Here is a 115,343-nt window from a genome sequence, read left to right on the forward strand (position 1 = left end):
GTCTTTGCTCCCACACACGGCGATACCACGGCAACAGCGGTCGAATCCAATCAATTTGCGGAAGCAATGTGTAGGCCATGTGGCGGGCCGGCACCATGCGGCCCGATTGGCTCAAACCAGCCCGGCCCTGATCAGTCCGTCGCGGTAGTGATCGATATCCTCCCGGCGTTTCCATCGGATGTTCTTGATGTGGCGGTCGAGCGTCAGCCAGGGATATTGCGCGCGCAGCACGTCGACGGCGTCGCCCGCCTGATCGGTCGCGCCAAGCTGCGCCAGGGTCGCCGCGCGGATCGTCAGCGCCTGCAGATGGTTCGGGTAGAGAAACAGCTCCTCGCGGGCCCAGGACAACGCGGCCTCATAGCGGCCGAGCAGGTAGTGGCTGTAGGCGTTCAGCGCCGGCCATTGGTAGCGCGGATCGCTGTTGCCGCGCTGGGCCGCGATCGAGAACAGATCGATCGCCTGCTGGTGCTCGCCGTTGACCATATGGCAGAGCCCGAGCACTCCGCGCGCGCCCATGTCGTAGGCATTGAGCTCGGTCGCCTTGCGCGCCGCCTTCATGCCGTCCTCATGGTCGCCCTGCATGGCCTGCACGAAGGCAAGGATCGCATAGGCGAACGACGAGCGCCCGTCGAGCCGCACGCTGTCCAGCGCCAGATTTTTCGCCTCGTCCCAGAGCTCGCGCGAGCCCTTGATCCAGCCGAAATTGATACCCTGCATCAGAATGGTCGCAAGATAAGCGTGGGCGAGCCCGAGAGTGGGATCGAGCGCAATCGCCTGCCGAAACAGCGAGATGGAGATCTCGTAGTCGGCCTTGGTCGGTCGGTAGTAGTGCGACAGACCGCGCAGGAAGCGGTCCCAGGCGGTCGGGTCGGTCGCCGGCGCACGGACCGGAATCGAGGCTTCAACACGATAGATCTCCGGCATCAGCGCCGCGCATAGGCTGGTGGTGATCTCGTCCTGCATCGCGAAGAGATCACCGACGTCGCCGTCGTAGCGACCGGTCCACAATTGAGCGCCGGTCTCGGGCGCGATCAGCTCCGCCGTCACGCGGAGCTTGTGACGAGAGCGCCGCACCGTTCCCTGAATCAGGTAGGTCGCATCGATCTCGCGTGCGATCAGGCGGGGATTGAGGCCGCGGTCCCTGAAGCGAAACGTCGAGGTGCGGCTCAGGACGCGAAAGAACGATTGCAGCGACAGCGCATGGATCAGGTCGTCCGCGAGCCCGTCGGCGAGATACGCGTCGGCGCCGTCGGAGAGGTTGACGAATGGCAGCACGCCGACGATCGCGGAGCGATATTGCGGCGGCAGGCCGTTGACGCTCGTCCCGGCCCGGATCGCCGTCTCGCTATCCGGCTCCCATGTCCACGCCTGCACCGGCTCCTGAAGGTTCTTGAACTGAAAGCTTCCGGCGCTGGTCAGCTTGATGGGCAGTTGCGGGCCGGCCTCCTCATACGCCTTGGCCGAGACGGCAACACCGCCCGGGACGGCGATCGATTCCAGATTGACGGCGACATTGATGCCGTCGCCGAAGGCCTCGCCGTCATCGACCGTGAACTCACCCTGATGGATTCCCAGCCGGAAGCGCATGTTGCGGTCGGACGGCAGATCGGCGTTGCGCTCCGCCATCAGGGACTGCATCTCGATCCCGAACTGGATGGCGCTGGCGGCGGTGGCGAATTCCAGCAGAAAGCCGTCGCCGGTGTGTTTGACGATGCGGCCGGCGTGGTTGAGGATGATCGGATGGATGGCGCCGCGATGAGCCTTGAAGGCGGCGTGCGTGCCGTCCTCGTCGATACCCATCATGCGTGAATAACCGGCGACGTCGGCGCAAAGGATGGCGGCGAGGCGTCTTTCCATCACATCGTGCTCCCGCCTCGCGCATACCACGGCCGAGGCGGCCGAATCCAACGCTTTTCCGGAACCCATCGCGGCACCTCGCCATGCGTCCCCGCGCCGGCCTCTGCGGGGCGAGACGGCAATGCCGAGGCCAAGTATGGTTAGACCAGTATTGTTAGGAAATGCTCAATCATGCTCGGCATTCACGATCTGCCTTTGTTTCTCGTCTCCGGGCTGCTGCTCAACATCACGCCGGGTCCCGACACCGCCTACATCGTCGGCCGCAGCGCGCAGATGGGCTGGCGCGGCGGGGCCGCTGCCGCCTTCGGCATCAGCACGGGCTGCCTGGTCCACGTGTTCGGAAGCGCGATCGGGTTGTCGGCGCTGCTCACAGCCTCTGCCACGGCCTTCGCTGCGGTGAAATGGGCCGGTGCGGCTTATCTGGTCTATCTCGGCATCACGCAGCTTCTGGCGCGGCGGCCGGACGCCGCCAGGACGAGTGATGCGACGTCGATGCCGGTGGTGACGCTGCACCAGGCGTTCTGGCAGGGCGCGCTCACCAACATCCTCAATCCGAAGGTCGCGATGTTCTTCCTCGCCTTCCTGCCGCAATTCGTCGCAGCCGAGGCGCCGCACAAGGCGATCGCCTTCCTGCTGCTCGGCACGATCTTCATCGTCAACAGCACGATCTGGTGCCTCGGCGTCGCCGTCGTCGCGGCCCGTGCTGCGCGCCGCGTGCGCGGCTCGTCCGCCACACTGCTCTGGCTCAACCGCGCGATCGGCGGGCTGCTGATCTATCTCGGGGTCCGGATCGCGATGCTCGAGGCGCGCTGACTTTACCAGAGCAGCTCGATGACCGCCGTGCCGGCGAGATACAGGCCGAGCAGGATCATGGCGATCAGGAACACACGGCGGAACGCCTCGGCCGGCAGCCGGGATCGCGCCGCCTGGCCGGCATACATGCCGAGAAAGGCGCCGGCCATCGCGACCGCGCCGGGCAGGGCGGTGGCCGTGCTGAGCAGGCCGGAGCTCGTCAGGTTGAAGGCCAGCGTGACCGTGGCGACCGTGAAGAACACGCCGAGGGCCTGGACCAACTCGTCCTTCTCGAGCCCGATCGCCTGCATGTACGGTACCGAGGGTACGACCTGCACGCCGGTGGCGGCCGAGATCAGCCCGGTGACGAGCCCGACGATGCCGCCGACCCATTTCTCGTGCGGCGGAGCGACCTTGAAGGCGAGCTTGGTGAGGCCGAGCAGGGCATAGAGCATCAGCAAGACGCCGAGCGCGACGTTGCCCCAGCGGGTCGAGGCATGGCTGAGCGCGCCGGCGTTGAGGCAGATGCCGATCGCGGTCCCCAGCATCAGCGGCCACAGGCGCCTGGCGATATCGCGCAGGTAAGGTCCGGCGAAGGTCTGCCAGATGTTGGTGATCACGGCCGGCACGATGACGATGGCGAGCGCGCGGCCCGGCGGCATGGCGACCGCGAGCAGTCCGACGGAGATGGTCGGCAGGCCGAGGCCGAGCGCGCCCTTGACGAAGCCGGCCAAGGTGAGCGCGAAGGCGATGAAGATGAGGATGGGGTCGATCATGGTTGTCACATTGACCAGACTGCGCCGGCGGCACAATGTGGAGGTTACGGAGCAAGCCTTCGTCCAGGACTGAGGCAGGATGACCATGCGTTTCGATCTGGTCGATCTCAGGCTGTTCATTGCCGTGGCCGAGGCCCGCAGCATCACCGGGGGCGCCGACCGGGCGCATCTGGCGCTGGCCTCGGCGAGCGCGCGGATCAAGGGTCTGGAGGACGCGTTCGGCGTCGAGCTGTTCAAGCGCGGCCGGCGTGGCGTGGATCTCACCGCGGCGGGCGAGAGCCTGCTCGATCACGCCCGCATCATCATGGCCAATGTCGAGGCCATGCAGGGTGAGCTCTCGGGCTTCGCATCCGGCCGTCGCGCCAACGTGCAGCTGCTCGCCAATACGGTCGGCCTCGCCGAGCATCTGCCGAAGGCGCTGGCGGCCTTTCTGCGCGAGCATCCCGACATCAACGTCGATGTCGAGGAGCGCGAGAGCACCGAGATCGCCGAGGCGATCGCGTCCGGCCGGGCGGATCTCGGCTTTGCGGCGGAGCACGCGCTGCCCGAGACGATCGAGCGCTTCGCCTTCGGCGAGGACCGGCTGATCCTGGTGGCCGGACGGCGCAGCCCGTTCGCGGCCCGCCGACAGATCGACTTCAGCGAGACCGCGGGGGAGGATTTCATCGGCCTCACGCAGGGGACGGCGCTCAACGTCCATATCGGCCGGCACGCCGCGCGGCTCGGCATCCGCCAGCACGTGCGGGCCAGGCTGCGCGATTTCGACGCGATCTGCCAGATGGTGGCGGCCGGGATCGGCATTGCCGTGGTGCCCGAAGCGGCGGCGCGACGTTGCGCGCGGTCGATGCCGATCAGCCTCGTCGCGCTGCGCGACGCCTGGGCCGATCGGCGGCTGGTGATCTGCGCCCGCAGCTTCAAGGCGCTGCCGCGTCCCGCGAAACTGCTCGTCGAGCATTTGCGCCGGGCCGCCGCGTGAAGCGCCCGACGACAGGCCGGATGTCCGTTCTGCACGAGGCGGAGCCAGGCCGGTGGAGGCGGGATCAGTCCGCGGCCAGCCGTTTCAGCGCCGCTTCGTGGACGCGCTTGTCGCCGGCGGCGACGATCCGGCCGCCGTTCTGCGCCGGGCCGCCTTCCCAGTTGGTGACGATGCCGCCGGCGCCGTTGATGATCGGGATCAGCGCCGCGATGTCGTAGGGCTTGAGCTCGGTCTCGATGACGAGATCGAGATGGCCCGCGGCCAGCATGCAATAGGAGTAGCAGTCGCCGCCATAGCGCGACAGCCGCGTCTCGGCCTCGACCCGGCTGAAGGTTGCGCGATCGGCCTCGTTCATCAGCAGCGGGCTCGTCGTATAGCACACCGCATCCCCGAGACGCTCGCAGCGCCGCACCGAGAGCCGGCGCTCGCCGCCGCCGTTCTTGTAGTTGGCGGAGCCGTTGTCGCCGGCGAAGCGCTCGCCGATGAAGGGCTGGTGCATCATGCCGAACACCGGCGCGCCCTTGTGCAGCAGCGCGATCAGCGTGCCCCAGGTCGGAAAACCGGCAATGAAGGACTTGGTGCCGTCGATCGGATCGAGCACCCAGACGTAGTCGGCGTCCTCGCGCTCGTTGCCGAATTCCTCGCCGACGATGCCGTGCTGAGGAAAGTTCGCCTTGATCAGGCGGCGCATCACCGCCTCGGCGGCGCGGTCGGCCTCGGTCACCGGGTCGAAATCCTGCCGGCTGCTCTTGTTGTCGACCAGCAGCGAGGTCCGGAAGAACGGCAGGATGGTTTCGCCAGACGCGGTCGCCAGACGACCGATGAAGGCGGAGAAATCGATGACCGTCACAGCGCGTCCTTGGGTGAGGGAATCGGGTGGCAATGAGCCGCTATGCCTAGCTCAAAGCGGTCCGGGGTGCATCCGGATATGGAACACCAGCGTGGCATCATGGATACCGTTTGGTGTCCTGCCGCGCTGACCGGGCGCGATTGAGCCGTCGCGGGCCTCTGATGTGAAAGTGAAAGCGAAACCGGCGTCCCTCTCCGATCGTTTGGAATCTCCAATCAAGCCATTGACTTTTATGATGAAAAGCAAAGCTGTTTCGCGCTGAACGCAACCCGGCCTATGTTTTTTTGCATGGAGAAAGGCGGAAAAACCCTTGCGCTTTGTGCAGCGCGATTGCATATTGTTGCGGTGCGGTAGCGCTTCGCGTTATCGCTGCCCTCCTTGGGCGTTTCCTCCCTAGACTTGGGCCGCTTGTCATTCAAGCGGCCCTTTTTTTTGCGCCGGCGCCACCGGCCGGAATCCCTCGGACCGAGGGCGCTGCCCTCTATTCGGCCGCCGCCTGGAAAGGCCCGAGGTCGCCGAGCGGCACCGTCGCCAGCACCTCCGCGAGCACGGCGAGATCGGAAGCGACCTGGGCGAAGCGAGGTCCGCGCTCCCTGCGGCGCTCATCCATGTAGATCGCGCGGTTGAGCTCGATCTGGATCGCATGCAAGCCCGTGGCCGGATTGCCGTAATGCTCGGTGATGAAGCCGCCGGCATAGGGCTTGTTGCGGCCGACCGAATAACCGAGCCGGCCGAGCACGTCCTCGACCAGATCCGGCAGCAGCGACGCGCAGCTCGTGCCGTAGCGGTCGCCGATCACCATGTCGGGCCGGCGCGGCTCGTCGCGCGAGACGCCGACCGACGGCATCGAATGACAGTCGACCAGCACCACGGTGCCGAACTGCTGGTGCACGCGGTTGATCAGCCGGCGCAGCGCGCGGTGATACGGCTTGTACAGCGTCTCGATCCGGTGCAGCGCCTCGTCGACGCTCAGCCGGTCGCGATAGATCTCCTGGCCGTCGCCGACCACGCGCGGGATCGTGCCGAGGCCGCCGGCCACCCGCATCGAGCGCGTGTTGGCAAAGCTCGGCAGCCGCCCGGTGAACATTCGCGGATCGAGCTCATAGGGCTCGCGATTGACGTCGACATAGCAGCGCGGGAAATGCACGCGAACGACCGGAAAGCCGCGCGACAGGAGATCGGCGATCAATTCGTCCATGAACGAATCTTCGGAGCGCCGCAGCGCCGGCAGATCGATTCGCGAGGCCCTCAGGAAATCGTCGGGGTAGGCCGATCCGGAGTGAGGGGAATTGAAGATGATGGGCGCGCGCCATTCGGTCGGCTCCATGATCTCGAACGGCGGCAATTCGCCATCAAAGTCCGTCATCTCTGGGCGCCGTCCCCTTGGTCACGTGCGTCGATGTCACGTCCGTTGATGCGCCGGTATCCTCCGGCCGATTCGCTCTGGACAACGCAGGTACTGCTCTCGCCAACGCGCATCTTCGATAATCCCAGCCGGTCTGCCAAGCGAAAAGCAATGAAAAAGTTCATCCCGCGTTTGGAACAACTCTGAGCTGGCATGCTGCTTCGATCGAAGACCGCGGCTTCAGCCCTCAAAATGCCTTGCCGATGTCGGATCAAAAGGCGCAATCTTTCACCCGAAATTTACCGCCCGTCAGGCTTAGTGGCGGCAACGCTCCGCCTCTCACCCGGACCAGACAACCCCTCGCCATGCACAAAATCCTGCTCGCCGAAGACGACAACGACATGCGCCGCTTCCTGGTCAAGGCATTGGAAAATGCCGGGTTCCAGGTCTCGCCCCACGACAACGGCATGTCGGCCTACCAGCGGTTGCGCGAGGAGCCGTTCGAGATGCTCTTGACCGACATTGTGATGCCGGAGATGGACGGAATCGAGCTGGCGCGCCGCGCCTCCGAGCTCGACCCGGACATCAAGATCATGTTCATCACCGGCTTCGCCGCGGTCGCCTTGAACTCCGATTCGGAGGCGCCCAAGAATGCCAAGGTGCTGTCCAAGCCGGTGCACCTGCGCGAGCTCGTCAGCGAGGTCAACAAGATGCTGGCGGCCTGAGCCGCCGGGGCCGGCGTCGCGAAGTTCAGGATTATTCCCATTTTCGCCTGTTTGCGTCCTTGCCTGCCTGCGTGGGAGCCGATATAGGGACCCCCACCCGACGAGACCTTTTGGGTTTAGGGCACGTAGCTCAGCGGGAGAGCACTACCTTGACATGGTAGGGGTCACAGGTTCGATCCCTGTCGTGCCCACCACCCATCCGGACGTCTGCTGATTTCATTGAGCTTTTTGTTCGATTTCCCGCACCTAGCTTGTCGGTGAGGGAATAGACGTTCGCTCTATGATCCACGGAGCCGATCATTCGCTCGAGCTTGGCGACGCCGCCATACGCCAATTTCTTGCGATTGGCGTTCCGCGTGTAATGGCTTGCCATCCGACGATCGGTCCAACCGAAGATCGCATCCAGCTCGGCTTCCGTTGCTCCGTTTTCAGCGGCGACAGTTGCAGCCGCCTTGCGCAGGCCGTGCGCTGATCGGTTCGCCAACCCAGCTGCGATGCATTTCTCCTTGAACAGGTTGCCTAAGCTCTCCTTGGTCATCGGCTTGCCCTGCCGGGTCGCGATGTAGGTCTCGGTTCCGACCGGACATGCCTCCAACGTCCGGCGCAGGACATCGAGCATCGGGAAGGTGACCTCAATGGTCTCGCTCCCCTTTTCCAGGCGCTTCGTGATGATCGGAACGGAAATCTGCTCGAGTTTTCCGTCAGGCCCGATCCGCTCTTGCACCTGTTCGGTCACGTCGGCAGGGCCGAATGATGCTGCGTCACCCCGCCGAAAGCCGGTGAAGAGGTAGACGTCGATCATGACGCGCTCTCGCGTGCCGAGCGGCCAGCGCTTGTAGTAACGCCGAACGTCGGCATCAGACCAGGTGACGAAGCCTTCTGTCTTTGCCGGCTTGGGTGTCTTGATTCCTTCGGTGGGATCTGCCGGCACAATCTTTTGCGCGACAGCCCACGCGAACATCCGTCTCATGGTGGTGAGGAAATGCCGGGCCGCGGAGGGGTTTTGAGCGCGACGCCCAAGCCCGTCCAGGATGTGCTGCTTCTGGATTGCGGCTGCTCTTTTGTTGCCGTTGGCCTCCAGAACATGAATCATCAGGCTGTTGCGCTGCTTGTGCGTGCTCGCCTTCATCTCGCGCCAATCAGGCGCCTTTGCCTTGTATTCTTCCCATAGCCATTTGAGGCTACCATCAAAGACCATCGCCCTGGCCTCGCTGGGATCGATTGCGAGGCGTGGCCGATTGAACATGTCGGCTAGAGCGATGTCGTAGTTGCGGTTGAATTCTATGGACCCGTACTCGCCGCGAATGCGAGTGCGTTTGCCGCCGACGTCCTTGTTGCGAACGTACCAGACCGTCCTGCCATGACGGTTGATTTCCTTGTGAAGGTAGGGCTTGCGAGGACGGGGCATGAAGCGAATCAAAGCACGAAATGCTCTTCGGGCTCAACCGTCTCATCGATGCCCCGCTCTTCTTTGTATTTGACCAGGTCGACGATGATCGTGCCGTCCGGCTTAATTCGTATGGATGAAGCACCGGCCGCTTTTGCAGCGCGGATCGCTCGTGCCACTTCGCCTTGGGTAAATCGAGCGGGGCGCCGGCTCATGGAACGCCTTCGGTTGACCTCGCGCTCTGCCGTAAGCGCATTTCCAATGTAGCTTGGTCCGAACTCGTCGTCTGCATCTCGCGGGACCGTCCCTGAAGCGGGATGCCGTGGCGTAGAAAAGGATGGGGTCGGATAGTTCAGGAGAGCGCCTCCAGAAACGTCGTCCCTGATCGTTGTGCCATAGAGCTTACAAGATTTCATCGAGGTCGCGCCGCGGACGCCATCTTACGGGATCTGCGATCCACCGGTTGATGTCGGATTCATGCCAACCAGTTCCGTTGCTGCTGATCTTGAGTGGGGTAGGGAACGTACCTTCGGCGATCTTGCGGTAGATGGTGGATCGGGACAGCCCGGTCCTGGCAAGGACGGTTTTCAACCTGATGATACGGTCTGGCTCGCGCATGGCCGTGATGCCCCTCGCTGGTTGCTTCTGACGTCCGGCGAGACCAGAGGCCAAACAGGTGCAGGCGGACAATAGAAGTTCGCGCGTTGCCAGCTGTGGCGTAGAGCCGGCGGCAAACGGGATGGGTCAAATTCCGAGGCCTCGGCCTCTGCCGAGATCGATGCCATGGACGAAGGCCAGATCCTGGCCGAGCCGGCGGCCTGATTCGAATGCGATGCCGAGCTCCTGCTTGCGGCTGGCCAGGATGGACTCCAGCTGCGGGTCGCGCTGGAGGCTTTTCGCCATGTCGCCCATTGCCAAGCGCGTGGCCTTGTAGCCGGACAAGTCGCCCGCTTGGTATAGGCGCTGGCTGGTCTGGTCGAGCTCCTGCCATCGCTCGACGAAGTGGTCGGCGCGGCGGCCCGGATCGCTGCGGAGTTCGGTTTCGAGCTGAAGCGCGCGGATGGCGCGATTGACCCGGCCGTCCGCCGCTTCGCGGGCGAGCTCCGGGTTCTTCTTGTAGGCGGCCTCGGCGTCGCGCGAGCCAAAGGGGCGCACCTCTTCGAAGGCTTCACGCGCCTTTTGCAGCTCTTTCGCCTGTTCCCTGCTCGCTCGGCCGCCCGTATCCTGTGCCGCGAAGATCGCATCTACCGCGCGGGCATGGCGAACGAGCGCTCGTGTCCGGACGCGACGAGCGTCCGCTTCGGGATCTTGCGCCACGTTGTTTGCCGGCACTTCGGCTCCGCGCCGGTTGGCTGCGGGACCGCTGCTTTCCCTTTCCGGCGTTGCCTGTTCCGGCCTCCGTCCGCTAGCCAGTCCGGCCACATCAGCCGGAGAGCGCAGGCCGCCGAAGATGTCGCGCAGCTTCTCGGGCACAATCTTGCGCACGATCTCGGCCGCACGATTGCGGAAGGTGATCCCACGCCGCTCAGCGTAGCTCTGGAACGGATCGGCGCGCTCGTAATCCGAGGCCATGTCCTTCGCACGTTCGCGCGACAGGGTGTGGGTGAGCCGCTCCTGACCCGCAAAATCATCGCGACCATAGTGCAGGTCCACCTCGTCGCGGTGACGCGACAGGGCGACATAGCTGCTGTGGGCATCCATGCCCGGCGTTGCCAGCACATGGACAAGGTCAACCGTCATGCCCTGCGCCTTGTGGATCGTCGCAGCATATCCATGGTCGATGCGGTTGTAATCTTTGAACTCGAAGTGCACGGACCGGCCATCGTCGGTCTGTACGGTCATGGCATGCGCGCTGATCTGTTCGATGGTCCCGAGCGTGCCGTTCTTGACGCCAAGACCGCGCTCGTTCTGCAGGAACATGACCCGGTCCCCGTTGGCGAAGGTTCTCGCGCCGCGTTCGACTGCCACATGCACTTCGTCGCCCAGATCGCCGGCAGCGCGCATGCGCACGCGCGCAGCCTCGTTGAGCGCCCGGACCTCGTCATTGGTGTGGGTGAGAATGATCCGGCTCCGGTCCGGCGATGCCTGACGATCGCGATTCCAGCGCTCGATCAGATCGCCGCGAGCCTGCTCGCGGCTCTGGGCCTCATGCACCATGCCGTGGGCGCGGTAGGCTCCAAGCGCATTGCCCGTTTTGCCGGTTGCCAGATCACGCGTGGCGTCCCGCTGCCAGCCCTCCCGCTGACGGCGCACCTCGCCGATTTCCGCCCCGCCGTGACGCTCATGGATCGAGCGAAACGCCGCGCCCGCCTCGATAGCCTGCAATTGCTGCGGATCGCCGACCAGCACCACCTTTGCGCCAGCCTCTAGCGAATGCGACAGCACGCGCTCAAGCTGGCGCGTGCCGACCATCCCCGCCTCGTCGATCACCAGCACATCACTGGATTGGAGCAGGTCACGGCCTTGTTCCCAGCCATGCTCCAGGCTGGCAATCGTGCGCGACGCAATGCCCGATCCGCTTTCGAGGTTTTCTGCGGCAATGCCGGACAGCGCAATGCCCCGGACCTCGAAGCCGGCGGCTTCCCACGCCTCCCGTGCCACCCCCAGCATCGCGCTCTTTCCCGTCCCGGCATGGCCGACCACGACGCTGAGATCGCGTCCATCTGTGACGTGCGCCAGCGCCTCAGCCTGCTCGGACGACAGCACCAGGCCGCGCGCTTCCGCACCTGCCAAAGCGGCCTGGCGATCCGCGTCGCGCACCTGGTGGCGCTCCCGTTTTGCCATCAGTTCAGCGGCCCGGTGCAGGCGCTGCTCTGCCTCGATCATTCCGCGGGTGGTGAACCGATCCTCGCCGCGCGCATCCTTGCCGAGTTCGACCAGGCCGGGCGCTCCTTGCATTGCGCCCACCACCTCATTGAACTGGTCGAGCCCGTCGCTATGCCGGTGCGCGAACCTCGCCATATCGCGGCGCGTGAATGTCGATTGCTGCTGGGTGATGGCGTCCAGCCCTATGGTGGGGGCGGCGACAATCCGCGCGCCGTTGTTGCGCGCGATCTCGCGGTGCATCTCGGCGCGATCGGCCTCGCCGCCTTCGCCAGCGATGCCCCGAGACTCGATCCGTTTGGCGGGCGCGCCGATCTGGCTTTGCGGCTCCAGCGCGATGCCCTGGTCTTCCAGGCTGCGGTGATCAATCCGCGCGTCGATATCGAGCTCGGCTAACCGCTCATTGGCGAGCTCGGCCCAGCGTTCGCGGCAGCGCTCGACCATCTCGGTGCGGTTCCAGTCCCGCACCTTCTGGCCAAAGCCGTTCTCGTCGACCGAGCGCATGGTCAGCATGACATGAGCATGAGGTTTGGGCAGTCCGTCCTCTGCCCTGTCCCAATGCACATTCAGATCGGCGATCATGCCGAGACCGACGAACTCGCCGCGAACGAAGTCCCGGGCGAGCTCGATACCCTGCGCCTCACTCAGCTCGCGCGGAAGGGCGAACTCGACCTCGCGGGCCAGCTGGGCATCCTTCCGGATTTCGCGCGCTTCGACATCGTTCCAAAGCCGCTCGCGATCGCCCCATGAGGCCGGCGCGTTCTCCGGCAGCATCACTTCGGAATGAACGACGCCGCGCTTTTCGGAAAAGTCCTGATCACGGCCGAGCCGCTCGTCACGCAGCCGCGATGCCGAGCGGTAGGCCGCCGACGCCACCGCACTGCTTCCGGCCTTCCGGCCAATGACCTTGACGTGAAGATGATAGATCGCCATCGCGACCAGAGCATCTACACAGCGAAGCGTACGTCGGCACGACGTATAAGCGCGCCCTCCCTCGAAAAAATCTCGGGAGGGACTATCCCGTCTCAGCTCGTCCTGATGACCTTACAGCAATGCGCCAGTGCGCAAGCTATCATTTCTCCATTGCCACTCATGGAGACGACGATGCGCAAACCTAGGAACTTTGATGCTGACCTGAAGGCACTCGACGACAAGGCGCGCAAGCTGAAAACACGCAAGGTACGCCAGCTCGGCGAGCTCGTGATCGCTACTGGAGCTGACGCGCTCAGCGCCGACGAACTCGCGGGCGCGCTGATCGTGCTGGCCGAGACGAAAGAGGCCGGAAAGAGGGAGGCATGGGCCAAGCGCGGCGTCGCGTTCTTTCAAGGACGGTCGCGGCGAGTTGCGCCAGCAACTGGCCGCGACGCTGACGTTGCTCCTACGCAACCGAGCGGCGCGCACCCGGCATCAAGCCGCAAAAGCGCGACATGACATGCGCGCGTGGCAGGTCGAGCGCCGTAAGCGCACCCGGCACCTCATCGAACTCGGCGGCCTCGTGATCAAAGCCGGTATCGTGGACCTGACCGGTGACGACCGTTCCACGATCTTCGGCGCGCTACTTTGGATGGCTGACAAGCTTAAAAGCGGTGAGGGCGAACGGGCACGTAAGCTTTGGGCCGCGAAGGGAAAACAAGCGTTCGAGATGGAGCCTAGGATGCCAACACGCACAATCGTTCATGTCCGACAATCGCACGTTGGCCAATAGCTGCCGCTTCGACAGCAGCCCTATTGATCAATCGGCATACAAATTGCGATTTGGTTGCCGCCTTACTCCAGCTCCGAGCCATTCGCTCTTGATAAAGCGGTCACTGTGACTTTCCAAATTGGCCACTGGCGTTGGGTAAGGCACACTAGATCGAGATCTCCGCCTTCATGATGATTGCCTTCATTGAAGCAGGACCGGACTCGCCTGCCGAGTCTCTTGCCTTCGCAGCAGAAGGGTCCGGACTAGCCGCTGAGCGGGCGCTTCAAACCAGCAATAGGTGAGGCGCGCGGTGACGAGCGTGGACAGCACGAAAGCCGCCGAGAACAGAGGATCGAGGTAGGGGATGGGCCGCTGCATAAACGAAAAAGCAAGCGCGATCGCAAGTTGAATTGGAAAGTGCAGCAGATAGCAGGAATAGGTTGTATTGCCGGCTGTCTCCACCAGGGTCTCCAGGCGCCGCGGCAAGACTATGGGCTTCGAGCAGCAGAACAACAGGATCGGCGTATAGATGAGCAGAAGCGGTGCAGTGAGCGCCTCAAGGCCCATGCCGGACATCCAAAATGCCGCGGGCATCGCGATGCTCGCACACGCAGCCAAGGCTTCCACCTTCGGCCGATGCCGAGCCCCGGCGACAGCCTGTCTTGCCATCGCGGCAAGGCCGCCAGCGTAGAAGAAAGCGAAGCATTTTGCCATCAGCGTACCGGTCGCGATCGAGATCACGATCACCGCTAGATTGAAGAGCGGGGACGGACGCACGACGCGCAGCGACAGGAAAAACGCCGCATAGACCACGATCTCGATTGAGACTGACCAGATGGGTGCGTTGAAGCTGACGCCATGCGGCGGAAGCCAGTCGCTTGCCATGAACAGCTGCTTGACGAATTGAGGGATGTCGTTTTGCTGAAAGACGAAGAAGTAGTTGTGCTGAACGAAATACATCAGCTGGAGCATCGTGACCAACAGCAACGTCGCGAGATGGAGCGGGTAAAGTCGCGCCAGTCGATAGACGAAGAAGGTCCATCCGTTGATCGTGCGGTCGGCGATGACCGCGCTATACTTCCAGAAGAAGATGAAGCCGGAGATGCACCAGAATATCTCGACCCCGATCTTGCCCTTCTCATAAAACGGGAACAGAACGCGGTAGAACGGCAGCTCGCTCCTCACGAGACCGACCGGCTCCTCGCCGACGAAGGCAAAGTGCTGATAGTGCCACAGCAGCACGGCGACAGTAGCGAGGAAGCGCAGCCCTTCCAATCCAAGGAGCTTCTGGGTCTTAGGCCATGTCGACGCTTTGGGAATGATCATCGGGGTCATCGACCTCCTGACGAGGGCGCTGGTCAATTCTAGTCCGAGCAAAGTGAAGGATTCTTTTCGCTTGGAGGCATCCCAGGCGTTCGTCGCAGGCGATCTCGGCGCCACACTAGATTGCCTTCTCCAGGGAAGGAAACGCTGATCGTCGCGGTCTACGTTAAGATCTTGCGGATCATAGGCCACGATCCCGACCCGGTGACCATTGCGCGCGGTTTCCTCTCCAGCGCCTCGACCTCGCTCTAGTGAAAGCCGCGACGACTGGGAGGTGGATACTCAAAATCTGCCGCGAGACCGACGAAAAGGGGAGGCAACGCCGAACGAGATAGTGCGGTGCCAGATCGCCAATGGTGACAAGAACAAGAGTCGCCGCACCGAGAACTGTGGCTGCCGAGCTGCTCAATCTGACGCTCTGATCGCCAGAGGAGTCGCTCGCGAGCTCGAGAATGCAGTCGCTCGCCAAGTGCAGTTCCGCGCCCCGTAACAGCTGGGTTTATTTTACAGTCACTCAAATCCAAATCTGGTGAGGCGCTTCAGTTGCTCGACAATGTGAGCTGCCGAGGATGACGAAGGAGCCATCGGCTCGCGATACGATGGCGAGTAGCGGGAGCTTTGATAGCTCCCAAGCTCCCGAACCGGACACGCTTTCGGCTACAGCTGCTTGGCACGGCGAAGCATCTCGGGCACGCCGACGGGCTCTCCCGCCAGCTGTAATTGTTGTCCGGAACGTCGCCGCCTGTCGCTTTCGGATGCATCGAATCCATCGAGCATGACCGACAGCGGCGATGTGAATACGGCACGTTCCAGGGCGCGAGCGGGACGACGGGATGATCGAAGACGTAGAACTCGACAGCCACAATCCTAACACCAAATGGCCGGGGGACCCCTCCGTCAGAAGCTTAGACCAATATTCCGCGCCGCCGCGGCCTTGAAGCAAGAAACCCGAACGCATTGGTTCGGGCTTCCTGAGAACGCCAACGTCTGGACTGCGCAGAGCTAGTTGATGGAGGAATTGATGTCGACGAACGAGGTGTTGATCTTGCTGCCCAGACCGTTGACTGCTGCGATGATCGCAAGTGAAATTCCGGCGGCAATCAATCCGTACTCGATTGCAGTGGCTCCCGATTCGTCACGCAGGAACCTCATCATTTTGACCCGCATTACACCCTCTTTGCTGTTGGCCAGATCGGCGCACCTTCACGCCAGAAAAGGATATCCGACGTCATCTTATAATAGATGAGTATTAAGAATACAGTTTTAGATAGAGTGAATATCCTTGGCGCTTATGATCTAGTGGGGGGCGCAGGTGGCTGTGCGTTTTAGTGTCGGAACGGACGCGTGTACGCCATCGCGGGAAATCGCAGACCAGGGCATACAGGGCCGGTGTCAGGATTCGCTGACTTGCGCTCTGGTCATGATTTGGCACATTCCGTGCGTGAGTCGGTCGTGTGAAGCGTCGGCTCGCAATCCAGATGATCCCTGCGCCCATCGCGAGGACAATGACATCAAGGCGATAGCAGTTCCGGTTGCGACCAGCCACACGACCGCGCCGCATGGAAGATCGATCGCATAATGTCCACCGATCGGCACGGTCGATGTGATCACGAGGGAATTCCAGATCAATGAAATCGGAAATAGCCACCTGAGGTGCCAGGACGCGGATATGATCATCAGCGCCAGGCAGCAATGGAACGAGGGAAACGTCACAACTCCCTGCAGATTGGCGAATGACAGCAACGGCGAGGCCTCATTGCGGAAGTATTCCAACTTCGACAAGTGATACGTTCCCGCGCCTGTCGGGAGATGCTCGAGCAAGCTGGCTGGGTACCCAAAGAACGCGAAGGCACCTTTCGCCGGCCAAATCACGGAAATGCTCGCGCATGCGACAATCGTGCTGGCGAATACGAACGTCAGTATCCATAAATGATCGAAACGGCGAACGATTGCGAGCAGCACTGAAAGGCCGAAGAGCAGGGGGAATGAGCTGTCGTAGGTGACCGACAGGAGCTGGGACCAGGCGGGGTTGTCGGCTGCCCAAGCAATGACAGCAGGCAAGTCGAAGCCTGCCGCTCGATCCCATCTCGCAAGATCTACATCGATGAATGGGGCGTTGTTCCGAAGCCCGACAAGGCTGATGATTCCAGCCACTGCGCCCGATAGTAACATCGCTAGGAGCGCTCCGCACAAGTTGCTGAGCACCGGCGATGGTCGCCAACTTCGATAGACAACGTGAACCGTGAGGAGGAAGCCCAATATCGTCAATGCAACCAAGAGGCTGCCGAGATCGACAATGACAGCCGACCGCTGGAGCAGGAAGGCCGCGAAAGTGGTCGCGACAAAGCAAATGGCCCATACGCTCGCTTCCACATATCCGGTCGTATGGGTTCCCTGAGAAGACCAGGCGAAAGCCGTGCGACCCGAAGTCTGGGAAGCAGGAGGACTTGAATTTCCATCCTGCGATTGCGTGCCGTTAGGTCTGTGTATCTCCCCGATCTGTGTCCTTGCGGATATCAGGAAGCGGAGGCGACGAAAGAATGCGGGCAATAGGGTGTCTGTGGCGGGCTCCAACATGGATGTCCGCTCCCGTGTCAGTCTGTTTCAGATTATTTCGGTCGGTACCTACATACGCAAAAACCGTGAGCCTGAGCAATCTCAACGTGTATTTTAACATGATACCGTGCTGAGATGCTTAACAGATCTCTAGCGCCCTGCGAGACGTGCGTTGGGAATCGGTCCGGGATTGCGTTGTCCAAGAGCTACCGGCCATGAGCCTATGATCGCCTGACATCGCAGCTTTGGTGTCAACGGGGGTCCTTATGTAGGCTTGCTCGTTGCGCGGCGATGTTTTGAGTGCGGATTTCACCTTGCTGTCAAAATTGTCAGTTGTTCGGGCGGCCGGATGTTTATCGCCTCGGCAATTCGGAATTCACCAGCTCTCGAACATCACGCAGATGCTTATGATTCGCAGGGATTGTATCGTTCTTTGTTTGTGGTGGGGAACATCAGGCGCGCGCGAGTTCAGGCGTTTGCCGTGAGGGAGCTAGCTGAGTAAGTCAAGAACCTTCGTTCCTCAGCTGTCCGGGGCGTTGCGAGGTGCTGTCGGGTTGGTCCAGCAGACGCGCGAAGCCTGCACTCAATGCATGCAATGCGTGTAACGTGCGATCCCTCGCAGGTAAAAATATCCTCGGCGGGAACGTGGCAGATCTTGTCCAATCGTTTCTTGTGGTACATTATTCCTGCACGACTTAGGGTAGTGTAGGGGCAATGGAAGCGGGGCAGAGAGATACGGGGCTTGACTGCCTGACATTGCTGCTGCGTTTCCATCAGGTCGCTGTCGATCCGGCGCAGATTGCACATCAGCTAGCAGGAGAGACGGTCGGCGTGACCGAGATGCTTCGCTGCGCCAAGCAGCTGAAGCTGAAGGCGCGTGCGGTCAGTCAGAGCTGGGACGGGCTTCGCAAGCTGCCGCTGCCGGCCATCGTGGCGCGGTCGGATGGCTCGTTCGTGATCCTTGGACAGGTCACGGCGGAGGCGGCGCTGATCCAGGATCCCTTGGTGAATCGGCCGCAGAGTCTCAAGCGCGCCGCGTTCGAGGCTAGCTGGACCGGCACGGTGGTGCTGATGGCGCGCCGCGTCTCGCTCTCCGATCTGGCGCGGCGCTTCGACATTACCTGGTTTATACAGGCGATGCACAAATATCGCCGGCTGCTCGGCGAGGTGCTGCTGGCGTCATTCTTCCTGCAGCTCTTCGGGCTGGTGACGCCGTTATTCTTCCAGGTCGTCACCGACAAGGTGCTGACCCATCGCGGCTACACCACGCTCGACGTGCTGGTGTTCGGCCTGGTCACAGTGACCATCTTCGAGACGGTGTTGGGCGGTCTTCGAACATATGTGTTCTCGCACACCACCAACCGCATCGACGTCGAGCTTGGCGCACGGCTGTTCCGCCATCTGGTCGCGTTGCCCATCGCCTATTTCGAGGCGCGGCGCGCCGGCGATTCGGTGGCGCGGGTGCGCGAGCTCGAGAACATCAGGAACTTCATCACCAGCTCGGCGCTGACGCTCGTCATCGACCTCGCCTTCACCTTCGTCTTCTTAGGGGTGATGTTCTATTACTCGCCGTTCCTGTCCTGGATCGTGGTCGGCTCGTTTCCGTTCTACATTGCGCTTTCGGCCGGCGTGACGCCGCTCTTCCGCAAGCGTCTCGACGTCAAGTTCAACCGCGGCGCCGAGAACCAAGCCTTCCTGGTCGAGACCGTCACCGCGATTCAGACCCTGAAGGCGATGGCGATCGAGCCGCAGATGCAGCGGCGCTGGGAGGAACAGCTCTCAGGTTACGTCGGCGCCAGCTTCGACGTGCTGTCGCTCGGCAATTGGGCCAGCCAGTCGGTGCAGTTCATCAGCAAGATCGTCACCGCGCTGACCCTGTATTTCGGCGCCCATCTGGTGATCGAGGGCAATTTGAGCGTCGGCGAGCTCATCGCCTTCAACATGCTCGCGGGGCGGGTGGCGCAGCCGGTGCTGCGGCTGGCGCAGCTGTGGCAGGATTTCCACCAGGCGCGGCTGTCGGTGGCGCGGCTCGGCGACATCCTCAACACCACGCCGGAGCCCGCCTTCAATCCCGGCCGCGCCGCGCTGCCGCCGGTGCGCGGCGAGGTGGTGTTCGATCACGTCTCTTTCCGCTACCGTGTCGATGGTCCGCTGGCGCTGCACGATGTCTGCCTGAAGGTGCCGGTAGGCCAGGTGGTCGGCATCGTCGGTCCCTCCGGCTCCGGCAAGTCGACACTTACAAAACTGATCCAGCGGCTCTATGTGCCGGAGAGCGGCCGCATCCTGATCGACGGCGTCGATCTCACCGTCGCCGACGTCACCTGGCTGCGGCGGCAGATCGGCGCGGTGCTGCAGGAGAACGTGCTGTTCAACCGCTCGATCCGCGACAACATCGCGCTCGCCGATCCCGGCATGGCGATGGAGCGGGTGATCCAGGCGGCCGAGCTCGCTGGCGCCCATGAGTTCATCCTCGGCCTGCCCGACGGCTACGACACGGTGGTCGGCGAGCGCGGCGCCAGCCTGTCCGGCGGTCAGCGCCAGCGCATCGCGATCGCCCGCGCGCTGGTCACCAATCCACGCATCCTCATCTTCGACGAGGCGACCTCGGCGCTCGACTATGAGAGCGAGAACATCATCCAGCGCAACATGCGCAAGATCTGCGCCGGGCGCACCGTCTTCATCATCGCGCACCGGCTGTCGGCCGTCCGCAACGCCGACCGCATCATCACCATTGAGAACGGCCGTCTCGTCGAGGACGGCACTCATGACGAGTTGATCAAGCGCGCCGGCCGCTATGCGACCCTGCACCAGATCCAGGCGGGGCTCCATGTCGTCGGCTGAGGCGCACAAGCAGGACAACGCGCCGATCTCGCTCGACGCGCGGCGGGGCCGCCGCAACGATGCGCGCGAGTTCCTGCCTGCTGCGCTGGAGATCGTGGAGACGCCGGCCTCGCCCGCCGGACGCGCCGTTGCCGCCACCATCATGCTGTTCTTCGCAATCGCGATCGGCTGGTCGATCCTGGGCCACGTCGACATCATCGCCTCGGCGCAGGGCAAGATCGTGCCGACCGGCCGCACCAAGACGATCCAGCCGCTGGAGGCCGGAATGGTCGCCGCGATCCACGTCCAGGACGGCGACAATGTCCGTGCCGGCGACGTGCTGGTCGAACTCGACCGCACCGTCACCGAGGCCGAGCGCCGCCGCGTCGCGCAGGGCCTGATGCAGGCGAGGCTCGATGTGGCCCGGCTGAGCGTGCTGCGCGATAGCTTTGCCAATCTCGCCGCGCTGCGGCCGCTCAACGTGCCCGAGGGCGCGGCACCCACCGATGTCGCGCGCACCCGCGCCGCGCTGCAAGCTCAGGCCGCCGAGCAGCTGGCGAAGCTTGCGTCCAACCTGCAGCAGGTCGCGCAGAAGCGCGCCGAGGCGCAGTCGATCGAGGCCGCGATCGCCAAGATCGACGCCACCCTGCCGTTCCTGCAGGAGACCGCCGAGATCCGCCGCAACGCCAAGGAGATCCAGTACGGCAACCAGATCGCCTATATCGATGCGCAGTCGCGCCTGATCGACCAACAGAACGAGCGCATCGTGCAGACGCGGCGCCTGGTCGAGATCGAGGCTGCGCGGCTGGCGCTGGAACAGCAGCTCGCGCAGACCCGCTCCGGATTCGAGCGCCAGGTGCTGTCGGATCTCGCCGATGCTGAGAAGAAGGCCGAGGAGCTGACCCAGGATCTCGTCAAGGCCGAGCGCAAGATCGCCGAGCAGGTGCTGCGCGCGCCGATCGACGGCACCGTGCAGCAGCTCGCGCTGCACACCGTCGGCGGCGTCGTCACACCGGCGCAACAACTGATGCTCATTGTTCCTGCCGACAGCCAGCTCGAGACCGAGGTCATGATCTCCAACCGCGACATCGGCTTCGTCAATGTCGGCCAGCCCGCCGAGATCAAGATTGATACCTTCAACTTCACCCGCTACGGCCTCGTCCACGGTAAGGTGCTGAGCGTGTCGCAGGACTCGATCGTCCGCGAGAAGCCGGCCGACAAGCAGAACGGCGGCAAGACCTCCGGCGCATTGGCCGAGACCAGCGAGCCGGCCGGGCAGGAGTTCATCTACTCGGCGCGGGTGTCGCTCGACGAGAAGCAGATGCAGGTCGAGGACAAGATGGTCGCGCTCGCGCCCGGCATGGCGGTGACCGTGGAGATCAAGACGGGGACGCGGCGGATCATCGAATATGTGATGTCGCCGTTGCTACGGTATAAGCAGGAGAGCTTGAGGGAGCGATAGGGATGAGCTGCGAGTTAACAGCAAGACTGGTTAGCCAGATCGATCAGGGAAAGCGGAAGCTTATGAGCTTGCCTTGCATGAACGTTGCAAATGGTGAGCGGCGCATGTTCGAGAGGCGAGCGCAGAAAATCAGCGGGGTAGGTCGCGCTGTCAGTTGTATGACGTTGAGGATTTGTGCTCTTTCTGCCGCTCTTTATTTTGCTTGGTTCGATCAGGCAGCAGCGTGCGCGGTGGCCGGCGTGCAAACGGGAGTGCTCTTTGACCATATACCTACGCAGGTCAATGCGCCCGTCATATTAGAGGTGACGATCGTCGGCATTGAGGCCGATATCAGCTCTCAAAAATACGGCCGGCTCGCTGTGATGAACGCTCGGGTCGAAAGGGTTGTCAAAGGAACATTCGACCGTGACGCAGTGAAGGTTGTTACATCCATCAGCACCTGTACCCGAATTGGCGTTGGGCACGGTTACGTTGCCGGTGTGATTGATCACGACGCCCTGATTGGTCTTGAGCTGATTGCAATCCAGAGATCATTTTATGATCTCATCGAGCAAAGAAGATAAATATAGCCGTTTAAGGAACGCCAATGAGCTGGGAAGCAGTAAGCAAGGCCGTTGACTTCTGGTCGGATAAAGCCGCCTGGAGCAATCCGAACAATTCAGAAATCGAATTCACCCCGGATGAGCAAAATTCCATTCGCGATTCATTGAAGCAGCTATACGACAGTTCTGCGTATGCACGTTCGCTGTTGGAGAGTGCTGTAAGCGGAGGAAAACTTATCAAGTTTTTCCAAACGCCCCCCACGACCACGGCAATCACCGACCGCTTCAGCGAGACGGTGGGACTCAATCTTTCTGCAATAAAAAATTCATATTTTATGAACAGCTCAGGTGAGCTAGTTAAGTTTCGGCAGGAGTTGGTTATAATCCATGAGTTGATTCATGCAATCGCGGGAGAAGACGATCCAGTAGGTACTGGGCCTTACAAAAACAATGTAACTAATTCGGACTTAAATGGCTCGACATTCGACGATCTTGGAGAAACTGCAGCTGATACAAACATCGTTGCCGCTCAGATGGGGCTTAGCGATGATTACATGGTCTCTTATTCGGCTGGGATGCTCGTACCTGATACGCGGCTCGCGCGGATGGCCCTTGGAATTCAATACTCGGAAGGCCGCGATGTGGCCGTCCTCAGGGTCGGCGATTTGCCCCTCTCGAGCTCTACAGTCTTGGGGGGAGTTGACATCGTCGATCTTATCGACATGTCGCATCGCGCGAACAAAGGTGTGTACCTAGCGTTCGGTTATGATGGATCGGATAGAATTTACGGTGGTCCGGGAGACAATTTCCTGTATGGGGGATTGCAGGACGATATCTTGGTCGGAGGGCAAGGGGCTAATCTACTGCATGGTGGAGACAGAGGGTTGCCCCTTTCAGGGGATGGGATCGATACTGCTGACTACTCCGGAGATCTTGGGCTGCCCGGACGCAAAGGCATCAAGGTCCTGATCGACCAGAACGCTGTTTCGGCGTCGGATATGGTTGACGGTATCGTGCCGATTCTTGTAACCGACAATGGATTTGGCGGGCGTGACCGTCTCGTCTCTATAGAAAAGCTTAAGCTCGGATCGCAATCCGACACGGTTGTGATTGGAGCGGACAGTCTAGATCTTCTGAGTTCGGTGGAAGAGATTGATGCTGGAGGAAATCCCGCCGATGAGCCGGATGTTTTGGATCTTTCCAAACTTCAAGGTGGCGTGAGATTCATAGATGGACATTTAGACGGCTCTAAGCCGTCCTTTCTCAATTTTGATAAGATAATTGGTACATCTAAGAGCGACGTCTTCAAGTTGAACAATCCCGGTGCGATCGTTAAGACGGGCGACGGTCAAGATCAGATCGAGTTGTCCCATAACGGTGAACTTCTGATTGAGGACGCGAGTTCTGATGACAGGATCACGTATTATGATCATGTTCTTACTGGAGCGGTTCGCTGGGGTGGCTCGGAAGACCCGTATGCTTATGACGTCTTCGACAATCAGTACGGTCGAAACAAAACTGGTGATCTGATTATTACCGATTCTGACGGAAATCAGACCTACATTCCTCATTTCAACTTTGGGGTTTCCGGCAGCAACCAGACAGCGGGCCTTTACGTCGTCGAGATCACATTCAAGACCGTCCGGAGCAACATGTGGACGAGCGGGTTCGAGACGGCTGCGGCCGAGCTCACTGCGCTCGATAAGGCTGGTCAGGCGCTCTACGGCAGAAAGCCGAACGGGCGCAAGGATCCGCTGGTGCTCGATCTCGATGGCAATGGTATCGCCTTCACGATTCAAGAGGCTTCGCGGGTTCGTTTCGACATCGACAAGGACGGTTTTGCCGAGCCGGTCGGCTGGATCGGTGGCAATGACGGCTTCCTGGTTCGGGACCTGAATGGCAATGGTGTGGTCGATGATGTTGGCGAGCTGTTCGGCAACGAGACCGTGTCCGGCTTTACACAGCTGGCCCAGCTCGACGGCAATCATGACGGGGCGGTCAGCGCGCTCGACGACGGGCTTGCCGACTTCAACGGTGATGGTGTCATCGATACGTCCGATACGTTCGCGTCGCTCAAAGTCTGGGTGGATGCCAACGAGGACGGCATCACCGATGCCGGCGAGCTGAAGTCGCTGGCTGACCTCAATATCGTCGCAATCGGGACCGGATCGACGCCTTCGACCTACACGGACGGCGCCGATACGATCTCCGCGACGGGAACCTTCATGCGCGCCGATGGCTCGACCGGGCTTGCCGCTGATGTCCAGCTCGAGACCGACAACTACAATACGACGTGGCTGGGGGATTCCAGCATCAGCGCGGCGGCTTCGAGCCGGCCAAATTTGAAAGGGTTCGGCACGCTGACCGACCTGCGCGTCGCAATGACGCTGAAGCCGAGCCTGATCAATGTCGTCGACGCCGCGCTGCCGTCGATGGCCTCCCTCTCGCTGTCCGCTCTGCGTGAGGCCGTTCGTCCGATTCTCTACGCCTGGCAGGCCGCTGTTCCCGTGCCCTCAGGCACGCCGGGCACCGAGCCGACGGCGGAGTTTCAGTTTGTCGGCACGACCAACGAGAAGGGGGCGGTGCTCTACGACTTCATCATCAGCAAGTCGGATGACCAGGGTCTTTTCTACGCCTATGCCAGTGGCCAGGCCGTGCGCGATGCAAATGGGGTGGTCATCGAGCGGCCGACGCTGCAGCAGGTGTTGGGCAGCACGCCGGAGCAGGGCAGTTGGCAGACGCTGACGGCCGCCGATATCGCCTTCCTCGAGCGTTTCACCGGCGAGCAGATCGGCCTCGGTATTCCGACGAATCCGAGCGCAGACGCCATCTCGCGCGCCGCCGACGCGGTCACCGCTGGCTGGAACGTGCTGAACAGGCTCGCCATCCGCGTTGCCATGCAAGGCGAGCTGAAGCCGTTTTTCGCGGGCATCACCTACGATGTCGCGACCGACACCTTCAAGCCCACCACCGACCAACAGTTCGCGCCGATGCTGGAGCAGATCTTCCAGCACACGCCGAGCGACCCGACCGCAGCTGGCAGCTATCTGGAGCAATGGAAGGGCATCATCGGCATGATGCTGCCGGACTTCCAGCGTGACGACCAGGGAAGGCAAATCACCGACGCCTATCTGTTCGCCAACATCGTCAATGCGTTCGAGAACGTTCCGGTCAACCTGTCGCTGCAGGCGGTCGCTGACAAGCTGTTCGACATCCCGGCCTCGGAGCTCGTGATCGGCAACGGCAATCTGACCGGCGGCGACACCACCGACGACATCTTCTATCTCAATGGCTCCGATCAGGTCGTCCAAGGGCAGGGCGGCCACGACGCCTACGTGGTCGGCTACAATTTTGGCCACGATGTCATTCAGGACGTCTGGCAGGGGCTTGGCGACAACCAGGAGGACGCGATCTGGTTCGCCCACCTCAACGTCTCCGATCTCACCTTCGTGCGTGACGGGCTCGACCTCGTCATCACCCAGAACGGCACCGACAACCAGATCCGGGTGATCGACGAGTTCGCCGGCCGCCGGCCGGGCCTTGTGACGGCCTATCAGGATTTCGACAAGTCGATCGAGGTGATCAAGTTCGCTGACGGCACCACCTGGAGCAAGCTCGACCTCGCCAAAGCGGTCGGAATGCCATCCTACGCGACCGACGATAATCTGGTCGGCACGCCGGACGCCGACGTTCTCAACGGCGGTCTCGGCACAGATACCATGTCAGGCGGCGACGGCGGTGACACCTACATGTTCGGCCGCGGCGACGGTCATGACACGATCGAGGACAATCAGGCCTGGATCTGGGGCGAGCGGCCGGACTTCCTGCGCTTCGGTCAGGGCATCACGCTGGATGACCTGTCGTTCCACCGCGACGGCAATTCCAACGATGTCACAATCGCGATCAACGGCACCGATGATGCCGTGACCGTCAAGGGGCAGTTCCGGGTCGATTACGGTCTGCTCAACACCACCATCGACCGCATAGAGTACTTCACCTTTGCTGATGGCTCCTATGTCAGCTGGGAGGAGGTGATCCAGAGCATGGATGCCAGCGCCGGGACCGACGGCAACGACGTGATCTACGGCTTCTCCTATGCCGACACGCTTCAAGGCGGCAAGGGCGATGACGTCATCGATGGCGGCCGCGAGGACGATACCTACGTCTATGCCCGCGGCGACGGCAACGACACCATCATCGACGGTCCGGATGCGCAGACCTCTGCCTTCGACACGCTGGTGCTCAAGGGCATCGATCCGGCCGACGTGACGCTCGTCCGTGACGGCAACGATCTGCGCTTGGTGTTCGCCGAGAGCGCCGACGGGGCCGGCGATGCCGGCTCGGTCCTGCTCAAGGACGAGCTCGACGACTGGTTCGCGCGCGGCATCGAGCAGGTCAAGTTCGACGACGGCACCGTCTGGACCCAGAACGATCTGCGGCTGAAGCTGCTGGCCCAGGCGTCGACCGACGGCAACGACGTCATCGTCGGCTACAACACCAATGATGTGATCGAAGGCGGCAAGGGCGACGATACCCTCGCCGGCGGCGCCGGCGACGACACCTATATCTATAACCGTGGCGACGGCAACGACGTCATCACCGAGGTCACCTCCGGTAACTACAGCACGATCGATACGCTGCGGCTGAAAGGGATCAGCCCGGCCAGCATCTCGTTCAGCCGCAACGGCAACGACCTTACGCTCATCATCAACGAAAGCGTGACCGGCGCCAATGACGGCGGCTCAATTGTGCTCAAGGACGAGCTAGGCGACTGGTTCAGCCAGGGCGTCGAGAACATCGTGTTCGACGACGGCACGACCTGGGACCAGAATTATCTGCGCACGACGGCGCTGTCGCAGGCGTTCACGCCGGGCGACGACGTCATCAACGGCTTCAACACCAACGACATCCTAATCGGCGGGCGTGGCAACGACACGCTGAACGGCGGCGCCGGAGATGATACCTATATCTACGCCCGCGGCGACGGCAATGACACCATCATCGACGGGCCGGCCGGCAACTTCTCGACGTTCGATACGTTGCGCCTTCAAGGTATCGACCCCGCCGCGATCAGCTTCGTCCGCAACGGCAACGATCTGACGCTCGTCATCGCCGAAACCGTGGCGGGCGCCGGGGATGGTGGCTTGATCCTGATCAAGCAGACTCTGGACGACTGGTTCAGCCAGGGCATCGAGCGGGTCGTGTTCGACAACGGGACCGTCTGGACGCAGAACGATTTACGCCTCAAGGTGCTGACGCAATACTCGACCGCCGGCAACGACGTCATCGACGGCTTCAACACCAGCGACGTCATCACCGGTGGACGCGGCGACGATGTGATGTCGGGCGGGAGCGGCGACGACACCTATATCTACAACCGCGGTGATGGCAACGACACCATCATCGAGGGAACGGTGGGCAACGCCTCGAGTTACGATAATCTGAAGTTCAAGGGGATCCGGCCTTCCGACATCAGCTTCGTCCGCAACGGCAACGACCTGACCCTGGTGATTGCCGAGAGCGCGCCGGGCGCCGGTGACGGTGGTTCGGTCCTGATCAAGCAGACACTCGACGATTGGTTCAGCCAGGGCGTCGAGCAGGTCGTGTTCGACGATGGCACGGTCTGGAAGCAGGCGGACCTGCGGGCCCTCGTGCTGCAGCAGGCAGCGAGCTCCAGCGCGACGTCGATCTACGGCTTCAACGCGGCCGACACGATCCTGGCAGGAGCCGGTGACCGCTATCTGAACGGCCAGGGGGGAACCGACACCTACATCTACACTTCGACGGGCGGCAACGACGTCATCGAGGACAGTACGAGCGGCAACATCCTGGTGATGCAAGATATTGCCTCGACCGCGGTAACGCTCAGCCGCAACGGCTCCGACCTCGTCATCGCGAATACGGCGACGGGAAAGACCGTCACGGTGAAGGCGCAGTTCAGCAACGGGACGCTATCCACCGTCAGCTTCAGTGATGGCGCCAGCTGGAGCCAAGCGCAGATCCTGGACATCCTGGCGGGATCGAGCGACGCCAACGCGTATCCCTTCACCGCCGGAAGCGGCCAGGTGACCGTTGCTAATACGGTCACGACGATCCGGATGGGAGCGGGGATCTCGTCGTCCGATCTCTACTTCCAGGCGAATGGCAATGGCGACCTGACGATCAGGTTCAGAAACAGCACCGACGTCATCACCGTGCCGCGGGATCTTACCGTACAGCCCTGGGGCGTCTCCAGCGCGATCATTCGCATCGCATTCAGTGACGGCGCGGTGCTACCGGTCGGACAGCCGGCTGCGGGCCTAGGCACACCGTTGACTTTCACCTGGGTCGGCAACACCAACGGCTTCAACCTCGGCAACAGCAATTTCGGCTCCAACGTATTCGAGGTGTCGGCAGCCGGAAATCTGGGCTTTGCGGATTATAGCAACGGGGTCGCTGGAACGAACCGGATCAAATATGCGCAAGGATCCGGCAGCCTGACGGCCTGGCCTGGCGCGAGCAAGGGATCCCTGGAGTTCGGCGCGGGTATCAGTGCGCAGGACGTGCTGCTGCAAGCCGGTGGTGGCGACCTGATCGTCAAGTTCCGCAACAATGCAGGCGACAACATCCTCGTTCACAACGACCTGACGGTCAGTGGCGGTGTTGCCTCTAGCTCGATCAATCAGCTGGTGTTCAGCGACGGTAGTTCGATCGCGCTGGGAGGTTCGGCCTCGGTGCCGATTACCTTCACCTGGGTCGGTAACACCAACGGCTTCAATCTTGGCAACTCGAATTTCGGCTCGAACGTGTTCGAGGTGTCGGCATCCGGAAATCTCGGGTTCGGCGATTACAGCAACGGTGTCGCCGGAATTAACACGGTCAAGTATGCGGCAGGATCTGGTGCCCTATCGGTATGGCCCGGCGCGAGCAAGGGCACGTTGCAGTTCGGCACCGGCATCTCGGCGCAGGACGTGCTGCTGCAGTCCAGCGGCAGCGACATGATCGTCAAGTTCCGCAATAACGCGCTCGACAACATTCTGGTACACAACGATCTGACGATCAGCGGTGGTGTCGCCACCAGTTCAATCAATAGACTGGTGTTCAGCGACGGCAGCTCAATCGCGCTGGGCGGCTCAGCGTCGGTGCCGATCACCTTCACTTGGCTCGGCAACACGTCGTCGGCTGGACTATCGGGCTCAGGCTACGGCTCGAACGTCTATGAAATCACCGCCAGCAACGTCTCGGTCAATTTTGCAAATGCGGCAGCAGTGGGGGGCACCAACACCCTGCTTTACAGCCGCGGCGTCGGGCGGACGGACGTCAATCTGAACGCCGGCGCGACCGGCGCCATCAAATTGGGCGCCGGCATCTCTGCCCAGGACATCTATGTGCAGGTCGAGAATGGCGCCGATCTGATCCTTCGGATCCGGAACGACGACACCGACAAAATCGACATTCACGGCGACCTGACGAGCACAGGCGGCATCCAGTCGGTGGCGTTCGCCGACGGTACAGTGTTGTCGCGGCAACAGCTGCTCGCGCTGGAGACAACGGGCACCACCGTCAACGACGTCCTCTGGGGCTCGCTCGGAGCCGACACATTCGACGGCAAGGGAGGAAATGATATCGCGCATGGACGCGGCGGCAACGACACGTTCGTGTTCAACACCGGATACGGCCAGCTCGAGATCGACGAGATCGACAGCTCGAGCACCGCGGCCAATGTGCTGTCGCTCGGAGCCGGAATCCGGCCGTCCGACGTGGGGGTGGCCGTCGCCTCAAACGGCAACGACTGGATCCTCACGATCGGCAACAACGGCGATGTGATCAGGATCGACAACATGGTGCAGTCGAGCACCAGCGGCGTCCAGCAGGTCCGGTTTGCCGACGGCACGGTCTGGGACCGGGCCGCAGTCAGGGACGCGTCGCTGACCTTCACCTGGACCGGAAGCGGCAGCAATCCGACCCTGGTCGGCAACGCGACGGGCTCCAACATCTTTGTGCTCGGTGATGGGGCCGAGACGGCGTTCGGCGGCACACGCTCCAACCTGTTCCGGGTGTCGTCCGGCACGGGGCAAGCCACCATCAATCTGTCGGCGACGGCCGGCGCGAAGAACCAGATCGATTTCGGCAGCGGGGCCACAGCGCAGAAGCTGTGGTTCACGCAATCGGGCAACGATCTGGTGGTCGCCGTGGTCGGCACAGCGACGCGGGTGACGGTCGCAAACTGGTTTGCGGGCTCCGCCAGCCAGTTGCAGACTATCACTGCAGGAACGACGGTGCTGGATGGCGGCGCAATCGGGACGCTGGTTCAGGCGATGTCAGCCTATACGGCGGCCCACCCGGGCTTTGATCCGGCGTCGGTCTCGCAGGTCCCCGGCGACCTCGCCTTGCAGAGCGCGATGGCGGGTGCGTGGCACGGTCAAGCGGGCTTTGTCGCGAACTTCTTTGCCCTGACGTCCGGACCGTCGCAGCTGTCGGACGTCAACTGGGGGGCGGCGCCGAGCTTCGTGACGACAGTGTCCCAAATCTCGGGCACCGCAGACGCCGCCTGGCCAGCCTCGTCGCACGTCAATTTCGCGACGGCCTACCAGGCCAACCTCACCATCACGACGGCTGGAACCTATACCTTCAGCCTGGCTTCCGACGACGGCTCCGCGCTCTACATCGATGGCGTGCGGGTCGTGAACAATGACGGGCTGCACGGCAATAACACGGTCTCCGGCCAGGTGACACTGGGGATCGGGTCGCATGCGGTCGAGGTTCGCTACTTCCAGAATGGAGGCGGCGAGGTCGTGACGCTGACGGCGCCGGCAGGAGCAAACAGTTTTGCGGCTGCGACCGGTAGCCTGATCTTTGCCGGAAGCTACGGCAGCTATCGATTTGCCGCCGATGCCTTCGGCGATGTCTTGATCCTAGACACTCGTGCAGGCGCATCGGGCGCCAATTCCGCGGTAGGCCTGACGCAGCTGATCTTCGCTGACGCAGCGATCGGGGTCGTCTCGGGAACGGCGGGCGTCGATGCGCTGAGCGGCTCCGCGGCCAACGAGATATTCGTCGGATCCGGAGGCAACGATGTGATCGTCGGTGGGGGCGGGGTTGATACGGTCGCATTCACCGGCAACTTTGCGAACTACACGGTATCTTTGAATTCGGCTAATCAGGTCGTGGTCAGCGACCTGCGCAGCGGCAGTCCGGACGGAACCGACACGTTGTCCGGCATTGCTTCGCTCGGATTTGCCGACCAGCAGGTGCAGCTCGTGGTCGGGACCGGCTCTACCGGCACAGCAGGTTCGGCTACGCTGGCAGGAACAGCTAGCTCTGAAGTTTTTGTTGGCGGCGCCGGCAATGATACGTTTATCGGTGGCGGAGGAAACGATCGGTACCTGTTCAGCGCGGGCCAGGAGACGATCGTGAACGGAACTGCGAGCAGCTCTACCGCCAGCGGACAGCTAGCTTTCGGAACGGGCGTGACGGACAACGATCTCTGGTTCCTGCAGTCCGGCAACGATCTGCAGATCGATCTGCTCGGCACGACTCAGAACGTCACGATCAAGAACTGGTTTTCGGCGCCATCGAACCAGCTGCAGGAGATCACCGCCGGCGGTCTCAAGATTGACAGCCAGATCTCGCAGCTGGTCCAGGCCATGGCGAGCTATTCGTCTAGCCATGCGGGCTTCGATCCGACCAGCGCAGGGAGCCAGGCAGCGTCCAGCGACCCGAGCTTGCAGGCATCGATTGCGGCCGCTTGGCACGCGTAGAGGGTGAGGTACACGGAGACGAAAGCTGGCTCGCTCGATTCGTCGGGCGCGCCAGTTCAATCTCATTTCGGCCTGATTGCCGACGTGCCTCCGCTTCCTCTGCCGCCGCCACGCCAGCAACTAGTGATTCTGCAGGATTGCGAACACCTCAATCTCGGCGCCAGACGAGGGGGAAGTAAGTCCCTCGTCGACTGGTGCGGCAAGCCAGCTACGATCGTTGACAAGACTCACCTTTCATCGCGATGACGGCGGCACTTCCTCGCCTCTGGGGACGCCCGTCCAAAATGCCGTTCCCATCAGCCGGCCCGGGCACATCTGTCATTCATAGGTTGTTAACTAGCGTCCATTTGTCCGTGCGAGGAGATGGATGCGAACGTGTTTTTTACTCCGCCTTAGACGCCCTCCCGTATTCAGGTACAGGTAGCGCAAAAATATCGGTAACGAAGTGGGTTGCGCGCGCTGCTGGGAAGGCAGAAGTACAACATGTGCGAGCAGACGATACCCGGGCGTGAGGTGCTGGCCACGTCGGCTGCGACCGATCAGCCGCCGTCGCACCACTTGGGAACTTACGCGTTCCTGATCTCTCTTTTGAGCGTTTTCTATCTTTCCAACGCATCACTCGTCCTAAGTCATTACGACCTTGGCTGGCACCTTGCCGCTGGCGACCTGATTCGAACGGAAGAGCGCATCCCCTTCCAGGATCCCTGGTCGTTCACCCTCGGGATCCAACAGTGGTTCAACCTCTCGTGGCTATGGGACGTGGTTGCCAGCACAATCTTCAAGTTCAGCGGATACGCAGGTCTTGTTGTCCTCGTCTTGGTGTGCGGAATCCTGATCGCTGGATATCTCACGTCGGCTTGCTTGCGAAGTGGCGCTTCCGCGTTCGCCGCCTGCATCGGGACATTTGCGGCTTGCTTGCTGTATCCCTCCTACGATACGGCGCCTAACAGCTATCTCGCGGCATCTCCCAACATCGCGACCATGGTATTCAGCGTGGTCTTCTACCGGGAGTGTTTGCGGCCGACCAAACTGTCGTTGCTACCCTTGCTGATGGTGCTCTGGGTGAATTTGCACGGTGGATTCGTGCTTGGCTTCATGATCCTCGCTGTCTTCGGTGGCGGGGCCATTCTCCGAGGTGACTGGCACGACTTAAAAGCCATCGTAGTGGCTGGTTGCGGCTGCCTAGCGGCTACCTTGGTCAATCCGCTCGGCTGGAAAATCTACAAAGGTGTGGCGGCTACCTTGGGACACTTTGTTCAGGGACATATTGGAGAGTGGCTTCCCTATTCTCACAATGTCGAAATTCCGGGCAGCCTTCCCGGAATGGCCTACATTATTGCGTTCATCGCGCTGGAACTGCGGTACGCCGTAACGGCGAAAATCCGCGCTGAGCACCGCATTCTGTGTTGGGCATTTCTCGCGCTGGGACTTTACCAGTTTCGATACATGTCATTCTTTTTTATCTTTTCGACGGTGCCGGTGGCTCATCATCTCGATCGGCTTCTTCCCACTCGGCTGCCCAAGCCACAAATTCAGCGGGCGCTTCTGACTGCAGCGCTCGTTGGCGCATGTGTCCTTCCGGTTACTTTAATCCGAGTAAAGCCGGCGATGGCATTGCCAAACATGTTGTCGGAGCAGGACGCCGAATACCTGCAGACGCATCTTGCGCATGCGCGAGTGCTCAACCACTGGAACGTCGGAGGATATCTGATCTTCCTTACCCATGGATCAGTCCGGCTCTTTGTCGACGGCCGAGCGGCCACGGCTTATCCTGATGAGTTGCTCCGCGACTACTTCAAGCTCGTGCATTGGGAGGTCGATGAAGCCGCCTGGGATGAGGTGCTCGAGAAGTACCATATCGATGCAGTCTTGTGGCTTAAGGGGCATGATGAATTGAGGCAGTTCCTCGTAGGAAAGCGAGGCTGGACTGAGGACCATATCGGGAAGTACGAAAGTGTCTATGTCAGGCCCGCTGTCGCGCGCTGACGTGGCGCCAAGGGATATCGCCAGGTACTGCGTCCCCGGAGCAGCAGAAGCTCATACGCATTTGCGTAGAAAGTTGACGGCGAGGTTTCCACCAACGCCCGCTCTGCTTCACCGATCTACTCCAGGCTCTCGCTCACTGGCCAAACGATTGTAAAGCGTGGTTTCGTTGCTGCCGTAGCCTAGAGATCGCGCTGCGTTATATCCCCGCGCAAATGCCGCGGCACAGGTTCCACAATGGTGCGCAACCGGTGAGAGAATTGTGCCCAGCCAGATCTACGAAAATGCCCTCTCATGAATCCGGCCGCTCTGCAAAATGGCTTCAGAACGTGCCTCGTTTGTGAATCGTGAATCTCAGGATCTCCTTTTTCACACTACCTTAAGTTTTGTCCCGTAATTTTGCGGGGTGAGAGATCGGGTGATCTGCGGGCTACTGGCCGGGCTTAAGAGCCCTGCTTGAGAGATGTGCCGCGACCAGCTCCCTGGGAATGCGATCCAATGTTCCGTGCTTTCGTCAGATGTTGCGCTCGCGATCGTCAAAAGAGCTTCGTTGAAGGAAACGATGGCCTGCAGGCATGAAAACCGACGAAGAAAACCTCGCGTGGCAAACACTCAATCTCAACTGGCTGCCAATCGCTCTGTTAGGCGCGGCGCTATTGAGTGCCTTGACGTACTCCGACTTTTCCTTGGAGCCAGTGGGTTTCGGAGTTCTCGTTGCTATTGCGATTTCGCTTGCGAGTATTGCCTATGTTTATGCCCACATCAGGCAGGCTTCCGCGGATCCTAAACTTGTCTTCTGGTTTGGTGTCACAGCTCAGATCATATTGCTCACGGCGATCGCTGGCCCTCTTAGTTATGTCGCAAACGCGATGAATTGGCCCCTACAGGATCGGAGCCTATTGTGGATCGACCGCGCAATTGGGTTTGATCCCCAGGGGATTGCAGCGTTTTTTAATGCCCACAGCTGGATCGTACACTACTTGAAAGTTGGATACGGCTTCATCAAGTGGCCCCTGCTCGCGATCCCGATCATTTTGGCGATGGGATCGCGGTTCTTGCGACTTCAGCAATTCGTGCTGACATTGAGCGTTGCACTCGCTGTAACGATTGTCGTGTCCGCCTTCATTCCGGCCATAGGGACTTATTATGGTCTGGGATTGTCGCCGGGCGAGCAGTTCCCGAAGGTTGACTCAGCAAATTACGCGGCGCAGCTCCGGGATATTTTCGCGCTACGAGATGGGTCGTTACGACAGCTCGACGTGCTCAGGCTAGCGGGCATTGTATCATTCCCAAGCTTCCACACGGCGTCGGCAGTTCTTTATATCTGGGCTTTGTGGCCGATCCGAGTTTTGCGGCCGGCGTCGATCGCGCTCAATACCTGGATGGTTGCCGCGACGCCCCTGATCGGTGCGCACTACATCATCGACCTCATCGGAGGCGCCGCTGTGGCTGGCGGGTCTATCGTGATGGTCAAGCACTTTTTGAGATCTGTATTTGTCAGTTCACAGCGCCGCGCGCAATCGCACGCTTATTGGCCGTCCGCTATGCCAAACGCCGGATCTTCGTCGGAGTAGACCCCGGTCACATCTTGGTGGCGCTGCCAGACGGGCCGAGTTGGGTCCGGCGAGCAACGAATCGGCTCGATATCTGCAGGCTTGCGGAGCACTTGAACCCGATGGGCTCAGTGCCGTGCAGACGTTGGGCAGTTCGACGCGGTGCGTGCTGCTCCAGTTAATTTCGGTTGTTGATGCTGCGGGAACCAGTGGGCTCATCATGTCAGACGCCGTTTCGAGTTTGAACTCGGTTCCAAGCCAAGGCAGAGTAAGAGCGGTCGGCGTTCTGATCCTGATCCTGGTGCTGGGGCTTACTGCGGCGATGGCGTTCAAGCTGCTCTCGATCAGGGGCGTCGTTTTCGACGCCATGTCGACCGATGATGCGATGCGTCTTGTCGAAATCCGGGATTTTCTCGACGGCCAGGCCTGGTGGGATCTCCGGCAATACCGCCTGGGTCCATCCGGCGTGCTCATGCATTGGTCGCGCATTGTCGATCTGCCACTAGCTATATCGATCCTGACACTGAAACCTTTGATCGGTCCGCTCCATGCGGAAGCGGTAACGCTGTTCGTCTGGCCAATACTTCTGCTTCTCGTGGCTCTCGTGCTCGTCGGGACGATTGCCTACCGTATGAGCGAAGGCGTCGCGGCCTCATCGCTGGGCGCAGCTGTGCTGGCTATGCTGGCAGCGCCAGCATTGATACACTTCAAGCCGGGCGCGATCGATCATCACAACGTGCAAATCGATCTCTTGCTCCTGATGCTTCTCTTTGCGATCCAGGCCGATCGAAGCGCGACCAGGGCGGCGCTCGCAGCGTTGACCGGATCTGTGTCGCTCGCAATCGGAGTTGAGATCCTACCGGTGATCGTCACGATATGCGGTGCCATGGCGGGTCTTTTCGTCTGGCGTGGTGGAGAGGTTGCGCGCGAAGTCTCGGCCTTTGCTCTCGCGCTAGCCGCATCATCGGCGGCTCTCGGATTTGCGTTGGTTCCGGCAGAGGAACTAACGTTCCCCGTGCTTGACGCGTTCGGGGGCCCGCTGCTTTTGTTGACCGTGGGCGGGAGCGTTGGCCTGGTGCTAATGGTTGGAATTGAGCGTTACCGATCCTCGCTATGGCTGCGTGTTGGTACTGCGACCGGAACCGTGATCGCCTTGCTCGGTGCGTTCGTCCTGCTTTTTGCGCGATCGCTGGTGTTGCCGTATTCGCAGCTTGATCCGCTGGTCGTTTCTCTATGGCTCGATCATGTTCAGGAGACCGTATCCCTGGCGGAGATGATCCGGATCGGTCCAGAGGAAGTACTCGGCTTTTACGCGTTTCCTCTTATAACAATGGCAATCGCGGCAGCGGCATTTTTGCGAGCCAACCCGGTTGATCGATTTCGGTGGGGTGTTGGTGTCGCTGCCCTCGCGACGTTGATTGTGATCAGCGTGTGGGAAATGCGCGGAACAGGCGGGGCTGCCATGGCGGCAGCGCCAATATTCGCCGCAGCCGCCGTCTTCATCTGGCCATCGCTTGCCCAGACAAGCAGCCTCGTTCTGGTGGCGTTCGTCGTCTCTCCGGTCATGTTCGCAGTGCTTGGAAAATGCGCGAAACCACTGATCGATTCGATGGTAGAGCCGACTGAAATGGTATTTGAACCTGACGAGTCCCGATGTCAAAGTGTTTCGGATGCCGAGCCTATGGGGCTATTGGCAAGAGGAAGCGTCATGGCGCCGATCGATCTCGGCCCGGCCATATTGGCTGCGACGAAACACGCCGTGTTTGCGGCCCCATACCACCGGAACAACGATGGCAATCTCGCGATGCTCAAGCTCATGCTTGCGCCAGCGCCGGTCGCGCATCAGATGCTACGAGACTACCACGTCGATTATGTGGTCACGTGTCGGACATCTCCAAATCGTAACGTTATTGAGCGCGCTCCGGATGGCTTAGAATCATTGTTGGCTCGAGGCGAAGTTCCTGAATTTCTCGAGCCATTGGGACTCGCATCCTCGTCCAAAATCGCGGTTTGGCGTGTTCGGGGATGATGGCCCAACTCCGGCGGCTTAGGTTTGGCGCAGATGAAGTCAAGTTGCTCACGCAACTGCCCGTATTCTGATCCGTCCCGTCAATACTGCGTCCACTACCCGGTCCGTGGGTGCGCGCTCTCGATCTCGCGGCCGCATCGGCGCGAACTCGGTTGCAATTGGGTATCCTCTTGAAGCGAGAGGACTCAGGAAGGTTGAGCACCAACTCGCACAATGAAGCTTCGGTCCGCGCGCCTGCGCGCGGTACTGGGGCGCGGACCAAGGACCTTGAGCGGCCCTGGGTATATGAAGAGAACGCGATCGCGGAGCATTGCAATGCCAGCTGGCAGCGGGGTGTCGGCACGACACATGGGTGGATCTCGCGCGTGCGCGAGTCTTGCGCCTCCCCGCAACCATCGAAACACAGGAGAGGTTGGGCGAACGAGGGATCCGAACTTCACCTTTGGGCGCCGAGCCCAAAGGGCAGGCAGTCAACTTTTCTGAAGTCTTGGCAACTTTCAGGCGATTCTGGCTTCCAACCTACCCCTTGGATGGTGCGGGCATCGCCAGAAATTCCCTTTTGAAACCAAGAGCCCTGGAACGCTGGTGCGGGTGCCTAAATCATTGATCTTGATCCGTGTTTTCGCCCCTGTCGTGCCCACCATCGGCCGGTCCGGCCGGTGACCCAGCTTGGTCTGGTTTTCCGATCGTTGAATATCCTCCCTTGTGAACGCGAGGCGCGCGTGACGATCGCGGGGCGACGCAACCGCGGGCTCAGCCGCCGCCGCGTCGTCGTGACGGCGGCAAGCCGGCTTGAACCGGCCATCCATGACGAGTCTCTTCGGTCAAGTTCTCCGTCATTGCGAGGAGCGTAGCGACGAAGCAATCCAGAGTCGCGCGCGCGACTCTGGATTGCTTCGCTTCGCTCGCAATGACGGCGGTTAGATTGTGATGAGGGCGCTGCGACATGGCTTCGCTGCCTCGCGGCGCATTCTCGCGTCCGAGCTTTGCTGATCGATGTTCCTCTCTTGGAAGAGGGCACGGGGAATGCCGGGCGCTGGCCGCACCCATGGCCCGCCTGCAGAAAAAAAGCAGGCGGCAGTCACCACAGGTTCAGCCGAGATCACCCGGCATTCCCCGCACGATGGTTTTGACGGCTGCTTCGCGATCTCCCCGGTGCGCCGGGCTTTCTGGCCACCGTTGCCCGCGCCGCGCGTGAGCGCCAACGCAAGCGTGACACCAGCGTCGGGGTGTCAGGACCACGCGACTTGACCGTGCGCATCGCCGCCGTTCGTCGGCGTGGAGAACCACGCTGCGACATCGACACGCCCACCGCATCCCGCCTCGACGTTCGTGACGACCGCGAAGCGCCCCTCTTGTGAGACGGGATGGAGAGAGAAGATCATGATTTCTGGAAAAAAGAAACAAAAATCTTCAGGCCGGGAGGGCTGGATAGAGAGATGTGTTTGAACCCGCAGGCGAATGAATTTTTCTGACGGAGGCGTTTTTTTGGAGCGTGGGCTCCGGGTGATGGGCGGATGTGCTGGGCGTACGCGAGTCTCGCAGCAGTGATTTGCCCGTCGGGTCGCGTGCGCTCCTCGCTTTTGCCGATGCGTCGTTTGAAGTTCGTGCCCGGAGAATAGATAGAACCTGGTCCGCCAGCCGAAGCTCGTCACGTGTGCGAAGGTTTCTCAGATCAACGGCGCCTTCATCACCAAGACAGCGAAGAGTCCAGCGGCACGGTGACGAACATGCCGGCTTGGATCTGCCCTTCTGCTATCTCGCCAGCCAGAACAAACAACCGAAGATGCAGGCAGTCGGGGGCCCAGATCACACCCGGCGGCGCCCTTGTAGAAGCTGGGATCGCCGTCGGCAGTCTCGTCGTCGATGGGGTGGGCCGGCCAGAATGATCGGGATCGAATTGGGCGATCGCGTCGGCCGCGATGTCTAAGATCGCGACCAGGGCAGTCGCTTCGTCCAAGGGAGTCTGGATCAGCGGCCGATGTCGTCCCAGGGTGATCATCGTATGGACTCCCGGGTGCTGTTCGTCGGTCGCGTCAAGCGGCAGGCCGCATCATCGGCAACGAGCCTATCCAAAAGCCTGCCGCCGGTACACCATCGGTCCTATCGGATGACGGTTCGAGACGATGCGCAAGGTCAGCAGGGAATTAACATGGACGAGACCCTTTCGATACGGCGCTACATCGCCGCGCCTCGGTCGGCGGTCTATCGAGCGCTGCTCGATCCACGCGCAATTGCAAAATGGAAAGTGCCGGACGGAATGACCTGCGAGGTGCATGCGTTCGACGCCCGTGAAGGCGGCTCGTTGCGGATTTCGCTCACCTATGACGTGCCGACCGGGGCGGGCAAGACGACCGCGCAAACGGACACATATCGCGGTCGCTTTGTGAAGCTCGTCCCGAATGAGCAGGTTGTCGAAGTGGACGAGTTCGAGACCACGGATCCCGCGCTACGCGGCGAGATGACGATCACCATCACGCTTGCCGACGCGGATGGCGGGACCGAACTTCACGCCACCCACGCTGGACTGCCACGCGCGGTATCGCCGACCGACAACGAGACTGGCTGGCGGATGGCACTCGCGAAACTCGCGGCGCTGGTCGAGGCGCGATAAGCCCGGTTTTCCGCTCATGCCCGAGGCAGACATGCGCATGCCGATCATAAGGACATGCCGTCGACGGCAACCGCTGTTCGCCGAAGCAGAGGAAGAAAAAGCCGCTCAGAAAAAGCCGGGGCTCAGATCTGTTCCGTAGGTCAGCGCCATCGCCGCCACCAGCAATATGGCGGCACCGAGCAGCAAGAGGTGTTTGAGCAACGCGTGTTTGCGACCCTCGGATGTTTCAGAAAATGCCTTATAAAATACCTTGGTCAGAGCCGTCATTTGCGACCTCAATCTCCTCCCGCCCTGAGGTGGGTCAAGACGGGAGGCAGAAGGTTCATCGCAGGACAGGCGCTGACCGACAGCAGGCGCCAGAATCCGGCTCTCCGAACGCCGCGCGATCCTTCAGGGCGCGGCAGCGGCAAGCCCGAGCAGGACGACGAATCCGCCGATCGGCGGCAGGTGCCGGACATCGCGATGGCGCAGAACGGTCACCGCTGCCGCGGCGATGATCGCCGATCCAAGCGCCAGGCCGACGATGCGAGCCTGGGGAAGCGCAATCAGAATGGCGGCGACGATCTCCAGCCCGCCGGTCAGTCTGCCCCACCAGGCGGGGTAGCCCCAACGGGCGAAATCGCGCCGCGTGTCGGCCGTGCCGACCGCGTTGAAGACGCCGGCGCCGAAGAAGGCGGCGACCAGCAGCCAGATCGAAACAGCGTGCGCCATCTCAAGACACTCCGGTGACCAGGGGCAGGGCCGCCAGGACCATGATCGCGGCCGTGACGCCGTGCATGCCGAAGGCGCTCGTCTTCGAGCCGTTCGCGGCAAGGATGACCAGCATGTCGCCAACTGGAATGACGGCTTCGACCAGCAGGACGAGGCCAACCGCGCCGGAACTACCCCACATCATCAATGCAAGGACCGCCAGGCCCGAGACGATGTCCCTCACACCCTTGAGCCGCAGCCACCACGCGACGTTGGCGCCGGTCTCGGGCAGTGGCAGCCCGAAACTGCGCATCGCAGTGAACGGGCGAGCAACGTATTGCACCCCAATCGCGATGATTGCGACCGCCAGCAGCAAGGCAAGCCCAAGCGAAAACCAGTGCATGCGACCCTCCGTTCTAACGGCCGTCGATAACCTAGCAACGCTAGGACAATAATCTAGCGTTGCTAGATCGTCAAGCGGTGGTATGGTGAGTGCTGTCCGGCGGAGGGCGAGAATCTGGGCATCGCAGAGCGAAAGGGCAGGGCGCGCGCCGAGCGCGAGCAGCACATCGTCGCGGCCGCGCGCGCGATCGCGGAGCGCGAGGGATGGGGCGCGGTGACGATCCGGCGCCTGGCCGACGAGATCGAATACAGCCAGCCCGTGCTCTATTCGCATTTCGAGAACAGGGATGCGATCGTGTCCGCGGTTGCCCTCGAGGGCTTCAAGGAGATCACGGCCGCCCTCGAAGACGCGGCGAGGCAAGCGAGCGCTCGCGGCTCTGCGCTCAAGAATGTCGCTGCGGCCTATCTCGGCTTCGCGCTCGGCCGTCCTGCGCTCTACGATGCCATGTTCGTCCTGCCGACCGATCTGCGGTTCGCGGTGGCGGAGACGAGGCCGGAGCTGCGGGCTGCTTTCGATGCGCTGGCCGCGGTCATCGCGCCCTTCTGCAAGGATGCCGCGGTCGTCACCGAGACGTTCTGGGCGGCCCTTCATGGCCTCGCCGCGCTCGAACGGTCAGGACGTATCAGGCCCGCCGCGCGCGACGAACGTATCGCACGTGTCGTGCGGGCGATCGCGGGGGCTGGAAGCCGCGCACCAGCTCGCGGCTGACGCAGTCAATGTGCGTGAGATACGGTCACGCGCTGAGACCAGATGAACATCGCAGGACGCGTGAAGAAAGACGTCGGCTCACGAGGTGTCGACCGGAGCACGCGCAGGCCGACAAATGTGCTTCAACTTCAGCTCAGCTGAGGCGGACTAACGGGCGCGCCGCGCTCGCTTCAGCTCGGCGACCTGAAACTTGCCGCCGGCCAAGAGGCTGCTGCAATGCAGCCAGACCTTATTGCGATCCCAGCCTAGGAACGCCTTGGTCTCCGCACAGTCCGCATAGTGCTTGTATCTGAGCGTGTCGCTGCAGGTCGTATCGAAATGTGAGAATTCCTGGCCCGACAGGCTGCATCCGACCCAAGGCGCGTTGCCGGACTTGAAGCTTGTCTCGCAGCCGCCGTTGCAACCAGTGGCAGCTCTCTCCAGCCTGGCGAACCTGGCTTCCACAGAGCCTGGCGCAGCCGACGGCGATTGCGTCGCCTGGGATGCGGCCTGAGCGACTGGCCGTGCCCGGCGCGACGTCACCGCGCCGGCTGCGTGCTGCGGCCGATAGGGCCGTACAGCCTGCTTGGGTGCATCGACCGTGATATCGGGAAGCGTGGAGCTTTTGGTGGGCTGCGCGACCGCCGGGCTGCAGAACAGCATCGTCGCCAACACAGCAACAAATGACGGCGCGACGACACAAGACGACAATCGCATGACGGCGTCCTTCCAGGGCGGGCCAGCCGCCAGATGCATCTACTTGACTGCCATTAGATACCTATCACGCGTTCGGGAACTTGGCTACTGATAATGAGAAAGATTCTCGCTCGCGGTTGCCGCCAGCATCGTTGCTGATCGCATGCGGACGAGTTGCTCGAGCGTCGGCCCATCAGCGGACCGGCAAGTTTCGGATTGCAATCATCGTTCTGAAATTGTGCTTTATCGATTTTCAATTTTAAATTGATCATTCTTCGACCGCTGTGTTCGTCGGCCAGCGCCGCCCGGCGGCCCGTCAGACCACAGGGAATCGGGTTGGAAGTTCCTATGGAGCGGCTGCGACCGAAGCTGCTAGAACCGGCGCATTCACGAGGACAGAACGATGACAAGCAAACGCGTGGTGTTCACCGGCGGAACAGGCAAGGCGGGCCGGCATGTGCTGCCACATCTGCAGGGCAAGGGCTACGAGCTCCTCAACGTCGATCTCAAGCCGTTCGATCACCCCGGGATCAACACCCTGATCGCGGATCTGACGGACAGCGGCCAGGCCTTCAACGCGCTGACCACGCATTACGGCTTCGGCGGCTTCAACGCCGGCCGGCCGCCACGGGCGCCGGATGCGGTGGTGCATTTCGCCGCGATCCCGCGCGTGCTGATCGAGCCCGACAATGAGACCTTTCGCGTCAACACTGTCAGCACCTACAACGTCATCGAGGCTGCGGCGAAGCTCGGCGTACGCAAGATCATCATCGCCTCCAGCGAGACAACCTATGGAGTCTGCTTCGCCGAGGGCGACAAGGATTTCAGGAGCTTTCCGCTCGAGGAGGACTACGACACCGACCCGATGGACTCCTACGGCCTGTCCAAGGTCGTGAACGAAAAGACCGCGCGAGCCTTCGCCATGCGCTACGGCATCGACATCTACGCACTCCGCATCGGCAATGTCATCGAGCCGCACGAATACGACATGTTCCCGCGTTTCCTCGCCGACCCGCCGTCGCGCAAGCGCAACGCCTGGTCCTATATCGACGCGCGCGACCTCGGCGAGATCGTGCATCTGGCGATCCAGAAGGATGGTCTCGGCTTCCAGGTCTTCAACGCCGTGAATGACACGGTGACGGCCAATATGCCGACGCGCGAATTGCTGCAGCGCTATTGCCCGAAGACTCCGATCACCCGCGACCTCGGCGAGCGCGAGGCGCCGCTGTCGAACAGGAAAGCGCGCGAAGTGCTCGGGTTCAAGGAAGAACATGATTGGCGGAAATATGTGAAGGCGGGATAGCTCATCGAGTAGGGCGGATTAGCGCAGCGTAATCCGCCTTCTTCCGCTTCGGCTGCTGCAATATGGACGGCCATTCGTGCGCGAGGCGGCGGATTACGCTGCGCTAATCCGCCCTACGGAACGTCACGCCATCCGCCGACGGATTACCAGCATCGCGAGTGACAGCACGATGGTGCCGACGATGAACACGGCCGCGGCGGACACGATCGCCGGGCTGATGTTCTCGCGGATGGTGGCGAACATCTGCCGCGCCAGGGTGCGCTGGTTGGGGCCGGCGACGAACAAGGTCAGCACGACCTCGTCGAGCGACGTCGCGAAAGCGAACAGGGCGCCGGAGATGATACCGGGCAGCGCAATCGGAAACGTCACCGTACGCAGCACCACGGCGGGCGAGGCGCCGAGGCTCGCGGCGGCGCGCTCGAGCTGGAGATCGACGCCCTGCAAGGCCGAGGAGACGTTGACGAGCACGAACGGCACGGCGACGACGGTGTGCGCGATGATGACGCCGAGATAGGTGTTGGTGAGCCCGTAGCGCGAAAACATCAGCTGCATGCCGACCCCGAGCACGACCGCCGGCACCACCATCGGCAGCAAGAACACCGTGCGCAGCGTCGAGACCAGCAGCGAGGCGCGTTTGCCGCGCAGGCCGAGCGCGGCCAGCGTGCCGAGCAGCGTTGCGAGGGCCGTGGTCCCCGAGCCGATCAGCAGGCTGTTGACGATCGACAACCGCCAGGATTCGGCGGTGACCAGCTCGCGAAACCAACGCGTCGAATAGCCGGGAATGGGATAGTTCAGGAACACGCTGTCCGTCAGCGACAGCGGCAGCACCGCGATCAGCGGCCCGAGCAGGAACACGACGACGGCGATCGCGAACAGCAGCTTGACGACCGGCAGGAGCTTCATGCGTGCTGCTCCTCGGCCGAGGTCAGCCGGATGTAGACGGCATAGAGCAGGATGGTCATCGCCAGCAGGACGAGGCCGAGCGCGCCGGCCATGCCCCAGTTCGCCGCGCCAGTGGCGTAATAGGCGATCACCGAGGAGATCATCTGGTCGTTGGCGCCGCCGATCAGCGCGGGGGTGATGTAGTAACCCAGCGCGGCCATGAACACGAGCAGCGCGCCGGAGACGACGCCGCGCATCGACAGCGGCAGCAGTACGTGGAGGAAGGCGCGCAGCGGATGCGCGCCGAGCGATGCCGCCGCCGGCATCAGGTTGCGCGGGATCGCGATCAGCACGCTGAAGATCGGCAGCACCATGAACGGCAGCAGCACATGCGTCATGGCGATGACGACGCCGAGCCGGTTGAACATCAGCGGGACCGGACCGGAGGTCAGGCCGAGCCCCCTCAGGGTCGCGTTGATCAGGCCGTTGTCCTGCAGCACGACGTACCAGGCCGCGGTGCGCACCAGGAGCGACGTCCACAGCGGCAGCAGCACGGCGCCGAGCAGCGCCTGCCGGCGCCAGCCTTCCACGGATGCGGCGACCATCGCGTAGGGCAGGCCGATCAGGATGCAGGCCAGCGTCACCAGCGCCGAGGTCACGAAGGTCCGGATCATGATCAGGCGGTTGGCCGAGCTGCCCTCCGGCATCGCGGCGATATCGCCGGCGGCGTCGCGCTCGAGGTCGACCGCGGCGAGCAGGTTCTTGTCGGTCCAGGGCGAGGCGACAGCGTCGGCGATGGTCATCCAATAGGATGTCTCGCTCCAGCGCGAATCGATCGCGGCGAGGTCGGCCGCGCCGTCGCCGCCGAGCGCGCGGCGGGTCTTGCCGAGCAGGCTGCGGAAGCCGGACTGCGCGCTGTTGAGGCGGCGCACGAGATCGCCGAACTGCTCGTCATTGGTCAGCCTGCGGATGTCGTCGACGAACGCGGCCTGCGCCGCTGCAGGAGGCAAGCTGGTGCGGTCCCAGCGCGCCAGCGCCGTGTGGGTGCGGGGCAGGGACTCGGTCGCGACCGGATCGGACACCGCCGACTTCATCATCGTCACCAGCGGCACGACGAAGAACGACAGCATGAACGCCAGCAGCGGCGCGAGCAGCAGAGATGCCGTCAACCGTTGGCGGAGGTCTGGTCGCATGATCCCACCACCCAGACATCCGACGCCGCGAACGATAGCGCGACCTCGCTGCCGACCTCCGCGGCCTGGCCGGCACGGTCGCCCTTGATGATCAGCCGCTGCGCGCCGACCGTGGCGACCAGACGCATGTGATCGCCGAAATACACCGCGTCCATGATGCGCGCGGTCAGGCGGTTCGCGGTCGCGGCCGCATGATCGTTGATCCGGATCGCCTCGGGTCGGATCGAGACCTGCACCTTGCCGCCATCGACGCGATCAGCGCCGGCATGCGCCGAAAGCGTAAGGCCCGAGTCCGTCGTCAGCCGCATCGCCTCGCCGGCCTGCTCAGCCACCTTGCACGACAGCAGGTTGGTCTCGCCGATGAACTCGGCGACGAACGGCGTCCGCGGCAGCTCGTAGATCTCGCGCGGCGTGCCGATCTGCTCGATCCTGCCGTGGTTGAACACGGCGATGCGGTCGGACATCGTCAGCGCCTCGTCCTGGTCGTGGGTGACGAATACGATGGTGAGGCCGAGCCGGCGGTGCAGGTCGCGGATGTCGAGTTGCATCTGCTCGCGCAGCTTCTTGTCGAGCGCGCCGAGCGGCTCGTCCATCAGCACCACCTGCGGCTCGAACACCAGCGCGCGGGCCAGCGCCACGCGTTGCTGCTGGCCGCCGGAGAGCTGCGCCGGCTTGCGCTCCGCCATGGCCGACAGCTTCACCATGTCGAGCACGCGCGCGACCCGCGTGGCGATCTCGGGCTTGGGCGTGCCGCGCATCTTCAGGGGAAACGCGATGTTGTCGCGCACGCTCATGTGCGGGAACAGCGCGTAGTTCTGGAACACCACGCCCATGTTGCGCTTGTGCGGCGGGAGCCCGTCGACCCTGACGCCATTGACCGCGATCGTGCCGCTGGTCGGCTGCTCGAAGCCGGCCAGCATCATCAACAGCGTGGTCTTGCCGGAGCCGGAGGGGCCGAGCAGGGCGACGAACTCGCCGCGGGCGATATCGAGGTCGAGATCGTCGACCACGGTCAGCGCGGCGAAGCGCTTGACCACCTGCCGGAACGAGATGAAGGGGGTATCCATGACGAAGGCTTTCGGCGCGGACCTCGCCGGGACTCATACGAGGCGGGCAGGCGCGCGTCGCGACGATCGCGCGCCCGGTGTGCGGAAGCGGCGGGCCTCAGCGCGCCAGCCAGGCGTTGAAGCGCTTCGACAGCTCTTCCGAATTGTCCGTCCAGAAGCCGACGTCCAGCGCGATCGCCTGCTTCAGGTTTTCGGGGGTCGTCGGCAGCTCCGCGGCGTATTTCTCCGGCACCAGCTTGGCAGCGGCGATGTTCGGCAGGCCGTAGGCGATGTATTCCGGCAGCTTGGCCTGGTTCTCGGCCTGGCTCGCAAAGGCGATGAAGTTCATCGCGGCATCCTTGTTGGGCGAGCCCTTGAGCACGACCCAGCTGTCGACCGCATAGATGCTGCCCGGAAACACGAAGCCGAAATGCTTGCCCTCGGTGCGGTTGATGGCGGTGATGCGGCCGTTATAGACCGAGGTCATCGCGACCTGGCCGGACGACAACAGCTGCAGCGGCTGCGCGCCGGCCTCCCACCACACGATGTCGGCCTTGAGCGCGTCGAGCTTCTTGAAGGCGCGCTCGACGCCCTCTTTGGTCTTCAACACCTTGTAGACGTCGGTCGCCGGCACGCCGTCGGCCATCAGCGCGAACTCGAGCGTGTATTTGGCGCCCTTGCGCAGGCCGCGCTTGCCCGGAAACTTTGCCGTGTCCCAGAAGTCCGCCCAGGTCTTCGGCCCGTCCTTGATCTTATCGCCGTCGAACGCCATTCCGGTGGACCACACGATGGCGCCGACGCCGCAATCGCTGACGCCGGCCGGGATGAAGCCGTTTTTGTCGCCGATCTTGCTCCAGTCGATCTTCTCGTAGATGCCGTCGCTGCAGCCGAGCTCGAGCTCCTCGGCCTCGACCTGCACCGCATCCCAGTTCGGCACCCCGGCCTTCACCTTGGCCTGCAGCACGCCATAGCCGCCGTCCCAGCTCTCGTCGAGCACGGTGGCGCCGAGCTTGGCGGCGAAGGGCTGGAAGTAGATCTTGCGCTGCGCGTCCTGGTAGTTGCCGCCCCAGGACACGACGGTGAGATCACGCGCCTGCGCGGAAACGAGGAGACCTAGCATCGCGGCTGCGGTCACCAGCACCGTCTTCGAGACGGTTGCGGCTGCGCGTCTGACAGGCCGATCCGTCGCGTTCGACACTGTTGCCGTCGTGGAGTTGGTCCGCAGAAAAAGCATGCTCGATGATCCGTCGCGCTTGAAAGGTTCAAAAAAGCTATCGGCTGGACCAAGCCCTGGCAAGCGCGAGTTTTGATCGTCACGTGATGCTATTTTGGCGTTCATGCGCTGCATCAGTGGCGTTGCGGCGAAGCGCTAATGGTGCCGGATCCGCGCGGGAGGGTGCCGTGCGGCGGCCCGTCCGCTTCACCGCAGCGCAGGATTTTGATCGCGGTTGTGGTTTCATCCGATGTCCGTCTCCGTCGACGGTGCTTCCTCATATCTCAGCAGGTCTCCGGGCTGGCAGCCGAGAAACCGGCAGATCCGCTCGAGGGTCTCGAAGCGCACACCCTTCACCTTGCCTTGTTTGAGCAGGGACAGGTTGGCCTCGGTGATCCCGACATATTCGGCCAGGTCTTTGGACTTCACATTGCGTTCCGCGAGCATCACGCCCAGCCGCACTCGGATCGGCATGTCCTGTCCTTCAGACGAATTGCTTGTTTTCGTCGGCGATCTCCAGCGCCTCCGTCATCACCCAGGCGATGACCGCAACCGTCCCTGCGAAAATCAGCGCTATGAGCGTATCCGATCCGACGCTCAGCGCGAGGGTCTTCGCTCCCGCCGGTTGACGGAAACTCAGGACGACGGACAGCGCCGCGCCGGCGAGTGGTTTCAACAGGGCTGATGCCGCGACAGCGATCGCAAACGTCTTGAGCTGTTGGATCGAGTCCCGCGAGAAGATGCGGCCGGCGGCGAAGGCGTCGAAGCAACGACGTCCGCTCAGCAGGCCCCAGATCAGCGTGCCCAGCGGGACCATGGCGATGCCGAACGCGACGGCCCGTGTGGACGAGTCGATCTCGGTCACCGGCGCATTCGGGAGCCCGGCGTGGCTGAACAGCGTGGGCGTGGGCGTCAAAGCCCAGTAGAGCACCATTGCCGCGGCGAGCAATCCGGAAGTGACGAGACAGCCCGCCGCCATCAGTTGGCTCATCCGGCGAATGCGATTGCTGCGTCTGTGACGCGCGGCCGTTGTGCCGAACGTCTCTGCTGTCTGCGTCATGGTCGAAGGTCCCCCCTGTTGACGGTCTCTCGGCGATCCGTCGACAGCTTGGTCCGAAAATTATCGTTTGACAATAATTTATTTTCGAACGACAGATTGCCCTTCACTCAGGAGCCAACCCATGTCTCGTTGTCAGGCCAAACTCGCCATAGCGTTCGTCGCCGCCGCGTCTGCTGTTGTGACGACGTCCCCATCCAGCGCCGCGCCATCCACCTCTCGCGGCCTTATATCGGTCGCGCAGGTGGTTCAGATGCTGGAGAAGGCGCCGACCGACCGGACGGCCCAGCAGGTTCTCACCGCCTACCTTGCCGGCGTCGGCGAGGCCGCTGGCGCAGTCGCCAGCATGGGGCGCGCGACCTGCCGCACCTCGTTGAACTTGAGCGCGGCGACTGTCGGGCAGGCGCTGAGCTCCGCTGCCGCAGCGCAGGACGCGGCGGAAACGCCGGCAACGCCTTTGATCGTCAGGGACATGCTCGATCGCGCAGGATGCAAGCGCCCATGAGCTGTTCCGGCGCAGCAGCCATCACGCGCCAAAGCCGGTCTTCGCCATAGATGTCGTTACTTCGTGTTTTGCCGCGGCTTCGTTCAAAGGCGCGCGTGCTGGCCATTGATGCGGCGCCAAGGCGCGCCGCTACAGGCCGGCGCCGCAGCCATCGCGCTCCGGGCAGCTCTGCGATAGCGACGGATCACCTGCTGCCGCATTGTCGACGACCAGGCCCACCGCGGGGCGTGAGCTGGCTGTAGCGCTGACCGGGCCGGCGAGACGGCGAAATCCTCCATGTGCTCCGATGCGCTGAAAACCCTCGGCCGTCTTCATCAGCCGGGCTGCCACCATTTGATTCAAAAAATCCATGTTGCAACTCCTTGTGGTCAAATGACCCGGCGGCCTGGTGCGGGACAGGCCGCCGGGTCGGCGCAACGTGCTGGAGTTGGCGTCCTCCATCCCGCTGCGCTGGTCTGTGATCCGTTTCACAGTCCTGTAGAATTGATCGCGAAACGGATCATCTTGGGAGCGTGATGGGGGACGCCGACTGCCATTTGTCTCTACGAATCAAGAGACGACCGCGTTTCTGGGCCCTCGACATCACGCGCGTTCACATTCTTGTTTACTCCGCGGGTTGAGCCGCCACCGTGCCGTGGCCGCCATGCTGGGTGAGCGGCTTCATGCCGGTCAGCGTCCGCAGCAGCACATAGAAAACCGGCGTCAGGAACAGGCCGAACACGGTAACGCCGATCATGCCGGAGAACACCGCGACGCCCATCGCGCGCCGCATCTCGGAGCCTGCTCCGGTCGACAGCACCAGCGGCAGCACGCCCATGATGAAGGCCATCGACGTCATCAGGATCGGCCGCAGCCGCAGACGGCTCGCCTCGATCGCGGCGCGCAGCGGCGTGCGCCCGGCGAATTCGAGCTCGCGCGCGAATTCGACGATCAGGATCGCGTTCTTGGCGGAGAGGCCGACGAGCACGATCAGGCCGATCTGGGTGAAGATGTTGTTGTCGCCCTTCGAGAGGTAGACGCCGGCCATCGCCGCCAGCAGCGCCATCGGAACGATCATCAGGATCGCGAGCGGCAAGGTCAGGCTCTCATACAGCGCGGCCAGCACCAGGAACACCAGGAGGATCGCCAGCGGAAACACCCACAGACCGGAGTTGCCGGCGATGAACTCCTGATAGGTCAGGTCGGTCCATTCGAAGGCAAAGCCGGGCGGCAGCACCTCGGCCGCGACCCGCTCGGCCGCCGCCTGCGCCTGGCCCGAGGAGAAGCCGGGCGCCGCTGCCGCGTTGATGTCCGATGACAAGAAGCCGTTGTAGCGGATGGCGCGCTCGGGCCCGGCGCTCTGCCGCACGTTCAGCAGCGCCGACAGCGGCACCATGTCGCCGGAGGCGGAGCGCACCTTGAGCTGGCGGATATCGTCGGCTCGGGCGCGGAACGGTGCGTCGGCCTGCACGCGCACCGAATAGGTGCGCCCGAACTTGTTGAAGTCGTTCACGTAGTAGGAGCCGAGGTAGATCTGCAGGGTGTTGAACACCTCCGTCACGGGCACGCCGAGCTGCAACGCCTTGGTGCGGTCGATGTCGGCGAAGAGTTGCGGCACGTTGACCTGGAAGCTGGAGAATACGCCGGCGATCTCGGGCGACTTCTGCAGGCCCGCCATGAACGCCTTGGTGACGTCGTTGAGCGCCTCGTAGCCGAGGCCGGCGCGGTCCTCGATCTGCAGCTTGAAGCCGCCGATGGTGCCGAGGCCGTTGACCGGCGGTGGCGGGAACATCGCGATGAAGGCGTCCTGGATGCCGGCGTACTTCTTGTTGAGCTCCATCGCCAGCGCGCCGCCCGACAAGGACGGATCCTTGCGCTCGTCGAACGGCTTCAGGGTCGAGAACACGATGCCGGCATTGGAGGAGTTGGTGAAGCCGGAGATCGACAGTCCGGGGAAGGCGACCGAGCTCTCGACGCCGGGCTGCGTCAGCGCGATGTCGCTCATCTTGCGGATCACCTCCTCGGAGCGGTCCAGCGTGGCGCCGTCCGGCAGCCGCGCGAAGCCGACCAGGTACTGCTTGTCCTGGCCCGGCACGAAGCCGCCTGGCACCTGCTTGAACAGCACGGCGGTGGCGCCGACCAGCAGGACGTAGAGGATCATCACCGCGGCCTTGCCGGTGATCACCTTCGACACGCTGCCGCTGTAATTGTTGGAGGCGCGGACGAAGGCGCGGTTGAAGCCGCGGAAGAACCAGCCGAGCGTACGATCGAGAATCCGGGTGAGGCGATCCTTGGGCTCGTGGTGGCCCTTGAGCAGCAGCGCCGACAGCGCCGGCGACAGGGTCAGCGAGTTGACCGCGGAGATCACGGTGGAGATCGCGATCGTCAGCGCGAACTGCTTGTAGAACTGCCCGGTGAGGCCGGAGATGAAGGCGAGCGGCACGAACACCGCGACCAGCACCAGAGCGATCGCGATGATCGGTCCCGACACCTCGCGCATCGCCTGATAGGTGGCGTCACGCGGCGACAGGCCGCTCTCGATGTTGCGCTCGACGTTCTCCACGACGACGATGGCGTCGTCGACGACGATGCCGATCGCGAGCACCAGGCCGAACAGGCTGAGCGCGTTGATCGAGAAGCCGAACAGATGCATCACGGCAAAGGTGCCGACAATTGAAACGGGGACAGCCAGCAGTGGGATGATCGAGGCGCGCCAGGTCTGCAGGAACAGGATCACGACGATCACGACCAGCACGATGGCCTCGAACAGCGTGTGCACGACGGCCTCGATCGAGGAGCGCACGAACTGGGTCGGGTCGTAGACGATGTGGTACTCGACGCCCTCCGGCATCGTCTTCTTGATCTCGGCCATGGTGGCGCGGACGTTGTCCGAGATCTGCAGCGCGTTGGAGCCGGGCGCCTGGAAGATCGGGATCGCCACCGCCTGCTTGTTGTCGAGCAGCGAGCGCAGGCCATATTCGGAGGCGCCGAGCTCGATGCGGGCGACGTCGCGCAGCCGCGTGATCTCGCCATGCGAGCCGGTCTTCACCACGATGTCGGCGAACTGGTCCTCGTTCGACAGCCGGCCCTCGGCATTGACCGAGAGCTGCAAATCGAGGCCCTTGACGCTCGGCGAGGCGCCGACCACGCCGGCGGCGGCCTCGACGTTCTGCGCCTGGATCGCCTTGACGATGTCGGACGCGGAGAGGCCGTGCTCGGCCGCCTTCTGCGGATCGACCCACACCCGCATCGAATAGTCGCCGGCGCCGAACAGCTGCACGTCGCCGACGCCGTCGATGCGCGCCAGCCGGTCCTTGACGTTGAGCACCGCGTAGTTGCGCAGGTACGTCGTGTCGTAGCGGCCGTTCGGCGAGATCAAATGCACGACCATGGTGAGGTCGGGCGAGCTCTTCTTGGTGATGACGCCGAGCTGGCGCACGACATTGGGCAGCCGCGGCTCGGCCTGCTGCACGCGGTTCTGCACCAGCTGCGTGGCCTTGTCCGGATCGGTGCCGAGCTTGAAGGTGACGGTGAGCGTCATCGCGCCGTCGGTGGTCGCCTGGCTGCTCATATAGAGCATGTTCTCGACGCCGTTGATCTGCTCCTCGATCGGCGTCGCCACCGTCTCGGCGATCACCTTCGGATTGGCGCCGGGATAGGTCGCGCGCACCACCACCGAGGGCGGCACGACGTCGGGGTATTCGGAGATCGGCATGGAGAACAGCGCGATCAAGCCGCCGAGGAAGATCAGCGTCGACAGCACGCCTGCGAAGATCGGCCGGTCGATGAAGAATTTGGAGAGGTTCATGGGAGGCCCCGTGGTCGGGAGATGTCAGCGTGTAAATCGAAATTCGCTCGAGCTATTGCGCTCGCTGCCGCCTCAGATCAGGTGTCGTCCCGGCGAACGCCGGGACCCATACCGCGGACGGCCAGTTGGTGAAAAAGACTGGGGGTCATCTTTCTTGCCTACAAACAAAGCCGGTGGTTATGGGTCCCCGCTTTCGCGGGGACGACAGCTGTGGTGGCGTTGGTGGCCGGGCTCCAATGATGCTCAGCGCTGCGCCAGTCGCTTGTTGTCAGAGGCCGCCCCGTCGCGTGCGCCCATCGCGGCCACCTGCGTCTTCAGCAACGCACCCGGGCGCACCCGCTGAAGGCCGTTGACGACCACGCGCTCGCCGGGCTTGAGGCCGGCGGAGATGATGCGCAGGCCATCGACGCTGCCGCCGAGGCTGACCGGGCGATAGACAGCGCGCTCGTCGTCGCCGACCACCATCACGAATTTCTTGTCCTGATCGGTGCCGATGGCGCGCTCGTCGAGCAGAACCAGCGATTGCTGCTGCGGCTGGCCCATGCGCACGCGCGCGAACTGGCCGGGGATCAGCCGGCCGTCCTCGTTCTTGAACACGGCGCGGACGCGGATCGTGCCGCTCTGCCCGTTGACCTGATTGTCGATCAACTGGATATGGCCGGATGCCGTGATGCCGCCCGAGGTCGTCATCTCGACCGGGATGCGGTCGAGATTGCCGCGTTTGCCCGAGCCGTCGGCAATCGCCGACAATGCGCGCAACACCAGCTCTTCGGTGGCGTCGAAGCTCGCATAGATCGGGTTGACGGACACCAGCGAGGTCAGCACCGGCGAGGCCGACCCGGCGGCGACGAGGTTGCCGACGGTGACCTCGATCCGGCCGACCCGGCCGTCGACCGGCGCCCGCACCTGCGTGTAGTCGAGATTGAGCTTGGCTGTCTGCAAGGTCGCTTCGGCGGCCTTGACGTTGGCGATGGCTTCGCGATTGCCGTTGTCGCGCTGGTCGTAATCGCGCTTGGTCACGATGGAATTGCCAACCAGCTGCGCGCCGCGCTCCAGTTCGTTGGCGGCGAAGGCGGCGCGGGCGCGCGCCGCTTCCAGTTGCGCCTGCGCCCGGTCGACCTCGGCGGCGTACGGCGCCGGGTCGATCTTGAACAGGACGTCGCCAGCCTTGACCAGCGAGCCCTCGGTGAAATTGGTGCCGAGAATGGCACCGGCCACCCGCGGCCGGATCTCGACCCGCTCGACGGCTTCAAGCCGGCCGGAGAACTCGTCCCACAGGCTCGCCTTTCGCGGCTCGACGACGGCAACCGTCACGGGGACGGCCTGTTCCGGGGCCGCGGCGCGGGCCGCGTTCGGCGCGGAACTGAAGTGGAGATATTGCGAGCCGGCGTAGGATCCGGCGGCAATCACCAGGCCGGCGGCGGCGACGGTGCTCAGCCACCGCTTCAGGCGGCCGGAAGAACGAATTTCGGGCGAAGGCATTGGCGCGCTCCAGATTTGTAGTGCTCGCTACAAATGTGGCGCTGGCAACCCGTTCGCAAGAGACTTATGTAACGGATGCTACGAAAATAGTAGCCCGACTTTCGGCGACTGCGCCAGATCAAAGAAATCGCGTTCAATAACAACTAGATAAGAATCAGGGGCGGAGACGGGAACAGGAGTTTTGCACATGGGCATCGGACGGCCCCGGACTTTCGATCGCGACACCGCGCTGGACCAGGCGATGGAGGTGTTTTGGCGCCATGGCTATGAGGGCGCGACCATCGCCCAGCTCACCGACGCCATGGGCATCAACCCGCCCAGCCTCTATGCCGCGTTCGGCAGCAAGGAAGCCCTGCTCAAGGCCGCGCTCGACCGCTACACGGCGCGACGGGAGGCCTGGATGGACGAGGTGCTGAGCGCGCCGACCGCCCGCGAGGTCACCGCGCGGATGCTGATGGGCGTCGCCGAGAAACAGACCGATCCCTCCAATCCGCCCGGCTGCCTGCTGGTGCAGGGCGGTCTCGCCTGCGGCTCCGGCTCCGCCAACGTGCCGTTCGAGCTCGCGGCCCGCCGTGCGCAGACCGAGGAGCAGCTCCGGCACCGTTTCGAGCGCGCCAAGCGCGAAGGCGATCTGGCCCCGGCCGCGGATCCGGCCGCGCTCGCGCGTTACGTCTCGGCCGTGATCACGGGCATGAGCGTGATGGCCTCCTCCGGCGGCGACCGTGAGGCTCTGGCCCAGGTTGCGGCCGTGGCGATCAGGTCGGTCGAGGAGCAGTCTGTGCGGGCGTAATGCCCGGTCGCGCGGAGCCAAGCCGCCATGCGACATTCTCAAGCTGTCTCCATCTGTGTGTTCGCGAAGCCCCGAGCAGGCGTAGGAGTGACGGCCTGTGAGATCGTAGCAGGATATCGGCGTTTTCCGGACCGTCAGCCCGCAGCCGTTAAAGCGCACCTTCGCGATGCCCGGCTTCGATCTGATTCCGGGCCGAATAGAGCGCTCGCAACCACCAGCCGCTTAGTCCCGGCGCGTCCGACGTCGCTCAATCTTGTCCGAAGGAGGCCTGCTCTGGAGCACCGTCCGCATGATGCCGGCGAACAGCAATGCTGCGGCCGGCCAATGAAACCAGACTCTGTGCAGACCGGTGAAAACATTGATCAGAAGCAGAAAGCCGGAGACCGTGAGGGCCATTGCGAGGGGACGAGGCAGGCTCGCGAAGTGATCCGCGATCGAGGTGATCGACGTGGATCGCGCATCGCCGTCGCGAAAAGCAGGTGGAGCGCTCGAGGCCGCAAACGCGCGCGCATGGAGGGCGCCGTCGTCAACCGGGAGGTCGGGTCGCTGGCCGGAACGGCCGCCGATCGTGACACGATAGCTGGTCACGGGGGCAACATTCTTCAGCGGTGGCTGGCCAAGACAGTCGAAGCCGACAGTCAGTTTGTTGTGCACCTGGTCGTAGACGGGGGCCGAGACCACGATGCCGCCGGGCTCGGCCAGTTCTTGCAGGCGCGCCGCGATATTGACCCCATCGCCGAAGATATCGGAACCATCCACCATCACATCTCCCAGATTGATCCCGATGCGAAACTGCATCTGGTGTCCGTTGGATGGCGTGGGCTTCTGACTGATTTCCTGCTGAATTTCGACGGCACACCGCACGGCCTCGACGACACTGGCGAACTCGGCGATCACGGCATCGCCCCAAGTATTGACGATGCGCCCGTCATGGCGCTCCACCAATCCTGCAATGGCCGTGCGGTAGCGGCGCAGCGTCTCCAGCGTACCGGCTTCGTCGGCTCCCATGAGGCGGGAATAGCCGTGCACATCCGCGCACAGCACTGTCGTCAACCGCCGTTTCAATTTATCGTCCGCCATGTAGCCGATCGTAGCCTCATCGATTGCCAAATGCATCAGGCATCATCCGGCGCAGCGGGATCAGGCCGCGCTGTTTTCCGTCCCATGCGCTGTGCGGCGGTCGCCCTTCGCATGGGTCTCTTGCGCTTCCTGATGAGGTCCGTTTCTTTGTGGGCCTGCATCGCCGGCCGGGCCGGTGCGCGCCTGCCTTTCCTCGCAACCACCGGGTTCAGCCTTCATGCGTGTCTTCTCCGCCGCCCTTGCCACCGAGACCAATACCTTCGCGCCGATGCCCACGGGGCTCGCGACCTTCCATGAGCGCGCCTACTTCCCCGCCGGCCAGCACCCGGACAAGATGCAGATGCATGGCGGGCCACTATGGGCTGCGCGCCAGGTTGGGCCGTCCAAGGGCTGGACGCTGATCGAAGGGCTGGTGGCCGCGGCCGTGCCCAACGGGCTCGTCACCCGCGCCGCGTTCGAAACCCTGCGTGACCAGATCCTTGCCGACCTCAAAGCCGCGCTGCCGGTCGACATGGCGCTGATCGGCCTGCACGGCGCGATGATCGCCGACGGCTATGATGATTGCGAGGGCGAGCTGCTCGCGCGGATACGCGAGATCGTCGGACCCGATGTGGTCGTCGGCGCCACGCTCGACCCCCACGTTCATATGAGCGAGCTGATGGTCAGAAGCGCCGATCTTCTGATCTGCTGGAAGGAATATCCGCACACCGACATTCTCGAGCGCGCGCAGGATCTGGTGAAACACTGCACCGAGATCGCCGAGAAGCGGCTGAAGCTGCAGAAGGCGCTGGTCGACACCGACATGATCGTCACCCTGCACACCACGCGCGAGCCGGTGCGCAGCTTCGTCGACCGCATCACCGCGCTGGAAGGCAAGGACGGTATCGTCTCGATCTCGATCGTTCACGGCTTCGGCTGGGGCGACACGCCGTCCATGGGCACCAAGGTGCTTGTCTATAGCGATGCCGCCGTCGATCCGGACGGTGTCAGGGCGAAGGCGCTGGCACGCCGCCTTGCGGACGAACTGATCGGCATGCGCGAGGCGGTGACCGAGCGCATGCCCGGCGTCGATGCCGCGCTTGACCAGGCATTGGCGACAGACGGCACCATCGTGCTCGGCGATGCCAGCGACAATCCCGGCGGCGGTGCGCCCGGCGATTCCACCTTCATCCTGCGCCGGCTGCTCGACCGCAACATCGGCAATGCCTGCCTCGGTCCACTCTGGGATCCGATCGCGGTGCGCATCGCCTTCGATGCCGGCGTCGGCGCCAAGCTGCCGCTGCGGATCGGCGGCAAGATCGGGCCGCTGTCGGGTGATCCCGTCGATGCGACCTGGGAGATCAAGGCGCTGAAGGAGAACATGGTGATGACGGGCCTCGCCGGCACGCCCGCCAAGCTCGGCGATTGCGCGCTGATCGCGAGCAATGGCGTCGAGGTCGTCATCACGACGTTCCGCTGCCAGGCCTTCGGCCGGGACTTCTTCACCCAGCTCGGCTGCGATCCTTCGACGCGCAAGCTCGTCGTGGTGAAATCCGCCCAGCATTTCCGCGCGGCATTTGCGCCGATCGCGGCCGACATCATCATGGTCGATGCGCCCGGCGTGGTCGCGCGCGACGTGACGACGTTGCCCTACAAGAAGATCAAGCGTCCGAAATGGCCGCTCGACGAGTTGCCGCAACCATCGCGCGCATGATGTCCCAGAATGCGACGATCATCGCAGCGACGTTAACGTTCGGAACGCGGCTGGAACGAACCGCGTCCGAATCGCTTGCGAATAAGGGTTTGAAATCTGTTCACGGCTAGATGTCGTATCTCTCCGAGATGGCGCGCAACATGCAGCGCCGGCGATCCTGATCGCGCGGCTCGGCTTTCGCGAGAAGGTTAAAGGCGCAGAGGCGCGCCGGCGTCGTTGGAGAGAAAGCTACGACCCCGCATGCGGGGGCGGGCCCGCTCACGTCGTCGACGATCCGAACCGTCGCATCCACGCCGCCCTCAGACTGATCGGTGTCGGCGAGAACGGGCCCGGAGGCGCGCGCGTGATCAGGGCGACCAGCAGGAGCGCGGCGATCGCGAGCCAGAAGCACAGCCAGAACGCGTCGAGATAAGCGAGCACGTTGGCCTCGCGCTGGACCTGCGCGGCCAAGGTCCCGACGGCGCGCGCCTTGGCTTGGCCGCCGCCATGCGCGGCGAAATAGCCGGTCAGCCGTTGCAGCGCGCGCGCGACGTCGAGGTCGCCGCTCTGGATGTTGAGGCCGAGATAGGCCGAATGCACCTGCTCGCGCACCCGCAGCCACGTTCCCATAAGGGCGACGCCGATTTCGGCGCCGCCGAGCCGCATCACCTGGATGTAGGCCGCAAAGGAGGTCGCGCGGGCCGGATCGGAATTCGACAGCGCGAGGATGATGATCGACAGCAAGGTCAGGGCCTGTCCGATCGACTGCAGCACGACGATGACGATGAAATCCTCGCGCGCCCAGGCATGGGTGATCTGGGTGCCGAGCAGATTGGCCGCCGCGAAGGCGCCGAGACCGAGCACGACGACGATGCGGGGATCGAGATGGCGAAGCAGCACGATCGACAGCGGCACCAGCACGATCATCGGCAGCGCGCCGTAGAACAACAGCAGCGAGCCGCTCTGCTCCGGCCGCAACTGCGTGATCGTGGCGAGGAAGTTCGGCACCAGCGACGCATTCGAGAGGCTGGTCAGCGTGTAGAGCAGGATCACGACCAGCGACAGCCCGATGTTGCGCGAGAACAGCACGTTGAAATGCGCCCATGGCTGCGGGGCGAGCGCCTCGTTGACGAGGAACAGGACGAACAGCACAGCGCCGCCTGATAGCAGCGCCATCACCGTGCCCGATTGCAGCCAGTCGAGCCGGTTGCCCTGGTCGAGCCCGGCATAGATCATCGCCACGGCGCTGCCGAGCAGCAGCATCCCGCCCCAGTCGGCGTTCTCGAGCAGCGTGCGGTTGACCGGCTCGGCCGGGGTGCCGAGATAGACCATCAGCGCCATCAGCGGAGCCAGCACGACGCCCTGCCAGTACAGCCACTGCCAGCCGAGATGCTCGACATAGAAGCCGACCAGCGAGGTCGAGGTATCCAGCGCGAAGCCGACCCGGATCGCATAGATCGAGATCGCCGGCAGCCACCAGCGGATCGGCAGGTTGCGGAAGATGATCATGAGCGTGGCCGGCACGAAGGTGCCGAGCAGCATGCCGTGCAGGATCGCGAGCGCGATCAAGGTCGGATAGTCGCGCACGAACGGAATGATCAGCGACAGCACCGCGTAGACCAGGCTGGGAATGCCGAGCACACGGCGCAGGCCGAACACGGTCGCGAGCCACGCCACCGCCGGCGCGATCAAGATCTGCGAGCCGATCGCGGCGGTCGACAGCCAAGCGCCCTCGTCGAAGCCGAGCGAGAACGCGCCGCGCAGATCGGGCAGGCCGACCGAGGTCAGCCGGCTGTCGAAATTCGCCAGGAACGAGCCGAGCAGCACCGCCCCGACGGCAAACAGCGGATGCGCCGCCTGGCCGCCGCGCGACAGCGGTCCGCGATCGGTCTCACTTGGTGCCATCGGCCTGGCCGGCGGTGCGGATGTGGGTCTCGACCGACATGCCCGGCAGCAGCCGCGCGAGCAGCGGCTGGTCGCCGTCGAGGGCGATGCGGACCGGAATGCGCTGCACGACCTTGGTGAAGTTGCCGGTGGCATTGTCGGGCGGCAGCAGCGCGAATTGCGAGCCGGAGGCCGGCGCGATCCGCTCGACGCGGCCATGCAGCCTTTGGCCCGGGAACGAGTCCACGGTGACCTCGACCGGCTGGCCGGGCGCGACATGGGTGAGCTGCGTTTCCTTGTAGTTGGCGATGACGAAAACATGCGGCAGCGGCACCACCGCGATCAGGCTGCTGCCGATGTTGACGTAGTCGCCGACCTGCACCTGGCGCTGTCCGACGACGCCGTCGAATGGCGCAGTGATCCTGGTGTAGCCGAGCTTGAGCCGCGCCGCGGCGAGCGCGGCCTTGGCGCCGGCGAGATCGGCGCCGCGCTGCTTCTTGGTGCCGGTGAGCACCTCCAACTGGTGGCGCTGGGCGGCGATCACCGCACGGCTCGCGCGCACGTCCGCCTGTGCCTTGGCATAGGCGGCCGTTGCCTGTTCCAGCCGCTGCTTGGTCCCTGCCTCGCTCTGCGACAGCGACTGCTGGCGCTCTTCCTCCTGCCTGGCCTGCACCTCGGCCGCGCCGGCCGAGACCTGCTGCGCTTCGGCCTGGGCGATGGTCGCGTATTGCAGCTCGACCTGGTTGCTGAGGTTGTCGAGCGCCGCCTGCGCCGCTTCGACATTGGCCTCGGCCTGCGATACCTGTGCCTCGTAGTCGGCCGGATCGATCTGGACCAGCAGGTCGCCGGCCTTGACCTGCTGGAAATCGCTGACCGCAACCTTCGTCACCTCGCCGGCCACGCGGCTCGAGAGCTGCGTCAGGTCGGCGCGCACATAGGCATCGTTGGTCGACTGGGTCGTTGCGTTGCCGGTCCAGGCGTTCCAGCGCGTGGTCGCGAGCGCCACGAAGGCGAGCGCTGCGATCACCGCAAGCAGCGGAATGCCGAGACGCGCCCAGAGCCCGGGCGCCGCGGCGGAGGAGGGGGGCGGCGTCGATGCAGCGCGCGCCGCCGCGTCGACGTTACCAGGTGTTTCACTCAAGGGAGCCTCCTGCATCGGCCGACGCTGATCAGTCCGACGACTCGTACCCCATTCTGCGCCGCGTGCCACCTGGACTCTGGGTTGTGAGCCATGCGCCGCGGGGCATGGACATCTGCGCGCCGAACGGAACCGGCAGGCGATCGGACCGTGATGAACCAGCTAACAGGCCAGCAGGTTGAGCACACGGGCACAGCCCGCGATCGCCGCGCCGCGACCGCGCCAACGACATCGGCGCTGCACTCGCTGCCGCGACCAGCCCGCGCATGATGTCCCAGAATGCGACGTCGCGCGCGCTCACGTTAACGTTCAGAACGCGACTTGAACGAACCGCGTCCGAATCAGCGGCACAGCCGGGTACGAGGTCTGTTCACGGCTAGATGTCGTGCTGCCATCGCGTGACATCAGCTATTCGGCATCACCTGACCGCCACCGGACGACCGGCCGGGGTGCAAGACCGTTAAGAGCGCGCAGAGCGGCGTGCCGCCAAGCGGTTGTCGGTGACGCCGGCCGGCGCGCTGCCCGGTTGCAGCGGTCGCCGCGCTGGGTCACATTTCGCATCCGCGACTGGGTCCAGCCGTTCGCTGATCAGAAGGCCTTCATGCATGGGTCACAACGGAGCGATCCTGGTTGCCGGAGGCGCCGGCTACATCGGGGCTCATTGCTGCAAGGCCGTTGCCGGGGCCGGCTACGTGCCGATCTGCTACGACAATCTGTCCACCGGCCATCGCCGCTTCGTGCGGTGGGGACCGCTGGTGGTCGGCGACATCGCCGACAGCGCCAGAGTGGCTGACACCATCCGCGCCCACGGGGTCGGCGCGGTCATGCACCTGGCCGGGCCGAGCACGATCGGCGAATCCGTCACCGATCCGGAGGCATACTATCTCAACAACGTCGCCGGCAGCCTGCGCCTGCTGCAGGGCATGCGCGAGGCCGGCTGCGCGCGGCTGGTGTTCTCCTCGACCGGCGCGGTCTATGGCGACGCCGGGCGGGATCCGATTCCCGAGAGCGCCGCGGGATCGGCCCTGAATCCCTACGGCCGCTCGAAATACATGATCGAGCAGATCCTGGCGGACTATCAGGCGGCCTACGGCCTGTCGGCCATCGTGCTGCGCTACTTCAACGCCGGCGGCGCCGACGCGTCAGGCCTGATCGGTGAGCTGCGCGATCCCGAGACGCACCTGATCCCGCGGGCGCTGATGGCGATCCTCGGCCATGTGCCGGACTTCGCGATCTTCGGCACCGACTATGACACACCCGACGGGACCGCCGTGCGCGACTATGTTCACGTCGATGATCTCGCGGCAGCCCACATCGCCGCGATGGAGCGTCTGCTGCAGAACGGTTCGGGTGGCACCTACAATCTCGGCACCGGCCGCGGCCATTCGGTGCGCGAGATCGTCGATGCAATCGGCAGGGAGACCGGCGAGCGGATCCCGCTGGTGGTGCGCGCGCGCCGCGCCGGCGATCCACCGGTCCTGGTCGCCGATCCGCGCCTTGCCCGGCAGGAGCTCGGCTTCGCGGCGCATCGGTCCGATCTCGGCACGATCATCCGCTCGGCCTGGGCCTGGCATCAGGCGGCGCACCCCCGGATCGCATGAGGCCGATGCCGCGTGTCGGGAGCTTGTCGGGGAAGTTGTTACGCCGCGGCCGGCGGCGTGTGCGCGAATTCGTCCACGAAGCTCATCTCCGCGCGCTCGTCGTCGACCGACCAGCAGCCGATCTCGGAAGCGCCCCGGAAGAAGTGGACGCTGTGGACCGGTGAGCGGAAATCGTCGCCGCGAATGATCTGGAGCAGCGTCTGCGCCACGCGGCGGTGATCGCCGGGGAGCCTGAGGTCGAAGAATGCGTCGCCATAGCCCGGCAGGATGGTGCCGGCCGAATCGCGAACTTCCATGCGCAACTGAGCCATGCTCGCATTCAACGACAGCAACGGTTTCCGCCCGGTAAATGCCGCCGCGCTTTGGTCTCGATCCGGCGGCACATGCGGCCTCATCATTCGAGAGCTATTGCAGCGTGAACAGACCGAGCGCGTCGCGGACATCGCGCAAGGTCGCAGTAGTGAGGGTGCGCGCCAGTTCGGTGCCGCGCCTGACGATGTCGAGAACATGGCTGGGATCGCGCGCCAACGCCGCCCGCCGGTCGCGGATGGGCGCGACCACGGCCTGCAGCACGTCATCGAGTCGCCGCTTCACGATGCTGTCGCCGAGGCCGCCGCGGACATAACGCGCCTTGAGGTCCGCAACAGCCGCAGGATCGTCGTCGAACGCGTCGAGATAGGTGAAGACGACATTGCCCTCGACGCGGCCGGGATCCGCGGCCCTGATGTGGCCGGGATCGGTGAACATGCGGCGGACGGCATCGCGGATCTCGTCCGCCGTGGCGGAGAGCGGAATCGTGTTGCCCTGTGATTTGCTCATCTTGGCCTTGCCGTCCACGCCGGGCAGGCGCCCGACGCTCGGGATCAGCGCGCGTGCCTCGGGCAGCACCTCGCTGCCCGCCTGGCGGTTGATGCGGCGGACGATCTCGTTGGTCTGCTCGATCAGCGGCGCCTGGTCGTCTCCGACCGGCACGATGGTCGCCTTGAAGGCGGTGATGTCGGCGGCCTGCGCGACGGGATAGCAAAGGAAGCCGGCCGGAATATCGCGGCCGAAGCCGCGCGCCTGGATCTCGTCCTTGATGGTCGGGTTGCGCTCGAGCCGCGCCACCGTGACGAAGTTCATGTAGAGCAGCGTGAGATCAGCCAGCGCCGGCAAATGCGATTGCAGGCAGATGGTCGTCATCTCCGGATCGATGCCGACGGCGAGATAGTCGGTCGCGATCTCCAGGATATTCCGGCTCACCCTGGCCGGATCATGGGCGTGGTCCGTGAGCGCCTGGGCATCGGCCAGCAGCAGGAATTGCCGATGCGTGGATTGCAGCGCGACGCGGTTCCGCAGCGAGCCGACATAGTGGCCGAGGTGCAGGGGGCCGGTGGTTCTGTCGCCGGTCAGGATGACGGGACGGTCTGGCACTGAGGGACGCATTGTGGTTCTCCAGGAGTGAGAACCGCCGCTCGATCGAGCTCTTCGATGCTGTTGATGACAAGAACCGCGTCGCAGGCCGATGAACGGCGGCAACGGGCGATGAAAGACGAGGCCGTGCCGCTCCTAGATGGAGCGCCACCACATGTTCGCGCGCAGGGTCTCGGTCTTGATCATCGGACCGATATGGCCGAAATCGCGGATCGACGCAACCCGCTGACATGCGCCGAGCGCGGCGCGATCCGGCCATTCCGTCTATTCGAGATCGATCGCATGATACTGGCCGGTCTTGTCGAGCTGCGTGCCCCAGACCTTGTGCAGCGCCTGGTGGTCGGAGGGGCCGAAGCTCACCTTCGATCCAACGCCGAGCTCGTAGTTCTGCATCGATTCGAGGACGTCGACCAGCGACTCGGTGTCGACGGCGGGACCAGCGCGCCGCAGCCCTTCGATCAGGACGTTGGCGGTGAGATAGGCTTCCAGGGACGAGTAGTCCGCCGGCTCGCCGGGGAAATATCTGGCGAGCGCCTTCTTGTAGTTCAGGGTGACGGAGGCGTAGCCGTCGACGGCCGGCGTGACCTGGGTGCAGATGACGCCGTCGGCATAGCGCGGGCCGAGCACCATCAGCTCGCTGGCGAGGCCGGTGCTGCCGACGCCCGAGATCGTCGCGTAGGTCATGTCCGGATAGAGGTCGCGGGTCTTCTCGATGAACTTGGCCGCGGCGCGGAAGGTGGCGACCAGCACGACGGCCTTGATCGCATGCTTCTGCCGGCGGAGTTGCGCGATGGCCTCGTCGACATTGACGGTGTTGCGGCTGTAGCTCATGCGGAAGGCGTCGCCCGCGCCGCCGCGCAGCGCGTGCATCGCCTTGCTGACGCCCTCCCACCCCGCGTCGCCATAGGCGTCCTGCTGGGTGAGCACTCCGATCTCCTGCGGTCGCAGCTTGCGGCTCTTGACGAGATAGTTCACCAGCGCATGGGCTTCCTCGGCGTAGCCGGCGCGGTAGTTGAAGACGTAGCGGTCCGGCGGGTCGCGGCGGAGCGAAGGAGCCCCGGTGAAGGCGCCGAAATACAGCGCATGGTGCTCGAGCGCGTAGGGCACCGAGATCAGGGCCGTCGGGCTGCCGTAGTTCTCGACGAAGCCGAACACCTTTTGCTGCTCGTAGAGCTCCTTCATCGCGTTCAGCGTCCGCGTCGGCTCATAGGCATCATCGGCCGTGTAGAGCTTGAGCTGCCGGCCATGCACGCCGCCTTCCTCGTTGGCCTGCGCGAAGGCGAGGTCGATGCCGAGCTTGAGCTGATGGCCCATCTCGCGGGCCGGACCCGAGAACGGCGCCGCCATTCCGAAGCTGATTTCGGTGTCGGTCACGCCCTGGACCGGGGGGCGCGCGCTGGTCGGCGGCGCCGCCGCGGCATTGGCCATCCGCGTGTCGAACTTCGGCGTGCGGTCCTCCTCCCTGAGCGGCATGCTCTGGTCTGGCGTGACCACGGGGAGGGCGCTCGCGAACGCTCCGGTCGGGAAAGCATCCTGGACCGGCGCGACTGTCTGCGCGGCGCGGACCGGCGGCGGGGCGACTGTTGCCGGCGTCGTCACCTCCGCACTGCCGTTGGCGGAGAGCGCAGCGGTCCACCGCGTCGGAAGCCGCATCGCGGCAAAGCCGGCCACGCCAGCGGCGACAGCCACGAGCCCCAGCACGCTCAGCACGCCGAGCAACCGCCGCTCCCGTGGCGGCGGAGGAACCTCCTGCACGCCGTAGCGCGACGCGAATTCAGCGGGCGTGGGCCGGTCGTGCTCGTCGCGCCACGATTGTTCATACATCGGACGCCGGCCGTCGTCGTAGCCGGACGGGAATGGCGGATCGCGGTCGTCATTGGGCGCACGCAAATGTCTCACGATTTCCCCCTTGGCTCGCGCGTCATGGACTCGTTGGAGTTTTCTTCTTGATCGCGCGGCCGTCATACGCTGCAGGTTCTGCCGGCCGGATGAGTGTGGCCATGCGTCGAGATCTGCGCATGTCGCACGACCAGCACTCATCATCGCGTGCTGGTGGCTCGACTGTCCCAGACATGTTGTCTGGAACAAGTCCGAACGTCGACATGATACTGCGAAGCAATGCGGCGGTTGTTTGTTCGCGCCGTCAATTCCGGCTGAACAACGAGAGAGCTGCGCCGCCATGAGGGCAATTAGCTAAGACAACAAGTAGACGTGAAGCAGTCGAGCCTGATGGTTGGCATCAGGTGCCGATGATGCTGTTCGCCCGGCGCAAAGCCTCTCGTCAGTGGCCGGCTTTCTCCTCCGCCACCAGTCCCGTCACCATCGCCTTCACCATGGTCGCGATCTGCGCGCGCAAGGCGGCGAGCGGCACCGCGATCAGCTTCTGCTCCAAGCCGAGCGCGACCATGCCGTGGACGGCCGAGAACAGGCTGCGCGCGGTGACGCTGATGTCGTCGAACGAGCGCTGCGGAAACAACGCCGCCAGCGGCTGGTGGATGTGACGGAACAGGTGCATCTGGTCGGCGATGGCCCAGTCGGGCAGCGGCTTCTCGGGCGCCATGCGATGTTCGAACAGCGCGCGCCAGAGCTCGAGATTGTGGGCGGCGAAGTCGCAATAGGCGATCGCGATGCGCACCAGCGCAGCCTCGGGGCCGGGAGGGCCCGCGCCCTCGGCTGCGGACAGGTTGGCATCGAGCCGCGCCAGGGTGCGTGATCCGACCATCAGCACGAGCTCGTCGACATCGGCGACGAGATTGTAGACCGCGCCATTGGCGACGCCGATCTCCTGGGCGAGATCGCGCGTCTTCAGGCCGGCGAGACCCCGCGTGCGGATCATCCGCTCGGCAGCCTCGATCAGGGCTTCGCGCTGTTTTGCGCGTCTTTCCAGTGTCTTGGACATTGTCGACCAAAATATTGAGCGTCGCTCAAAATAATCCTTGAGCGCCGCTCATGATTGCGCTAGAAGAAATCCTATGAGCGATGCTCATAACAGGGAGTTCACAATGTTCAAGACCGTTCTGACGCTGTTTCGGGGCACCGTGGCCGTCGCGGAGGAGGAGCTGCAGGACCGTACCGCGCTGGTGATCCTGGATCAGCAGCTGCGTGACGCCGCCGCCGCTGTCGAACGCAGCAAGCGCGCGCTGGCTCTGGCCATCGCGCAGGACCAGCAGGAGGGCAAGCGGCTCGAGGCGACCTTGGCGCGGATCACCGATCTCGAGGTGCGCGCCACCGCAGCCCTCGACGGCGGCCGCGAGGATCTGGCCCGCGAGGCGGCGCACGCGATCGCCGGCCTCGAGGCCGAGCGCGACGCCGCCAGGACGGCGCGGGCGCTGTTCGCGACGGAGATCACGAGGCTGAAGAGGCATGTCGCCAACGCCGAGGCGCGCATTGCCGAGCTCGATCGCGGCCGTCGCATCGCGCGCGCCTCCGAGGCCGTACGCAATCTGCGCCGCGGCGGCATCGAGGCGGCGCGTCCTTACGAGTGCACGCTGCCCGAGGCCGAGGCGACGCTGAAACGGCTGCGCGAGCGGCAGATCGAGGCGCAAGCCGCGGACGAGGCGCTCATGGAGCTCGATGCCGCGACGGGGCCGATCACCACGGCCGAGAAGCTCGCCGAGCAGGGCTTTGGCCCGCGCATCAAGACCACTGCCGACGACGTGCTGGCGCGGCTGAAGGCCGGCCGCACCGCCCCGGCCAACTGAATTTCGTCACCCCCGATCGAACGCATCAACAACCACGCCATCATAGGAGCCGACCATGAACCAGAACACCCAGCCGCACAGCAGCGCCTTCATCACCTTCTCCTACGCCTCGTTCGGCGCCTCCGCCTTCCTCGTCGCTCTCGGCGTCTTCTTCATGCCGATCGATCTCTGGATGAAGGGCTATCTGACGATGGGCATCGTCATGCTGGTGCAGACCTGCGTCACCCTGACCAAGACCCTGCGCGACCGCCACGAGAGCGGCAAGCTCGTCAACCGCATCGAGGACGCCCGCGCCGAGCGCCTGCTGATGGAGGTGTCGAAGGCGGCGTAAGCCGGCAGTCGCAGCCCCCTTGCTTCCTCGGTCTATGGCATCGATCGTATCGGACGAGATGCATGCGACGCAGAAGCGTTCAATTGGTTACTCCGTCATGCCCGGGCTTGTCCCACGACTGTCCGGTTCAGCTTCCGCATATTGCGAGGCTCAACTGTTGTGGGTTTTTGGCAAGTTGGGGTGGCCCCGTGAGCAATTGATCGATGGGGCGGCGATGCATGAGGTTGGTGCGGACCAATCTGGCAAAGACCAAGGGGCTTTGGATTGCCTTCTGAAGGTCTTGCGCGAGGCGAAGCAAGAGGAAGGCGATCAGGGCAACGGCGATCTGGATACGAACGGCGTTCTCAGAAGTCCCGAGGAACCTGGTGATCTTGAGGGTCTGCTTGACCCAACGAAAGAACAACTCGATGGCCCAGCGGCGACGATAGAGGTCGGCGATCTCTTGAGCGCTGGCATCGAGGTCGTTCGACAGGATGCGCAGGATCTTTCCCGTTTCCAAGGTGACGCGCACTTCGCGCACCGCAGTCTGCATTGGATTGCGGCGGCTGTAGGCTTGGCGTTGTGGAAGGAAGCCGATGCGGTCGGAGAGGATGTTGCCATCCGCGATGACAGGCAACTCCTCCACGACCCGCAGCGGCGTATTGGATTTGAACCGGGTCACGATTCGACAACCGGCGGCGTCCAGTTGAGCCCACCAAGCATATTCATAATAGCCGAGATCGAAGACGTAGGTTGCTCCCGGCTCGATGGGCATCTGATGCGCTGCAGTATTGTCGTTGACGTTGGCTCCGCTGATTGCCGCATAAATCGGCCGGTCGGCGTCGGCATCATAGATCACATGCACCTTGGCACCGCAGACACCGGTAGAGAACCGTGCCCAGCCAGCGCTGGCTTCTGTCAGCCGTACGCTGGTCGAATCAATCAAATACGTCGTCTCGGCAAGCTTGCGGCGTAACCGGCGATGGGCCTGCTTCATCATGATGGCCAACAGGGCGGCAAACATCTCCGCAGGCCGATTCATATTGGCGTCCGCGAAAGTCGAGCGGCGGACAGGGCCCCCACCCAGGTGATAAAGCCGCGCGGTGTGGCTCGACAGCCCGGTGACAATCTCACGCAGACTGGAAGCCCCCGAAAGCTGGCCGTACAGCAGCGCCACAAATTGGTCTTTGGTGGAAAGCCGTCGAATCCGCGCGTCCGTGCCATGCTCGTCCACAAGCGCCTCGAAGCGATGCCAGGGGACCAACTTCAGAATGTCTCGGAATACTGTATTCTGATGCGGCATGGCGGGACCTTCCTGGTGTGTCTCGAACATTTGGCGATGCTCAAGACCGCAGAAGAATCCACGCCATGCACCATGTCCAGTCTGTCTGAACCGGACAGCCGTGGGACAAGCCCGGCCATGACGGCGTGGAGGCAGGACGTTCATGGAACAAGGCAGGGATGGAGCGGCCCAAGCATGGCTGCCATTCAGACTGCGTTTACCTTTGCCGCCGCTCCGCCTCTCATCATGATCGTGCATTAACGGCGTCAGGTTAGGTCAGTCGGATCTGGCCATGATGCTAGGATGCTGGTGACGGCAGGCATGGTCTGGCGGGTGGGTCTACAAGTGAACATCGTCGCAGCAGTGGGGCGTATCCGACGCGGCATCAGCTTCTGGCTGACCGCGCTCGGCCAGGAGGCGATGGACCTGTCGCTGCGAACCCACGCGGAGTTGCGCACGCGCATCGTCGAGAGCCCGGGGACGACCTTGGATGATGCGGCGCTGGCGGCGCTCGTAGCCGATCTCCGCACCATCGCCGGCAAGACGCTGCCGGCCGGCGAGCTCACCTATGGCATTTTTTCAGGCCAGCGCGAGCCGCTCGCGCGCGCCATCATCACCGTGGTGTCGGAGGAGGCGGGCGGCCGGCCGATCGCGTTCAACGCGCTCGCGGTGATGCAGGTCGAGCGCGACGGCGACGCCCAGCAGGTGCTGCATCTCGGACTGGTGATGGTCGACCCGGACGCGCGCGGCAAAGGCCTTTCCGGCGTGCTCTACGGCCTCACCACGCTGCTGCTGTTCATCCGTGACGGCCTGCGGCCGAAATGGATCTCCAACGTCACGCAGGTGCCGGCGGTGGCCGGCATGGTCTGCGAGACCTTCTCCGACGTCTATCCGTCGCCGCTGCCGCAGGCCCGGCCGAGCTTTGCGCATCTTCAGCTCGCGCGCGGCATCATGCGGGCGCATCGGGCGGTTTTCGGCGTCGGCGACGAGGCCGGGTTCGACGAACAGCGCTTCGTCATCACCGACGCCTATACCGGCGGCTCCGACGCGCTCAAGAAGACGTATGACGACGCGCCCAAGCATCGCGACCCCGTCTACAACGGCTTCTGTGCGCGCGAGCTGGACTACGCCAGGGGCGACGATCTGCTGCAGCTCGGCCGGATCGATCTCGCCGCCGCCCGGCGCTATCTGCTGCGCGAGATCCCCTCGGACTCGCTGCCGGCGCTGCTGGCGACCTCGGCCGTGCTGGCGCTGCAGCGGATGATCCTGCCGCTGGTGCACTGGCTCGACGATACCAGGACGTTCGGCACCTTGCGTCCGCGCCGGCCGACCGGCGAGCCCACGCCATGACGGCCGGCATCGTTGCCGACTCCATCGTCAACCTCTGCGGCGCGATCGGCCTCGCGGTGGCCGCCGCCATGCTGCACCGGCGCGATCCCCGGGGACCGCTGACGGCGCGGCTCGTCGTTCTGCTCGGGACGGTCGCCTCGCTGTTCCTGCTGCGCGGCATCGCCTGGTGGATGGACAATGCTTTTCTCGACCGCCTCTCGCTGATTCCGGCGGCGCTGATCCCGCTCGGCGCGCTGGCGGTGACGGAGGGCCTGCTGCGCCGGCACGCGCATCGCATGCTCAAGGCAATTGCCCTTGCCGGCGGCGCGGCTCTCGCGATCGCCGGCGCGCTCGGTCCGGTCGCGTTCGAAAGTCACCACACAATCGTGCTGTCAGCCTTTCAGCTCGCAGGCTTTGCGACCTGCGCCTGGCTGCTGCTTCGCCGCGACCGCGCGAGCCTGCTGGCGTGGGAGAACCGCGCCATCGATCGCGTCGCCTTCGGCGCCATCATGGTCATCCCCTTCATCATCACAGATTTTCGCGTGCTGGCGCCGGGCATGCCGGTGCGGCTCGGCGCATTGGGCGCGCTGCTGGCGGTGACCGCGATCCTGATCGCCGGCGCCAGCGCGGAGACGCAGCGCCAAAGCGGGCTGCTGACGGTGTTGCGGATCCTCGGCGCGGCCTTGCTCGGCGCTGCCGCGGCAGCGCTCTCACCGGAGGTCGACGCTGCGCAACTGATGCGTTTCTGCGCGGTCGCCGTGGCCGGCGTGCTCACGATCGGACTGATCGGGGACGCCTTGCGCGCGGTGCTGCAAGCCCGCGAGCCGGGCGTGCTCGACTCGATCGGGGCGTCGAATGCGGCGACACGCGACGCTCTGATCGCCGAGCTCACGCGCCAGCCGGTCTTCGAGAGCGCACGCCGTTGCCGCGAGGATGAGCTGATTGCCTATGATCCGCCGCTGCTGCGCGACTTTCTCGCGTCGAGCCGGGTGCTGCGCCGGGCCGATGCGCCGTGGCGGCGGGCGGTCGCCGATCCGGCCGTCGAGCGCATGGTGGCGCTGATGGATGCGCGGCATGCGACGCATGTGATCGTGCTGTCGCACCAGCCAGTCGATCTCATCGTGCTCGCGGTCTCCGTGATCTCGGCCGATCCGGCCACGGAAACCGCGCTCGCGCTGGTCAGGCGCCTGCTGGTGCAGGCGCCTGATCCTCAGGACGTCACGCCCACATGTGATGGTGGGCATGCTGATGCTGTGACATGTCCATCATCGGCCCTTCCATCATCGGACCGTCCATGACGAGGGTCGCCGGAGCGGCGCTGGCGGCGGGCGCCGCCCTCGCCAGCATGATCACGTTCGAGGCGGGCGCCGCCGTGATGGCCGCCAGGACGGCGGCGGCGTCGGCACTGTTGCCGCCGCCGGTGGTCGCCAGCACCTGGCCGATCGTGGTGCCGTCGACATTGTAGGCGCCGCCATTGACCGGGATGTTGTTGCCGCCGACATCGGCTGCGTTCTGGTGCATCTGGTCGGCGGCCGCGGCGACCAGCGCCTTGTTGCCGGCCTGGAAGCCCTCGAGGATCTTGGCGATCTCGGCGCCGAGCGTGCTCTGGTCGCCGAGCAGCTCGTTGTCGAAGCGGGCCTGGAAGATGCCGCCCTGCGCCGCGTCGAAATCGGTGACGTCCTTCTTGAACGTCATCAGGTCGGCGGTGACCTGCGCCATCGCGGCGGCGTCGCCGGCATTGACCGCCGCGATCGCCGCCTTGCCGAGCGCGTTCGACTGGGCGATGAACATGGCCCAGAAATCGGTCTGCGCCTGGTTGTCCTGATAGGCCGGCGTCGGATTGAGGAAGTCGCCGAATCCGGTCCAGCCGTTGAGGCCGTTCTGCTGCGCCATGTTGGCGAGATTGGTGTCGCCGGCGACGATGTCGATGATGTCGAGGAAGTCGTCGTTGAGCGCGCGGCCGATGTCGACATTGCCGGCCGCGCCGTTGATGTGGGTGTTGACGAGCGCGAGCTGGTCGATGATGGCGAGCGCGTGCACGCCGGTCAGGCCGCCGAACTGCAGCGGGTTGGCGGCGACCAGCGCATTGAGGCCGGCGATCAGCGCGTCGACATCGTCCTGGATGATGTCGACATTGCTGTCGTTGACGCCGCCGATCAGCCGGTTGGCGGCGTCGTTGAAGATCAGGCCGAGCTCGGCCAGCGTGCCCTTGGCGGCGGTTGCGGCCGTCACGCCCTCGGGCAGCAGCGCCGGCGCCTGCAGGAAGCCGGTGACGCCATCGGCGTTGGTAGCGTTGCCCGCGAGGTTCGGATCGTTGTTGACGACATCGAGGATGTCGAGATGCGCGTTGCGCAGCGCGGTCTCCGCCGCGGCGATGCTGCCGAACGCGCCGCCGCCGGTCACCGACGCCATCGCGGCATCCTGCGCGACCGTGATGTCGGCGAGAATCTTGTTGACGTTGGTCAGCGTCTGCCCGGTGAACTGGTTGGCGGCAACCATCGCCTTCAGGCCATCCTGAATCACGGTGAGATCGCCGGCGTAGTTGTAGACGCTGCCGAGCCCCTGGCCGCCTTCGTCGACCACGTTGCGCCACAGCCCGCCTTCGAGAAAGCGCGTCGCGTCGTTGAACACCACGCCGAGTTCGGCGAAGCCGAGCGCGGGCGTCGGTGGCGTGGGAGTTGTCGGCGTGGGCGGCGTGGGCGTAGGAGGCATCGGCGCCGGCTGGCAGTGATGATTGTGATGGTGGTGGTTGTGATGATGGTGATCGTGGTGACTGTCGTGATGGTGACGATGATGGTGCGACATGTCCGACGTACTCCCCAAGGCTGCGCACCACTGCAAATGAGCCGAGGCAACGGGGCGCGGCTGACGCGGTGCGGATGATGCGGCTATCTGCTGCCCGCTTCGTGGCTGCTTCGCGCAAGGATTGTGGAATGCGTCTGCGTCAGATTGTCGTGCGGCGTACCCGGGGGCGCTGCCGCAGAGCTGCGACATCTCACCGCTTGACGGGAGAGCGGCCGCTTCAAGAGCGCGCGACCCGCGGCGACGTCGCGCCATGGCCAATCAGTGAGTTGCAAGAGCGCTCGACCGCCGCGATTCGGTCGATGCTGGACGTTCCGAACGCACACGGAGCGCCTTGCGACGATCCGACGCGTCCGGCGAAATGATGCTGAGATCCGGAGCAACGACGGGCCGCCGCTGCGATGTGGCCGGATCATGGCGATTTCTTTGCGAAGGCCGAGAACGCGTCGGCGTAGTCGGCATGCCAGCGCGACAGCGGCGGCCGGTTCTCGACGATGTCGCCCGCGGCCCACAGGATGCGCCGCTCGTCCAGCGCGCGCGGCACGTCGTTGTCAGGGCACAGCACGTAGAAGTCGCCGGCCGCGACGCGCTCCAGCATGAAGTCGACGGTCTGCTCCGGCGTCCAGGCTGCGGCCGGCTTCTCGACGCGGCCATTGGCGGTCAGCGGCGTGAACACGAAGCCCGGAATGAACAGATGCGCTGTCACCTGGCAGCCGGGCGTGTTGCGCAGCTCATGCTGCAGCGCCTCGGTGAACGCCTTCACGCCGGCCTTGGAAACGTTGTAGGCGGGATCGCCAGGCGGCGTGGTGATGCCCTGCTTGGAGCCGGTGTTGATGATCAGCGCCGCCCGGCCTTGCGCGATCATGCGGGGGGCGAACACCTGCGCGCCATGGATGATGCCCCACAGGTTGACGCCGAGGATGCGCTGCCAATTGTCGTCGGCAAGCATCTTGCTGCCCGGCTGGATGCCGGCATTGTTCATCAGCACGTCGATCGCGCCGAACCGCTGCCGCACCGCCGTTTCGAGCGCGACCACGCTGTCCCGGCTGCTCACATCGACCGTGGCGGTCATGACCGCAGCCTCGCCACGCTTGGTAGCAGCCGCGAGCCTGGCGGCGGCGTCGCGCAGCCGGGCCTCGTCGATATCGGCGATGCAGACGTTCATGCCGCGTTCTGCAAAGCGCATGGCGGCGGCGAGCCCGATGCCGGAGGCGCCTCCGGTGATGACGGCGGTGTGGTCGGCGGACAGGGCAGGGTGAGACACGGCAGGTTCTCCGGCATGACGATGAGATGCTGGTGTATGATGTCCCGGCGCGGCTGCAAGATCATCCCGCTGACGGCAAGACGGGTTTTTTGCGGCTACAACGCGAGGCGCATCAGTCCGGTCACAGATGCACCGCGTCGGCTGGAACCGGCTTACGACGCGGCCCTGACCCCGCGGGCCTTCCTTGGCTTCTCGATGTCGCTGCGGAGCGCGGCGAGATCCTTCTTCACGGCATTGGCCGCGTCGCGCTCGATGCGCCGGTAACGTTCGACCAGCTGCGCGCCGAACGCCGTCAGCGCCGCGCCACCGCCATTGCGGCCGCCGGTCTGCCGCGCGACCGCGGGCTGCCGGCATACCCGGTTGATCTCGTCGACGAGGTCCCAGGCCCGCTTGTAGGACATGTCCATCGCGCGCCCGGCCGCTGAGATCGAGCCGTGCCGCGCGATGTTCTCCAGAAGCGCGATCTTGCCCGGCCCGATCCGGCTGCCGTCATCGAGATCGATGCGCAGGCTGAGCGAGGGCAGGGCGTTCGCTTTCGGCATGGAGGGTCTGCTCATACTGACGTGGGGCGGACATTGCCACCATCATGTTTTGCGAACAAGATGATGCCAATCGACAATCGCAACGACATCTGGGGACGAAATGCTGCCTGCGCTGTTTTCACCGCTCACGATCGGTCCTTATCACCTCAAGCATCGCGTCGTGATGGCGCCGTTGACCCGCATGCGCGCCGCAAAGGAGACGCTCGCGCCGCGGCCGCTCAACGTCGACTATTATGCGCAGCGCGCCACGCCGGGCGGGCTGATCATCGCCGAGGCCTCGCCGGTCGCGCCGACCGGCACCGGTAGCCCGAACGTGCCGGGCATCTATAGCACGGCACAGATCGCCGGCTGGAGGCAGGTCGTCGACGCCGTGCATGCCAAGGGCGGATTCATCTTCCTGCAGCTCTGGCATGTCGGCCGCGTCTCGCATTCCTCGTTCCAGCCGGGCGGTGCGTTGCCGGTGGCGCCGTCGGCGATCGCGATCGGCGACGATCTCAAGGCGATGACGGCGGAAGGCAAAGGCGCAGCTTACGAGACGCCGCGCGCGCTCGACACCGACGAGATCCCCGCGCTTGTCGCCGCCTATGGCCAGGCCGCGCGCAATGCGATGGCCGCCGGCTTCGACGGCGTCGAGGTGCACGGCGCGAACGGCTATCTGATCGAGCAGTTCCTGCAGACCCGCAGCAACCAGCGCACCGACCGCTATGGCGGCTCCATCGAGAACCGCTGCCGATTTCTGCTCGAGGTCACCGAGGCGGTGATCGCCGCCTGCGGCGCCGACAAGGTCGGCGTGCGGCTGTCGCCCTATGGCATCGCCAACGGCTCCGGCGAAGCCGACCCGATGCCGCTCTACACCCATGCGATCGAGGCGCTCGACAAGCTGGGCATCGCCTATCTGCACCTGATCGAGCCGCGCTCCTCCGGCGCCGGCCGCGCCGACGTCAACTGGCAGAACGTGCCGTCGGCGCTGGCGCTGTTCCGTCCGATCTGGAAGGGCGTGCTGATCGGCGCCGGCGGCTTTACCGGCGAGCCGGCGGAGGCGGCGATCAAGGCGGGCCATGCCGACGCCATCGCCTTCGGTCGCTACTTCATCAGCAATCCGGACCTGCCGGCACGCCTGCAGCACGGCTGGCCCTTGACGCCCTATCACCGACCGACCTTCTACGGCGGCGAGGAGAAGGGCTACACGGACTATCCGGTGTATCAGGAGACAGCCGAGGCGTAGCCTCCGCTCTCTCCACGTCATTGCGAGAAGCGAAGCGTATGATGATCGACGCTCTTCGCTCGTCTCTTTCCACATCGTCATGCCCGGGCTTGTCCCGGGCATCCACGTCCATCCAAGCGTGCCGACCGACGTGGATGGCCGGGACAAGCCCGGCCATGACGTGGTGAGGGCTTGCACCAACAAACAACACCGCGTCGCCGGAGGAACTGCAACATGAAAAACCGCACCACCGGACGTTCGGCCTTCCTCGCGCTGCTCAAGGACGAGGGCATCACGCATCTGTTCGGCAATCCCGGCACCACCGAGCTGCCCGTCATGCATGCGCTGAAGGATCATCCAGATCTCACCTATGTCATGGCGATGCAGGAGAGCCTGGTGGTGGCGATCGCCGACGGCTTCAGCCGTGCCTCGGGCCGCCTCGTCGCCTGCAACGTCCACGTCGCGCCGGGTCTCGGCAATGCGATGGGCTCGCTCTACAACGCGCAGTTCACCGGCACGCCGATGATCCTCACCGCCGGCCAGCAGGAGCAGGGCCACGGCCTCATGGAGCCATTGCTCTACGGCCCGCTGGTGCGGATGGCCGAGCCGCTGGTGAAATGGGCGGTCGAGGTGACGAGGCTGGAAGACCTGCCGCGCATCGTCAGGCGCGCCGCCAAGGTCGCGACCACGCCGCCGACCGGGCCCGTCTTCATCTCGCTGCCCGGCGATATCCTCAACGCCGAAGCCGGCATCGAGCTCGGCCGTTCCACCCGTGTCGATGCGCGCGTGTTGCCGGCCGCGGACGCGTTGCAGGGGCTTGCGCAGCGCATTTTGAAGGCGCAGCGGCCAGTGATCATCACCGGCGACGAGATCGTCAAGAGCGATGCGCTGCAGGCCGCGGCCGAGTTCGCGTCGGCGCTCGGCGCTCCCGTGCATCAGCAGTCCGCACCCTATGGCGCGCATTTCCTGTCCGAGCATCCCTGCTACATCGGTTCATTGTCGCGCGCGCAGAAGCAGGTCCGCGACCTGCTTGCACCCCACGATCTTCTCATCGTGCTCGGCGCCGACCCCTTGCGGATGTCCGTCCACAGCGAGATCGAGCCGCTGCCCGAGGGCTTGCCGATCGTGCAGATCGGCCTCGTCGATTGGGAACTGGGAAAGAATTTCGGCGCCGAGATCGCGCTCAAGGCCGACGTTCGCGAGACGCTGCTTCAGCTCACGCCGCTCTTGCGCGACCTCGGCGGCGCGGCCTTGCAGGCGCGTGCGCAGGAGCGCGTGGCCGAATTGTCCGCGAAGAACTGGAGCGCGCGGTGCCGCACGCTGGCCGCGCAGATCGAAGCGGCGCGCGAGCGGATGCCGATCGATCCGGACTATCTGGCGCTGCAGGTCGCCGAGGCGATGCCGGAGCACGGCATCCTGGTCGACGAGGGCCTGACCTCGGCGCGCTACATGACGGCGCTTTGGCCGTACCGCGACCGCTACAACTATCACGGCCTCGCGTCGGGTGGCATCGGCTGGGGCCTGCCGGCCTCGGTCGGCGTCAGCCTCGCCAATCCCGACCGTCCCGTGGTGTGCTACTCCGGCGACGGCAGTGCGATGTACTCGATCCAGGCGCTGTGGACCGCGGCTCACCACAAGCTGCCGCTCTCCGTCGTCATCGTCAACAATGGCGGCTATCGCATCATCAAGCAGCGGCTGCTGTCGTTCCACGGCGACGACAACTATATCGGCATGGATTTCGCCGATCCGCCGGTGGACTTCGCCGGGATGGCAAGATCGCTGGGCTGCGAGTCACTGCGCGTCAGCGATCCCAGTGAGTTGAAGTCGGTGCTGTCGGAGGCCTTCCGGCGGCCGGGCACGAAGCTGATCGAGGTGATGGTGAGCAATGCGGTGAATTGAACAGCTCGGCCTGATGGTTCGAGACGCGCCGCACCTCATCCGCGGCGACCTGCTCGCTCGGTCACGACCATCCGGGGGAAGCGGCGCTCCTCACCATGAGGGTGGGAGATCTCGCCAGCCATGAGGTTAGGATTTCGCCACAAGCTCGGTCCTCGTCCTGAGGAGCCCGCCGCAGGCGGGCGTCTCGAAGGAGGCGGCGGGCGGAGAAGCCGCGAGAAAATTCTTTACGAATATCCGAAGATGTGCTTTATTCCCGAAATCCCGCCTCACACGGAGGGGCGCATCGCGATCGTCACGACACGCGAGGTGGGATGCGACGGCTGTCGGCATGCCGCAGCGTGGGGAGACCCGCGCCGACGAACGGCAGGTTGCGGACGTGAAGGCGTGTGGTCCTGGCGCCCCGATGCTGGCGCCAAGTCCGCGGGTGATGATCCCGCAGACGACGGTGGCTATCGAGCCGGACACCGGGGAGAGCGCGCTATAAGCGTGAAAACCGTCGCGCGGGGAATGCCGGATGTTCGGCTGAACCTGTGGTGACTGCCGCCTGCTTTTCTTTCTGCAGGCGGGCCATGGGTGAGGCCTTCACCCGGCATTCCCCGCGCCCTCCGTCTCGTGAGGGTGTTCATGCCAATAGCTCGGGTGCTCGACCGCACCGCGAGAACGAGAGCGCGTAAGTCGGGGACGGCGACAATGCTGCCCGACGCGTCAAGTCCCAGGCATGGCAGTTCCATAATCCGAGACGCATGCGCTGACCCATTGAATTCAAACCCAGCCTCTTTCGCTCCGCCCACGATCCCGATATGACGCCGCCTTCGTTGTGACTGGAAAAGCGCCATGACCAGGATTGATGCAATCGCCCGTGCCCGTCAGAGCCTGACGAGCGGTGACTTCCTGGCCGAGCTCGGCCGCCGGGTCGCCTATCGCACCGAGAGCCTCAATCCCGAGCGCAAGGACGACCTCGCGGCGTATCTGACCAACGAGCTGACGCCGTCCTTTGCCGCGCTCGGCTTTTCCTCCGAGATCGTGCCCTCGCCGAGCGGCAAGTCGCCGTTCCTGATCGCGACCTACCACGAGAGCGACAGCGCCCCGACGATGCTCAGCTATGGCCACGGCGACACCGTCGACGGCATGGCCGGCGAATGGCGCGACGGGCGCGATCCCTGGGCGGTGACGCCGGACGGCAACCGCCTCTACGGCCGCGGCACGGCCGACAACAAGGGCCAGCACAGCATCAACATGGCGGCGCTGCGCGCGGTGCGCGAGGCCCGCGGCGGCAAGCTCGGCTTCAATGCCAAATTCATCATCGAGATGGGCGAGGAGATCGGCTCGCCCGATCTCGCAGAGGTGGCCGACCGGCATCGCGACGCCTTGAAGGCCGACGTCTTCATCGGCTCGGACGGCCCACGGCTGTCGACCGCGCGCCCCACCATCTTTCTCGGCTGCCGCGGCGGCATCCGGCTGCATCTCGACGTCAACCTGCGCGAGGGCGGCAATCATTCCGGCAATTGGGGCGGCGTGCTCGCCAATCCCGCGACCATTCTCGCCAACGCCATTTCCACGCTGGTCGACGGCCAGGGCCGCATCAAGCTGGAGTCGCTGAAGCCGCCGCGCCTCACCAACGCCATCCGCGCCATCCTCGCCGACGTGAAGGTCGAGCCGACCGCCGACGAGCCGGCGCTGTCCGACAATTGGGGCGAGGACGGGCTGACGCCGGCGGAGCGGCTCTATGCCTGGAATACGCTCGAGGTGCTGGCGATCTCCTCCGGCAATATCGACAAGCCGGCGAATGCGATCCCGGGCCGCGCCCGTGCCGTGCTGCAGCTGCGTTTCGTCGTCGGCACCAAGGTCGACAGCATCGTGGAGGACGTGAAGAACCACCTCGTTGCGCACGGCTTCCCGATGATCGAGGTCAGCATGACGCAGGGCTTCATGGCCTCGCGCGCCGACATCGACAGTCCCTGGATCAAATGGGCCGCGGATTCCATCAAGATGAGCACCGGCAAGGCGCCCGCCGTGCTGCCGAACTTCGGCGGCTCGCTGCCCAATGACGTGTTTGCCGACGTGTTGAAGATGCCGACCATGTGGGTGCCGCATTCCTATCCGGGCTGCTCGCAGCACGCGCCGGATGAGCACATTCTGCTGGATGTCACGGAGGAGGCGCTCGGCCTGATGGCCGGGCTGTTCTGGGATCTTGGCGAATTGCGGAAGCCGCTGTGAACCGAGAAGGAGGCATGAGCACACATCGCCTGGCATCATTGGTGCTCACCTCCCGCCGCCTGAGCCGGAGTGAGGGGCGTGCCGCGTGCGGGAACCGTCCGCCTGCAACTTTCGTCTGGTCGCGGGGCATGCGAGCTGATCGTAGTTTACCATCCCGACGTTCGGCGCTGCCGTTTCAGCCCGAACGTCTTGTCGAAGGGGACGCGGGACAGGCAATTTGTCGCAAGCGTCCGAGAACTTCCCGCCGCGGGGCGGTCTATGGTGCCCGCGCTCGTCCGGCCGGAGATCGTCCGGGGGCGGGGGCCATTTTGAGTTCGCTGTGGTTTATGCAAGCATCCGGCGATCAGCCGGATTGAGGAGATCAGTTATGAAGCAGCTTCGCCTATTCGGTCTTGCCGTCGCCGCCGCGCTCTGCGCCGGCCAGGTGCAGGCCGAGGACCTGACGGGGACCCTGAAGAACATCAAGGAGACCGGTGCGATCACGCTGGGCGTGCGCGACTCCTCGATCCCGTTCTCCTATCTCGACGACAATCAGAAGCCGATCGGCTTTGCCATCGACATCTGCATGGGCATCGTCGATGCCGTGAAAAAGGAGCTCAAGCTCGACAAGCTCGACGTGAAGCTCAATCCGGTGACGTCGTCGACCCGCATCCCGCTGCTCGCCAACGGCACCATCGATCTGGAATGCGGCTCCACCACCAACAATGCCGAGCGCCAGAAGCAGATCTCCTTCACCAACACCCACTTCCTGACGGCGAGCCGCTACGTCTCGAAGAAGTCGAGCAACATCAACAAGATTGATGATCTGAAGGGCAAGACGGTCGTGTCGACTGCCGGCACCACCAACATCAAGCAGCTCACCGAAGCCAATGCCGCACGCAATCTTGGGATCAACATCATCCCGGCCAAGGATCACGCCGAAGCCTTCCTGATGGTCGAGACCGATCGCGCCGTGGCCTTCGTGATGGACGACATCCTGCTGTCGAGCCTCGTCGCTAGCTCCAAGGATCCGGCCGCCTACGTCATCTCCAAGGATGCGTTCTCCAAGCCGGAGCCCTACGGCATCATGCTCCGCAAGGACGATCCGCAGTTCAAGAAGGTCGTCGATGCCGCGACCGCCAAGATCTACACCAGCGGCGAGGGCGCCAAGCTGTATGACAAGTGGTTCATGCAGAAGATCCCGCCGAAGGGCCTGAACCTGAACACCCCGATCTCGGCCGAGCTGAAGGCCGAGTTCGCCAAGCCGTCGGACTCGCCGGATCCGGATTCGTACAAGCCGTAAGGTGAAGTCGCATTAAGCTCGTGCCGCGACGCCGGTGCGCTCCCTCCCCCCTTGTGGGGGAGGGTTGGGGAGGGGGGCCCGCAGGGGCAGTCTTTGCTGAGACCCCCACCCCGCCCCCTCCCCGCTTCGCGCGGGGGGAGGGGAGCGCAGTGTCGCTCGTGGCGACATTGCGTAAACCGACCGCGAGCTATCACTTCAGGACACCCCCGTGAACTACACCTGGAACTGGCACATCTTCCTGGAGCCGAACCCGACCGGGGCCGGAACCTATTTCGACATGCTGCTGTCGGGGCTGAAGGTCACCATCGTGACCTCGCTGTCGGCCTGGGTGATCGCGCTGATCTGCGGCACGATCGTCGGCATCCTGCGCAGTCTGCCCTCGAAATTGGCGACCTGGATCGGCTTCGTCTATGTCGAGTTCTTCCGCAACATGCCGCTGCTGGTGCAGCTGTTCCTGTGGTTCTTCGTGCTGCCGGAGCTGCTGCCGCGAACCGCCGGCCTGTGGCTGAAACAGATGCCGAATGCGCCGTTCTATACGGCCGCGGTCGGCATCGGGCTGTTCATGTCGGCGCGCGTCGCGGTGCAGCTCGCGGCCGGCATCGGCTCGCTGCCGCGCGGCCAGATGATGGCGGCGACCGCGCTCGGCCTCACCACCTTGCAGGCCTATCGCTACGTGCTGCTGCCGATGGCCTTCCGCATCATCCTGCCGCCGCTGACGTCCGAATTTCTCAACACGGTCAAGAACAGCGCCGTGGCGATCACGATCGGTCTGATCGAGCTGACGGGCGCCGCCCGCGAGATGCAGGAATTCTCCTTCCAGGTGTTCGAGGCGTTCAGCGCCGCAACGCTGATGTATCTCGTCATCAACGTCATCGTCGTGATCGGCATGCGCCTGCTGGAGCGCGCGGTGGCGATCCCTGGCTACATCACGGGCAAATGAGATGCTGGCCAATTTCGATTTCGACGTCATCCGCCGCTCGCTGAGCTACCTGTTCATCGACGGCATGACCTTCACCTTGACGCTGACCGCGCTGTCGGCTTTTGGCGGTCTCGTCTTCGGCACCATGATCGCGCTGATGCGGCTGTCCGGCTATCGCGTGATGGGCTGGATCGCCGGGCTCTATGTCGACTTCATGCGCTCGCTGCCGCTGGTGCTGGTGATCTTCTGGTTCTACTTCCTGGTCCCCTATATCGGGCAGTGGATCACCGGATCGTCGCGGCCGATCAAGGTCGGCGCCTTCGCCTCCTCGCTGATCACCTTCATCATGTTCGAGGCGGCGTATTTCTCCGAGATCATGCGCGCCGGCATCCAGTCGATCTCGCGCGGTCAGCCGGCCGCGGCCTCGGCGCTCGGACTGACCTATGCGCAGACCATGCGCTACGTCGTGCTGCCGCAGGCGTTCCGCAACATGCTGCCGGTGCTGCTGACCCAGACCATCGTGCTGTTCCAGGACACTTCGCTGGTCTACGTGCTCTCGATCCCGGACTTCCTCGGCGCCGCCTCCAAGGTCGCGCAGCGCGACGGCCGGCTGGTCGAGATGTATCTGTTCGCGGCCCTGATCTACTTCACCATCTCCTGCATCGCGTCCTACGGCGTCCGCCGCCTGCAGTCGCGCATCGCCATCATCAGGTAGTCGTCTCCCATGATCGAAATCAGCCACGTCAACAAATGGTACAGCCCGAGCTTCCAGGTGCTGAAGGACTGCACGACATCGGTCGCCAAGGGCGAGGTGGTGGTGGTCTGCGGTCCCTCCGGCTCCGGCAAGTCGACCCTCATCAAATGCGTCAACGCGCTGGAGCCGTTCCAGGACGGCACGATCACGATCGATGGTCTCAAGGTCAATGATCCCAAGACCAACCTGCCGAAGCTGCGCTCGGGCGTCGGCATGGTGTTCCAGCATTTCGAGCTGTTTCCGCATCTGAAGATCATCGAAAATCTCTGCCTCGCCCAGCAGAAGGTGCTGGGGCGCGGCCACGAGGAAGCGACCGCCAAGGGCATGAAGCTGCTGGAGCGCGTCGGGCTGAAGGAGCAGGCGCAGAAATTTCCGGCGCAGCTCTCGGGCGGCCAGCAGCAGCGTGTCGCGATCGCGCGTGCGCTCGCCATGGACCCGATCGCTATGCTGTTCGACGAGCCGACCTCGGCGCTCGATCCGGAGATGATCAGCGAGGTGCTCGACGTCATGGTCGATCTCGCCCGCGAGGGCATGACCATGATGGTCGTGACCCACGAGATGGGCTTTGCCAGGAAGGTCGCCCACCGCGTCATCTTCATGGACCGCGGCGAGATCGTCGAGGACGCCAAGAAGGATGAGTTCTTCGGCCAGCCCCGCAGCGAGCGCGCGCAGCAGTTCTTGTCGAAGATTTTGTCGCACTAGTTAGACCCGTCATTCCGGGTTCGATGCTGCGCATCGCCCCGGAATGACGGCGAGAGAAACGATCGGCGCATGCTAAGGACTATGCGTGCGCTGATGAGAAAGGAGATACCGCCTTGGACCCCATCGCTTACGTCAACGGCGCCTTCGTGCCCCTGTCCGAGGCCAAGGTCTCGGTGCTCGATCGCGGCTTCCTGTTCGCCGACGGCATCTATGAGGTGGCGGCGGTGCTTGACGGCAAGCTGGTCGACAGCGCCTCGCACCTCGCCCGGCTGGAGCGCTCGGTCGGCGAGATCGGGCTGGCGCTGCCGGAGAGCCTGGCGCGAATCGAGGCGCTGCAGAAGGAGCTGGTCGCGCGCAACCGGCTCGACCAGGGCATGGTCTATCTGCAGGTCACGCGGGGCGCTGACAAGGGCCGCGACTTCCCGTTTCCGAAAGGCGACGTCAAGCCGACGCTGGTGATGTTCGTGACCGCCAAGAACATCGTCGATGCACCCTCGGCGACGGCGGGCATCGGCGTCATCACCGTGCCCGACATCCGCTGGGCGCGGCGCGACATCAAGAGCGTCGCGCTGCTGGCGCAGGTGCTGGCGAAGCAGGCGGCTGCGGCCGCCGGCGCTGGAGAGGCCTGGATGGTCGAGGATGGTCACGTGACCGAGGGCGGCTCGTCCTCCGCCTTCATCCTGACCAAGGACGACGTCATCGTCACCAGGCCGAACTCCAACGCGATCCTGCCGGGCTGCACCCGCAAGGCGGTGGTGAAGCTCGCCGAGGAGCGTCAGCTCAAGGTCGAGGAGCGGCTGTTCACCGTGGAGGAGGCGCTCGCGGCGAAGGAGGCCTTCATCACCAGCGCGAGCTCGTTCGTGCAGCCGGTGGTCACGATCGACGGCAAGCCGGTCGGCGACGGCAAGCCTGGCCCGGTCGCGGCGCGGCTGCGCGAGATCTATGTCGATTTTGCGCGCGCGACGGCGGTGTAGTTCGACGAGAGAGCAGATGCAGCATCGAAACCCGTTTGCTTCGTCCGGCGCTTTGCTATCGTGGCGGCGAACCAAACAAAAACGGGGAGGCGTTTCGATGCGGTATCGCTTGTGCGGGCTTGCGGCCGGACTGTTGATTGCGGGCGCGAGCTGGGGGACGGCATTCGCCGATGACGGCTGGGTGACCCTGGTCGACGGTGACAAGAAGGTCGAATTCGCCGAGGTCGGCAAGGCCAATTGGGAGGCGAAGGACGGCGTGCTGATGGCCGACAAGCTCGACGGCAAGGATCCGTCCTATCTGGTCACCAAGGCCAGCTACAAGGATTTCCAGATCAAGGCCGAGTTCTGGGTCGACGACGCCGCCAACAGCGGCATCTTCATCCGTTGCGACCAGTCGACGAAGATCGACTCCAACATCTGCTACGAGGTCAACATCTTCGACAAGCGGCCCGATCCGAAATACGGCACCGGCGCCATCGTCGACGTGTCCAAGGTCGATCCGATGCCGAAGGCCGGCGGCAAGTGGAACACCTACGAGATCACCGCCAAGGGCACGCGGCTGACCGTGATGCTCAACGGCGAGAAGACCGTCGACGTCGACGACAGCAAGCATGCTGCGGGGCCGATCGCCCTGCAATACGGCTCGGGCGTCGTGAAGTTCAAGAAGGTGCAGATCAAGCCGCTATAGCGGTGCATTCCGGGCAGCGGCGCTGACCGCGGCTCGCGCGGTAAAGGCCCTTGCAGTACCAATGGCGCGCCATCATCTGCAGAGGATGGCGGGCCAGCCTGGCCAGCGTCACCAGTTCGAGCATGGCGGGCATTGCGGACTCCCTCACTTTCTTCCGACGAGATGGGGCGGCGCTTCGGTGACGGAAGTGCCGCCCCAGTCGCGTCAGCCATGCAGCTTCTTTGCGGTCTCGGCGATCACGCGCCCTTGATAGCGCGCCCCCGCCAGCTCGTTCTCGCTCGGCAGCCGGCTGCCGTCGCCGCCAGTGATGGTGGTCGCGCCATAGGGCGAGCCGCCGGTGATCTCGTCGAGCTTCATCTGGCCGGCGAAGCCGTAGTTGAGGCCGACGATGGTCATGCCGAAATGCAAGAGGTTGGTGATGATCGAGAACAGCGTGACCTCCTGGCCGCCATGCTGGGTCGCGGTCGAGGTGAAGGCGCCGCCGACCTTGCCGTTCAGCGCGCCCTTGGCCCAGAGGCCGCCGGCCTGGTCGAGGAAGTTGGCCATCTGCGAGGCCATGCGACCGAAGCGGGTGCCGGTGCCGACGATGATGGCGTCATAGTTGGCGAGCTCCTCGACCTTGGCGATCGGTGCGGCCTGGTCGAGCTTGTAGTGCGAGGCCTTGGCGACGTCGGCGGGCACGAGCTCCGGCACGCGCTTGATGTCGACGGCGGCGCCGGCTTCGCGGGCGCCTTCGGCGACGGCGTTGGCCATCGCTTCGATGTGGCCGTAGGCGGAATAGTAGAGAACGAGAACCTTGGTCATGGAAGTCTCCGTGGGAATGCGAGTGATCGGGGAGGGCGTCCCGGCCGGAGAGCCGACCGGGATCGCGAAACAGACTTAAGCGGCGTCGACCAGCACCAGTTCGGAATCTTCGAGCGCCGTGATCTTCAGCGTGGCCTCGTCGCGGATGGCGGCGCCGTCACGAGCGTTGACGCGGACGCCGTTCACTTCGACGCTTCCGGCGGCAGGCACGAGATAGATATGCCGGGCCTTGTCGGCATCGTACTCGGCGGTCTCGCCGGCCTTCAGCGTGGTGCCGAGTACGCGTGCCTTGGCGCGGATCGGCAACGCGTCGCCGTCATCTGCGAAGCCGCTCGCGAGCGTCACCAGCTTGCCGGAGCGATCGGACTTCGGGAACGGCTTGGCGCCCCAGGTCGGCTGGCCGCCGTCGGTGGTCGGCTCGATCCAGATCTGGAAGATCCGGGTCGTGGTCGGCTCGAGATTGTACTCGGAGTGGCGGATGCCGCTGCCCGCACTCATCACCTGGACGTCGCCGGCCTCGGTGCGGCCCTTGTTGCCGAGGCTGTCCTGATGGGTGATCGCGCCCTCGCGGACATAGGTGATGATCTCCATGTTGCGATGGGGATGCGCGGGGAAGCCGGTGTTCGGTGCGATCTCGTCATCGTTCCAGACGCGCAGGGCGCCGTGGCCCATGTTGCTGGGGTCGTAGTAGCTCGCGAACGAGAAATGGTGCTTGGCCTTGAGCCAGCCGTGGTCGGCGCCGCCCAGCGCCGCAAAGGGCTTCAGTTCGATCATGGGTCTGCTCCTGTGGTTGCAACGGTCGGCCGGTGCCGCCGTGCCGTTGGGCATTGGAATAAGGCGGCGACCGGAGTATAGAAATAGAAACTATTGAAACATATTGTTTCCAAAAGAGAGATTTGAAGGAATGGCGCGACTTCCGGATTTCGAGGCGATGGCGATCTTCGCCAAGGTCGTCGAGCTGCGCTCCTTCGCCGGCGCCGCGCAGGAGCTGAGCCTCTCCAAGGCCTCCGTCTCCAAGGCGGTGAGCCGGCTGGAGGAGCGTCTAGGCACGCGGCTGTTCAACCGCACCTCGCGGCGCCTGGCGCTGACGGATGCCGGTCAGCGGCTGTCCGAACGCGCCGCGCAGCTGCTCGCCGATGGCGAGGCGGCGGAGACCGAGGCGCTCGCGCAGTCGCTGACGCCGCGCGGCCTGGTGCGCTTCGCGGTGCCGATGACGTTCGGCGTCAAGAAGATCGCGCCGCTGCTGCCGGCGTTCCTGGAGCAATATCCGGAGGTCTCGATCGACCTCCACATGAGCGACGCCACCGTCGATTTGATCGGCGAAGGTTTCGATCTCGCACTGCGCATCGCGCGGCTGCCGGACTCCTCGCTGCTCGCGCGCCGGCTCTGCGCCATGCCGCGCTACACGGTGGCGGCGCCGTCCTATCTGAAGCGCCACGGTCGGCCGACGCACCCGATGCATCTCGCCGAGCACAAATGCTTCGGCTACGCCTATCTCTCCACCGCTGGCGTCTGGCACTACACAAATGCGGCCGGCGAGCAGGCCAGCGTGCGGCCGGCGGGACAGCTGCGCGTCAACAATGGCGAGGCGCTGTTGCCGGCGGTGCGCGCCGGGCTCGGCATCGCAGACCTGCCGGATTTCATCGTGGGCGACGCGATCGCGTCGGGCGAGGTCGAGGTGGTGCTGAAGGGCTGGAGCCAGCCGGAAGGCGCGATGCACCTGGTGATGCCGCCCGGCGGCCCGCGCCCCGCGCGGGTCGAAGTGCTGACGGAGTTTCTGGTGAAGGAGCTCGCGAAGGCGAAGAAGCGATGAGCGCGCCCGCCGATCTCAGCCGATCAGGACTGCACCTCGCAGACGTCGACCCATGCCGCTTCTGTCAGTTCGGCCATGCGTTCCGGCGTGATCTTCACCGCGCTGTGGGTCGAGCCCGCCGCGGGCACGACGATGTCGAAGGCCTTCAGCGACAGATCGCAATACACCGGCAGCGGCGACTTCAGCCCGAACGGGCAGACGCCGCCGACCTCGTGCCCCGTGATGTCGGCGACCTCGTCGAGACCCAGCATCTTCGGCTTGCCGCCGAACTGAGCCTTGACCTTCTTGTTGTCCATGCGGGCGTTCCCGGCGGCGACGATCAGGATGACGCGGTCGCCGACGCGCAACGACAGCGTCTTGGCGATGCGGGCCGGCTCCACGCCATAGGCTTCCGCCGCGAGCGCCACGGTTGCGGAGCTCTGGCTGGAGACGAGGACGTCGATGTCGGGGGCTTTTTCAGCGAAGAAGGCGCGGACGGATTCAAGGCTCATGCGTGTTGACGATCTCAGGCAATTCGGAGAGCGCAGCAATACGATAATCGGGCGCAAAACCCAACTCGTCCATCTGGGTGCGCAGCGCCTTGAACATCGTGAGCGGGGACACGAGATCGGTCTTGCCGCAGGCCGCCGCCATGGCCTCGGGAGTGACGCGCTCGATCCAGGCAACGTTGAGGCCGAACGCCTTGGCGCCGCAGACGTCCCAGGGATTGGAGGACACGAACAGCACCTCGGCAGGTGCAAGTCCAAGTGTCTCCGCGATCAGCGTATACGCTTCGGGACTCGGCTTGAAGATCTTGTGGGCATCGACGCTGATGATCGCATCGAGCATAGCATCGAAGCCGCTGGCCTTCACCAGGCCGTCGAGCATCGCGGGGCTGCCGTTGGAGAGGATCGCGAGCCGGCGGTCCTTCATCGCGGCGAGCGCGGCGCGTGCATCAGGGTAGGGATCGAGATCGAGATATTTGGCGATGATGCGATCGCGTGTGATCGCATCGGCCTGCAGGCCGAGAACGCGCAGCGCATAGAGCAGCGACTCGCGGGTGACGACCGAAAAATCCTCGTAGCGCTGCATCAGCGAGCGCAGCCAGGTGTATTCGAGCTGCTTGATGCGCCAGATCTGGGTGATGATGTCGCCGTGGCCGGGAAAGGCCTGCTCGGTGACCGCCGCCACTGACTGGATATCGTACAGCGTGCCATAGGCGTCGAAGACGATGGCTTTGAACGGCATGGCGCTCACCTGACCACCTTGAACAGGCGCAATGACTGATGGGTCACCGCGCCTGCGTAGACTAGCACGATCCTTGCGGACCGGACGATGTCAGATCCCCAGCAGCCTGCGCGCGTTGGCCTTCAACACCTTCGGCCGGATCTCGTCGCGGATGTCGAGCTTGGCGAAATCGGCGAGCCAACGGTCAGGGGTGATCACCGGCCAGTCCGAGCCGAACAGCATCTTGTCCTGCAGGATCGAGTTGATGTAGCGGACCAGGATCGGCGGGAAGTATTTCGGCGACCAGCCCGAGAGATCGATATAGACGTTCGGCTTGTGGGTCGCGACCGACAGCGCCTCCTCCTGCCAGGGGAAGGAGGGGTGGGCGAGGATGATCTTGAGGTCGGGGAAGTCGGCCGCGACGTCGTCCATGTACATCGGGTTCGAGTACTTCAGCCGCATCCCCATGCCGCCCGGCATGCCCGAGCCGACGCCGGTCTGGCCGGTGTGGAACAGCGCGATCGCACCGCCGTCATTGATCGCCTCGTACAGCGGATAGGCGAGGCGGTCGTTGGCGTAGAAGCCCTGCATGGTCGGGTGGAACTTGAAGCCGCGGACGCCATACTCCTCGATCAGCTTGCGCGCCTCGCGGACGCCGAGCTTGCCCTTGTGCGGATCGATGCTGACGAAGGGGATCAGCACATCGAGATGGTCGGAGGCGACCTCGAGCATCTCGTAATTGTTGTAGCGCCGGAAGCCGGTCTCGCGCTCGGCGTCGACCGGGAAGATCACCGCGGCGATGTTCTTCGAACGATAATAGGCGGCCGTCTCCGGCACCGTCGGCGGGTGCTTGTGCGGCGACTTGAAGTAGTCGGCCATCTGGGCCTGGAAATCGTCGTAGCCGTCATCTGCATGCATGCCGCAGGGCTCCTCGGCATGGGTATGGATGTCGATGGCGACGACGTCGTCGATCTTGGGCAGAGCGAGCTTGGGCATGGGCGTTCCCGGGGTTGGTTCTTGGCTTTGAGAAATTGATTATAGGATATAACGAATTTGGCAATCGCCAAGTTGGATCGGCGGGCTGCTGGCCGGCAGCTTCTGTTGAAGTCCGGCGCCGCCATGATTGACATCCGGCGGGCCGGTGGTTAGAAACCGGCCAATCCGGGCGGCTTGGTCGCTTGCGGAACTCCTTTTCTATTTGCCACCTCACTGTTTGCCACTTCCGGCCTGTCCAACACGGCCTTTCAACGTATCAGGATGTCCCATGAAGGTCCGTAACTCGCTGAAGTCGCTGCGTGGCCGCCACCGTGCCAACCGTCTGGTCCGCCGCAAGGGCCGCGTCTACGTGATCAACAAGGTCCAGCGCCGCTTCAAGGCCCGCCAGGGTTGATCGAACGAGGCTGATCCGGCCGCGGTCGCCAGTCCGCTCACAGGCGTTTGACGCGTGTGCTGCTTTGCAGGACGCGCGGACTGCGTCTACACTCGGCGCATGGCAAAGCGAACTTTCCAGGCGGTCCTGCTCGCCGCCGTCGTCATTTCCATACCGCACCTTGCGCAAGCGCAGGGCGAGCCGCGTGCAGCTCCCAAGCCGAAGCCGCCCGAGGCGCCCGCCAAGCTGCCCAAGGTCGGGGCCGACAAGACCAAGGGCCTCGATTTCCTGTTCGGCGCCCTGAAGGCCGCGCCGGACGATATCAGCGCCAAGCACGTCGAGGCGCGGATCTGGGCGATCTGGCTGCAGACCCCCAGCGATACCGTTGCCCTGCTGATGGCGCGGTCCAAGGCGGCGATGGACGCGAAGCAGAACGAAGTCGCACTCAAGCTGCTCGATTCGGTCATCAAGCTGCGGCCCGATTATGTCGAGGCCTGGAACCGTCGCGCGACGATCTATTACCTCCAGAACGATTACGGCCGCTCGCTGGCCGACATCCAGCAGGTCCTGCTCCGTGAGCCGCGGCACTTCGGCGCGCTCGCAGGTCTCGGCATGATCATGCAGGATCTCGGCGAGGAGAAGCGGGCGCTGGATGCGTTCCGCAAGGCGCTCGAGGTCAATCCGCATCTGGACAAGGTGCCGGAGCTGGTCAAGACGCTGACCGAAAAGGTCGAAGGCCGCGACATCTGACGCCGGACCTGCCGTTAACCATGTGCTGAGCGCCGCTCTTGCTGGCGGGACCGCGCAACCCCACGTGCCTCTTGATCGAGATTTGTCGGCAGGAGAGGCGCAATGACGCGTGCGGTGCTGGCGGCAGCGCTGGTGATCACGGCGGCCACGGCCGCGTGGGCCGAAGACATGTTCTGGGTGGTCGGCAACCGCGCCACCAATCGCTGCGAGATCGTGACCAGCAATCCGGTCGTCACCCCCACCATGGGCGACATCTGGTTCGCGTCCGGCCCCTTTAAGTCGCTGGACGACGCCAAGCTCGCGCGCTCCACGATCAACGCCTGCCCGAACAAGGACATCACAGCCGAGGACTGATCGTCGCCCGGTCGGATCGCTCAGTGGAACGCGGTGCTGCGGCGGTCCGGCAGGCCGTACTGGGCAGCCGCGGCATAAAGCTGCGCGATCTCGGCCTCGAGGTGCTCGTTGACCAGCAGCAGCGCCTTCAGCGCGCCACGGAGATCGCCATTGCAGCTCGCGACGATCTCGTCGATAGCCGTCTCGCTCGAACGAACACTCATCGGTAACCCCCTCCCAAAACACCAAACTAAACTCAGGGCCGGTCATCGTGCTCAAACCACGCAATGACCCGACCGGAAGTAATTCACGGCCATCAGCCGATTGCGAGGAAAAGTCCCGACCATGGTTATAAAATGGCCGACGACGCGGTGATGACAGGATTCCCGGGCGAAACGACGAGACAACGCGGCTGGATCTGCAACTCCCGCGGATCTGCACCGTAACTGTCACTGTGACAGGCAGAAAACTATCAATGATTTCAATGTTCTTGGTGGGCACTTTGGCGCTCCTGGCGATGCTCACGCGCGCCGGCGTGGCGGTGCTCGAGCGCCGTTACCCGGCGCAAGGGCAGGCCATCAATGTCGAGGGTGCGACGATCAATCTTGTGGATATCGGGCCCCGCGACAGCGAAAAGCCGCCACTGTTGCTGCTCCACGGCGCCAGCTCGAACCTCGAGGCGATGCGCAGGCCGCTCGGCGACCTGCTCGCGCAGCGCCACCGGGTGCTGCTGGTCGACCGTCCCGGCCACGGCTGGAGCCCGCGTCTCAGGCCCGAGGATTCCACGCCCGCCGCTCAGGCCCGCATGCTGGATGAGGCGCTGGCGCGGCTCGGGGTCGGCCAGGTCGTCCTGGTGGTGCATTCCTGGAGTGGCGCGCTCGGCCTGCGCATGGCGCTCGATTTCCCCGACCGGGTCGCAGGCCTCGTGATGCTGGCGCCGGTCGCGTATCCCTGGCGGGGCGGGGTCGGGCGCTACAACGAGGCCGTCACCACGCCGGTGGTCGGGCCATTGCTGGCGCATACGATCACGCTGCCGCTCGGTCTGGCGCTGATGGCGCCCGGCGCCCGCGGCGTGTTCGCGCCGCAGGCCATGCCGGACGATTTCGTCGACCGGACCGCGACGCCGCTGCTGCTGCGCCCGCGCGAGTTCATCGCCAATGCGCGCGATCTCGTCACCCTGAAGCAGGCCGTGATCGAGCAGGCGCCGCGCTATGGCGAGATCAAGGTCCCGGTCACGATCGTGGCGGGCGAGGCCGACCGGACGGTCTATACCGATATCCATGCCCGCCCGCTCGCCCAGGTCGTGCCGCACAGCCGGCTGATCGTGCTGCCCGAACTCGGGCACATGGTCCAGAACGCGGTGCCGGAACTGGTGGCCGGCGAGGTCGACCGCATCGTCGCGGCCGTCGCCACGGCCGATGCCGTGGCGCCGTGATGCAAAAAAGCCCCGGCGGTCGGCCGGGGCTTTGCAGGCGAGCTGACGGGTCGGCCGGCGGCCGCTTACTGCTTCTGCTTGCCGTCCTTGTCGAACGACGACACATAGGCCCAGAGGTTGTTGATCTCGGTCTCGTTCTTGATGCCGGCGAAGGTCATCTTGGTGCCGGGAATCTTGGCCTTCGGATCCTTGATGTATTCCTTGAAGACCGCCTCGTTCCAGGTGATGCCCGAATTCTTGTTGGCTTCCGAATAGTTGTAGTCCGGCGCGCTGCCCGACTTGCGGCCGTCGAGGCCGTTCAGCTCCGGGCCGACCTTGTTCTTCGCGCCCTCGCCGATCGAATGGCAGGGCAGGCACTTGTTGAAGGACGTCTTGCCGGCGGCCGCATCCTGCGCCAGCGCGGCAGACGCCAGCGACGACGAGGCGAGGATGACGAGCGCGCTCAAAGTCATTTTCTTCATGGATCAGGCTCTGTGGGTTACGAGACGGGTTTGCGCGCAGGTTGTGGCATGGCCTCAGGCGAGGCACAAGCGGGGATGCGCTGAGGCAAATCAGCATAATGGCTGAGTTTGTTGCTCTGCCGCAAACGTCGATGCGGATCCGCTGCCTATCCAAACGGTTGCCGTTGTGATTGATAGGCCGGGGCAAAATCGAGGCCGGAGGAACGCGATGGCGATCATGATGCCGGAGGCAGATCAAGCGGTGCTGGCGCGCCGTGGCGAGATCATTGCTGCATTGCGAGCAATCGTGCCGGGCGAAGGCGTCATCGACAGCGCCGCCGAGATGCTGCCTTACGAGTCCGATGGCTTGATGGCCTACCGCCAGCCGCCGATGGTCGTGGTGCTGCCGGAGACCACCACGCAGGTGTCGCGGGTGCTGAAATATTGCCACGAGCAGGGCATCAAGGTGGTTCCGCGCGGCTCGGGAACGTCGCTGTCCGGCGGCGCGCTGCCGCTGGCCGACGGCGTGCTGCTCGGCCTCGGCAAGTTCAAGCGCATCCGCGAGATCGATTTCGACAACCGCGTCGTCGTCACCGAGCCCGGCGTCACCAACCTCGCCATCAGCCAGGCGGTGGCGCATGCCGGCTTCTACTATGCGCCCGACCCGTCGTCGCAGATCGCCTGCTCGATCGGCGGCAATGTCGCGGAGAATTCCGGCGGCGTGCACTGCCTGAAATACGGCATGACCACCAACAACGTGCTCGGCTGCGAGATCGTGCTGATGACCGGCGAGGTGCTGCGCATCGGAGGCAAGTGCACCGAGAACGCCGGTTACGACCTGATGGGCCTGATCACCGGCTCGGAAGGCCTGCTCGGCGTCGTCACCGAGGTCACCGTGCGCATCCTGCAGAAGCCGGAGACGGCGCGCGCGCTGATGGTCGGCTTCGCCGAGGTCGAGGCCGCCGGCGAATGCGTCGCCCGCATCATCGGCGCCGGCATCATCCCCGGCGGCATGGAGATGATGGACAGGCCGGCGATCCATGCCGCCGAGGCCTTCGTCCATGCCGGCTATCCGCTCGATGTCGAGGCGCTGCTGATCATCGAGCTCGACGGCCCCGGCGTCGAGGTCGACGAGCTGATCGGCCGCGTCGAGAGCATCGCCAATGGCTGCGGCTCGACCACCTGCCGCATCTCGACCTCCGAGGCCGAGCGCAACCTGTTCTGGGCCGGCCGCAAGGCGGCGTTTCCCGCCGTCGGCCGCATCTCGCCGGACTATCTCTGCATGGACGGCACCATCCCGCGCGGCGCGCTGCCGAAGGCGCTGGCGCGCATCCGCGAGCTCTCCGAGAAGTACCAGCTCGGCTGCGCCAACGTGTTCCATGCCGGCGACGGCAATCTGCATCCGCTGATCCTCTACGACGCCAACAAGCCCGGCGAGATGGAGCGCGCCGAGGCCTTCGGCGCCGACATCCTGCGCTGCTGTGTCGAGCTCGGCGGTGTCCTGACCGGCGAGCACGGCGTGGGAATCGAGAAACGCGACCTGATGCCGGAGATGTTTTCCGAGATCGACCTCAACCAGCAGCAGCGCGTGAAGTGCGCGTTCGACAGCCAGGGCCTGCTCAACCCGGGAAAAGTGTTTCCGACCCTGCATCGCTGCGCCGAGCTGGGACGGATGCATGTGCATGGCGGCAAGCTGGCGTTTCCGGACTTGCCGCGGTTTTGAGGCGGGCGCTGTCGAGCGGAGCTGCGTCATCTGATGCCCGTTCGCACTCGCGGCTTGCGAACGCTGGAGACCCTCATGGTGAGGAGGCGCGCGAGCGCCGTCTCGAACCATGAGGCCACCGTACGGGCCTCGCCCTTCGAGACGCCCGCCTAGCGGCGGGCTCCTCAGGGTGAGGGGCGCAAGTCGCTCCCTCGACATCAACCGTGCAGATCGAAGCCGGCACTCTCGCCCCCTTCCATAAGCAGGCTGCTCACGGTCCATGTGCATGCCGGTTCGAATCTCAACCCTCATGGTGAGGAGGCGCGCAGCGCCGTCTCGAACCATGAGGCCCCACAGCAGACACGACCTCGCGATCCCGCGGCGTTCTCCGCCCGAGTGATGCGATCGACACGCCCTCCAAACCAATCGAGAGGGCGCAGGGAATGCCGGGTGAAGGCCTCACCCATGGCCCGCCTGCGAAAAAAATGCAGGCGGCAGGTACCACAGGTGCAGCCGAACATCCGGCATTCCCTGCGCGGCGGTCTTAACGCTTATACGTGCTCGCCCCGGGGATCGGCTGTCTTGTCCCCGTCGTCGACGCGACGCGCGGAGGCGTCGTCGCCGACTTGGCCTCAGCACCGGGAGGCCAGGCCCACACGATTTCACGTCCGCATCGCAATCGTTCGTCGGCATGACGCGAGGTCACGCTGCGACCCGACACGGCCACCGCATCCCCACCCCACGTATCGTGACGACCGCGCGTACGCCCCTCTCGGCGGGGTAGGATGGGGAGAGTCATACACGATTTCTGTAAAAAAGAAATAGGAAAATTTCGTCGTTTTAGGAGGCCTGCCGCTCCGCTTTGAAATAGCTCGCGAAATGAGTTGTTACGCGCGAGCGATTTTGCTGCGGCCGGCCGTTCTTATGTCGTGAGATCGCTCAAAACGCTTCCTCGCCCGGATGGAGAAGCTGACCGAGCGCGTGCCCAAACCTGCGAAGCGCGGACCGAAGCCGGCGGCGGAGGCGTGAGCGCGGACGCGGAGATGGCAGGTTTTGTGGACTATCACCGTAATATCGTAATCCGAACTCGCGGGCGAGCGGCAAAACGCCTTCGCCCCGAGGCAGCTTCTATTGTGGACGTGAAGGCCCGGAGCGCTGTTCGACTCCGGGCCGATCATGTGGTCGCAAGCTGATGAAACGACTAATGCACCCGGATGGTCCCATCTGCGTTGTAGTCACTCTTGGGGTTGTAGCCGCTATCACGGTGAGTTTTGGCATGTAGGTCAGCATTGCTGCCGCTCACGCCAGGAGTTCCGGTATCAACCCGCATGGTCCCATTTGCGTTGTAGTCACTCTTGGGGTTGTAGCGGGAATCGCGGTGAGTTTTTGCATGTAGGGCAGCGTTGCTGCCACTGACGCCCGGAGTTCCGGGATTAACCCGCATATTCCCATATTCGTCGCGATCACTATCGCTCGACCCGACCTGCGGAACCGCAGCGGCTCTTGCATGATGATGAGTGCGATGTCCGGCCAAGGCCGCAGATGTAGAGACAGCGAGAATAACAAGACCGACAGCAATGCTTCTAGCCATAGTCAACTCCTGATGTTGAAGAACCGCTGACGACGGGTACGCCGCCAGCATATAGGTTGACACGCAATTTCTGGATGTCCTTGACATAACTCAAACGTTGAGAGCGAGTAAGACGTCAACGTCGCCGCCGTTCTGGGTATCTGCCTGGCTGAATGTTTGGAATTACGGAAATTACGAAATTACGGTGACAGTGCACCAAACTTGACGCAAATCACTCGGGCGAGCAGGGTGGTGCATGGCCCGTCCTGCTCGCGTCGTGATCCCCGGTGTGCCGCATCATGTCACCCAGCGCGGCAACGGCCGCGCGCGGACCTTTTTCGGGGACGACGACTACGCGCTGTACCGCGACCTGCTCGCGACCCATTGCGCGGCGGCTGACGTCGCGGTGTGGCGTGGTGTCTGATGCCGAACCACGTGCACCTCATCCTGGTGCCGTCGGATGCCGACGGGCTGCGCCGGGCGCTGTCGCGGGTGCATCGCGTCTACGCCGGGACCATCCAGGCACGCCGCCGGCGTAGCGGACATTTCTGGCAGGGGCGGTTCGGCGCGGTAGCGATGGACGAGACGCATCTGACGGCGGCGCTGCGCTATGTCAGTCTCAATCCGGTGCGGGCGCGGCTGGTGGCGCGCCCTCAGGACTGGGTCTGGTCGAGCACGCGCGCGCATCTGCGCGACCGCGACGACGGCATCACCGCGCGCGAGCCGGTGAAGCGGATGTTCCCGGACTTGGCCGGCCTGCTGTCCGCCCCACCGGAGGACGAGGACGCTCTGTTGGCGCGCCTGCGCGCCGCCGAGAGCATCGGCCGCCCGATCGGCAGCGACCGCTTCCTCGCCCGTATCGAGAAGCTGACCGGGCGCGTGCTCAAGCCGGCCAAGCGGGGGCCGAAGCCGGCGGAGGAGGCGTGAGCGCGCCGCACCCGGCAACAGGCCTTGCTCGGCCTTGCTCAAGTTTTGTGTGCTGGACTGCACCCCTCAAGTGAGACACGATAATCTCAGTGACAGGCATTCCGAGGATGACCTGTGGCAGCAAGAGGGAAGACCCGTCGGTTTCCGACGGCTTATAAACTGAAGGCGATCAAGCGTGTCGAACGAGGCGAAGGCGTTCTGCCTGTGGCTCGGGACCTTGGGATATCGCGCAAGATCCTTCATGACTGGATCAAGGCCTGGAGGGCGCAAGGGCCGGACGGGTTGAACCGCAAGCCGGGACCGAAGCCTGGTCCCCGGAAGCTCAAATCTGTGGCGACCTATGACGATAAGCGGTCCGCACTGGCACGGGCCAATGCTCGCATTGCCGAGCTCGAAGGGCTGGTCGGCCGTCAGCAGATGGACCTCGATTTTTTTCGGCAAGCCTTGCGCGCACTGGAGCGGCCGGCAGCGCAAGGCAAACCCGTATCCGCATCATCGAAGTCATCAAAAGCATGACCGCGGAGACAGCCGACTCCAGCGCTCATGTGCAGCGCCTCTGCGCTTTGGCAAGGCTGCCTCGAGCGACTTATTACCGGCATCTCAATCGACGTAGCCGCGCCGAAGCCGAGTGCGAGTTGCGCGACCAGCTCCAGCGCATCTGCCTGAAGCATCCGTTCTACGGCTATCGACGGGTGACCGCCGCTCTTCGGCGTCTGGGAATGGTCGTCAATGGCAAGAAAGTCCTGCGCCTCATGCGTCAGGATAATCTTCTCGCGCAGCGCAAGACGCCCTTCCTGAAGCCGCCGACTGCAAGGCCGACTGACGTGATCGTCGTCCCCAACCTGATCCGTGGCCTAGCGCCATCGGCTCCGGATCAGATCTGGGTCGCTGACATCACCTACGTCCATCTCGCCAAGACGTTCGCCTATCTCGCCGTCATTCTCGACGGCTTCTCCCGCAAGGCGGTCGGCTGGGCATTCGACAACACCCTCGACGCCTCCCTCGCGATCGCGGCTCTCGACAAAGCGCTTCAATCTCGGAACCCCAAGCCCGGCAGCCTGATCCACCACTCAGACCGCGGCGTGCAATACTCCTCGATCGCCTATCGGGAGCGGCTGGCCAAGCGCGACATCAAGATCAGCATGAGCAGTCCCGGCAACCCGTTCGACAACGCCAAGGCCGAAAGCTTCATGAAGACGCTCAAGGCCGAGGAGATCAACGGCAAGAGCTTTGCCGACGTCAACGACGCCCGGCGCCGGATCAACAGCTTCATCGCCGAGATCTACAATAAGGAGCGCTTGCATTCGGCCCTCGGCTATCGATCTCCTCTTGAGTTCGAAGCCGCGTTCAAGCAAAACACGATGCGATGACTTTACCCATTGTCACTGAGATTATCGTGTCTCACTTGAGGGGTGCAGTCCAGGACTGTCACCGTAATGCGGCGATTGGCTGAATTGGCCGGGATGATGCAGCGCGTGAAACGGCGCGGCAAGGGGAGTAGACATTGCATAAATTAGTAGGTGTGGTCGTCATTGTCTTGGTGGCCTGCATTTCAGTCGCATCATTCTCCCTGAACATTGCATTGGCGAAGAGACGCGTGTCGGTCTGGAGGCGGGGCTCCACCTACATGTTCATTCGTTCCAATGGCATGGGCGGCATTCAGAGGAGAGCAAAAGAGATATGGATGAGCCGGCTTGGCTACGAGTGGTCGCAAGCGGTCATCATAGCAAAGCATCAGCAACTTGCAGGACTGATCGGGTTTGTTGGTTGCGGTCTCCTGTTTGGAGTTGCCGCTGCGGTCCTTCAATATCTTGACTCCAACTAGGGCCGTAGGGCGGATGAGCCGAAGGCGCAATCCGCCGCGTGGCCCGAACGGTCGGCGGGTTACGCTTCACTAAACTAACCCGCCCTACGAACAAGCGGACATAAGTCCCGACGATATTGCGACCCTCGGGCTGGAACGCAGGCCGCCGTTACTTGACCAGATGTAACCGGGCTCGGGATTACAGTGAGTGCATTTGACTAGAGCCCCTTTGGATTGACAACCCATCTACCGCGACGCGCCGCCGGAGGTCGGGACGTTGATCGCGCAGGGCCGATAGAGCGCTTGGAGCTCCTTGCCGCGAAGGAAGATCGGCTGTGCGGTCAGGCCGCCGTGGCGCGTGATCCATCGTTTGATCGGGGCCGGGTAGAGGTCAAACAACATCTGCGTTGCTTCCGGGTTCGGGACAGGACGGAGGAAGAGGCCCAGATTGTCAGTTTCCCTGAAGGTGAACACGGCTCTCGGGGTGATGCAGATTCTGTCGCGCGGAAGGGTCCCCAGCACGATCGTGCAGGCGCCCCCGCAGATCCCGTCGATGATGACGTGCTCGCCAGAGTCGCGCAGGAGTTTGTATTTGTCGACATAAGTCCCGATGCGTCCGCCCGGGTCGTCGGCAATGCGCACCGCCGCCCGGCCGGTTGCCATGCCGGCCAGGACGAGCGCGGCGACCAGTATCCCCATCACAAGCTTCATCTGCAGCCCGTCCAGTCGCATCAAATCCGATCATCTTGCGTGATCGGCAACGTCGCACCGTTCATCGTCGTCGCTGTTTTGTCCAGAGAGGCCGTGCGGCATGACGGTGTCGTCCCGGCTCGTGCCCGGGAGGGACGCAAGACAAGCCCGTTATTCCGGGTTCAAGGCCTGAGGCCCTATCCCGGAATGACGGGGATCGTGACGCAGCGGGTAGGGCGGATTAGCCGAAGGCGTAATCCGCCGCGCGTATCGAAAGGTCGGCGGGTTACGCTGCGCTAACCCGCCCGACGGACTCGCGCGCCGCGGCGTAGAGCGCCCCGCACTCCACGAGAAGGGAACTGCATTCGGCTGCGCCCCGCCCGAACGTTTTTCCCACGTGCCCATCCTCCTCCTCCCATCCCCTTGTCCCCGCACGATCTTTTCGCCACACCGGGCTGCCCTTTTCGCCCATCATGCTCTAGAACGAGTCCAACGCTGATGGCCGCGCGTTGCGCTCGACCATCGTCATCATCAACCAGCAAGGCCAGCAGTGGTGGACGCCCTCAAAGTACGCAACGCAGCCGATGTGGAGGAGGTGGTTCGCGCGGCCATCGCCAGCGAGCAGCCGCTCGACGTGATCGGGCACGGCTCCAAGCGCCAGATCGGCCAGATCACCACCACCAATGCCGTGCTCGACCTGTCGGCGCTGAGCGCGGTGGTCTCCTACGAGCCGAACGAGCTGATCATCACCGCGCAGGCGGGGGCGCCGCTCGCCGACCTCCTGTCGCTGATCGATTCGAAGAGCCAGCAATTCGCGTTCGAGCCGATGGATACGGGGCCACTGCTGGGCACCACCGGGCGCGGAACGCTGGGCGGCATGATCGCGGCGGGGCTGGCTGGTCCGCGGCGCATCCGCGCCGGCGGGGTGCGCGACCATCTGCTCGGGGCGCATGCCGTCTCCGGCTTCGGCGAGAGCTTCAAGACCGGCGGCAAGGTCGTCAAGAACGTCACCGGCTACGACCTCTGCAAGCTGCTGGCGGGCTCCTGGGGCACGCTGGCGGTCATGACCGAGGCGACCCTGAAGGTGATGCCGCGGCCGGAGGCGGAGCGCACCCTGGTGCTGCGCGGGCTCGATGACCTCAAGGCCAACCGGGCCATGACGGCGGCGCTCGGCTCGCCGTTCGACGTGTCCGGAGCCGCGCATCTGCCGGCCTCGACCTTGCGGCCGGAGGTCGAAGGCCTGAGCCCGACCGGCTCGCCGCGCGAGGCGGTCACGGTGATCAGGCTCGAGGGCATCACGGCGTCCGCGGCGCATCGGGCGGCGTCGCTCGCCAGGCAGCTCGCGGCCTTCGGTGCGGCCGAGATCATCGCGGACGACGCCTCCGCCGAGGTCTGGAGCGCCGTCCGCGACGTGCTGCCGTTCGCCGCCAACGGCCCGCTCGGGGCCTGGACGGTGTGGCGGATCGTCTGTCCGCCGGTGTCGGGCGGCGCGATCGGGCAGGCCCTGACGCGCCAGACCGGCGGCGAGGTGATCTATGACTGGGGCGGGGGCCTGATCTGGGCCGCGCTGCCGCCGCAGCCCGATGCGTCGGCGGGGCTGGTGCGCAAGCATGTCGAGGCCGCCGGCGGCCACGCGACCCTGCTGCGCGCGTGGGACGAGATGCGGCTCGCGGTCGACGTGTTCCACCCGCAGCCCTCAGGCGTCGCCGCGCTGGAGGAGCGCGTTCGCGTCTCCTTCGATCCCAAGACCATTCTCAACCGCGGCCGGATGCGTCGGAGCGTTGCGTCATGAAGACCGAGTTCACCCTGGCGCAGCTCGCCGATCCCGACATCGCGGTCGCCGACAAGATCCTGCGCGCCTGCGTGCATTGCGGCTTCTGCACCGCGACCTGTCCGACCTACGTGCTGCTCGGCGACGAGCTCGACAGCCCGCGCGGGCGGATCTACCTGATCAAGCAGATGCTGGAGAAGGACCAGGCGCCGACGGCCGACGTGGTCAAGCATATCGACCGCTGCCTGTCGTGCCTGTCCTGCATGACGACCTGCCCGTCGGGCGTGCACTACATGCATCTGGTCGATCAGGCGCGGGTGCGAATCGAGCAGCGCTACGAGCGCCCGCTGACCGACCGGTGGCTGCGCGCCGCGCTCGCCTATGTGCTGCCGCGGCCGCGCGAGTTTCGGCTGGCGATGACCCTGGCGCGGCTCGGCCGGCCGTTCAAGGCGTTGCTGCCGGCATCCTCCGCCTCGCGCGCACCTGCGCCCAGCCTGCTGCGGCGCGTCAGGGCGATGCTCGAGCTGGCGCCCGCCGCCGCGCTGCCGCCGCCGGGGCCGGCTGATGGCAGCTTGTTTGCCGCGCAGGGCGCGCGGCGCGGCCGCGTCGCGCTGCTGCAGGGCTGCGCACAGGCGGCCCTGGCGCCGCGCATCAACCAGGCTGCGATCAACGTCCTGACCCGGCACGGCATCGAGGTCGTCTTGGTCAAGGACGAGCAATGCTGCGGTGCGCTGACCCATCACATGGGGCAGGATTCCGACGCGCTGGCGCGGGCGCGCGGCAATGTCGACGCCTGGACCGCGGAGGCGAAGCGTGGCGGTCTCGACGCCATCCTGGTGACGACCTCGGGCTGCGGCACCGTCATCAAGGACTACGGACACATGCTGCGCGAAGACCCGCGATATGCAGCGCCCGCGGCCGCCGTGTCGGCGATCGCGAAGGACATCACCGAGTATCTCGCCGGTCTCGATCTGGCCCCTGCAACTCAGCATGACGACGTCGTTGTGGCCTATCACTCGGCCTGCTCGCTGCAACATGGGCAGAAAATCACGAGCATTCCGAAAGAATTGCTTTCCAAGTCCGGATTCGTGGTGAAAGATATACCGGAGAGTCATTTGTGTTGCGGTTCGGCGGGGACCTACAACATTCTCCAGCCTGACATCGCGATGAAGCTGCGCGATCGCAAGGTCGCCAACATCGCGACCGTCAAGCCGAATGTGATCGCGGCAGGCAATATCGGCTGCATGATGCAGATTGCCAGCGGCACCTCCGTCCCCGTCGTGCACACCGTTGAGCTTCTCGACTGGGCGACGGGCGGTCCGCGGCCAGGAATGATTTGACGGATGGGCGCGCGCTGATGGCCGGCCCGTCCCGCCGGACGAACTGATCGAACGGCGGCAACTGGAGGGTTTCTGATGGCGAAGGACAAGAAGGCGAAGAAGGACAAGAAAGAAAAGAAGAAGCTGATGGCGCAGGCCAAGGCAGCGAAGAAGGCGACGAAGAAGTCCGCCAAGAAGGCTGCAAAGAAGTCGGCGAAAAAGGCCGCCAAGAAGGCTGCCAAGAAAACTGTCAAGGCGCCGGCCAAGAAGGCGAAGAAGACCGTGAAGGCCGCGGCGAAGAAGGCGGCCAAGGCCCCCGCGAAGAAGGCTCCCGCCAAGAAGGCTGCTGCCAAGACGGCCAAGAAGGCGGCTGCGAAGGCGCCCGCCGCGCCGAAGAAGAAGGCCGCCAAGAAGCGGGCTCCCAAGATGGCTCCGCTGGTCGAGACCCCGGAAATGCACGAGACCGAATCGGCTGCTGAGACCAGCTGGGCGATGCCGAGCGCGGCGCCGGAGGAGCACGAGGACGGCGAGGGCACGGCGTCCGGCAACTGATCTTTCCGGACCGGATCGTTCTCACCACCGGACGAATTCACATCGGGAGGCCGCGGCGGCAGCGCTTGCGGCCTTTTCGTTTGTTGCCGGCGTCCGTTGTCTGCGTTGGCTGCCCCTTGTTGTCGATGGACCTATTTGTCCGAAAGGTCGTCCCCGCAGATCTACGGCCGGGCGAATCCGACTCCGGTGCACTGCGCCGTTTTGCTTGCGGCACCGCGTTTCCAGCGGGCCGGCACAATCGATTGTGCGTCCTAGCGTGCTTTCGGACACGGAGATTTGTTGTTCAAATGCAACACGCGCCGACTACCTGCCGTAGAAATGTCAAATCGCCCAAAAAGGCGGCAGATGCCGCGCTTTTTTGCTTCACGTGTGGCGGGACCCTGGCACAAATTGCGTCTGGATGACGCAGCCGGTCTTGTTTGCGCCCTGGGGGGCCAAGGTGGGGCAGGCTTTTTTCGAAATAGGGTGATGGGGATCGTCATGAAAAAGTGGGCTTTGCTGGCAACGGCGCTGGCAATGGTTTCGGGATCGGCTTCGGCGGCGGACATGGCGGTCAAGGCCTATAAGGCTCCGCCTCCGGTCGCGTTCGAGCCGTGGGACATCGCGTTCGGCGCGGCGATCATGAACGACTACGTGTTCCGCGGCGTCACCCAGTCGAACCACAAGGCGTCGGTCGCCGCCTATTTCGAGCCGCGCTACAACGTCAACAAGGACCTGCAGCTCTACGTCGGCGTCGCCGGCGAGAGCATCTCGTTCGCGAACCGCGCTGCTGCCGAGATCGACATCTACGGCGGTATCCGCCCGACCTTCGGCGCGTTCGCCTTCGACATCGGCGTCTGGGGCTATCTGTATCCGGGCGGCACCTGCTACTACGGCGGCGGCGCCGTGACGGATTTCGCGGGCCAGGCGCTGAGCGCCGAGTGCCAGGCCAACACCCTGGCCAATCTGAACGTGATGAAGAAGGACGTCTCGTTCTTCGAAGTCTACGGCAAGATGAACTACACCGTGAACGACATGTGGACGTTCGGCGTGACCGAGTTCTACTCGCCGAACTTCCTGAACACCGGCGCCTGGGGCAACTACGCCTCGGTCACCGGCAAGTTCACCGCCCCGAGCACGACCTTCGGCTCCAGCGGCGTCGGCATGTACGTGTCGGGTGAGTTCGGCCGTCAGTGGTTCGGCACGTCGGACTCCTTCTACGGCGTTCCCGCCTTCCCGAACGGCATCAAGTATGCCGACTACAACACCTGGAACATCGGCGTCGGCTTCACCTACAAGGTGTTCACGCTGGACCTGCGCTACTCCGACACCGACATGTCGAAGGGTGATTGCAACGCCTTCACCAGCGACTTCACCGCCAGCGGCACCACCAACGTCACGCCGATCAACCCGGCTGGCCTGGGCTCGAAGTGGTGCGGTGCGACCGGCATCGCCAAGCTCTCGGTCGACCTGACGGCGATGAGCAATCTGAAGTAATCACCCGCCAAGGCGGATCGGACTGATCACGAAGGGCGGCAGAGCAATCTGCCGCCCTTCTGCTTTTTGGTGACGGGGGCCGGCTGTCGCTCGGACGTCTTGCCGCCTTTCCTAGTCGCCTTGCGTGGGCACCGCGGCGCGCGCGCCTCAGCTGCCTCCACCCGTGGTCGCGTCGGCCGCCTGTCCGGCTTGCCGCAGCGAGAACCGGTCGCCGTCGCGAATCAGCTCGACCTTGCGGTCGTGGAAATCGTGCAGGGTCGAGCGGTGGCCGATCGAGACGACGGTGGTCTGCGGCAGCCGCTCGGCGATGACCCGATAGAGCCGGGCTTCGCTCGGCTCGTCCAATGAGGCCGTGGCCTCGTCGAGGAACAGATATTGCGGCGCATGCAGCAGCGCGCGGGCGATGCCGAGCCGCTGCTGCTCGCCGAGCGACAGCATCCGGTTCCAGTGCTGGTCCTCGTCCAGCCGGTCCGCCAGTTGCGGCAGGCCGACGGCCACCAGCGTCTCCTTGACCTGCTCGGCACTGAACGCATCGGCGGCCGCGGGATAGACGATCGCCGCCTTGAGCGCGCCGATCGGGAAGTAGGGCCGCTGCGGCAGCATCATCAGCTTGGCATGCGCGGGCACGCTGATCGCGCCGCTGCCGAACGGCCAGATCCCGGCGATGGCGCGGAACAGCGTCGACTTGCCGGCGCCGGACGGCCCGGTGAGCAGCGTGCGTTCGCTGCTCTCGAGGCTGAAGCCGTCGGCCGCGATCAGCGGCAGGCCGTTCGGCAGCTTCAGCAGCAACTGGGCGAGCTCGATGCTGTCGCCGGCATGGCTGGCGACATCGATCGTCTGCGGCTCGGCCGAGAGCTTGGCGGCGCTCTCGATGGACATGTCGAAGCCGTCGAGGCGGGCGACGGTCGAGCGCCAGTCGGCGAGCGTCCGATAGGTCGTCACGAAGAACGACAGCGCGCCCTGCACGGTCGAGAAGGCGGACGCCGTCTGCATGATGCCGCCCATCTGGATCGACTTGGCGAAGTAGGCAGGCGCAACCAGCACATAGGGAAAGATCACGGCCGCCTGCGAATAGCCCGCCGTGAAGGCCGTCAGCCGCTTGGTCCGGCTCATGATCTGGTACCAGTTCTGGACGACCCGGCCGAAGCGGGTGCCGAGCTGACCTTGCTCGGCGCCTTCGCCGCGCAGCAGCGCGATCTGCTCGGAGCTTTCGCGCACCCGCACCAGGTTGAAGCGGAAGTCGGCCTCGTAGCGCTGCTGCTCGAAGTTGAGATTGACGAGCGGCGATCCGATCCAATGCGTCAGGAGGGTCCCGAAGATCGCATAGATCAGCGCGATCCAGACCAGGTAGCCGGGGATCGCGATGTTGGTGCCGAACAGCTGCAGCGGGGCATCGGTCGACAGCCCCCAGAGCACCACCATGAACGATGCGAGCGAGACGACCGAGCTGAGCAGGCCGATGGTGATGTTCAGCGTCTTGTCGACGAACAGCTGCACGTCGTCGGCAATGCGCTGGTCCGGGTTGTCGGCGATGTCGCCCTTGAGCTGCATGCGATAGTGCGTGGCGTTGTCCAGCCAGCGGCGCAGGTAGACGTCGGTCATCCACCGCCGCCAGCGGATCTGCAGCCATTGATTGAGATAGAGCTGGTAGACGGCCAGGATGATGAAGATGGTCGCCAGTACGGCGAACACGCCGATTTCCCAGATGAAGCTGTTCCAATCATACTGCTGCAGCGCGTTGAAGAATCTGTTCTGCCACTGGTTCACCAGCACCTGGATCGCAACGAGCGACAGTTCGATCGCAATGACGGCGGCGAGAAGGATGCGGCCGGCGACCTTGTCCTCGGAGTGGAAGTAGGGAATGGCGATCCGCCAGACGGTGGCGACGGTCGAGCGCAGATTGTTCACAGACGGGCTGCTCCTGAGAAAAGGTCTTAACAGGCTGACGAAAAACGAGAAAATCGCTGGTGCCGCCGCCTGCCTAGACTAAAGTCGTAATCTGGCGGGTGGCCGCCGGCTTGTCGGTCGCGTGTGACAAACCGTAGCATGGGGCAGGGGAGAGGGACTGCGACCGCCGCCAGATTTCGCGAGAATTTGAGCAGAGTTGGGCGTTGCCGGTTTTGTGATCGCCTTTCCGACCTTTGCCAGGCTTGGGGGCTTGGCGAGCAGACCTGATCCGTCCCGCCGGACGGGGTCCAATGACAAGAACGTGGGGGGAGAAGTCACGATGTGGAATCAAATCTACGACCCGTTGGGGAGCCCGGCGCTGTCGACGCTGGCCGCCGCCGTCCCGGTCGTGACGCTGCTGGTGCTGATCGCCAGTGGCAAGGTCAAGGCACACATCGCGGCGATCATCGCCGTGATCCTGACCAACCTGATCACGATCTTCGTGTTCACGATGCCCGCCAACATGTCGCTGCGCGCGACGTTTCTGGGCGTCATCACCGGGTTCTTTCCGATCGGCTGGATCGTCCTGAACGTCATCTTCCTCTACCAGGTCACGGTCTCCACCGGACGGTTCGAGCTTCTGAAGCGCGCCATCGGCGGCGTCACGGAAGACCGGCGCCTGCAGCTGCTGCTGGTCGCCTTCTCGTTCGGCGCGTTCTTCGAGGGCGCATCCGGCTTCGGAACACCGGTGGCGATCACCGGTGCCGTGCTGATCGGCCTCGGCTTCTCGCCGCTCGCGGCCTCCGGCCTGTCGCTGATCGCCAACACCGCACCCGTCGCCTATGGCGCGCTGGGCACCCCGATCCAGGGCCTCGCTTCGGTAACCGGCCTCGACCCCTACATCCTCGGCGCCATGGTCGGCCGGCAGTTGCCGATGTTCTCGCTGATCGTGCCGTTCTGGGTGATCTGGGCGTTCGCGGGCTGGAAGGGGATGAAGGACGTGTGGCCGGCGATCCTGGTCACCGCCGTCTCGTTCGCGGTGCCGCAATTCCTGATCTCGAACTACGTCAACCCGTGGATCGTCGACATCGGCGCCTCGCTGATCTCGATGGGCGCGCTGATCCTGTTCCTGAAGGTCTGGCAGCCGAGGCAGCTGTGGCTGTCGCCGGCGTTGCGCGGGCGTGACGAATCGGCCGCCACGATGACGGCAGCGAAGCCGCTGGACCGTACGCCGCTGACGCAAGCCGAGCTCTGGGGCGCGCTGCTGCCCTGGATCATCGTCTGTGTCGTCATGCTGATCTGGGGCAACGGCGCCTTCAAGGCCTGGGCGAACTCGATCTTCACCTGGAACTATCCGGTGCCCGAGCTCGACAAGCTGATCAACAAGATGCCGCCGGTGGCTGCGAAGCCGACGCCGGAAGGCGCAGTGTTCTCGTTCACCTACCTGACCTTCACCGGCACCGGCATGCTGATCGCCGCGATCATCTCCGGCTTCCTGATGGGTGTCGGACCGGGCAAGCTGATCGCGGAATATGGCCGCACCATCCGTCTCTGCGCGATCTCGCTGATCACGATCTCGGCGATGCTCGCGATCGGCACGCTGACCCGGCTGTCCGGCGTCGATGCCACGCTCGGCCTCGCCTTCGCCGCGACAGGCGTGCTCTATCCGTTCTTCGGCACCTTGCTCGGCTGGTTGGGCGTGGCGCTGACGGGATCGGATACGGCCTCGAACGTGCTGTTCGGAAACCTGCAGAAGATCACCTCCGAGCAGCTCGGCCTGTCCCCTGTCCTGATGGCGGCCGCCAACTCCTCCGGTGGTGTCATGGGCAAGATGATCGATGCGCAGTCGATCGTGGTCGCCTCGACCGCCACCAACTGGTACGGCCATGAGAGCTCGATCCTGCGCTACGTCTTCCTGCATTCGATCGTGCTGGCCTGTCTTGTCGGCCTGTTCGTCACCTTGCAGGCCTATGTCTATCCGTTCACGGCGATGGTGCTGAAGTAGCAACACCGTCTGCGACAAAAGCCCCGCGCCGCAGCTGCGGCGCGGGGCTTGCTATGTTTGGAACACATTTGTGCGGGAGCCGTGCTGGCGGGAGTCACGGCCATCGCCTGGAAGGCGAGCCCTGCGTGTGACTGGTGTGAAGGGGAACGATGCAAGTGTTGAAGCGTGGCTGCGCCGTGGCGACGGTGGCGTTGTCGATGTCGGGGCTGGCGCTCGCCGCCGCCTCGGCGGAGGAGTTTCCCTTCGGCATGGAGATGACGCTCGATGCGCTGCCGCAGCCCGGCTCGAAACGGGTGCCGGATCTCGACATCGGCGATAACGGTGACACCGTGCTGGAGCTGTGGTGCAAGGGCGGCAAGGGCCAGTTCTCGGTTGCCGGCAACACCATCGTGTTCATCGCCAGCAAGATCGAGGACCGCAACTGCCCGGCGGCGCGCGCCCAGGCCGACGACGAACTGATCGCGGCGCTGAGCGCGGCGACCAACTGGAAGCGTCAGGGCGACCTGATCATCTTCATCGGGCCGAAGACGCTGCGCTTCCGGCTCAATACGAACTGAGGCAGGGCGGTCGCCTGTGAAGATGAAAAGCTGCTGAGACCAGCAACCCTGCTGGTCAGTTACTCCGTCATGCCCGAGCTCGTCCCGCCTGCGCGGCCGCAGCCGCGCGGCGAAGGCCCGGGCATCCACGTCCGTCCCAGGATGCCGATCGGCGTGGATGGCCGGGACAAGCCCGGCCATGACGACCTGGAGAGAGACGTGAGCGCACAACGGGTTGCCATATGCGCCGTGCCAATTGAAGAAAGGGGGCGCGCACCGGTCGACTGCGCGCCCGCCGCTCTTTCACTTCCAGACCGAGTTGTCCGCGTCCCAGCGCTTGGCCTTGAAGGCCTTCGCCAGCTCGTCGATGGCGCCGCCATCGTCACGGGTGTCGCCCTCCTCGTCGCCGGATGATTCGTCCGACAGGATCAGCTTGGCGGCGGAGCTCTCGTCGATCGTCGTCGTGGTCGGGCTGCTGATCCACAGCATCAGCGCGTCCGCGCCGCCCGGCTTGTCCGCCGAGACGAGGCCGGTGACCTCGATGACGTCGGTGAGCTCCAGGGCCGGCATCAGCTGGCTCGGCCGCTTCAACGTCAGCTTCAGCTTGCCGCTGACCGGATTCCACGCCGCGCTCGTCGGCTTGGCATTGTAGGTCCTGGCCAGGACGTCGGAGATCGCGCCAGCCAGCTTGTCCTTGTTGATCTTGTCGCCGTCGCGCCAGTCGGCGGCCGCGAAGCGGATGGTGCGGTCCATCTCGACGGTGCCGGCGGTCCAGCCGGCCGTCACCACGCCGTTCATGGCCCGCGCCTTCGCGATCAACGCGCCGGCGCGGTCGGGGTCGACCGTCATGCTGATGGTCTGCTCGCCCGCGCGCAAGGCATCGCAGCTCACGATCAGGCTCGACAGCGAAACTTCGACGTTCTCGCCCTTCAGGCTCTTGAGGAAGTCGGTCATGGCGTCGAGCTTGAGCCGGACCGAGACCGCCTCGGGCGACACGTCGGTGAAGTCCTTCGGCTGGGCGCTGATGCCGTCGTCGCTCGACTGGCTCTCCTGGAATTCCTTCTCGCTGACGTCGGAGTTGTCGGTCGACGCCACCTCGGTGACGCTCTTGCCGATCGTGATCTGGCCGCGGAACTCGAACGTGTCGCCGGTCGGCTTGCGATTCAGCTTTACCGTGACCGGCTCCTTGGCGCCGTTGCTCTGGGTCGCGCCGGTCAAGGTCTGGCCGTTGACCGTGAGGCTGACCACGAAGCGGTCCTTGCGATCCGAATTCTTTGCGACGGGATAGCAGACGTCGAGCGTTGCGGCGGTGACGGTCTTGCCCTGGCGCGTCTCCTTCAGGATCACGTCGGCATTGCCGTCCATCAGACCGTCGATCGCGGTGAAATACCGCGTCTCGTTGGCGGGGGCCTTGGTCCCGCTCTTGCTCTGGGCCCAACCGAGTTCCGGCGCGGCCGCTACAATCACGGCCAGCGCAAGCAAAATCGCGCGCATCTGAAAATCCTTGTGGGGGCAGAATCGGCCTTAAGCTGTAGCGCCGATTTGCGGTCGCTGCACCCCCGGTGCGGACACTCGGCCAAAAAGAAGGCCGCCCGGAGGCGGCCTTCCTGAATGTGAGATGTCGAAAGCAGGGCTCAGAAGCCCATGCCGCCCATGCCACCCATGCCGCCGCCGGCCGGCATCGCGGGAGCCGCATCCTTCGGCAGCTCGGCGACCATGGCCTCGGTGGTGACCAGGAGGCCGGCGACCGACGAGGCGTCCTGCAGCGCGGTGCGGACCACCTTGGCCGGGTCGATGATGCCCTTGGCAACCATATCGACATAGTCCTCGGTCTGCGCGTCGAAGCCGAAGGTCTCGGACTTCTCGTCCAGGATCTTGCCGACCACGATCGAGCCTTCGACGCCGGCGTTCTCGGAGATCTGGCGAATCGGAGCCTCGAGCGCCTTCAGCACGATGTTGATGCCGGCCTGGACGTCCGAGTTGGCGTTGGTGATGCGGCCGACCGCCTTCTTGGCGCGCAGCAGCGCCACGCCGCCGCCGGGGACGATGCCTTCCTGCACCGCAGCGCGGGTCGCGTTGAGGGCGTCCTCGACGCGGTCCTTCTTCTCCTTGACCTCGATCTCGGTCGCGCCGCCGACGCGGATCACCGCGACGCCGCCCGCGAGCTTGGCGAGACGCTCCTGCAGCTTCTCACGGTCGTAGTCCGAGGTGGTCTCCTCGATCTGCGCCTTGATCTGGCCGACGCGTGCCTCGATATCGGCCTTCTTGCCGGCACCGTTGACGATCGTGGTGTTCTCCTTGTCGATCACGACCTTCTTGGCGCGGCCGAGCATCTTCACCGTGACGTTCTCGAGTTTCATGCCGAGATCTTCCGAGATCAGCTGACCGCCGGTCAGGATCGCGATGTCCTCGAGCATGGCCTTGCGGCGGTCACCGAAGCCCGGCGCCTTGACGGCCGCGACCTTGAGGCCGCCGCGCAGGCGGTTGACGACCAGCGTGGCCAGCGCCTCGCCCTCGACGTCCTCGGCGATGATCAAGAGCGGACGGCCCGACTGCACCACGGCTTCGAGCACCGGCAGCATGGCCTGCAGGCCGGACAGCTTCTTCTCGTGCAGCAGCACGTAGACGTCGTCGAGCTCGGCGGTCATCTTCTCGGCATTGGTGACGAAGTAGGGCGAGAGATAGCCGCGGTCGAACTTCATGCCTTCGACGATGTCCACCTCGGTGTCGAGCGACTTGTTCTCCTCGACCGTGATGACGCCCTCGTTGCCGACCTTCTGCATCGCCTGGGCGATCATCTTGCCGATCGCGGCGTCGCCATTGGCGGAGATGGTGCCGACCTGGGCGACCTCGGAGGACGCAGCGACCGGCTTGGCGCGCTTCTCGATGTCCTTGATCACGGCGGCCACCGCGATGTCGATGCCGCGCTTGAGGTCCATCGGGTTCATGCCGGCGGCAACGGCCTTGGCGCCCTCGCGCACGATGGCCTGGGCCAGCACGGTCGCGGTGGTGGTGCCGTCACCGGCGGTGTCGTTGGTCTTGGAGGCGACCTCGCGCAGCATCTGCGCGCCCATGTTCTCGAACTTATCCTCCAGCTCGATCTCCTTGGCGACGGTGACGCCGTCCTTGGTGATGCGCGGAGCGCCGAAGCTCTTCTCGATGACGACATTGCGGCCCTTCGGGCCGAGCGTCACCTTGACGGCGTTGGCGAGAATGTCGACGCCGCGCAGCATGCGGTCGCGTGCGTCGCCGGCGAATTTGACGTCCTTGGCTGCCATTTCAAAATTCTCCTGGAGTAGACCTCGACGGCGAGGGGCGTGATCGCCCGTCTGTCGCCGGAACGAGGTTGCAGAGCATTTTCGCCCGGGGCGGCTGATCGCCGCCCCCGACAGGTCGGGATCAGGCGACGACGCCCATGATGTCGGACTCCTTCATGATCAGGAGCTCCTCGCCGTCCAGCTTGACCTCGGTGCCGGACCACTTGCCGAACAGCACGCGGTCGCCGACCTTGACGTCGATCGGGATCAGCTTGCCGCTCTCGTCGCGGCCGCCCGGGCCGACGGCGACGACTTCGCCCTGCGAGGGCTTTTCCTTGGCGCTGTCGGGAATGATGATGCCGCCCTTGGTCTTCTCTTCGGCGTCGATGCGCTTAACCACGACGCGGTCGTGCAGGGGACGAAACTTCGATTTGGCCATGACGGATCCCTTTTGGGGTGCTTGGATAAGTGTTGCTGTCGGAGGAAATCTGAATGCGACCACATTTGACGCCCACTTGGCGCCAACTGGCTCGCAGCCTTAGCAATCGCGCCCTCCGAGTGCTAAAGACCGCTCGGGGAAATATGGCTTGCGGCTGTTCCTGTCAAGCAACGGCCAGCCGTTAAGCCGTTCTTGAGGCTGTTAGGGGGATGTTGTCCGGGGCCAGACATGTTAGTGGAGCGGCGTCGTCATCCGACGTCATTGCTCTGACGAGCGTTTTGCGCTTGGTTGCCGGACGGGGCAGCCACGATTCTGTTCCTAAGGGGATGCCATGACGAGTTCACGGTGCGCGCGGCCGGTTGCCAATCTCGCGATCGCGTCGGCGCTCACGATGCTTCTGGGAGCGTGCACGGGCTTCAGCCTGTCGCCGTCGCCCCCCATGCAGACCGAGGCGCCGGTCGAGCCCGAGGTTCCGGCGACGATCCGCCCCGAGGATCTCGTGGGCAAATGGGGCCTCGCCGCCTACAACAATCCGAATGACCGCGCGCGCACCGAGAAGATGGCTCTGGCGCAGTGCAAACAGCCTTACGTCATCGGGGCAGGCACGTCCGGCGGTGTCGTGATGCATCTGGCCGACCAGGCGACTCCCCAGGAACTGCGCCTGAAGGGGTCGGCCAGCGGCAAGAACTACATCGGCCCGGCCGGACCGCCCGGCGGCGAGCAGGACCGCGAGGTCATCTCCTTCGATGGCCGTGTGCTGATCACCCGCTTCGTCGACAAGGATGCGGCGACCCGTTACCAGACGATGGTCTACGTCCGCTGCGGGCCGCGCGCCTGAGATCCGGGCGATCACCCCGCAAAGGTCGAGAGTCGAACGTAAAACGCCGGCGACAGCGCCGGCGTTCTGTATGGTGACGTTGCCTGGAGCGGTCGCTGGGACTGGCCGCCGACCTCAGTTGAACATCGCGTCGATGTCGTCCTGCGAGGCGTGGCCGACCTCGCCCGCCGCCTTCGGGCCGTTCAGCAGCCT

The 115,343-nt window shown here is 64.1% G+C and carries 97 protein-coding genes, 1 tRNA gene and 2 pseudogenes (1 of these 100 only partly in view); 51 read left to right on the forward strand and 49 right to left on the reverse strand.

The window, feature by feature from the left end; genetic code table 11:
- Positions 1–111: 111 nt before the first annotated feature.
- A complete protein-coding gene (locus QW845_RS12135) occupies positions 112–1,857 on the reverse strand; it encodes an adenylate/guanylate cyclase domain-containing protein (protein ID WP_315801828.1) in 1,746 nt (581 codons plus the stop codon).
- Between the two features lie 171 nt (positions 1,858–2,028).
- Here QW845_RS12135 and QW845_RS12140 point away from each other — a divergent pair, with 171 nt between their 5' ends.
- On the forward strand, positions 2,029–2,670 hold the full coding sequence (locus QW845_RS12140; RefSeq protein ID WP_315801829.1) for a LysE family translocator: 642 nt from the start codon (positions 2,029–2,031) through the stop codon (positions 2,668–2,670).
- Positions 2,671–2,672: 2 nt separating this feature from the next.
- Here the strand turns inward: QW845_RS12140 and QW845_RS12145 are convergent, their stop codons facing one another.
- The gene (locus QW845_RS12145) at positions 2,673–3,425 is read right to left on the reverse strand and encodes a sulfite exporter TauE/SafE family protein (RefSeq protein ID WP_315801830.1); all 753 of its coding nucleotides are present in this window, start codon (positions 3,423–3,425) and stop codon (positions 2,673–2,675) included.
- Between the two features lie 85 nt (positions 3,426–3,510).
- On the opposite strand from QW845_RS12145, the gene QW845_RS12150 reads away from it, so the two are divergent.
- Complete coding sequence (locus QW845_RS12150; RefSeq protein ID WP_315737053.1) at positions 3,511–4,401, forward strand: LysR substrate-binding domain-containing protein; 891 nt, start codon at positions 3,511–3,513, stop codon at positions 4,399–4,401.
- Between the two features lie 64 nt (positions 4,402–4,465).
- On the opposite strand, the gene hisN is transcribed toward QW845_RS12150, so the two are convergent.
- Entirely contained in the window at positions 4,466–5,251 is a 786-nt protein-coding gene (gene hisN / locus QW845_RS12155) for a histidinol-phosphatase (RefSeq protein WP_315801831.1), read from the reverse strand.
- A gap of 481 nt (positions 5,252–5,732) precedes the next feature.
- The gene (locus QW845_RS12160; RefSeq protein ID WP_315801832.1) at positions 5,733–6,617 is read right to left on the reverse strand and encodes an N-formylglutamate amidohydrolase; all 885 of its coding nucleotides are present in this window, start codon (positions 6,615–6,617) and stop codon (positions 5,733–5,735) included.
- 344 nt (positions 6,618–6,961) lie between these two features.
- On the opposite strand from QW845_RS12160, the gene cpdR reads away from it, so the two are divergent.
- Together cpdR and QW845_RS12170 are read left to right on the forward strand one after the other, a co-directional pair.
- The gene (cpdR, locus tag QW845_RS12165; protein WP_006610087.1) at positions 6,962–7,321 is read left to right on the forward strand and encodes a cell cycle two-component system response regulator CpdR; all 360 of its coding nucleotides are present in this window, start codon (positions 6,962–6,964) and stop codon (positions 7,319–7,321) included.
- Positions 7,322–7,440: 119 nt separating this feature from the next.
- A tRNA-Val gene (locus QW845_RS12170) sits at positions 7,441–7,515 on the forward strand.
- Positions 7,516–7,676: 161 nt separating this feature from the next.
- Here QW845_RS12170 and QW845_RS34125 read toward each other — a convergent pair.
- The 4 genes and pseudogenes from QW845_RS34125 to traA all read right to left on the reverse strand — a co-directional run.
- A pseudogene (locus QW845_RS34125) lies at positions 7,677–8,729 on the reverse strand (tyrosine-type recombinase/integrase); the annotation flags it as partial.
- 8 nt (positions 8,730–8,737) lie between these two features.
- Positions 8,738–8,923, reverse strand: a complete 186-nt coding sequence (locus QW845_RS12175; RefSeq protein ID WP_315753634.1) for a hypothetical protein — start codon at positions 8,921–8,923, stop codon at positions 8,738–8,740.
- 187 nt (positions 8,924–9,110) lie between these two features.
- On the reverse strand, positions 9,111–9,326 hold the full coding sequence (locus QW845_RS12180) for an AlpA family transcriptional regulator (protein ID WP_315716577.1): 216 nt from the start codon (positions 9,324–9,326) through the stop codon (positions 9,111–9,113).
- Between the two features lie 126 nt (positions 9,327–9,452).
- A complete protein-coding gene (gene traA, locus QW845_RS12185; RefSeq protein ID WP_315801833.1) occupies positions 9,453–12,464 on the reverse strand; it encodes a Ti-type conjugative transfer relaxase TraA in 3,012 nt (1,003 codons plus the stop codon).
- 171 nt (positions 12,465–12,635) lie between these two features.
- Here traA and QW845_RS12190 point away from each other — a divergent pair, with 171 nt between their 5' ends.
- Together QW845_RS12190 and QW845_RS12195 are read left to right on the forward strand one after the other, a co-directional pair.
- The gene (locus QW845_RS12190; RefSeq protein ID WP_315801834.1) at positions 12,636–12,962 is read left to right on the forward strand and encodes a conjugal transfer protein TraD; all 327 of its coding nucleotides are present in this window, start codon (positions 12,636–12,638) and stop codon (positions 12,960–12,962) included.
- Between the two features lies 1 nt (position 12,963).
- A complete protein-coding gene (locus QW845_RS12195) occupies positions 12,964–13,236 on the forward strand; it encodes a conjugal transfer protein TraD (RefSeq protein WP_315753303.1) in 273 nt (90 codons plus the stop codon).
- Between the two features lie 180 nt (positions 13,237–13,416).
- Here the strand turns inward: QW845_RS12195 and QW845_RS12200 are convergent, their stop codons facing one another.
- The 3 genes from QW845_RS12200 to QW845_RS12210 form a co-directional block, all read right to left on the reverse strand.
- Positions 13,417–14,550 carry an acyltransferase gene (locus QW845_RS12200; RefSeq protein ID WP_315801835.1) on the reverse strand — a complete coding sequence of 378 codons (1,134 nt, stop codon included), beginning with the start codon at positions 14,548–14,550 and terminating at the stop codon, positions 13,417–13,419.
- A 990-nt stretch (positions 14,551–15,540) separates the two neighbouring features.
- Positions 15,541–15,705, reverse strand: coding sequence for a Flp family type IVb pilin (locus QW845_RS12205; protein WP_315753307.1), 165 nt, complete (start codon positions 15,703–15,705; stop codon positions 15,541–15,543).
- Between the two features lie 225 nt (positions 15,706–15,930).
- On the reverse strand, positions 15,931–16,911 hold the full coding sequence (locus QW845_RS12210) for a phosphatase PAP2 family protein (protein WP_315801836.1): 981 nt from the start codon (positions 16,909–16,911) through the stop codon (positions 15,931–15,933).
- Between the two features lie 897 nt (positions 16,912–17,808).
- Between QW845_RS12210 and QW845_RS12215 the strand changes: the two genes are divergently transcribed.
- The 7 genes from QW845_RS12215 (at position 17,809) to QW845_RS12245 (ending at position 37,223) form a co-directional block, all read left to right on the forward strand.
- Entirely contained in the window at positions 17,809–19,935 is a 2,127-nt protein-coding gene (locus QW845_RS12215) for a type I secretion system permease/ATPase (protein WP_315801837.1), read from the forward strand.
- On the forward strand, positions 19,922–21,376 hold the full coding sequence (locus QW845_RS12220; RefSeq protein WP_315801838.1) for an HlyD family type I secretion periplasmic adaptor subunit: 1,455 nt from the start codon (positions 19,922–19,924) through the stop codon (positions 21,374–21,376). Before QW845_RS12215 ends, QW845_RS12220 begins: the two co-directional genes overlap by 14 nt.
- A gap of 77 nt (positions 21,377–21,453) precedes the next feature.
- Positions 21,454–21,939, forward strand: coding sequence for a hypothetical protein (locus QW845_RS12225; RefSeq protein ID WP_315753314.1), 486 nt, complete (start codon positions 21,454–21,456; stop codon positions 21,937–21,939).
- Between the two features lie 23 nt (positions 21,940–21,962).
- Complete coding sequence (locus tag QW845_RS12230) at positions 21,963–31,658, forward strand: calcium-binding protein (protein WP_315801839.1); 9,696 nt, start codon at positions 21,963–21,965, stop codon at positions 31,656–31,658.
- Between the two features lie 450 nt (positions 31,659–32,108).
- Positions 32,109–33,644: a hypothetical protein gene (locus QW845_RS12235; protein ID WP_315753318.1), complete on the forward strand. Its 1,536-nt coding sequence runs from the start codon at positions 32,109–32,111 to the stop codon at positions 33,642–33,644.
- Positions 33,645–34,216: 572 nt separating this feature from the next.
- Positions 34,217–35,215 carry a phosphatase PAP2 family protein gene (locus tag QW845_RS12240; RefSeq protein ID WP_315801840.1) on the forward strand — a complete coding sequence of 333 codons (999 nt, stop codon included), beginning with the start codon at positions 34,217–34,219 and terminating at the stop codon, positions 35,213–35,215.
- 199 nt (positions 35,216–35,414) lie between these two features.
- Positions 35,415–37,223 carry a hypothetical protein gene (locus QW845_RS12245; RefSeq protein WP_315801841.1) on the forward strand — a complete coding sequence of 603 codons (1,809 nt, stop codon included), beginning with the start codon at positions 35,415–35,417 and terminating at the stop codon, positions 37,221–37,223.
- Between the two features lie 1,690 nt (positions 37,224–38,913).
- Here the strand turns inward: QW845_RS12245 and QW845_RS12250 are convergent.
- The gene (locus tag QW845_RS12250) at positions 38,914–39,225 is read right to left on the reverse strand and encodes a hypothetical protein (RefSeq protein WP_315801842.1); all 312 of its coding nucleotides are present in this window, start codon (positions 39,223–39,225) and stop codon (positions 38,914–38,916) included.
- 3 nt (positions 39,226–39,228) lie between these two features.
- On the opposite strand from QW845_RS12250, the gene QW845_RS12255 reads away from it, so the two are divergent.
- A complete protein-coding gene (locus QW845_RS12255; RefSeq protein ID WP_315801843.1) occupies positions 39,229–39,837 on the forward strand; it encodes an SRPBCC family protein in 609 nt (202 codons plus the stop codon).
- 105 nt (positions 39,838–39,942) lie between these two features.
- Here QW845_RS12255 and QW845_RS12260 read toward each other — a convergent pair whose 3' ends face one another.
- The 3 genes from QW845_RS12260 to QW845_RS12270 all read right to left on the reverse strand — a co-directional run bounded on the left by QW845_RS12260 (position 39,943) and on the right by QW845_RS12270 (position 40,930).
- Positions 39,943–40,104, reverse strand: a complete 162-nt coding sequence (locus QW845_RS12260; RefSeq protein ID WP_315801844.1) for a hypothetical protein — start codon at positions 40,102–40,104, stop codon at positions 39,943–39,945.
- Between the two features lie 123 nt (positions 40,105–40,227).
- Positions 40,228–40,548, reverse strand: coding sequence for a DoxX family protein (locus QW845_RS12265; protein WP_315801845.1), 321 nt, complete (start codon positions 40,546–40,548; stop codon positions 40,228–40,230).
- A 1-nt stretch (position 40,549) separates the two neighbouring features.
- Complete coding sequence (locus tag QW845_RS12270; RefSeq protein WP_315801846.1) at positions 40,550–40,930, reverse strand: DUF4267 domain-containing protein; 381 nt, start codon at positions 40,928–40,930, stop codon at positions 40,550–40,552.
- 114 nt (positions 40,931–41,044) lie between these two features.
- Here QW845_RS12270 and QW845_RS12275 point away from each other — a divergent pair, with 114 nt between their 5' ends.
- On the forward strand, positions 41,045–41,638 hold the full coding sequence (locus QW845_RS12275) for a TetR-like C-terminal domain-containing protein (RefSeq protein ID WP_315802160.1): 594 nt from the start codon (positions 41,045–41,047) through the stop codon (positions 41,636–41,638).
- A gap of 147 nt (positions 41,639–41,785) precedes the next feature.
- On the opposite strand, the gene QW845_RS12280 is transcribed toward QW845_RS12275, so the two are convergent.
- Complete coding sequence (locus QW845_RS12280; RefSeq protein WP_315801847.1) at positions 41,786–42,373, reverse strand: hypothetical protein; 588 nt, start codon at positions 42,371–42,373, stop codon at positions 41,786–41,788.
- A gap of 343 nt (positions 42,374–42,716) precedes the next feature.
- Here QW845_RS12280 and QW845_RS12285 point away from each other — a divergent pair, with 343 nt between their 5' ends.
- Complete coding sequence (locus tag QW845_RS12285; RefSeq protein WP_315801848.1) at positions 42,717–43,616, forward strand: NAD(P)-dependent oxidoreductase; 900 nt, start codon at positions 42,717–42,719, stop codon at positions 43,614–43,616.
- Positions 43,617–43,739: 123 nt separating this feature from the next.
- Here QW845_RS12285 and QW845_RS12290 read toward each other — a convergent pair whose 3' ends face one another.
- The 6 genes from QW845_RS12290 to QW845_RS12315 form a co-directional block, all read right to left on the reverse strand.
- Positions 43,740–44,519, reverse strand: a complete 780-nt coding sequence (locus QW845_RS12290; protein ID WP_315801849.1) for an ABC transporter permease — start codon at positions 44,517–44,519, stop codon at positions 43,740–43,742.
- Positions 44,516–45,628, reverse strand: a complete 1,113-nt coding sequence (locus tag QW845_RS12295) for an ABC transporter permease (protein WP_315802161.1) — start codon at positions 45,626–45,628, stop codon at positions 44,516–44,518. The genes QW845_RS12290 and QW845_RS12295 overlap by 4 nt, the downstream gene beginning before the upstream one ends.
- Positions 45,629–45,663: 35 nt before the next feature.
- The gene (locus QW845_RS12300) at positions 45,664–46,758 is read right to left on the reverse strand and encodes an ABC transporter ATP-binding protein (protein WP_315801850.1); all 1,095 of its coding nucleotides are present in this window, start codon (positions 46,756–46,758) and stop codon (positions 45,664–45,666) included.
- Positions 46,759–46,855: 97 nt separating this feature from the next.
- Complete coding sequence (locus tag QW845_RS12305) at positions 46,856–47,857, reverse strand: ABC transporter substrate-binding protein (RefSeq protein WP_315802162.1); 1,002 nt, start codon at positions 47,855–47,857, stop codon at positions 46,856–46,858.
- A 336-nt stretch (positions 47,858–48,193) separates the two neighbouring features.
- A complete protein-coding gene (locus QW845_RS12310) occupies positions 48,194–48,424 on the reverse strand; it encodes a helix-turn-helix transcriptional regulator (RefSeq protein WP_315801851.1) in 231 nt (76 codons plus the stop codon).
- Positions 48,425–48,434: 10 nt separating this feature from the next.
- Positions 48,435–49,010, reverse strand: coding sequence for a DUF2975 domain-containing protein (locus QW845_RS12315; protein WP_315801852.1), 576 nt, complete (start codon positions 49,008–49,010; stop codon positions 48,435–48,437).
- A 121-nt stretch (positions 49,011–49,131) separates the two neighbouring features.
- Between QW845_RS12315 and QW845_RS12320 the strand changes: the two genes are divergently transcribed.
- The gene (locus QW845_RS12320; RefSeq protein ID WP_315801853.1) at positions 49,132–49,512 is read left to right on the forward strand and encodes a chlorophyllide reductase; all 381 of its coding nucleotides are present in this window, start codon (positions 49,132–49,134) and stop codon (positions 49,510–49,512) included.
- A 604-nt stretch (positions 49,513–50,116) separates the two neighbouring features.
- On the opposite strand, the gene QW845_RS12325 is transcribed toward QW845_RS12320, so the two are convergent.
- Together QW845_RS12325 and QW845_RS12330 are read right to left on the reverse strand one after the other, a co-directional pair.
- Positions 50,117–53,299 carry a multidrug efflux RND transporter permease subunit gene (locus QW845_RS12325; protein ID WP_315801854.1) on the reverse strand — a complete coding sequence of 1,061 codons (3,183 nt, stop codon included), beginning with the start codon at positions 53,297–53,299 and terminating at the stop codon, positions 50,117–50,119.
- A 243-nt stretch (positions 53,300–53,542) separates the two neighbouring features.
- Entirely contained in the window at positions 53,543–54,781 is a 1,239-nt protein-coding gene (locus QW845_RS12330; protein ID WP_315801855.1) for an efflux RND transporter periplasmic adaptor subunit, read from the reverse strand.
- Between the two features lie 187 nt (positions 54,782–54,968).
- On the opposite strand from QW845_RS12330, the gene QW845_RS12335 reads away from it, so the two are divergent.
- Positions 54,969–55,571: a TetR/AcrR family transcriptional regulator gene (locus tag QW845_RS12335; RefSeq protein WP_315801856.1), complete on the forward strand. Its 603-nt coding sequence runs from the start codon at positions 54,969–54,971 to the stop codon at positions 55,569–55,571.
- Positions 55,572–55,793: 222 nt separating this feature from the next.
- Here QW845_RS12335 and QW845_RS12340 read toward each other — a convergent pair whose 3' ends face one another.
- Positions 55,794–56,651 (reverse strand): adenylate/guanylate cyclase domain-containing protein, encoded by an 858-nt coding sequence (locus QW845_RS12340; protein ID WP_315802163.1) that lies wholly within the window; start codon positions 56,649–56,651, stop codon positions 55,794–55,796.
- Between the two features lie 217 nt (positions 56,652–56,868).
- On the opposite strand from QW845_RS12340, the gene QW845_RS12345 reads away from it, so the two are divergent.
- Entirely contained in the window at positions 56,869–58,344 is a 1,476-nt protein-coding gene (locus QW845_RS12345) for a M81 family metallopeptidase (protein WP_315801857.1), read from the forward strand.
- 258 nt (positions 58,345–58,602) lie between these two features.
- Here the strand turns inward: QW845_RS12345 and QW845_RS12350 are convergent, their stop codons facing one another.
- Together QW845_RS12350 and QW845_RS12355 are read right to left on the reverse strand one after the other, a co-directional pair.
- Positions 58,603–60,228, reverse strand: coding sequence for an MFS transporter (locus tag QW845_RS12350; RefSeq protein ID WP_315801858.1), 1,626 nt, complete (start codon positions 60,226–60,228; stop codon positions 58,603–58,605).
- Entirely contained in the window at positions 60,215–61,348 is a 1,134-nt protein-coding gene (locus QW845_RS12355; RefSeq protein WP_315801859.1) for an HlyD family secretion protein, read from the reverse strand. The genes QW845_RS12350 and QW845_RS12355 overlap by 14 nt, the downstream gene beginning before the upstream one ends.
- 602 nt (positions 61,349–61,950) lie before the next feature.
- Here QW845_RS12355 and galE point away from each other — a divergent pair.
- On the forward strand, positions 61,951–62,946 hold the full coding sequence (gene galE, locus QW845_RS12360) for a UDP-glucose 4-epimerase GalE (protein WP_315801860.1): 996 nt from the start codon (positions 61,951–61,953) through the stop codon (positions 62,944–62,946).
- A gap of 38 nt (positions 62,947–62,984) precedes the next feature.
- Here the strand turns inward: galE and QW845_RS12365 are convergent, their stop codons facing one another.
- From QW845_RS12365 to QW845_RS12380, 4 genes are all read right to left on the reverse strand, one after another.
- Positions 62,985–63,329 carry a hypothetical protein gene (locus QW845_RS12365; RefSeq protein ID WP_315801861.1) on the reverse strand — a complete coding sequence of 115 codons (345 nt, stop codon included), beginning with the start codon at positions 63,327–63,329 and terminating at the stop codon, positions 62,985–62,987.
- Positions 63,330–63,351: 22 nt separating this feature from the next.
- Positions 63,352–64,371, reverse strand: coding sequence for a tryptophan--tRNA ligase (gene trpS, locus QW845_RS12370; RefSeq protein ID WP_315801862.1), 1,020 nt, complete (start codon positions 64,369–64,371; stop codon positions 63,352–63,354).
- Between the two features lie 252 nt (positions 64,372–64,623).
- Positions 64,624–66,258 carry an ABC transporter substrate-binding protein gene (locus QW845_RS12375; protein ID WP_315801863.1) on the reverse strand — a complete coding sequence of 545 codons (1,635 nt, stop codon included), beginning with the start codon at positions 66,256–66,258 and terminating at the stop codon, positions 64,624–64,626.
- A 382-nt stretch (positions 66,259–66,640) separates the two neighbouring features.
- On the reverse strand, positions 66,641–67,258 hold the full coding sequence (locus QW845_RS12380; RefSeq protein WP_315801864.1) for a TetR/AcrR family transcriptional regulator: 618 nt from the start codon (positions 67,256–67,258) through the stop codon (positions 66,641–66,643).
- Positions 67,259–67,361: 103 nt separating this feature from the next.
- On the opposite strand from QW845_RS12380, the gene QW845_RS12385 reads away from it, so the two are divergent.
- Together QW845_RS12385 and QW845_RS12390 are read left to right on the forward strand one after the other, a co-directional pair.
- Positions 67,362–68,060 (forward strand): PspA/IM30 family protein, encoded by a 699-nt coding sequence (locus QW845_RS12385; protein WP_315801865.1) that lies wholly within the window; start codon positions 67,362–67,364, stop codon positions 68,058–68,060.
- 55 nt (positions 68,061–68,115) lie between these two features.
- Positions 68,116–68,391, forward strand: a complete 276-nt coding sequence (locus QW845_RS12390; RefSeq protein WP_315721840.1) for a YiaA/YiaB family inner membrane protein — start codon at positions 68,116–68,118, stop codon at positions 68,389–68,391.
- A gap of 127 nt (positions 68,392–68,518) precedes the next feature.
- Here QW845_RS12390 and QW845_RS12395 read toward each other — a convergent pair whose 3' ends face one another.
- Positions 68,519–69,673 carry an IS4 family transposase gene (locus tag QW845_RS12395; protein ID WP_315800429.1) on the reverse strand — a complete coding sequence of 385 codons (1,155 nt, stop codon included), beginning with the start codon at positions 69,671–69,673 and terminating at the stop codon, positions 68,519–68,521.
- A 324-nt stretch (positions 69,674–69,997) separates the two neighbouring features.
- Between QW845_RS12395 and QW845_RS12400 the strand changes: the two genes are divergently transcribed.
- A complete protein-coding gene (locus QW845_RS12400; RefSeq protein WP_315802164.1) occupies positions 69,998–71,002 on the forward strand; it encodes a hypothetical protein in 1,005 nt (334 codons plus the stop codon).
- A complete protein-coding gene (locus QW845_RS12405; protein ID WP_315801866.1) occupies positions 70,999–72,279 on the forward strand; it encodes a hypothetical protein in 1,281 nt (426 codons plus the stop codon). The genes QW845_RS12400 and QW845_RS12405 overlap by 4 nt, the downstream gene beginning before the upstream one ends.
- Here the strand turns inward: QW845_RS12405 and QW845_RS12410 are convergent.
- The 3 genes from QW845_RS12410 to QW845_RS12420 all read right to left on the reverse strand — a co-directional run bounded on the left by QW845_RS12410 (position 72,200) and on the right by QW845_RS12420 (position 75,589).
- Positions 72,200–73,786, reverse strand: coding sequence for a hypothetical protein (locus QW845_RS12410; protein ID WP_315801867.1), 1,587 nt, complete (start codon positions 73,784–73,786; stop codon positions 72,200–72,202). The two genes, QW845_RS12405 and QW845_RS12410, sit on opposite strands and share 80 nt — an antisense overlap.
- Positions 73,787–74,195: 409 nt before the next feature.
- Positions 74,196–75,047, reverse strand: a complete 852-nt coding sequence (locus tag QW845_RS12415; RefSeq protein WP_315801868.1) for an SDR family NAD(P)-dependent oxidoreductase — start codon at positions 75,045–75,047, stop codon at positions 74,196–74,198.
- A 152-nt stretch (positions 75,048–75,199) separates the two neighbouring features.
- Positions 75,200–75,589: a winged helix-turn-helix domain-containing protein gene (locus tag QW845_RS12420; protein ID WP_315801869.1), complete on the reverse strand. Its 390-nt coding sequence runs from the start codon at positions 75,587–75,589 to the stop codon at positions 75,200–75,202.
- Between the two features lie 100 nt (positions 75,590–75,689).
- On the opposite strand from QW845_RS12420, the gene QW845_RS12425 reads away from it, so the two are divergent.
- The 9 genes from QW845_RS12425 to QW845_RS12465 all read left to right on the forward strand — a co-directional run bounded on the left by QW845_RS12425 (position 75,690) and on the right by QW845_RS12465 (position 86,228).
- Entirely contained in the window at positions 75,690–76,814 is a 1,125-nt protein-coding gene (locus QW845_RS12425; RefSeq protein ID WP_315801870.1) for an alkene reductase, read from the forward strand.
- A gap of 213 nt (positions 76,815–77,027) precedes the next feature.
- Positions 77,028–78,692, forward strand: a complete 1,665-nt coding sequence (locus QW845_RS12430; protein WP_315801871.1) for a thiamine pyrophosphate-binding protein — start codon at positions 77,028–77,030, stop codon at positions 78,690–78,692.
- A gap of 834 nt (positions 78,693–79,526) precedes the next feature.
- Positions 79,527–80,909, forward strand: coding sequence for a M20 family metallopeptidase (locus tag QW845_RS12435; RefSeq protein ID WP_315801872.1), 1,383 nt, complete (start codon positions 79,527–79,529; stop codon positions 80,907–80,909).
- 367 nt (positions 80,910–81,276) lie between these two features.
- On the forward strand, positions 81,277–82,191 hold the full coding sequence (locus QW845_RS12440) for an amino acid ABC transporter substrate-binding protein (RefSeq protein ID WP_315801873.1): 915 nt from the start codon (positions 81,277–81,279) through the stop codon (positions 82,189–82,191).
- A gap of 208 nt (positions 82,192–82,399) precedes the next feature.
- Entirely contained in the window at positions 82,400–83,131 is a 732-nt protein-coding gene (locus QW845_RS12445; RefSeq protein ID WP_315801874.1) for an amino acid ABC transporter permease, read from the forward strand.
- A gap of 1 nt (position 83,132) precedes the next feature.
- Positions 83,133–83,825 (forward strand): amino acid ABC transporter permease, encoded by a 693-nt coding sequence (locus tag QW845_RS12450; RefSeq protein WP_315801875.1) that lies wholly within the window; start codon positions 83,133–83,135, stop codon positions 83,823–83,825.
- Positions 83,826–83,834: 9 nt separating this feature from the next.
- The gene (locus QW845_RS12455) at positions 83,835–84,566 is read left to right on the forward strand and encodes an amino acid ABC transporter ATP-binding protein (RefSeq protein WP_315801876.1); all 732 of its coding nucleotides are present in this window, start codon (positions 83,835–83,837) and stop codon (positions 84,564–84,566) included.
- A 113-nt stretch (positions 84,567–84,679) separates the two neighbouring features.
- A complete protein-coding gene (locus QW845_RS12460; RefSeq protein ID WP_315801877.1) occupies positions 84,680–85,540 on the forward strand; it encodes a D-amino-acid transaminase in 861 nt (286 codons plus the stop codon).
- Between the two features lie 97 nt (positions 85,541–85,637).
- A complete protein-coding gene (locus QW845_RS12465) occupies positions 85,638–86,228 on the forward strand; it encodes a DUF1080 domain-containing protein (protein ID WP_315801878.1) in 591 nt (196 codons plus the stop codon).
- Here the strand turns inward: QW845_RS12465 and QW845_RS12470 are convergent.
- The 3 genes from QW845_RS12470 to QW845_RS12480 all read right to left on the reverse strand — a co-directional run bounded on the left by QW845_RS12470 (position 86,215) and on the right by QW845_RS12480 (position 87,806).
- A complete protein-coding gene (locus QW845_RS12470) occupies positions 86,215–86,361 on the reverse strand; it encodes a hypothetical protein (RefSeq protein WP_315801879.1) in 147 nt (48 codons plus the stop codon). The genes QW845_RS12465 and QW845_RS12470 overlap by 14 nt on opposite strands.
- A 71-nt stretch (positions 86,362–86,432) precedes the next feature.
- A complete protein-coding gene (gene wrbA, locus QW845_RS12475; RefSeq protein ID WP_315801880.1) occupies positions 86,433–87,032 on the reverse strand; it encodes an NAD(P)H:quinone oxidoreductase in 600 nt (199 codons plus the stop codon).
- Positions 87,033–87,107: 75 nt separating this feature from the next.
- Positions 87,108–87,806 carry a pirin family protein gene (locus QW845_RS12480; protein ID WP_315801881.1) on the reverse strand — a complete coding sequence of 233 codons (699 nt, stop codon included), beginning with the start codon at positions 87,804–87,806 and terminating at the stop codon, positions 87,108–87,110.
- 130 nt (positions 87,807–87,936) lie between these two features.
- On the opposite strand from QW845_RS12480, the gene QW845_RS12485 reads away from it, so the two are divergent.
- A complete protein-coding gene (locus tag QW845_RS12485) occupies positions 87,937–88,845 on the forward strand; it encodes a LysR family transcriptional regulator (protein ID WP_315801882.1) in 909 nt (302 codons plus the stop codon).
- Between the two features lie 23 nt (positions 88,846–88,868).
- Here QW845_RS12485 and QW845_RS12490 read toward each other — a convergent pair whose 3' ends face one another.
- The 3 genes from QW845_RS12490 to QW845_RS12500 all read right to left on the reverse strand — a co-directional run bounded on the left by QW845_RS12490 (position 88,869) and on the right by QW845_RS12500 (position 91,047).
- Positions 88,869–89,336 carry a YbaK/EbsC family protein gene (locus QW845_RS12490; protein WP_315801883.1) on the reverse strand — a complete coding sequence of 156 codons (468 nt, stop codon included), beginning with the start codon at positions 89,334–89,336 and terminating at the stop codon, positions 88,869–88,871.
- Positions 89,326–90,072: a haloacid dehalogenase type II gene (locus QW845_RS12495; RefSeq protein ID WP_315801884.1), complete on the reverse strand. Its 747-nt coding sequence runs from the start codon at positions 90,070–90,072 to the stop codon at positions 89,326–89,328. The genes QW845_RS12490 and QW845_RS12495 overlap by 11 nt, the downstream gene beginning before the upstream one ends.
- Positions 90,073–90,162: 90 nt before the next feature.
- Complete coding sequence (locus tag QW845_RS12500; protein WP_315801885.1) at positions 90,163–91,047, reverse strand: amidohydrolase family protein; 885 nt, start codon at positions 91,045–91,047, stop codon at positions 90,163–90,165.
- A 268-nt stretch (positions 91,048–91,315) separates the two neighbouring features.
- On the opposite strand from QW845_RS12500, the gene ykgO reads away from it, so the two are divergent.
- From ykgO to QW845_RS12515, 3 genes are all read left to right on the forward strand, one after another.
- On the forward strand, positions 91,316–91,441 hold the full coding sequence (gene ykgO, locus QW845_RS12505; RefSeq protein ID WP_006611362.1) for a type B 50S ribosomal protein L36: 126 nt from the start codon (positions 91,316–91,318) through the stop codon (positions 91,439–91,441).
- 99 nt (positions 91,442–91,540) lie between these two features.
- Positions 91,541–92,170 (forward strand): tetratricopeptide repeat protein, encoded by a 630-nt coding sequence (locus QW845_RS12510; protein ID WP_315801886.1) that lies wholly within the window; start codon positions 91,541–91,543, stop codon positions 92,168–92,170.
- Positions 92,171–92,272: 102 nt separating this feature from the next.
- On the forward strand, positions 92,273–92,524 hold the full coding sequence (locus tag QW845_RS12515; protein WP_315801887.1) for a hypothetical protein: 252 nt from the start codon (positions 92,273–92,275) through the stop codon (positions 92,522–92,524).
- A gap of 20 nt (positions 92,525–92,544) precedes the next feature.
- Here QW845_RS12515 and QW845_RS12520 read toward each other — a convergent pair whose 3' ends face one another.
- The gene (locus tag QW845_RS12520; RefSeq protein WP_015669379.1) at positions 92,545–92,727 is read right to left on the reverse strand and encodes a hypothetical protein; all 183 of its coding nucleotides are present in this window, start codon (positions 92,725–92,727) and stop codon (positions 92,545–92,547) included.
- Between the two features lie 251 nt (positions 92,728–92,978).
- Between QW845_RS12520 and QW845_RS12525 the strand changes: the two genes are divergently transcribed.
- A complete protein-coding gene (locus QW845_RS12525) occupies positions 92,979–93,938 on the forward strand; it encodes an alpha/beta hydrolase (RefSeq protein WP_315801888.1) in 960 nt (319 codons plus the stop codon).
- A gap of 65 nt (positions 93,939–94,003) precedes the next feature.
- On the opposite strand, the gene cycA is transcribed toward QW845_RS12525, so the two are convergent.
- Complete coding sequence (gene cycA, locus QW845_RS12530) at positions 94,004–94,399, reverse strand: cytochrome c-550 CycA (RefSeq protein ID WP_315801889.1); 396 nt, start codon at positions 94,397–94,399, stop codon at positions 94,004–94,006.
- A gap of 208 nt (positions 94,400–94,607) precedes the next feature.
- On the opposite strand from cycA, the gene QW845_RS12535 reads away from it, so the two are divergent.
- The 6 genes and pseudogenes from QW845_RS12535 to QW845_RS12555 all read left to right on the forward strand — a co-directional run bounded on the left by QW845_RS12535 (position 94,608) and on the right by QW845_RS12555 (position 99,947).
- A complete protein-coding gene (locus tag QW845_RS12535; protein ID WP_315801890.1) occupies positions 94,608–96,101 on the forward strand; it encodes an FAD-linked oxidase C-terminal domain-containing protein in 1,494 nt (497 codons plus the stop codon).
- A 1,805-nt stretch (positions 96,102–97,906) separates the two neighbouring features.
- Positions 97,907–98,074, forward strand: a complete 168-nt coding sequence (locus QW845_RS12540) for a hypothetical protein (protein ID WP_315801891.1) — start codon at positions 97,907–97,909, stop codon at positions 98,072–98,074.
- Entirely contained in the window at positions 98,074–98,577 is a 504-nt protein-coding gene (locus tag QW845_RS12545; protein WP_315801892.1) for a transposase, read from the forward strand. The genes QW845_RS12540 and QW845_RS12545 overlap by 1 nt, the downstream gene beginning before the upstream one ends.
- A gap of 114 nt (positions 98,578–98,691) precedes the next feature.
- A pseudogene (locus tag QW845_RS34130) lies at positions 98,692–98,892 on the forward strand (transposase); the annotation flags it as partial.
- Between the two features lie 15 nt (positions 98,893–98,907).
- Positions 98,908–99,093: a hypothetical protein gene (locus tag QW845_RS34135; protein ID WP_409997868.1), complete on the forward strand. Its 186-nt coding sequence runs from the start codon at positions 98,908–98,910 to the stop codon at positions 99,091–99,093.
- Complete coding sequence (locus tag QW845_RS12555) at positions 99,090–99,947, forward strand: IS3 family transposase (RefSeq protein ID WP_315800043.1); 858 nt, start codon at positions 99,090–99,092, stop codon at positions 99,945–99,947. Before QW845_RS34135 ends, QW845_RS12555 begins: the two co-directional genes overlap by 4 nt.
- A 680-nt stretch (positions 99,948–100,627) precedes the next feature.
- On the opposite strand, the gene QW845_RS12560 is transcribed toward QW845_RS12555, so the two are convergent.
- The gene (locus QW845_RS12560; RefSeq protein ID WP_315801893.1) at positions 100,628–101,113 is read right to left on the reverse strand and encodes a hypothetical protein; all 486 of its coding nucleotides are present in this window, start codon (positions 101,111–101,113) and stop codon (positions 100,628–100,630) included.
- 511 nt (positions 101,114–101,624) lie between these two features.
- Here QW845_RS12560 and QW845_RS12565 point away from each other — a divergent pair.
- The 4 genes from QW845_RS12565 to QW845_RS12580 all read left to right on the forward strand — a co-directional run bounded on the left by QW845_RS12565 (position 101,625) and on the right by QW845_RS12580 (position 106,189).
- The gene (locus QW845_RS12565; RefSeq protein WP_315801894.1) at positions 101,625–102,863 is read left to right on the forward strand and encodes an FAD-binding protein; all 1,239 of its coding nucleotides are present in this window, start codon (positions 101,625–101,627) and stop codon (positions 102,861–102,863) included.
- Positions 102,860–104,182 carry a glycolate oxidase subunit GlcF gene (gene glcF / locus QW845_RS12570; protein WP_315801895.1) on the forward strand — a complete coding sequence of 441 codons (1,323 nt, stop codon included), beginning with the start codon at positions 102,860–102,862 and terminating at the stop codon, positions 104,180–104,182. Before QW845_RS12565 ends, glcF begins: the two co-directional genes overlap by 4 nt.
- A gap of 75 nt (positions 104,183–104,257) precedes the next feature.
- Positions 104,258–104,713 carry a hypothetical protein gene (locus QW845_RS12575; RefSeq protein WP_315801896.1) on the forward strand — a complete coding sequence of 152 codons (456 nt, stop codon included), beginning with the start codon at positions 104,258–104,260 and terminating at the stop codon, positions 104,711–104,713.
- A 480-nt stretch (positions 104,714–105,193) separates the two neighbouring features.
- Complete coding sequence (locus tag QW845_RS12580; RefSeq protein ID WP_315801897.1) at positions 105,194–106,189, forward strand: TorF family putative porin; 996 nt, start codon at positions 105,194–105,196, stop codon at positions 106,187–106,189.
- A 147-nt stretch (positions 106,190–106,336) separates the two neighbouring features.
- Here the strand turns inward: QW845_RS12580 and QW845_RS12585 are convergent, their stop codons facing one another.
- Complete coding sequence (locus tag QW845_RS12585; protein WP_315801898.1) at positions 106,337–108,097, reverse strand: ABC transporter ATP-binding protein/permease; 1,761 nt, start codon at positions 108,095–108,097, stop codon at positions 106,337–106,339.
- Positions 108,098–108,416: 319 nt separating this feature from the next.
- Between QW845_RS12585 and QW845_RS12590 the strand changes: the two genes are divergently transcribed.
- Positions 108,417–110,081 (forward strand): L-lactate permease, encoded by a 1,665-nt coding sequence (locus QW845_RS12590; protein WP_315801899.1) that lies wholly within the window; start codon positions 108,417–108,419, stop codon positions 110,079–110,081.
- 149 nt (positions 110,082–110,230) lie between these two features.
- Positions 110,231–110,638 carry a hypothetical protein gene (locus QW845_RS12595; RefSeq protein WP_315801900.1) on the forward strand — a complete coding sequence of 136 codons (408 nt, stop codon included), beginning with the start codon at positions 110,231–110,233 and terminating at the stop codon, positions 110,636–110,638.
- A 282-nt stretch (positions 110,639–110,920) separates the two neighbouring features.
- On the opposite strand, the gene QW845_RS12600 is transcribed toward QW845_RS12595, so the two are convergent.
- From QW845_RS12600 to groES, 3 genes are all read right to left on the reverse strand, one after another.
- Positions 110,921–112,111: a hypothetical protein gene (locus QW845_RS12600; RefSeq protein ID WP_315801901.1), complete on the reverse strand. Its 1,191-nt coding sequence runs from the start codon at positions 112,109–112,111 to the stop codon at positions 110,921–110,923.
- Positions 112,112–112,251: 140 nt separating this feature from the next.
- On the reverse strand, positions 112,252–113,895 hold the full coding sequence (gene groL / locus QW845_RS12605; protein WP_315801902.1) for a chaperonin GroEL: 1,644 nt from the start codon (positions 113,893–113,895) through the stop codon (positions 112,252–112,254).
- Positions 113,896–114,016: 121 nt separating this feature from the next.
- Positions 114,017–114,313, reverse strand: a complete 297-nt coding sequence (gene groES / locus QW845_RS12610) for a co-chaperone GroES (protein WP_008961387.1) — start codon at positions 114,311–114,313, stop codon at positions 114,017–114,019.
- Between the two features lie 331 nt (positions 114,314–114,644).
- On the opposite strand from groES, the gene QW845_RS12615 reads away from it, so the two are divergent.
- Positions 114,645–115,151, forward strand: a complete 507-nt coding sequence (locus tag QW845_RS12615; protein WP_315801903.1) for a hypothetical protein — start codon at positions 114,645–114,647, stop codon at positions 115,149–115,151.
- A gap of 114 nt (positions 115,152–115,265) precedes the next feature.
- Here the strand turns inward: QW845_RS12615 and QW845_RS12620 are convergent, their stop codons facing one another.
- Positions 115,266–115,343 carry the end of a protein phosphatase CheZ gene (locus QW845_RS12620; protein WP_315801904.1) on the reverse strand. The gene runs 702 nt beyond the window's last position, so 78 of the gene's 780 nt are visible here — the last part of the coding sequence; its start codon lies beyond the right edge, outside the window; it ends in the stop codon at positions 115,266–115,268.

Origin of the sequence: Bradyrhizobium sp. SZCCHNS3002, assembly GCF_032377435.1 — a bacterium.
Lineage (GTDB): Bacteria > Pseudomonadota > Alphaproteobacteria > Rhizobiales > Xanthobacteraceae > Bradyrhizobium.

Excerpts from the sequence above, each read along its gene's own strand:
- QW845_RS12135 (WP_315801828.1), bottom strand. The coding sequence starts at position 1,857 with ATGGAAAGACGCCTCGCCGCCATCCTTTGCGCCGACGTCGCCGGTTAT.
- QW845_RS12140 (WP_315801829.1), top strand. The coding sequence starts at position 2,029 with ATGCTCGGCATTCACGATCTGCCTTTGTTTCTCGTCTCCGGGCTGCTG.
- QW845_RS12145 (WP_315801830.1), bottom strand. The coding sequence starts at position 3,425 with ATGATCGACCCCATCCTCATCTTCATCGCCTTCGCGCTCACCTTGGCC.
- QW845_RS12150 (WP_315737053.1), top strand. The coding sequence starts at position 3,511 with ATGCGTTTCGATCTGGTCGATCTCAGGCTGTTCATTGCCGTGGCCGAG.
- QW845_RS12160 (WP_315801832.1), bottom strand. The coding sequence starts at position 6,617 with ATGACGGACTTTGATGGCGAATTGCCGCCGTTCGAGATCATGGAGCCG.
- cpdR (WP_006610087.1), top strand. The coding sequence starts at position 6,962 with ATGCACAAAATCCTGCTCGCCGAAGACGACAACGACATGCGCCGCTTC.
- QW845_RS12175 (WP_315753634.1), bottom strand. The coding sequence starts at position 8,923 with ATGAGCCGGCGCCCCGCTCGATTTACCCAAGGCGAAGTGGCACGAGCG.
- QW845_RS12180 (WP_315716577.1), bottom strand. The coding sequence starts at position 9,326 with ATGCGCGAGCCAGACCGTATCATCAGGTTGAAAACCGTCCTTGCCAGG.
- traA (WP_315801833.1), bottom strand. The coding sequence starts at position 12,464 with ATGGCGATCTATCATCTTCACGTCAAGGTCATTGGCCGGAAGGCCGGA.
- QW845_RS12190 (WP_315801834.1), top strand. The coding sequence starts at position 12,636 with ATGCGCAAACCTAGGAACTTTGATGCTGACCTGAAGGCACTCGACGAC.
- QW845_RS12195 (WP_315753303.1), top strand. The coding sequence starts at position 12,964 with ATGCGCGCGTGGCAGGTCGAGCGCCGTAAGCGCACCCGGCACCTCATC.
- QW845_RS12200 (WP_315801835.1), bottom strand. The coding sequence starts at position 14,550 with ATGACCCCGATGATCATTCCCAAAGCGTCGACATGGCCTAAGACCCAG.
- QW845_RS12205 (WP_315753307.1), bottom strand. The coding sequence starts at position 15,705 with ATGCGGGTCAAAATGATGAGGTTCCTGCGTGACGAATCGGGAGCCACT.
- QW845_RS12215 (WP_315801837.1), top strand. The coding sequence starts at position 17,809 with ATGGAAGCGGGGCAGAGAGATACGGGGCTTGACTGCCTGACATTGCTG.
- QW845_RS12220 (WP_315801838.1), top strand. The coding sequence starts at position 19,922 with ATGTCGTCGGCTGAGGCGCACAAGCAGGACAACGCGCCGATCTCGCTC.
- QW845_RS12225 (WP_315753314.1), top strand. The coding sequence starts at position 21,454 with ATGAACGTTGCAAATGGTGAGCGGCGCATGTTCGAGAGGCGAGCGCAG.
- QW845_RS12230 (WP_315801839.1), top strand. The coding sequence starts at position 21,963 with ATGAGCTGGGAAGCAGTAAGCAAGGCCGTTGACTTCTGGTCGGATAAA.
- QW845_RS12240 (WP_315801840.1), top strand. The coding sequence starts at position 34,217 with ATGAAAACCGACGAAGAAAACCTCGCGTGGCAAACACTCAATCTCAAC.
- QW845_RS12245 (WP_315801841.1), top strand. The coding sequence starts at position 35,415 with ATGTCAGACGCCGTTTCGAGTTTGAACTCGGTTCCAAGCCAAGGCAGA.
- QW845_RS12250 (WP_315801842.1), bottom strand. The coding sequence starts at position 39,225 with ATGATCACCCTGGGACGACATCGGCCGCTGATCCAGACTCCCTTGGAC.
- QW845_RS12255 (WP_315801843.1), top strand. The coding sequence starts at position 39,229 with ATGGACTCCCGGGTGCTGTTCGTCGGTCGCGTCAAGCGGCAGGCCGCA.
- QW845_RS12260 (WP_315801844.1), bottom strand. The coding sequence starts at position 40,104 with ATGACGGCTCTGACCAAGGTATTTTATAAGGCATTTTCTGAAACATCC.
- QW845_RS12265 (WP_315801845.1), bottom strand. The coding sequence starts at position 40,548 with ATGGCGCACGCTGTTTCGATCTGGCTGCTGGTCGCCGCCTTCTTCGGC.
- QW845_RS12270 (WP_315801846.1), bottom strand. The coding sequence starts at position 40,930 with ATGCACTGGTTTTCGCTTGGGCTTGCCTTGCTGCTGGCGGTCGCAATC.
- QW845_RS12280 (WP_315801847.1), bottom strand. The coding sequence starts at position 42,373 with ATGCATCTGGCGGCTGGCCCGCCCTGGAAGGACGCCGTCATGCGATTG.
- QW845_RS12285 (WP_315801848.1), top strand. The coding sequence starts at position 42,717 with ATGACAAGCAAACGCGTGGTGTTCACCGGCGGAACAGGCAAGGCGGGC.
- QW845_RS12290 (WP_315801849.1), bottom strand. The coding sequence starts at position 44,519 with ATGAAGCTCCTGCCGGTCGTCAAGCTGCTGTTCGCGATCGCCGTCGTC.
- QW845_RS12295 (WP_315802161.1), bottom strand. The coding sequence starts at position 45,628 with ATGCTGTCGTTCTTCGTCGTGCCGCTGGTGACGATGATGAAGTCGGCG.
- QW845_RS12300 (WP_315801850.1), bottom strand. The coding sequence starts at position 46,758 with ATGGATACCCCCTTCATCTCGTTCCGGCAGGTGGTCAAGCGCTTCGCC.
- QW845_RS12305 (WP_315802162.1), bottom strand. The coding sequence starts at position 47,857 with ATGCTAGGTCTCCTCGTTTCCGCGCAGGCGCGTGATCTCACCGTCGTG.
- QW845_RS12310 (WP_315801851.1), bottom strand. The coding sequence starts at position 48,424 with ATGCCGATCCGAGTGCGGCTGGGCGTGATGCTCGCGGAACGCAATGTG.
- QW845_RS12315 (WP_315801852.1), bottom strand. The coding sequence starts at position 49,010 with ATGACGCAGACAGCAGAGACGTTCGGCACAACGGCCGCGCGTCACAGA.
- QW845_RS12320 (WP_315801853.1), top strand. The coding sequence starts at position 49,132 with ATGTCTCGTTGTCAGGCCAAACTCGCCATAGCGTTCGTCGCCGCCGCG.
- QW845_RS12325 (WP_315801854.1), bottom strand. The coding sequence starts at position 53,299 with ATGAACCTCTCCAAATTCTTCATCGACCGGCCGATCTTCGCAGGCGTG.
- QW845_RS12330 (WP_315801855.1), bottom strand. The coding sequence starts at position 54,781 with ATGCCTTCGCCCGAAATTCGTTCTTCCGGCCGCCTGAAGCGGTGGCTG.
- QW845_RS12335 (WP_315801856.1), top strand. The coding sequence starts at position 54,969 with ATGGGCATCGGACGGCCCCGGACTTTCGATCGCGACACCGCGCTGGAC.
- QW845_RS12340 (WP_315802163.1), bottom strand. The coding sequence starts at position 56,651 with ATGGCGGACGATAAATTGAAACGGCGGTTGACGACAGTGCTGTGCGCG.
- QW845_RS12345 (WP_315801857.1), top strand. The coding sequence starts at position 56,869 with ATGCGTGTCTTCTCCGCCGCCCTTGCCACCGAGACCAATACCTTCGCG.
- QW845_RS12350 (WP_315801858.1), bottom strand. The coding sequence starts at position 60,228 with ATGGCACCAAGTGAGACCGATCGCGGACCGCTGTCGCGCGGCGGCCAG.
- galE (WP_315801860.1), top strand. The coding sequence starts at position 61,951 with ATGGGTCACAACGGAGCGATCCTGGTTGCCGGAGGCGCCGGCTACATC.
- trpS (WP_315801862.1), bottom strand. The coding sequence starts at position 64,371 with ATGCGTCCCTCAGTGCCAGACCGTCCCGTCATCCTGACCGGCGACAGA.
- QW845_RS12380 (WP_315801864.1), bottom strand. The coding sequence starts at position 67,258 with ATGTCCAAGACACTGGAAAGACGCGCAAAACAGCGCGAAGCCCTGATC.
- QW845_RS12385 (WP_315801865.1), top strand. The coding sequence starts at position 67,362 with ATGTTCAAGACCGTTCTGACGCTGTTTCGGGGCACCGTGGCCGTCGCG.
- QW845_RS12390 (WP_315721840.1), top strand. The coding sequence starts at position 68,116 with ATGAACCAGAACACCCAGCCGCACAGCAGCGCCTTCATCACCTTCTCC.
- QW845_RS12395 (WP_315800429.1), bottom strand. The coding sequence starts at position 69,673 with ATGCCGCATCAGAATACAGTATTCCGAGACATTCTGAAGTTGGTCCCC.
- QW845_RS12405 (WP_315801866.1), top strand. The coding sequence starts at position 70,999 with ATGACGGCCGGCATCGTTGCCGACTCCATCGTCAACCTCTGCGGCGCG.
- QW845_RS12410 (WP_315801867.1), bottom strand. The coding sequence starts at position 73,786 with ATGTCGCACCATCATCGTCACCATCACGACAGTCACCACGATCACCAT.
- QW845_RS12420 (WP_315801869.1), bottom strand. The coding sequence starts at position 75,589 with ATGCCGAAAGCGAACGCCCTGCCCTCGCTCAGCCTGCGCATCGATCTC.
- QW845_RS12425 (WP_315801870.1), top strand. The coding sequence starts at position 75,690 with ATGCTGCCTGCGCTGTTTTCACCGCTCACGATCGGTCCTTATCACCTC.
- QW845_RS12430 (WP_315801871.1), top strand. The coding sequence starts at position 77,028 with ATGAAAAACCGCACCACCGGACGTTCGGCCTTCCTCGCGCTGCTCAAG.
- QW845_RS12435 (WP_315801872.1), top strand. The coding sequence starts at position 79,527 with ATGACCAGGATTGATGCAATCGCCCGTGCCCGTCAGAGCCTGACGAGC.
- QW845_RS12440 (WP_315801873.1), top strand. The coding sequence starts at position 81,277 with ATGAAGCAGCTTCGCCTATTCGGTCTTGCCGTCGCCGCCGCGCTCTGC.
- QW845_RS12450 (WP_315801875.1), top strand. The coding sequence starts at position 83,133 with ATGCTGGCCAATTTCGATTTCGACGTCATCCGCCGCTCGCTGAGCTAC.
- QW845_RS12455 (WP_315801876.1), top strand. The coding sequence starts at position 83,835 with ATGATCGAAATCAGCCACGTCAACAAATGGTACAGCCCGAGCTTCCAG.
- QW845_RS12465 (WP_315801878.1), top strand. The coding sequence starts at position 85,638 with ATGCGGTATCGCTTGTGCGGGCTTGCGGCCGGACTGTTGATTGCGGGC.
- QW845_RS12470 (WP_315801879.1), bottom strand. The coding sequence starts at position 86,361 with ATGCCCGCCATGCTCGAACTGGTGACGCTGGCCAGGCTGGCCCGCCAT.
- wrbA (WP_315801880.1), bottom strand. The coding sequence starts at position 87,032 with ATGACCAAGGTTCTCGTTCTCTACTATTCCGCCTACGGCCACATCGAA.
- QW845_RS12480 (WP_315801881.1), bottom strand. The coding sequence starts at position 87,806 with ATGATCGAACTGAAGCCCTTTGCGGCGCTGGGCGGCGCCGACCACGGC.
- QW845_RS12485 (WP_315801882.1), top strand. The coding sequence starts at position 87,937 with ATGGCGCGACTTCCGGATTTCGAGGCGATGGCGATCTTCGCCAAGGTC.
- QW845_RS12490 (WP_315801883.1), bottom strand. The coding sequence starts at position 89,336 with ATGAGCCTTGAATCCGTCCGCGCCTTCTTCGCTGAAAAAGCCCCCGAC.
- QW845_RS12495 (WP_315801884.1), bottom strand. The coding sequence starts at position 90,072 with ATGCCGTTCAAAGCCATCGTCTTCGACGCCTATGGCACGCTGTACGAT.
- QW845_RS12500 (WP_315801885.1), bottom strand. The coding sequence starts at position 91,047 with ATGCCCAAGCTCGCTCTGCCCAAGATCGACGACGTCGTCGCCATCGAC.
- ykgO (WP_006611362.1), top strand. The coding sequence starts at position 91,316 with ATGAAGGTCCGTAACTCGCTGAAGTCGCTGCGTGGCCGCCACCGTGCC.
- QW845_RS12510 (WP_315801886.1), top strand. The coding sequence starts at position 91,541 with ATGGCAAAGCGAACTTTCCAGGCGGTCCTGCTCGCCGCCGTCGTCATT.
- QW845_RS12515 (WP_315801887.1), top strand. The coding sequence starts at position 92,273 with ATGACGCGTGCGGTGCTGGCGGCAGCGCTGGTGATCACGGCGGCCACG.
- QW845_RS12520 (WP_015669379.1), bottom strand. The coding sequence starts at position 92,727 with ATGAGTGTTCGTTCGAGCGAGACGGCTATCGACGAGATCGTCGCGAGC.
- QW845_RS12525 (WP_315801888.1), top strand. The coding sequence starts at position 92,979 with ATGATTTCAATGTTCTTGGTGGGCACTTTGGCGCTCCTGGCGATGCTC.
- cycA (WP_315801889.1), bottom strand. The coding sequence starts at position 94,399 with ATGAAGAAAATGACTTTGAGCGCGCTCGTCATCCTCGCCTCGTCGTCG.
- QW845_RS12535 (WP_315801890.1), top strand. The coding sequence starts at position 94,608 with ATGGCGATCATGATGCCGGAGGCAGATCAAGCGGTGCTGGCGCGCCGT.
- QW845_RS12540 (WP_315801891.1), top strand. The coding sequence starts at position 97,907 with ATGGCCCGTCCTGCTCGCGTCGTGATCCCCGGTGTGCCGCATCATGTC.
- QW845_RS12545 (WP_315801892.1), top strand. The coding sequence starts at position 98,074 with ATGCCGAACCACGTGCACCTCATCCTGGTGCCGTCGGATGCCGACGGG.
- QW845_RS12555 (WP_315800043.1), top strand. The coding sequence starts at position 99,090 with ATGACCGCGGAGACAGCCGACTCCAGCGCTCATGTGCAGCGCCTCTGC.
- QW845_RS12560 (WP_315801893.1), bottom strand. The coding sequence starts at position 101,113 with ATGCGACTGGACGGGCTGCAGATGAAGCTTGTGATGGGGATACTGGTC.
- glcF (WP_315801895.1), top strand. The coding sequence starts at position 102,860 with ATGAAGACCGAGTTCACCCTGGCGCAGCTCGCCGATCCCGACATCGCG.
- QW845_RS12575 (WP_315801896.1), top strand. The coding sequence starts at position 104,258 with ATGGCGAAGGACAAGAAGGCGAAGAAGGACAAGAAAGAAAAGAAGAAG.
- QW845_RS12580 (WP_315801897.1), top strand. The coding sequence starts at position 105,194 with ATGAAAAAGTGGGCTTTGCTGGCAACGGCGCTGGCAATGGTTTCGGGA.
- QW845_RS12590 (WP_315801899.1), top strand. The coding sequence starts at position 108,417 with ATGTGGAATCAAATCTACGACCCGTTGGGGAGCCCGGCGCTGTCGACG.
- QW845_RS12595 (WP_315801900.1), top strand. The coding sequence starts at position 110,231 with ATGCAAGTGTTGAAGCGTGGCTGCGCCGTGGCGACGGTGGCGTTGTCG.
- QW845_RS12600 (WP_315801901.1), bottom strand. The coding sequence starts at position 112,111 with ATGCGCGCGATTTTGCTTGCGCTGGCCGTGATTGTAGCGGCCGCGCCG.
- groL (WP_315801902.1), bottom strand. The coding sequence starts at position 113,895 with ATGGCAGCCAAGGACGTCAAATTCGCCGGCGACGCACGCGACCGCATG.
- groES (WP_008961387.1), bottom strand. The coding sequence starts at position 114,313 with ATGGCCAAATCGAAGTTTCGTCCCCTGCACGACCGCGTCGTGGTTAAG.
- QW845_RS12615 (WP_315801903.1), top strand. The coding sequence starts at position 114,645 with ATGACGAGTTCACGGTGCGCGCGGCCGGTTGCCAATCTCGCGATCGCG.